87 protein-coding genes, 3 tRNA genes, 1 other RNA gene and 26 pseudogenes (2 of these 117 only partly in view) are annotated in these 115,343 nt (G+C 62.2%); 60 read left to right on the plus strand and 57 right to left on the minus strand.

What is annotated here, in order from left to right; all coding sequences use genetic code 11:
• Both ACQVLG_RS01135 and ACQVLG_RS01140 read right to left on the minus strand, forming a co-directional pair.
• A pseudogene (locus tag ACQVLG_RS01135) lies at window positions 1-2,511 on the minus strand (ABC transporter permease); it reaches 25 nt to the left of the window's first position.
• Between the two features lie 23 nt (window positions 2,512-2,534).
• Window positions 2,535-3,566 carry an adenosine deaminase gene (locus ACQVLG_RS01140; protein ID WP_474292497.1) on the minus strand — a complete coding sequence of 344 codons (1,032 nt, stop codon included), beginning with the start codon at window positions 3,564-3,566 and terminating at the stop codon, window positions 2,535-2,537.
• 95 nt (window positions 3,567-3,661) lie between these two features.
• Between ACQVLG_RS01140 and ACQVLG_RS01145 the strand changes: the two genes are divergently transcribed.
• The 15 genes and pseudogenes from ACQVLG_RS01145 to ACQVLG_RS01215 all read left to right on the plus strand — a co-directional run bounded on the left by ACQVLG_RS01145 (window position 3,662) and on the right by ACQVLG_RS01215 (window position 21,121).
• Window positions 3,662-3,793, plus strand: coding sequence for a hypothetical protein (locus tag ACQVLG_RS01145; RefSeq protein ID WP_474292498.1), 132 nt, complete (start codon window positions 3,662-3,664; stop codon window positions 3,791-3,793).
• A 327-nt stretch (window positions 3,794-4,120) separates the two neighbouring features.
• A pseudogene (locus ACQVLG_RS01150) lies at window positions 4,121-6,044 on the plus strand (PrkA family serine protein kinase).
• A 69-nt stretch (window positions 6,045-6,113) separates the two neighbouring features.
• A pseudogene (locus tag ACQVLG_RS01155) lies at window positions 6,114-7,383 on the plus strand (YeaH/YhbH family protein).
• Window positions 7,383-8,984, plus strand: a complete 1,602-nt coding sequence (locus tag ACQVLG_RS01160) for a SpoVR family protein (RefSeq protein WP_230539980.1) — start codon at window positions 7,383-7,385, stop codon at window positions 8,982-8,984. Before ACQVLG_RS01155 ends, ACQVLG_RS01160 begins: the two are co-directional and overlap by 1 nt.
• 539 nt (window positions 8,985-9,523) lie before the next feature.
• Window positions 9,524-10,180, plus strand: a complete 657-nt coding sequence (locus ACQVLG_RS01165; RefSeq protein WP_077407913.1) for an energy transducer TonB — start codon at window positions 9,524-9,526, stop codon at window positions 10,178-10,180.
• A gap of 89 nt (window positions 10,181-10,269) precedes the next feature.
• On the plus strand, window positions 10,270-11,199 hold the full coding sequence (locus ACQVLG_RS01170) for a MotA/TolQ/ExbB proton channel family protein (RefSeq protein ID WP_230539716.1): 930 nt from the start codon (window positions 10,270-10,272) through the stop codon (window positions 11,197-11,199).
• 3 nt (window positions 11,200-11,202) lie between these two features.
• Window positions 11,203-11,631: an ExbD/TolR family protein gene (locus tag ACQVLG_RS01175; protein WP_230539717.1), complete on the plus strand. Its 429-nt coding sequence runs from the start codon at window positions 11,203-11,205 to the stop codon at window positions 11,629-11,631.
• Window positions 11,632-11,736: 105 nt separating this feature from the next.
• The gene (locus tag ACQVLG_RS01180) at window positions 11,737-12,168 is read left to right on the plus strand and encodes an ExbD/TolR family protein (protein ID WP_170840419.1); all 432 of its coding nucleotides are present in this window, start codon (window positions 11,737-11,739) and stop codon (window positions 12,166-12,168) included.
• A gap of 78 nt (window positions 12,169-12,246) precedes the next feature.
• Window positions 12,247-13,458: a tetratricopeptide repeat protein gene (locus ACQVLG_RS01185; protein WP_230539718.1), complete on the plus strand. Its 1,212-nt coding sequence runs from the start codon at window positions 12,247-12,249 to the stop codon at window positions 13,456-13,458.
• 284 nt (window positions 13,459-13,742) lie between these two features.
• Window positions 13,743-14,714 carry a bifunctional riboflavin kinase/FAD synthetase gene (locus ACQVLG_RS01190; protein ID WP_230539719.1) on the plus strand — a complete coding sequence of 324 codons (972 nt, stop codon included), beginning with the start codon at window positions 13,743-13,745 and terminating at the stop codon, window positions 14,712-14,714.
• Window positions 14,715-14,781: 67 nt separating this feature from the next.
• Window positions 14,782-17,685 (plus strand): annotated as a pseudogene (gene ileS / locus ACQVLG_RS01195) (isoleucine--tRNA ligase).
• Between the two features lie 83 nt (window positions 17,686-17,768).
• Window positions 17,769-18,278: a signal peptidase II gene (lspA, locus tag ACQVLG_RS01200; RefSeq protein ID WP_474292499.1), complete on the plus strand. Its 510-nt coding sequence runs from the start codon at window positions 17,769-17,771 to the stop codon at window positions 18,276-18,278.
• Window positions 18,279-18,295: 17 nt separating this feature from the next.
• Window positions 18,296-19,520: pseudogene (gene coaBC / locus ACQVLG_RS01205) on the plus strand (bifunctional phosphopantothenoylcysteine decarboxylase/phosphopantothenate--cysteine ligase CoaBC).
• Window positions 19,521-19,555: 35 nt separating this feature from the next.
• Window positions 19,556-20,005, plus strand: a complete 450-nt coding sequence (gene dut, locus ACQVLG_RS01210; RefSeq protein WP_099762451.1) for a dUTP diphosphatase — start codon at window positions 19,556-19,558, stop codon at window positions 20,003-20,005.
• Window positions 20,006-20,065: 60 nt separating this feature from the next.
• Entirely contained in the window at window positions 20,066-21,121 is a 1,056-nt protein-coding gene (locus ACQVLG_RS01215; RefSeq protein WP_329958051.1) for a M48 family metalloprotease, read from the plus strand.
• Window positions 21,122-21,238: 117 nt separating this feature from the next.
• Here the strand turns inward: ACQVLG_RS01215 and ACQVLG_RS01220 are convergent, their stop codons facing one another.
• Entirely contained in the window at window positions 21,239-21,379 is a 141-nt protein-coding gene (locus ACQVLG_RS01220; protein WP_162835767.1) for a hypothetical protein, read from the minus strand.
• A 100-nt stretch (window positions 21,380-21,479) separates the two neighbouring features.
• On the opposite strand from ACQVLG_RS01220, the gene ACQVLG_RS01225 reads away from it, so the two are divergent.
• Complete coding sequence (locus ACQVLG_RS01225; protein WP_474292500.1) at window positions 21,480-22,487, plus strand: XdhC family protein; 1,008 nt, start codon at window positions 21,480-21,482, stop codon at window positions 22,485-22,487.
• A 69-nt stretch (window positions 22,488-22,556) separates the two neighbouring features.
• On the plus strand, window positions 22,557-22,883 hold the full coding sequence (locus tag ACQVLG_RS01230; protein ID WP_474292501.1) for a hypothetical protein: 327 nt from the start codon (window positions 22,557-22,559) through the stop codon (window positions 22,881-22,883).
• Window positions 22,884-23,043: 160 nt separating this feature from the next.
• Here ACQVLG_RS01230 and ACQVLG_RS01235 read toward each other — a convergent pair whose 3' ends face one another.
• Window positions 23,044-23,250 carry a hypothetical protein gene (locus tag ACQVLG_RS01235; RefSeq protein ID WP_474292502.1) on the minus strand — a complete coding sequence of 69 codons (207 nt, stop codon included), beginning with the start codon at window positions 23,248-23,250 and terminating at the stop codon, window positions 23,044-23,046.
• Window positions 23,251-23,303: 53 nt separating this feature from the next.
• Between ACQVLG_RS01235 and ACQVLG_RS01240 the strand changes: the two genes are divergently transcribed.
• From ACQVLG_RS01240 to ACQVLG_RS01255, 4 genes are read left to right on the plus strand one after another with little or no spacing between them, the layout of a single operon-like run.
• Complete coding sequence (locus ACQVLG_RS01240) at window positions 23,304-23,474, plus strand: hypothetical protein (protein WP_474292503.1); 171 nt, start codon at window positions 23,304-23,306, stop codon at window positions 23,472-23,474.
• A gap of 57 nt (window positions 23,475-23,531) precedes the next feature.
• The gene (locus ACQVLG_RS01245) at window positions 23,532-23,897 is read left to right on the plus strand and encodes a COG4315 family predicted lipoprotein (protein ID WP_474292504.1); all 366 of its coding nucleotides are present in this window, start codon (window positions 23,532-23,534) and stop codon (window positions 23,895-23,897) included.
• Between the two features lie 27 nt (window positions 23,898-23,924).
• Window positions 23,925-24,446, plus strand: a complete 522-nt coding sequence (locus ACQVLG_RS01250; RefSeq protein WP_474295869.1) for an RNA polymerase sigma factor — start codon at window positions 23,925-23,927, stop codon at window positions 24,444-24,446.
• Entirely contained in the window at window positions 24,443-25,228 is a 786-nt protein-coding gene (locus tag ACQVLG_RS01255; RefSeq protein ID WP_474292505.1) for an anti-sigma factor family protein, read from the plus strand. Before ACQVLG_RS01250 ends, ACQVLG_RS01255 begins: the two co-directional genes overlap by 4 nt.
• A gap of 41 nt (window positions 25,229-25,269) precedes the next feature.
• Here the strand turns inward: ACQVLG_RS01255 and mug are convergent, their stop codons facing one another.
• Window positions 25,270-25,791, minus strand: a complete 522-nt coding sequence (mug, locus tag ACQVLG_RS01260; protein ID WP_474292506.1) for a G/U mismatch-specific DNA glycosylase — start codon at window positions 25,789-25,791, stop codon at window positions 25,270-25,272.
• Between the two features lie 151 nt (window positions 25,792-25,942).
• Here mug and ACQVLG_RS01265 point away from each other — a divergent pair, with 151 nt between their 5' ends.
• Window positions 25,943-26,419 carry a (2Fe-2S)-binding protein gene (locus tag ACQVLG_RS01265; protein WP_230539730.1) on the plus strand — a complete coding sequence of 159 codons (477 nt, stop codon included), beginning with the start codon at window positions 25,943-25,945 and terminating at the stop codon, window positions 26,417-26,419.
• Window positions 26,416-28,725 (plus strand): annotated as a pseudogene (locus ACQVLG_RS01270) (xanthine dehydrogenase family protein molybdopterin-binding subunit). The gene ACQVLG_RS01265 and the pseudogene ACQVLG_RS01270 overlap by 4 nt, the downstream one beginning before the upstream one ends.
• Here ACQVLG_RS01270 and ACQVLG_RS01275 read toward each other — a convergent pair.
• Window positions 28,722-29,087, minus strand: a complete 366-nt coding sequence (locus tag ACQVLG_RS01275; RefSeq protein ID WP_474292507.1) for a hypothetical protein — start codon at window positions 29,085-29,087, stop codon at window positions 28,722-28,724. The pseudogene ACQVLG_RS01270 and the gene ACQVLG_RS01275 overlap by 4 nt on opposite strands.
• The gene (locus ACQVLG_RS01280; RefSeq protein WP_474292508.1) at window positions 29,069-29,917 is read right to left on the minus strand and encodes an MFS transporter; all 849 of its coding nucleotides are present in this window, start codon (window positions 29,915-29,917) and stop codon (window positions 29,069-29,071) included. The genes ACQVLG_RS01275 and ACQVLG_RS01280 overlap by 19 nt, the downstream gene beginning before the upstream one ends.
• A gap of 110 nt (window positions 29,918-30,027) precedes the next feature.
• Between ACQVLG_RS01280 and ACQVLG_RS01285 the strand changes: the two genes are divergently transcribed.
• A complete protein-coding gene (locus tag ACQVLG_RS01285) occupies window positions 30,028-30,828 on the plus strand; it encodes a helix-turn-helix transcriptional regulator (RefSeq protein WP_474292509.1) in 801 nt (266 codons plus the stop codon).
• A 46-nt stretch (window positions 30,829-30,874) separates the two neighbouring features.
• Here the strand turns inward: ACQVLG_RS01285 and ACQVLG_RS01290 are convergent.
• Together ACQVLG_RS01290 and ACQVLG_RS01295 are read right to left on the minus strand one after the other, a co-directional pair.
• Window positions 30,875-30,951: transfer RNA gene (locus ACQVLG_RS01290), tRNA-Met, on the minus strand.
• A gap of 142 nt (window positions 30,952-31,093) precedes the next feature.
• A tRNA-Met gene (locus tag ACQVLG_RS01295) sits at window positions 31,094-31,170 on the minus strand.
• 186 nt (window positions 31,171-31,356) lie between these two features.
• Here ACQVLG_RS01295 and ACQVLG_RS01300 point away from each other — a divergent pair.
• The 3 genes from ACQVLG_RS01300 to ACQVLG_RS01310 are packed head-to-tail and all read left to right on the plus strand — an operon-like array spanning window position 31,357 to window position 33,463.
• Window positions 31,357-31,935: an NUDIX hydrolase gene (locus ACQVLG_RS01300; RefSeq protein WP_230539741.1), complete on the plus strand. Its 579-nt coding sequence runs from the start codon at window positions 31,357-31,359 to the stop codon at window positions 31,933-31,935.
• 28 nt (window positions 31,936-31,963) lie between these two features.
• The gene (gene aat / locus ACQVLG_RS01305) at window positions 31,964-32,680 is read left to right on the plus strand and encodes a leucyl/phenylalanyl-tRNA--protein transferase (RefSeq protein ID WP_474292510.1); all 717 of its coding nucleotides are present in this window, start codon (window positions 31,964-31,966) and stop codon (window positions 32,678-32,680) included.
• 60 nt (window positions 32,681-32,740) lie between these two features.
• Window positions 32,741-33,463: an arginyltransferase gene (locus ACQVLG_RS01310; protein WP_474292511.1), complete on the plus strand. Its 723-nt coding sequence runs from the start codon at window positions 32,741-32,743 to the stop codon at window positions 33,461-33,463.
• A gap of 30 nt (window positions 33,464-33,493) precedes the next feature.
• On the opposite strand, the gene ACQVLG_RS01315 is transcribed toward ACQVLG_RS01310, so the two are convergent.
• Window positions 33,494-36,805 carry a S41 family peptidase gene (locus ACQVLG_RS01315; RefSeq protein WP_474292512.1) on the minus strand — a complete coding sequence of 1,104 codons (3,312 nt, stop codon included), beginning with the start codon at window positions 36,803-36,805 and terminating at the stop codon, window positions 33,494-33,496.
• A 203-nt stretch (window positions 36,806-37,008) separates the two neighbouring features.
• On the opposite strand from ACQVLG_RS01315, the gene ACQVLG_RS01320 reads away from it, so the two are divergent.
• From ACQVLG_RS01320 to ACQVLG_RS01350, 7 genes are all read left to right on the plus strand, one after another.
• Window positions 37,009-38,058, plus strand: a complete 1,050-nt coding sequence (locus tag ACQVLG_RS01320) for a quinone-dependent dihydroorotate dehydrogenase (protein ID WP_230539745.1) — start codon at window positions 37,009-37,011, stop codon at window positions 38,056-38,058.
• Window positions 38,058-39,104, plus strand: a complete 1,047-nt coding sequence (locus ACQVLG_RS01325) for an aldo/keto reductase (protein WP_230539981.1) — start codon at window positions 38,058-38,060, stop codon at window positions 39,102-39,104. Before ACQVLG_RS01320 ends, ACQVLG_RS01325 begins: the two co-directional genes overlap by 1 nt.
• 295 nt (window positions 39,105-39,399) lie before the next feature.
• The gene (locus ACQVLG_RS01330) at window positions 39,400-40,845 is read left to right on the plus strand and encodes a TonB-dependent receptor plug domain-containing protein (RefSeq protein ID WP_474292513.1); all 1,446 of its coding nucleotides are present in this window, start codon (window positions 39,400-39,402) and stop codon (window positions 40,843-40,845) included.
• The gene (locus tag ACQVLG_RS01335) at window positions 40,787-41,845 is read left to right on the plus strand and encodes a TonB-dependent receptor domain-containing protein (RefSeq protein WP_474292514.1); all 1,059 of its coding nucleotides are present in this window, start codon (window positions 40,787-40,789) and stop codon (window positions 41,843-41,845) included. The genes ACQVLG_RS01330 and ACQVLG_RS01335 overlap by 59 nt, the downstream gene beginning before the upstream one ends.
• Before the next feature lie 207 nt (window positions 41,846-42,052).
• Window positions 42,053-42,742, plus strand: coding sequence for a hypothetical protein (locus tag ACQVLG_RS01340; RefSeq protein ID WP_230539747.1), 690 nt, complete (start codon window positions 42,053-42,055; stop codon window positions 42,740-42,742).
• A gap of 130 nt (window positions 42,743-42,872) precedes the next feature.
• Entirely contained in the window at window positions 42,873-43,484 is a 612-nt protein-coding gene (locus ACQVLG_RS01345) for an immunity protein Imm33 domain-containing protein (RefSeq protein WP_474292515.1), read from the plus strand.
• Window positions 43,481-43,762 (plus strand): MmcQ/YjbR family DNA-binding protein, encoded by a 282-nt coding sequence (locus tag ACQVLG_RS01350; RefSeq protein ID WP_474292516.1) that lies wholly within the window; start codon window positions 43,481-43,483, stop codon window positions 43,760-43,762. Before ACQVLG_RS01345 ends, ACQVLG_RS01350 begins: the two co-directional genes overlap by 4 nt.
• Window positions 43,763-43,832: 70 nt before the next feature.
• Here the strand turns inward: ACQVLG_RS01350 and ACQVLG_RS01355 are convergent.
• From ACQVLG_RS01355 to ACQVLG_RS01390, 8 genes and pseudogenes are all read right to left on the minus strand, one after another.
• A pseudogene (locus tag ACQVLG_RS01355) lies at window positions 43,833-44,766 on the minus strand (CysB family HTH-type transcriptional regulator).
• A gap of 12 nt (window positions 44,767-44,778) precedes the next feature.
• Complete coding sequence (locus ACQVLG_RS01360; RefSeq protein WP_035821525.1) at window positions 44,779-45,849, minus strand: sulfate/molybdate ABC transporter ATP-binding protein; 1,071 nt, start codon at window positions 45,847-45,849, stop codon at window positions 44,779-44,781.
• A gap of 1 nt (window position 45,850) precedes the next feature.
• A complete protein-coding gene (cysW, locus tag ACQVLG_RS01365; RefSeq protein WP_474292517.1) occupies window positions 45,851-46,777 on the minus strand; it encodes a sulfate ABC transporter permease subunit CysW in 927 nt (308 codons plus the stop codon).
• On the minus strand, window positions 46,774-47,583 hold the full coding sequence (gene cysT / locus ACQVLG_RS01370) for a sulfate ABC transporter permease subunit CysT (protein ID WP_099408869.1): 810 nt from the start codon (window positions 47,581-47,583) through the stop codon (window positions 46,774-46,776). The genes cysW and cysT overlap by 4 nt, the downstream gene beginning before the upstream one ends.
• A gap of 326 nt (window positions 47,584-47,909) precedes the next feature.
• Window positions 47,910-48,548, minus strand: a complete 639-nt coding sequence (locus ACQVLG_RS01375; RefSeq protein WP_076568190.1) for a peroxiredoxin — start codon at window positions 48,546-48,548, stop codon at window positions 47,910-47,912.
• A gap of 43 nt (window positions 48,549-48,591) precedes the next feature.
• On the minus strand, window positions 48,592-49,158 hold the full coding sequence (locus ACQVLG_RS01380) for an RBBP9/YdeN family alpha/beta hydrolase (RefSeq protein WP_230539753.1): 567 nt from the start codon (window positions 49,156-49,158) through the stop codon (window positions 48,592-48,594).
• A 53-nt stretch (window positions 49,159-49,211) separates the two neighbouring features.
• Window positions 49,212-50,217, minus strand: a pseudogene (locus ACQVLG_RS01385) (sulfate ABC transporter substrate-binding protein).
• 130 nt (window positions 50,218-50,347) lie between these two features.
• Window positions 50,348-50,731, minus strand: coding sequence for a diacylglycerol kinase (locus ACQVLG_RS01390; RefSeq protein ID WP_230539755.1), 384 nt, complete (start codon window positions 50,729-50,731; stop codon window positions 50,348-50,350).
• Between the two features lie 153 nt (window positions 50,732-50,884).
• On the opposite strand from ACQVLG_RS01390, the gene ACQVLG_RS01395 reads away from it, so the two are divergent.
• Window positions 50,885-51,664 carry an IclR family transcriptional regulator gene (locus ACQVLG_RS01395; RefSeq protein ID WP_034785179.1) on the plus strand — a complete coding sequence of 260 codons (780 nt, stop codon included), beginning with the start codon at window positions 50,885-50,887 and terminating at the stop codon, window positions 51,662-51,664.
• 93 nt (window positions 51,665-51,757) lie between these two features.
• Here the strand turns inward: ACQVLG_RS01395 and pbpG are convergent, their stop codons facing one another.
• From pbpG to ACQVLG_RS01410, 3 genes are all read right to left on the minus strand, one after another.
• Complete coding sequence (gene pbpG, locus ACQVLG_RS01400) at window positions 51,758-52,831, minus strand: D-alanyl-D-alanine endopeptidase (protein ID WP_474292518.1); 1,074 nt, start codon at window positions 52,829-52,831, stop codon at window positions 51,758-51,760.
• Between the two features lie 177 nt (window positions 52,832-53,008).
• Window positions 53,009-53,731, minus strand: coding sequence for a nitroreductase (locus ACQVLG_RS01405; protein ID WP_474292519.1), 723 nt, complete (start codon window positions 53,729-53,731; stop codon window positions 53,009-53,011).
• A gap of 15 nt (window positions 53,732-53,746) precedes the next feature.
• A complete protein-coding gene (locus tag ACQVLG_RS01410) occupies window positions 53,747-54,664 on the minus strand; it encodes a DMT family transporter (RefSeq protein WP_474292520.1) in 918 nt (305 codons plus the stop codon).
• A 350-nt stretch (window positions 54,665-55,014) separates the two neighbouring features.
• Here ACQVLG_RS01410 and ACQVLG_RS01415 point away from each other — a divergent pair, with 350 nt between their 5' ends.
• A complete protein-coding gene (locus ACQVLG_RS01415; protein WP_230539759.1) occupies window positions 55,015-55,581 on the plus strand; it encodes a phasin family protein in 567 nt (188 codons plus the stop codon).
• Between the two features lie 140 nt (window positions 55,582-55,721).
• Here the strand turns inward: ACQVLG_RS01415 and ACQVLG_RS01420 are convergent.
• From ACQVLG_RS01420 to ACQVLG_RS01450, 7 genes and pseudogenes are all read right to left on the minus strand, one after another.
• Window positions 55,722-56,442, minus strand: a pseudogene (locus tag ACQVLG_RS01420) (ABC transporter ATP-binding protein).
• Window positions 56,439-57,212 carry an ABC transporter ATP-binding protein gene (locus ACQVLG_RS01425; RefSeq protein ID WP_474292521.1) on the minus strand — a complete coding sequence of 258 codons (774 nt, stop codon included), beginning with the start codon at window positions 57,210-57,212 and terminating at the stop codon, window positions 56,439-56,441. Before ACQVLG_RS01425 ends, ACQVLG_RS01420 begins: the two are co-directional and overlap by 4 nt.
• A gap of 13 nt (window positions 57,213-57,225) precedes the next feature.
• Entirely contained in the window at window positions 57,226-58,446 is a 1,221-nt protein-coding gene (locus tag ACQVLG_RS01430) for an ABC transporter permease subunit (protein ID WP_474292522.1), read from the minus strand.
• A gap of 21 nt (window positions 58,447-58,467) precedes the next feature.
• Window positions 58,468-59,399: pseudogene (locus ACQVLG_RS01435) on the minus strand (branched-chain amino acid ABC transporter permease).
• Window positions 59,400-59,694: 295 nt separating this feature from the next.
• A complete protein-coding gene (gene ispH, locus ACQVLG_RS01440) occupies window positions 59,695-60,645 on the minus strand; it encodes a 4-hydroxy-3-methylbut-2-enyl diphosphate reductase (RefSeq protein ID WP_474292523.1) in 951 nt (316 codons plus the stop codon).
• 9 nt (window positions 60,646-60,654) lie between these two features.
• Window positions 60,655-61,110 carry an FKBP-type peptidyl-prolyl cis-trans isomerase gene (locus tag ACQVLG_RS01445; protein ID WP_070224501.1) on the minus strand — a complete coding sequence of 152 codons (456 nt, stop codon included), beginning with the start codon at window positions 61,108-61,110 and terminating at the stop codon, window positions 60,655-60,657.
• A gap of 134 nt (window positions 61,111-61,244) precedes the next feature.
• Window positions 61,245-63,101 (minus strand): LamG-like jellyroll fold domain-containing protein, encoded by a 1,857-nt coding sequence (locus ACQVLG_RS01450; protein WP_474292524.1) that lies wholly within the window; start codon window positions 63,099-63,101, stop codon window positions 61,245-61,247.
• Window positions 63,102-63,350: 249 nt separating this feature from the next.
• Here ACQVLG_RS01450 and radC point away from each other — a divergent pair, with 249 nt between their 5' ends.
• The 3 genes from radC to rpmG all read left to right on the plus strand — a co-directional run bounded on the left by radC (window position 63,351) and on the right by rpmG (window position 64,699).
• Window positions 63,351-64,025 carry a RadC family protein gene (radC, locus tag ACQVLG_RS01455; protein WP_230539763.1) on the plus strand — a complete coding sequence of 225 codons (675 nt, stop codon included), beginning with the start codon at window positions 63,351-63,353 and terminating at the stop codon, window positions 64,023-64,025.
• Between the two features lie 247 nt (window positions 64,026-64,272).
• The gene (rpmB, locus tag ACQVLG_RS01460; protein ID WP_010400928.1) at window positions 64,273-64,509 is read left to right on the plus strand and encodes a 50S ribosomal protein L28; all 237 of its coding nucleotides are present in this window, start codon (window positions 64,273-64,275) and stop codon (window positions 64,507-64,509) included.
• Window positions 64,510-64,531: 22 nt separating this feature from the next.
• Window positions 64,532-64,699 carry a 50S ribosomal protein L33 gene (gene rpmG / locus ACQVLG_RS01465; RefSeq protein WP_010400929.1) on the plus strand — a complete coding sequence of 56 codons (168 nt, stop codon included), beginning with the start codon at window positions 64,532-64,534 and terminating at the stop codon, window positions 64,697-64,699.
• A gap of 139 nt (window positions 64,700-64,838) precedes the next feature.
• On the opposite strand, the pseudogene ACQVLG_RS01470 reads toward rpmG, so the two are convergent.
• From ACQVLG_RS01470 to ACQVLG_RS01490, 5 genes and pseudogenes are all read right to left on the minus strand, one after another.
• Window positions 64,839-66,046 (minus strand): annotated as a pseudogene (locus tag ACQVLG_RS01470) (DesA family fatty acid desaturase).
• A gap of 72 nt (window positions 66,047-66,118) precedes the next feature.
• Window positions 66,119-67,537 carry a mechanosensitive ion channel family protein gene (locus ACQVLG_RS01475; RefSeq protein WP_474292525.1) on the minus strand — a complete coding sequence of 473 codons (1,419 nt, stop codon included), beginning with the start codon at window positions 67,535-67,537 and terminating at the stop codon, window positions 66,119-66,121.
• A gap of 122 nt (window positions 67,538-67,659) precedes the next feature.
• Window positions 67,660-68,983 (minus strand): annotated as a pseudogene (locus tag ACQVLG_RS01480) (RsmB/NOP family class I SAM-dependent RNA methyltransferase).
• 21 nt (window positions 68,984-69,004) lie between these two features.
• Window positions 69,005-69,614 (minus strand): annotated as a pseudogene (gene purN, locus ACQVLG_RS01485) (phosphoribosylglycinamide formyltransferase).
• 156 nt (window positions 69,615-69,770) lie between these two features.
• A complete protein-coding gene (locus ACQVLG_RS01490; protein WP_086146799.1) occupies window positions 69,771-70,169 on the minus strand; it encodes a barstar family protein in 399 nt (132 codons plus the stop codon).
• Window positions 70,170-70,570: 401 nt separating this feature from the next.
• Here ACQVLG_RS01490 and ACQVLG_RS01495 point away from each other — a divergent pair, with 401 nt between their 5' ends.
• From ACQVLG_RS01495 to ACQVLG_RS01515, 5 genes and pseudogenes are all read left to right on the plus strand, one after another.
• Complete coding sequence (locus tag ACQVLG_RS01495) at window positions 70,571-71,083, plus strand: glycine zipper 2TM domain-containing protein (RefSeq protein WP_034747447.1); 513 nt, start codon at window positions 70,571-70,573, stop codon at window positions 71,081-71,083.
• A gap of 141 nt (window positions 71,084-71,224) precedes the next feature.
• Window positions 71,225-72,013 (plus strand): spermine/spermidine synthase domain-containing protein, encoded by a 789-nt coding sequence (locus ACQVLG_RS01500; RefSeq protein ID WP_474292526.1) that lies wholly within the window; start codon window positions 71,225-71,227, stop codon window positions 72,011-72,013.
• Window positions 72,014-72,059: 46 nt separating this feature from the next.
• Window positions 72,060-73,827: pseudogene (locus tag ACQVLG_RS01505) on the plus strand (GspE/PulE family protein).
• Between the two features lie 68 nt (window positions 73,828-73,895).
• A tRNA-Lys gene (locus ACQVLG_RS01510) sits at window positions 73,896-73,971 on the plus strand.
• A 270-nt stretch (window positions 73,972-74,241) separates the two neighbouring features.
• Window positions 74,242-74,487 carry a hypothetical protein gene (locus tag ACQVLG_RS01515; protein WP_474292527.1) on the plus strand — a complete coding sequence of 82 codons (246 nt, stop codon included), beginning with the start codon at window positions 74,242-74,244 and terminating at the stop codon, window positions 74,485-74,487.
• A 19-nt stretch (window positions 74,488-74,506) separates the two neighbouring features.
• Here ACQVLG_RS01515 and ACQVLG_RS01520 read toward each other — a convergent pair whose 3' ends face one another.
• Both ACQVLG_RS01520 and ACQVLG_RS01525 read right to left on the minus strand, forming a co-directional pair.
• The gene (locus tag ACQVLG_RS01520; protein WP_474292528.1) at window positions 74,507-75,010 is read right to left on the minus strand and encodes a hypothetical protein; all 504 of its coding nucleotides are present in this window, start codon (window positions 75,008-75,010) and stop codon (window positions 74,507-74,509) included.
• Between the two features lie 3 nt (window positions 75,011-75,013).
• A complete protein-coding gene (locus tag ACQVLG_RS01525) occupies window positions 75,014-76,063 on the minus strand; it encodes a lysozyme inhibitor LprI family protein (protein ID WP_474292529.1) in 1,050 nt (349 codons plus the stop codon).
• Window positions 76,064-76,386: 323 nt separating this feature from the next.
• On the opposite strand from ACQVLG_RS01525, the gene ACQVLG_RS01530 reads away from it, so the two are divergent.
• The gene (locus tag ACQVLG_RS01530; RefSeq protein WP_474295871.1) at window positions 76,387-78,393 is read left to right on the plus strand and encodes a prolyl oligopeptidase family serine peptidase; all 2,007 of its coding nucleotides are present in this window, start codon (window positions 76,387-76,389) and stop codon (window positions 78,391-78,393) included.
• A 55-nt stretch (window positions 78,394-78,448) separates the two neighbouring features.
• On the opposite strand, the pseudogene ACQVLG_RS01535 reads toward ACQVLG_RS01530, so the two are convergent.
• The 5 genes and pseudogenes from ACQVLG_RS01535 to ACQVLG_RS01555 all read right to left on the minus strand — a co-directional run bounded on the left by ACQVLG_RS01535 (window position 78,449) and on the right by ACQVLG_RS01555 (window position 84,001).
• Window positions 78,449-79,748: pseudogene (locus ACQVLG_RS01535) on the minus strand (MFS transporter).
• 154 nt (window positions 79,749-79,902) lie between these two features.
• A complete protein-coding gene (locus ACQVLG_RS01540; RefSeq protein ID WP_230539774.1) occupies window positions 79,903-80,634 on the minus strand; it encodes a BON domain-containing protein in 732 nt (243 codons plus the stop codon).
• A 98-nt stretch (window positions 80,635-80,732) separates the two neighbouring features.
• Complete coding sequence (locus ACQVLG_RS01545; protein WP_474292530.1) at window positions 80,733-81,257, minus strand: hypothetical protein; 525 nt, start codon at window positions 81,255-81,257, stop codon at window positions 80,733-80,735.
• 329 nt (window positions 81,258-81,586) lie between these two features.
• Complete coding sequence (locus ACQVLG_RS01550; RefSeq protein WP_474292531.1) at window positions 81,587-83,320, minus strand: dipeptidyl-peptidase 3 family protein; 1,734 nt, start codon at window positions 83,318-83,320, stop codon at window positions 81,587-81,589.
• An 81-nt stretch (window positions 83,321-83,401) separates the two neighbouring features.
• Window positions 83,402-84,001 (minus strand): short chain dehydrogenase, encoded by a 600-nt coding sequence (locus ACQVLG_RS01555; protein ID WP_474292532.1) that lies wholly within the window; start codon window positions 83,999-84,001, stop codon window positions 83,402-83,404.
• 112 nt (window positions 84,002-84,113) lie between these two features.
• Between ACQVLG_RS01555 and ACQVLG_RS01560 the strand changes: the two genes are divergently transcribed.
• Window positions 84,114-85,034: a LysR family transcriptional regulator gene (locus ACQVLG_RS01560; protein WP_474292533.1), complete on the plus strand. Its 921-nt coding sequence runs from the start codon at window positions 84,114-84,116 to the stop codon at window positions 85,032-85,034.
• Window positions 85,035-85,043: 9 nt separating this feature from the next.
• On the opposite strand, the gene ACQVLG_RS01565 is transcribed toward ACQVLG_RS01560, so the two are convergent.
• The 5 genes and pseudogenes from ACQVLG_RS01565 to ACQVLG_RS01585 form a co-directional block, all read right to left on the minus strand.
• Window positions 85,044-85,256 (minus strand): TolC family protein, encoded by a 213-nt coding sequence (locus tag ACQVLG_RS01565; RefSeq protein WP_474295873.1) that lies wholly within the window; start codon window positions 85,254-85,256, stop codon window positions 85,044-85,046.
• An 80-nt stretch (window positions 85,257-85,336) separates the two neighbouring features.
• Window positions 85,337-86,533: pseudogene (locus tag ACQVLG_RS01570) on the minus strand (efflux transporter outer membrane subunit); the annotation flags it as partial.
• A 41-nt stretch (window positions 86,534-86,574) separates the two neighbouring features.
• A complete protein-coding gene (locus tag ACQVLG_RS01575; protein ID WP_474292534.1) occupies window positions 86,575-88,173 on the minus strand; it encodes a DHA2 family efflux MFS transporter permease subunit in 1,599 nt (532 codons plus the stop codon).
• 6 nt (window positions 88,174-88,179) lie between these two features.
• Window positions 88,180-88,695 (minus strand): hypothetical protein, encoded by a 516-nt coding sequence (locus ACQVLG_RS01580; RefSeq protein WP_474292535.1) that lies wholly within the window; start codon window positions 88,693-88,695, stop codon window positions 88,180-88,182.
• A gap of 151 nt (window positions 88,696-88,846) precedes the next feature.
• A pseudogene (locus ACQVLG_RS01585) lies at window positions 88,847-89,458 on the minus strand (HlyD family secretion protein); the annotation flags it as partial.
• 66 nt (window positions 89,459-89,524) lie between these two features.
• Here ACQVLG_RS01585 and ACQVLG_RS01590 point away from each other — a divergent pair.
• A complete protein-coding gene (locus tag ACQVLG_RS01590; protein ID WP_230539782.1) occupies window positions 89,525-90,244 on the plus strand; it encodes a TetR/AcrR family transcriptional regulator in 720 nt (239 codons plus the stop codon).
• Window positions 90,245-90,252: 8 nt separating this feature from the next.
• Here ACQVLG_RS01590 and ACQVLG_RS01595 read toward each other — a convergent pair whose 3' ends face one another.
• Window positions 90,253-90,762 carry an STAND family AAA ATPase gene (locus ACQVLG_RS01595; protein ID WP_474292536.1) on the minus strand — a complete coding sequence of 170 codons (510 nt, stop codon included), beginning with the start codon at window positions 90,760-90,762 and terminating at the stop codon, window positions 90,253-90,255.
• 41 nt (window positions 90,763-90,803) lie between these two features.
• Between ACQVLG_RS01595 and ACQVLG_RS01600 the strand changes: the two genes are divergently transcribed.
• Window positions 90,804-91,058 carry a hypothetical protein gene (locus ACQVLG_RS01600; protein WP_474292537.1) on the plus strand — a complete coding sequence of 85 codons (255 nt, stop codon included), beginning with the start codon at window positions 90,804-90,806 and terminating at the stop codon, window positions 91,056-91,058.
• A complete protein-coding gene (locus tag ACQVLG_RS01605) occupies window positions 91,043-91,405 on the plus strand; it encodes a hypothetical protein (RefSeq protein ID WP_474292538.1) in 363 nt (120 codons plus the stop codon). The genes ACQVLG_RS01600 and ACQVLG_RS01605 overlap by 16 nt, the downstream gene beginning before the upstream one ends.
• Window positions 91,406-91,680: 275 nt before the next feature.
• On the opposite strand, the pseudogene lpdA reads toward ACQVLG_RS01605, so the two are convergent.
• From lpdA to aceE, 3 pseudogenes are all read right to left on the minus strand, one after another.
• Window positions 91,681-93,465 (minus strand): annotated as a pseudogene (lpdA, locus tag ACQVLG_RS01610) (dihydrolipoyl dehydrogenase).
• A gap of 10 nt (window positions 93,466-93,475) precedes the next feature.
• Window positions 93,476-95,143, minus strand: a pseudogene (gene aceF / locus ACQVLG_RS01615) (dihydrolipoyllysine-residue acetyltransferase).
• A 94-nt stretch (window positions 95,144-95,237) separates the two neighbouring features.
• Window positions 95,238-97,934 (minus strand): annotated as a pseudogene (aceE, locus tag ACQVLG_RS01620) (pyruvate dehydrogenase (acetyl-transferring), homodimeric type).
• Window positions 97,935-98,465: 531 nt separating this feature from the next.
• On the opposite strand from aceE, the gene folD reads away from it, so the two are divergent.
• The 5 genes and pseudogenes from folD (at window position 98,466) to ACQVLG_RS01645 (ending at window position 103,713) form a co-directional block, all read left to right on the plus strand.
• Window positions 98,466-99,311 (plus strand): bifunctional methylenetetrahydrofolate dehydrogenase/methenyltetrahydrofolate cyclohydrolase FolD, encoded by an 846-nt coding sequence (gene folD / locus ACQVLG_RS01625; RefSeq protein ID WP_070221908.1) that lies wholly within the window; start codon window positions 98,466-98,468, stop codon window positions 99,309-99,311.
• 120 nt (window positions 99,312-99,431) lie between these two features.
• Window positions 99,432-101,519, plus strand: a pseudogene (locus tag ACQVLG_RS01630) (M3 family metallopeptidase).
• Between the two features lie 8 nt (window positions 101,520-101,527).
• Window positions 101,528-101,953 carry a DNA polymerase III subunit chi gene (locus ACQVLG_RS01635; RefSeq protein ID WP_474292539.1) on the plus strand — a complete coding sequence of 142 codons (426 nt, stop codon included), beginning with the start codon at window positions 101,528-101,530 and terminating at the stop codon, window positions 101,951-101,953.
• Window positions 101,950-102,288 (plus strand): hypothetical protein, encoded by a 339-nt coding sequence (locus tag ACQVLG_RS01640; protein WP_474292540.1) that lies wholly within the window; start codon window positions 101,950-101,952, stop codon window positions 102,286-102,288. The genes ACQVLG_RS01635 and ACQVLG_RS01640 overlap by 4 nt, the downstream gene beginning before the upstream one ends.
• Before the next feature lie 280 nt (window positions 102,289-102,568).
• Window positions 102,569-103,713: pseudogene (locus tag ACQVLG_RS01645) on the plus strand (branched-chain amino acid ABC transporter substrate-binding protein).
• Here ACQVLG_RS01645 and ACQVLG_RS01650 read toward each other — a convergent pair.
• Window positions 103,706-104,608, minus strand: a complete 903-nt coding sequence (locus ACQVLG_RS01650) for a LysR family transcriptional regulator (protein ID WP_474292541.1) — start codon at window positions 104,606-104,608, stop codon at window positions 103,706-103,708. The pseudogene ACQVLG_RS01645 and the gene ACQVLG_RS01650 overlap by 8 nt on opposite strands.
• 91 nt (window positions 104,609-104,699) lie before the next feature.
• Here ACQVLG_RS01650 and ACQVLG_RS01655 point away from each other — a divergent pair.
• Window positions 104,700-105,674, plus strand: a pseudogene (locus ACQVLG_RS01655) (NAD(P)H-binding protein); the annotation flags it as partial.
• Between the two features lie 68 nt (window positions 105,675-105,742).
• Here the strand turns inward: ACQVLG_RS01655 and ACQVLG_RS01660 are convergent.
• Both ACQVLG_RS01660 and ilvD read right to left on the minus strand, forming a co-directional pair.
• The gene (locus tag ACQVLG_RS01660; protein ID WP_076567973.1) at window positions 105,743-106,054 is read right to left on the minus strand and encodes a c-type cytochrome; all 312 of its coding nucleotides are present in this window, start codon (window positions 106,052-106,054) and stop codon (window positions 105,743-105,745) included.
• Window positions 106,055-106,274: 220 nt separating this feature from the next.
• On the minus strand, window positions 106,275-108,146 hold the full coding sequence (gene ilvD, locus ACQVLG_RS01665) for a dihydroxy-acid dehydratase (RefSeq protein WP_230539790.1): 1,872 nt from the start codon (window positions 108,144-108,146) through the stop codon (window positions 106,275-106,277).
• Between the two features lie 173 nt (window positions 108,147-108,319).
• Here ilvD and ACQVLG_RS01670 point away from each other — a divergent pair.
• Both ACQVLG_RS01670 and lgt read left to right on the plus strand, forming a co-directional pair.
• Window positions 108,320-109,233 (plus strand): annotated as a pseudogene (locus ACQVLG_RS01670) (LysR family transcriptional regulator).
• A 78-nt stretch (window positions 109,234-109,311) separates the two neighbouring features.
• Window positions 109,312-110,138, plus strand: a pseudogene (gene lgt, locus ACQVLG_RS01675) (prolipoprotein diacylglyceryl transferase).
• A gap of 7 nt (window positions 110,139-110,145) precedes the next feature.
• On the opposite strand, the gene ACQVLG_RS01680 reads toward lgt, so the two are convergent.
• The 5 genes from ACQVLG_RS01680 to ACQVLG_RS01700 all read right to left on the minus strand — a co-directional run bounded on the left by ACQVLG_RS01680 (window position 110,146) and on the right by ACQVLG_RS01700 (window position 112,410).
• Window positions 110,146-110,613, minus strand: a complete 468-nt coding sequence (locus ACQVLG_RS01680; protein ID WP_474292542.1) for an EVE domain-containing protein — start codon at window positions 110,611-110,613, stop codon at window positions 110,146-110,148.
• Between the two features lie 87 nt (window positions 110,614-110,700).
• Window positions 110,701-110,878: non-coding RNA, 6S RNA (gene ssrS, locus ACQVLG_RS01685), on the minus strand.
• 54 nt (window positions 110,879-110,932) lie between these two features.
• On the minus strand, window positions 110,933-111,244 hold the full coding sequence (locus tag ACQVLG_RS01690; protein WP_034747344.1) for a cell division protein ZapA: 312 nt from the start codon (window positions 111,242-111,244) through the stop codon (window positions 110,933-110,935).
• Window positions 111,244-111,507 (minus strand): hypothetical protein, encoded by a 264-nt coding sequence (locus ACQVLG_RS01695; RefSeq protein ID WP_035821615.1) that lies wholly within the window; start codon window positions 111,505-111,507, stop codon window positions 111,244-111,246. The genes ACQVLG_RS01690 and ACQVLG_RS01695 overlap by 1 nt, the downstream gene beginning before the upstream one ends.
• Before the next feature lie 156 nt (window positions 111,508-111,663).
• Entirely contained in the window at window positions 111,664-112,410 is a 747-nt protein-coding gene (locus tag ACQVLG_RS01700; RefSeq protein ID WP_474292543.1) for a hypothetical protein, read from the minus strand.
• 524 nt (window positions 112,411-112,934) lie between these two features.
• On the opposite strand from ACQVLG_RS01700, the gene groES reads away from it, so the two are divergent.
• From groES to ACQVLG_RS01715, 3 genes and pseudogenes are all read left to right on the plus strand, one after another.
• A complete protein-coding gene (groES, locus tag ACQVLG_RS01705; RefSeq protein WP_010400979.1) occupies window positions 112,935-113,225 on the plus strand; it encodes a co-chaperone GroES in 291 nt (96 codons plus the stop codon).
• Between the two features lie 50 nt (window positions 113,226-113,275).
• Window positions 113,276-114,927 (plus strand): annotated as a pseudogene (groL, locus tag ACQVLG_RS01710) (chaperonin GroEL).
• Window positions 114,928-115,148: 221 nt separating this feature from the next.
• A protein-coding gene (locus tag ACQVLG_RS01715; protein ID WP_474292544.1) for a hypothetical protein crosses the window boundary here: on the plus strand, window positions 115,149-115,343 show its beginning. 276 nt of this gene lie beyond the right edge of the window; 195 of the gene's 471 nt are visible here — the first part of the coding sequence; its start codon is at window positions 115,149-115,151; its stop codon lies beyond the right edge, outside the window.

Genomic DNA, 115,343 nt, shown 5'->3' on the forward strand with positions numbered 1-115,343 from the left:
GGCGGATGCTTCAAGACATTGCGCAAGCCCAGCCAGCCGCCGGCGATCGCGCACAGGGCGCCGGCCAGCAAGCCGAAGGCCCACACGCCCGGCGCGAAGCTCCAGGCGAACTTGAACTGGTACGTGGCCAGCGCCCAGCCCATGGCGGCCGCGCCCGATGCGGCCAGCAAGCCGGCCAGGGCGCCGACGAGCGAAAACTCGATCAGCTGCGCCTGCGCCAGCTGGCGCCGCGTGGCACCCAGCGCGCGCAGCAGGCCCGCTTCGCGCGTGCGCTCGTCCTGCGAGCCCATCAGCGCCGCATACAGCACCAGCAAGCCCGAGGCCAAAGTGAAGGCAAACAGGAATTCGACGGCCGTCACCACCTGGTCCAGCACGCCCTGGATCTGTTTCAATACGCCGCCCACGTCAACCACCGTCAAATTCGGATAGTCGCGCAGCAAGGCATTGCCCAGGTCCGCCTGCGCGGGCGGCAGGTGGAACGCCGTGATCCACGTCTGCGGCGTGTCCGCCATGGCGGCCGGATTGATGATGACAAAGAAATTGACGCGCATCGAGCCCCATTCCAGCTTGCGCAAGCTGGTAATGGCCGCTTCGACGGGCTGGCCGGCGATGTCGAAGCGCAGCTTGTCGCCGAGCTTGAGTTTGAGCGTCCTGGCGATGCCCTCTTCCACCGACGCTTCAAACGGCGCGCCAGGCTTGTCGCTGAACCACTTGCCCGCCACCAGCTTGTTTTCTTCCTGCATGCATGGTCGCCATCGTCGACAGATTGAATTCGCGGTCGGCCAGGCCCTTGGCGCGGTCATCCTCGTAGGTGGCGTCCGTGATGGCGTTGCCGTTCACGGCCACCAGCCGGCCCCGTATCATCGGATACAAGGGCGCATTGGCCACGCCCGCCTGGGCCAGGCGCGCGGCGATCGGGTCTTTCTGCTCGGGCAGGATATTGATCATGAAGCGGTTCGGCGCATCGGGCGGCGTGGCATTGCGCCAGGCCACCATCAAGTCGCCGCGCACCACCGTCAGCAGCAGCAAGGCCATCAGGCCCAGGGCCAGCGACACCACCTGGATGACGGTGGCGCCCGGACGGCGCTGCAAGGACGTGACGGCAAAGCGCCAGCCCTGGTGATTGAAGGCGCCGCGCAAGGTTTTCAGCGAGCGGATGCCCAGCCAGCCGGCCAGGGCGAACAGGCCGAAGCCGCCGAGGAAGCCGGCCGCCGTCAGCAAGGCCAGTTTCACGTCGCCCGCCTGCCACAGCAGCAGCACGACGAAGGCGGCGATGCCGAGGCCATACGTGGCCAGGGCCAGCGCCTGCGGCGGCTCCTGCTCGCGGCGGATCACCCGGTTATGGGGAACATTGCGCAACTGCAAAATCGGCGGCAGGGCAAAGCCCAGCAACAGCAGCATGCCGGTGGCCACGCCCTGCAGCGCGGGCAGCAGGGACACGGGCGGCAAGTCGCTCTGCACCAGCTTGCCCAACAGCTCCAGCAGCACCAGGTGGCCGCCGAAGCCCACCATCACGCCGATCACGCTGCCCGCCAGGCCCACCAGCAGGAATTCGATCACGTACATGGCAGTGACCTGGTTTTGCGTCAGGCCCAGGCAGCGCAGCATGGCGCAGGCATCGAGGTGCCGCAGCATGAAGCGGCGCGCCGCCATGGCCACGGCGACGGCCGCCAGCATGGCCGACAGCAGGCCGACGAGCGACAGGAAACGGTCGGCGCGATCCAGCGTCGACTGCATCTGCGGGCTGCCCGATTCCAGCGATTCGATGCGCACGCCTTTTATCGACTGCGCCTTGATCTGGCTTTCCAGCCAGGCTTGATATTGCGCAAGCTCGGCCGCCTTGGCGGGCGGCGCCGACAGCAGCAGCCGGTATGACACGCGCGAGCCATTCTGCACCAGCGCCGTGGCGGCCAGGTCACTCAAGGGCAGCATCACGCGGGGGGCGAAATTGAGGAAGGACGCGCCCCGGTCCGGTTCGCTGGCGATCAGTTGCGTGACCGTAAATGCCTTGTCGCCCAGGATCAGCGTGTCGCCCAGCTTCGCGTTCAGGCTGGACAGGATCGCCGCATCGACCCACACGGTGCCCGGTGCGGGCACCTGGTCCGTCGGCTGGCCCACGGCATCCTGCGCTTCGCTCGCTTTGGTGGTGATTTTCAGCTTGCCCCGCTGCGGGTAGCCGGGCGAGACGGCCTTGATGGACGCCAGCTGCGAGGTCGATTGCTCGCCCTCGCCCGCCTGCGCCATGCTGGGGAACGTCACCGTGTCGGCCAGGATAAAGCCGCGCTTCTGCGCTTCGGCGCGCCAGGCCGCGTTGACGGGCTGGTCGGCGTTGATGACGAGGTCGGCCCCCAGCAGCTGGTGCGCGTCGCGGTTCAGGCCCGCGCGCAGGCGGTCGACGAAGAAGCCGACGGCCGACAGGGCCGCCACGGCGACGATCAGCGCGACGAGCAGGAAACGCAGTTGCCCGGCGCGCCAGTCGCGCCCGGTCATTTTGAGGGAGAGGCGGAGCATGGGCGGCGGGTCTTTATAGTCAGTTATTGTGCGGCGCCGTGGGCGGCGGCGTGCTGGGCGAAATACGCATCGACGGTGGCAAGAAACGCGTCTTTTTGCGCCTGCGGCAGGAAGGCGGCGATAAAACCGTTGCGCGCCAGGCGTTGCGCGTGGGACAGGCCCAGCGGCAAGGCGTCGAAGATGGCGTCGAAGTTATCGTTCATGTAGCCGCCGAAGTAGGCGGGATCGTCCGAGTTCACCGTCACCAGCAGGCCCGCGTCGAGCAGTTGCACCAGGTTATGGTCATGCATCTGGTCGAACACGCGCAGCTTGGTGTTCGACAGGGGGCAGACGGTCAGCGCGACCTGTTCGCGCGCCAGGCGGGCCGTCAGCTCCGCGTCTTCCAGGCAGCGCACGCCATGGTCGATGCGTTCGACTTTCAAGTCGTCGAGCGCCGTGCGGATGTAGGCTGGCGGGCCTTCCTCGCCCGCGTGGGCCACCAGGTGCAGGCCCAGCTCGCGGCAACGGGCAAACACGCGCGAGAATTTCTCGGGCGGGTTGCCCACTTCCGACGAATCGAGGCCGATGCCGATGAACTTGTCGCGGTGCGGCAGCGCGTCTTCCAGGGTCTCGAACGCCTCTTCCTCGCTCAGGTGGCGCAGGAAGCACAGGATCAGGGCCGCGCTGACGGGGCTGTCCTGGCAGGCGCGGTGGATGCCGTTGATCACGTCGGCCATGGCCACGCCGCGCGCCGTGTGCGTTTGCGGGTCGAAGAAGATTTCCGTGTGCAAGACGTTATCGGCTTCGGCGCGGCGCAGGTAGGCTTGCGTCATGTCATAGAAATCCTGCTCTTTCAAGAGCACGCTTGCGCCAGCGTAATAAATGTCGAGAAAAGACTGCAAATCTGTAAAAGCATAGGCGCTGCGCAAGTGTTCCACCGATTCATAGCCCAAAGGCACGCCATTGCGCTCTGCCAGTGCGAAAATCAGTTCTGGCTCCAGCGAGCCCTCGATATGGATATGCAGTTCGGCTTTGGGCATGCCGCGGATGATCGCGCGCAATTGGGGGTGCATCATGGGTGTTCCTTATAGGGTGAAGATAACAATGCTGGCTCGCGCACGCGCACGCGCGGCGCGCGGGGCCATCGGACATGCAGGCATCTTAGCGCAAGATGGCCAGCCGCACCGGCGCCCGGCCGCCATGGCCCGCACCGGCACGCACTGGCGAATTGTCGTATGATGGTTTAAAAGGTACAAAAAAGTTCATTGAAATGGATGAAAAATTTGATGTTTTATCCAATTAAATCAACAATTTACAAACAAGTATTAAGGATATGCTGACATATCTTTTGACTTCCTGATCCTTTAGAGCAATAATAAATTTCATGGGGTAATGGTAGGTGCAACAAGCGCTATCAACAGTGAAAAAAAGCCGGCTGGCCACGTCAGCACACGGCATCAAGCGCCAGTTTTTTGGTCCGGGCAATCCGGACTCGCAAAGACAGCCGGGCTTGAAACAACAATAAAAATCGGTACGGGGTACAGGAAAAGTTCAGACGGCAAGCCCAGGCGAGTGCCAGGCGGGCGGCCATGGTGACTGGCAGTTCAGGTTTACATTAAAGGACATTGACATGACCATTTTTGATAACTATGCAGCACGCTACGAGCGCACCCGCGAAGAGGAAATGTCGCTCACCGAGTACCTGGCCCTGTGCAAGAAGGACAAGCTGACGTATGCCAGCGCGCCCGAACGCATGCTGGCCGCCATCGGCGAGCCGCAGCTGGTCGACACGCGCAACGACACGCGCCTGTCGCGCATCTTCGCCAACAAGATCATCAAGATCTACCCCGCCTTCCGCGAGTTCTACGGCACCGAGGAAGTCATCGAGCAAGTCGTCTCGTATTTCCGCCACGCGGCGCAAGGCCTGGAAGAACGCAAGCAGATCCTGTACTTGCTGGGGCCTGTGGGCGGCGGCAAGTCGTCCATCGCGGAAAAACTCAAGTCGCTGATGGAACACGTGCCCTTCTATTGCCTGAAAGGCTCGCCCGTCAACGAATCTCCGCTGGGCCTGTTCAACGAGGAAGAGGACGGCACCATCCTGGAAGAGGATTACGGCATCCCGCGCCGCTACCTGCGCAACATCCCCAGCCCGTGGGCCGTCAAGCGCCTGCATGAATACAATGGCGATATCAACCAGTTCCGCGTCGTCAAGCGCTATCCGTCCGTGCTGAAACAGATCGCCATCTCGAAAAACGGAGCCGGGCGACGAAAACAACCAGGATATTTCCTCGCTGGTGGGCAAGGTCGACATCCGCAAGCTGGAAGACTATGCGCAGGACGACCCGGACGCCTACAGCTATTCGGGCGGCCTGTGCCTGGCCAACCAGGGCCTGATGGAATTCGTGGAAATGTTCAAGGCGCCCATCAAGGTGCTGCATCCGCTGCTGACGGCCACGCAGGAAGGCAATTACAAGGGCACGGAAGGGTTTGGCGCGATACCGTTCGACGGCATCATCCTGGCCCACTCGAACGAATCGGAATGGAAGACCTTCAAGAATAACCGCAACAACGAGGCGTTTCTTGACCGTATCTATATAGTCAAGGTGCCATACTGCCTGCGCGTCTCCGATGAAATCAAGATCTACGACAAGCTGGTCGCCAATTCCTCGCTCGTGAAAGCCCCGTGCGCGCCCGGCACCCTGCGCATGATGGCGCAGTTCGCCATCCTGTCGCGCCTGAAAGACCCGGAAAACTCCAGCATTTTCTCGAAGATGCTCGTCTACGATGGCGAAAACCTCAAGGATACGGACCCGAAAGCCAAGTCCATGCACGAATACGTCGATTACGCGGGCGTGGACGAGGGCATGAACGGGCTGTCGACGCGCTTTGCCTTCAAGATCCTGTCTAAAGTGTTCAACTTTGACAATTCCGAAGTGGCCGCCAATCCCGTGCACTTATTATATGTACTGGAACAGCAGGTCGAGCGCGAGCAGTTCGCGCCGGAACTCGAGCAGCGCTACTTCTCCTATATCAAAGAGCACCTGGCGCAGCGCTATGTGGAATTCATCGGCAAGGAGATCCAGACGGCTTACCTGGAAAGCTATTCGGAATACGGCCAGAACATTTTTGATCGCTACGTGACGTTTGCCGACTTCTGGATACAGGACCAGGAATACCGCGATCCGGACACGGGCGAAAGTTTTGACCGCGAATCGCTGAACAATGAGCTGGAAAAGATCGAGAAGCCGGCGGGTATTTCCAATCCGAAAGACTTCCGCAATGAAATCGTGAACTTCGGGCTGCGCGCGCGGGCGTCGAACGGCGGCAAGAATCCCGCCTGGACCAGCTACGAAAAGTTCCGTACCGTGATTGAAAAGAAAATGTTCTCGAATACGGAGGAATTGCTGCCCGTGATTTCCTTCAATGCCAAGGCCAGCGCCGACGATGCCAACAAGCACGCCGACTTCGTGGCACGCATGGTGGAAAAAGGCTATACGGCCAAGCAGGTACGCCTGTTATGCGAATGGTACTTGCGCGTACGCAAGTCATCGTAGCGCGGACAGCGGGCGCGCCCCGCCCGGAGACTGGCGGGGCGCGCAAGACGAGAAGCAAGGAGGCACCCTTTGACATACCTCATCGACAGGCGCTTGCAAAGCAAGAATAAATCCGCCGTCAACCGCGAGCGTTTCCTGCGGCGTTACAAGGGCCAGATCAAGGATGCCGTGGGGCGCGCCATCAAGGGGCGCTCGATCACGGACGTCGAGAATGGCGAAAAGGTCAGTATCCCCGTCAAGGACGTGGGCGAGCCGTCGTTCGGCCACGCGCATGGCGGCGTATGGGAAGTGGTCAATCCCGGCAACAAGGAATACCTGAAAGGCGACCAGATCGCCCGGCCCAAGGGCGGCGGCGGCAGCGGGCGGGGCAAGGCGGGCAACAGCGACGAGACGACGGAAGACGATTTCATCTTCGAATTGTCGCGCGAAGAATTCATGAATTATTTCTTCGAAGACTTGGAATTGCCGCACATGGTGAAAACCCAGCTGACGGCCACCACGGAATTCAAGAACCAGCGCGCCGGCTACAATATGTCGGGCACGCCGTCGAACATCCACGTGCTGCGCTCCCTGCGCGGCGCACTGGGGCGGCGCATCGCCGTGGGCGGCGGTGCCCGCAAGCAGCTGGCGCAGGCCGAGGAAGACCTGGCCGAACTGCTGCACGAAGGCGCGCCCGACAGCGACCCGCTGGTCACGACTGCTGCGCCGCCTGATCCACCACCTGCACACGCGCTTGCTGGCGATACCGTTCATCGACCCGTTCGACTTGCGCTACAGCAACCGCATCAAGGTGCCCAAGCCCATGACGCAAGCCGTGATGTTCTGCATCATGGACGTCTCCGGCTCCATGGACGAGTCGCGCAAGGACACGGCCAAGCGCTTCTTCATCCTGTTATATCTGTTCCTCAAGCGCGTCTACGACAAGATCGAGGTGGTCTTCATCCGCCACCATACGGCGGCGGCGGAAGTCAACGAGCACGATTTCTTCAATTCGCGCGAGTCGGGCGGCACCGTGGTGTCGTCGGCCTTGCACTTGCTCAACACGATTATTGACGAACGCTATGGCGCCGGGCAGTGGAACAGCTATGTGGCGCAGGCATCCGACGGCGACAACTGGGACAACGATTCCGTGCTGTGCCGCCAGCTCCTAATTAATACCATCATGCCCAAGGTGCAGTACTACACCTATGTCGAGATCACGGACGGCCCGCAGCAAAACCTGTGGGAGCAATATGCGGGCGTGCTCGACCATCACGCCCATTTCGCCATGCAAAAGATCGTCACGCCGGCCGATATCTACCCGGTCTTCCGCGAACTGTTCAAGAAACAGGTGAAATGATGAGTGCAGCCTTTGACCGCGCCAGCAATACCCCGGGCGAACCGTTCGTGCGCCTGCGCCACCCGAACGCCTTGCCCGAGCAGTCGGAATGGACGTTCGAACTGATCGAGCAAATCCACGAGGAAATCCGCCGCGTGGCGAAACAGTTCGGCCTCGACACCTATCCGAATCAGCTGGAAATCATCACGGCCGAACAGATGATGGATGCCTACACTTCCGTCGGCATGCCCGTCTCGTATAACCATTGGTCGTTCGGCAAGCATTTTCTGTCCACCGAGAAAAGCTACAAGCGGGGCCAGATGGGCCTGGCCTACGAGATCGTCATCAACTCGAATCCGTGCATCGCCTATTTAATGGAGGAAAACAGCCTGACCATGCAGTCGCTGGTGATCGCGCATGCGGCCTACGGGCATAACTCCTTTTTTAAAGGCAATTACCTGTTCCGCGCCTGGACGGATGCGGACGCCATCATCGACTACATGGTGTTTGCCAAGAATTACATCGCCGAATGCGAGCAGCGCCATGGCGTCGATGCCGTGGAATTGCTGCTCGACTCGTGCCACGCCATCCAGAACTATGGCGTGGACCGCTACAAGCGGCCGGCGAAACTGTCGATGGCGAAGGAATATGCGCGCCAGAAAGAGCGCGAAGCCTATGTGCAGTCGCAGATCAACCAGCTGTGGCGCACCCTGCCCCGGCGCGACGAGGATGAAGACGAGGACGACCAGCGCAAGGCCGCGCCCCGCTTTCCGCCCGAACCCGAGGAAAACCTGCTGTACTTTATCGAGAAGTACGCGCCGCTGCTGGAACCGTGGCAGCGCGAGATGGTGCGCATCGTGCGCAAGATTTCCCAGTATTTCTATCCGCAGCGGCAAACCCAGGTCATGAACGAGGGTTGGGCCACTTTCTGGCACTACACGATATTGAACCAGTTATATGATGAAGGCGTGGTGGGCGACGGCTTCATGATGGAATTTCTCAAAAGCCATACCAACGTCGTCTACCAGCCGCCCATCGACAGTCCGTACTACAGCGGCATCAATCCGTATGCGCTGGGTTTCGCCATGATGAGCGACATCCGCCGCATCTGCGAGCATCCGACGGACGAAGACCGCGCCTGGTTCCCCGACATGGCCGGCAGCGACTGGCGCAAGAGCCTGGACTTCGCCATGCGCAATTTCAAGGATGAAAGCTTTATCGCCCAGTATTTGTCGCCGCGGCTGATCCGCGAATTCCATTTCTTTGCCGTGCTCGACGACGACAAGAATGAAAAGCTGGCCATTTCCGCCATCCACGACGATGCCGGCTACCGCTACGTGCGCCAGCAGCTGGCCGAGCAGTACAACCTGGGCAACCGCGAGCCGAACATCCAGGTGTGGTCCGTGAATACGCGCGACGACCGCGCCCTGACCCTGCGCCACACGCAATTCCAGCGCCGCCCGCTGAACCAGCAGGCGGCCGAGGTGCTCAAGCACGTGGCGCGGCTGTGGGGCTTCGATGTGCACCTCGATACGGTCGACCCGCAGGGCGCCGTTCTGGGCACCCTGAATTGCCGGCGCGAGAAGCGCAACCGGCGCGACGACCCCGTTGTCCGGCCATGAAATGATTTGTTGATAATAATCAATGGCAAGAATATAAGCGTTTCCTATGCCTACATAGGAATTCAGTATGGCCTGGCGGCGTCAAATGGGCCGCCGGGAGCGCCTTTTTTGACCTGGGTGAAGTTCATTGCGCACCTGTTTGGTGCGCGCGGATGGCTAAGTGGTCTGGTTCCGAGCCAAAACATTTCCAAAAAGAAAGATTTTTCTCCAAATTTAGCAGTTTCCATATTGGATATCACGAAATATAATTCCGCCAGATCGGCACATCGGAGAACTTAGCAGCGGTCGCCCAAAACGGCTGTAAAAAACCGATAAGACCGCCTTTTTTTCTGTCCGAAAGCGTGCAAAGATGACATAAGCAAGTACGTTTTCAGGGCGCAAAAGCGCCAAAAATTTAACCGGTTTTAGGCGTTAAAAATCTGTGTAAAATAAAGAATTCGTATGTATAATTCGGCGACGTCCCGGATACGGCTGGAGCTTTGTGTCGTCATTTTGGGGTTCAGTTGCAAGACAAGAGATGGTATTTGGAGAAAGCAGGCATGAATTTTTCGAACGAGAAAAGTCCCAAGAACTACACAGGCATCACTATCGTTGTCCTGCTGCACGTTCTCGCGGCTTACGGGATCGTGACGGGCTTGGGCAAGCGGTTGGTCACCAAAATGATGGAACCGGTTGAAACCAAGATTATCGAGGAAGTCAAACCGCCTCCACCGAAGGATCTTCCACCGCCACCACCGCCGCCAGAAATGAAGGCGCCACCGCCGCCATTCATTCCGCCAGTCGAGGTGAACGTGCAGCAGCCGCCACCACAGCAGAACGTGATTGCAAATGCGACTGCCGTGAAGCCAGCATCGAATGTATTGGCACCGCCAACGCCGCCTGCACAGCCTGCGCCAACTCCTGGACCAGCCAAATCGGTGCGTACGCCGGCCGTGGTTGACTTCAGCGTCTGCGAAAAACCGGCTTATCCAAAGTCGTCGCAGCGTAACGAGGAAACCGGTGTGGTGACACTGTCGTTCCTGATCGGTGTAGACGGCAAGGTCGCTGATTCGAAGATCGTGAAGTCCAGCGGCTTCAGGGACCTGGACAAAGCCGCGGTGCAAGGTATCAGCCGCTGTACATTTAAGCCGGCAACAGTTGACGGCAAGCCGGAACAAGGCTGGCAGCAAATGCAATACGTTTGGTCGCTGGATTAAAACCCGAGACAGTTATCCCCTGTCTCACACTATGATTTCGTTGTCATTACGTTCAGCGATCTATTTTTATTTTTAATTTTGGAGGAAGCATGTTTAAGAATACCCGTTTGTCCGCATTTTTTGCCGCGGTTCTGTTGTCCGTTACCGCTACTACCGCTCTGGTAGCAGCTCCGGCATTCGCTGACGCGCCAGCATCGGCTGCCGCTTCGGCTCCTGCGGCAGACGCTGCACCAGCACCAGTTGCTGCAGATGCAGCCGCTCCAGCAGCAGACGCAGCCGCTCCAGCCGCTGATGCAGCCGCTCCAGCCAAAACCGAAGAAGTCCACAACCCGTTCGGCCTGCAAGCAGTGTGGGACGGCGGCTTCGTGCCACGCGCCACCCTGATCATCATGGTCATCATGTCGATCGGTACCTGGTACATCATCATCACCAAGCTGATCGATCAAATGAAGATCTTCAAGCAAGCTAAAGAAGCCGCTGCCAAATTCTGGAAAGCACCTTCGATCGCTGCTGGTTCGGCAACCCTGGAAGAAGGTTCGCCATTCCGCTTCATCGCTGAATCGGGCACCAAGGCAACGGCTCACCATGACGGCGCCCTGCTGGAACAAATCGATCTGTCGACCTGGGTAACGATGTCGATCCAGCGCGCTTCGGACAAAGTCCAATCGCGTCTGCAAGATGGCCTGTCGTTCCTGGCAACCGTTGGTTCGACCGCACCGTTTATCGGTCTGTTCGGTACCGTTTGGGGTATCTACAACGCACTGACCGCTATCGGCATGACCGGTAACGCATCGATCGACAAAGTGGCAGGTCCAGTTGGTGAAGCACTGATCATGACCGCTTTCGGTCTGCTGGTCGCTGTTCCTGCCGTTCTGGGTTACAACTGGCTGGTTCGTCGTAACAAAACCGCAATGGAAGACATCCGCTCGTTCAGCGCCGACGTTCACTCGGTTCTGGTTTCCGGCGTAATGTCCACCAGCGAAGCTGGCCGTGCTGCCGGCGCTAAAAAGATCGGATAAGTCATGTCGATGTCCGTCGGCTCCGACAGCGGAGAACAAGATCAGGTAATGTCAGAAATCAACACGACGCCGCTTGTCGACATCATGTTGGTTTTGCTGATCATTTTCTTGATCACCAGTCCGGTTGTCCTCAAGCTGCAGAAAATCGATCTGCCGATCGAGGCCAACCAAGCCCTTCAAACCAAGCCGCAAAACGTTAACATCGTTGTTAACAAGGATGGCGAGATTTACCTGGGCCAGACCAGACTGAGAGACACGAACGAATTGTTCGATTATCTTAAAGTTGAAGCAGTGAAAGTACCGCAGCCGGAAGTACACGTTCGTGGCGACCAAGAAACACGCTACGAATCGATCGGCCGGGTTATTTACACGACCCAACGTGCCGGGATCCAGAAGGTCGGCTTCATCACCGAACCACCTGACAAGGGCTGATAGCGACTGACAGCGGCGTCCCGGCAACATGGGGGCGCCACTGAAGGAAGCTTGCCGGGCGGCAGTTTCGCCCGGTGCTTCGTTGGACTTCTTAAAGGAAACACTATGAGTATGAATGTCGGTTCGGGAAGCGCAGCAGGCGCGGATCCGGAACCAATGATGGAACTGAACATGACGCCCCTCATCGACGTGATGCTGGTGCTGATTATCATGTTGATCATCACGATTCCTAAGCAAAACCACTCGGTGAACCTGAACATGCCGGTCGGCACCCCGCCGCCACCGACAACCGAACCAGTGGTCGTCACGATCGATGTCGATTTTGATGGCACTATCTTGTGGGACAATCAGGTCGTACCTGATCGTAATACGCTGGAAGCCAAGCTGAGCAACGTTGCTGCGCAAGCAGATCAGCCGGAAGTGCATCTGCGTCCTAACAAGCTGGTGGAATACAAAGTCGTCGCCGGTGTGATGGCGTCGGCGCAGCGTCTGGGCGTGACTAAAATCGGTCTGGTCGGCAACGAGCAATTCCAGTAAGCTGCAGCAATCAGGTTCTCTTTACATCCGAATAGGCAGGACTTCCTGCCTATTCGCTTTTTACTGAAAGACTTTCTCATGTCCAAGTTTCGTCTCGCTCATCTCGGCCTCGTCATGGCCGCTATCGGTTTTACCGCAGCAACTCCCGTAATCGGCCTGGGCTCGCTGGCATACGCCGCGGACACCGTGCGCGCCGAAGTGGGCAAGCCATTGCAAGAAGCGCAAAAACTCGCTGGCAGCGGCAAGAACAAGGAAGCGCTGGCCAAACTGCGCGAAGCAGACAGCGTCGGTGGCAAGACTGCCTTTGAAAGCTACCAGATCGAACGCGTGCGCGCTTCGGCCGCCGCCGCCGCCGGCGACAACGGCACCGCCATCAAGGCTTTCGAAGCCGTCATCAATTCCGGCCGCCTGAGCGCCGCCGAAGCCCCAAAATTCACGCAAGCGCTGGCCGGCATGTACTACCGCGCCAAGGACTGGCCAAATACCATCACCTGGATCAAACGCTCGCTGAAAGACCGCGACGACGCGCAAATGCGCGAACTGCTGATCCAGACCTACTACGTCAGCGGCAACTACGCCGAAGCGGCCAAGGAACTGCAAGCGCGCGGCGGCAACTCGGAAGCGAGCCTGCAAATGCTGGCCAACATCCAGTTGAAGCAAAACGACAAGGCTGGCTACGTCGCCACCCTGGAAAAACTGGCCGGCAGCTATCCAAAGACCAGCTACTGGGCTGACCTGCTGAACCGCGTCTCGGGCAAACCTGGCTTCTCGCAACGCCTGGGCCTGGACGTCCAGCGCCTGCGCCTGGCCAACGGCCTGTTCACCAAGCCTTCCGAATACATGGAAATCAGCCAGCTGGCCCTGCAAGCAGGCAATCCTGGCGAAGCTTTGAGCATCATCGAGCAAGGCTACAAGAAAGGCGTGCTGGGCACCGGCACCGATGCGCCACGTCACCAGCGCCTGAAAGACCTGGCCCTGAAAACCCAGGCCGACCTGAAAGCCAACGCTGCCAAGTCGGAAGCGGAATACGTCAAGAACAAGGACGCCGACAGCTTGAGCAAGCTGGGCTTCGCCCTGGTGTACGACGGCCAGGCCGAAAAAGGCCTGGGCTTGATGAATGACGCGGTGAAACTGGGCACGGCCAAGTATGCGGAAGAAGCCAAGCTGCATCTGGGCATCGCCTACATTCACGCCGGCAAGAAATCCAATGCAACGACGGCACTCAAAGCCGTCAAGGGCACGGATGGCGCGGCTGACCTGGCACGTTACTGGACGTTAATGAACAAGTAATTGACATCGAACCCAAGCTACTGCGCGTCGCGCTTTGCAGCCTGTGATGCTCACCGTACTACAGTACGGTTGCGCTTCTCGGCCACAAATCACTGCCGCTCGCTACGCTTGGGTTCGACGTTGAGAGTGCATAGAATCAATACTAAAGCGTTGCCAGCATACCCGCCGGCAACGCTTTTTATCATTTCAGCAGTGAAATTCGCCCTGCGCCCACCCTGCCGGGTGTGCATCCCTGAAACAGTCCGTATAATCCCCCTTTTGGCACAGTTTTTCATCAGATTCCCATGAAGGTATTCCGCGGACTTCCCAATGCCCAGGCTCGAGCGCCCTGCGCTCTGACCATCGGCAATTTTGACGGTGTCCACATCGGCCATCAAGCCTTGCTGGCGCGCGTGCGCGAAGCTGCCACAGAACTCGGCATTGAAGCGGCCGTGATGACGTTCGAACCGCATCCGCGCGAATTCTTCGCGCAGCGCGCGGGCGACCTGTCGAAAGCGCCACAGCGCATCGCCAACTTGCGCGACAAGCTGCAATCGCTGGACGACGCCGGCATCGACCGTGTCGTCGTCGAGCATTTCAGCGCCCAGTTCGCCGCCTTGACGCCGCAGGAATTCACGGAAAAAGTCCTCGTCGACGGCTTGCACGTGAAATGGCTGATGGTCGGCGACGACTTCTGCTATGGCGCCCGGCGCGCCGGCGACGTGGCCATGCTGCAGGAAGCCGGCCGTCAATATGGTTTCCATGTAGAAACATTGCCGACGGTAATGAACGGCAGCACGCGCATCTCCTCGTCGGCCGTGCGTCTGGCGCTGGCCGCCGGCGATTTCCCGCTGGCCACGCAGTTGCTGGGCCATCCGTACGCCATTTCCGGCCACGTGATCCACGGCCAGAAACTGGGCCGCACACTGGGTTTCCCCACCCTGAACCTGCGCGTGGCGCACCGCCCTGCCCTGTCCGGCATCTTCATCGTGCAAGTGCACGGCCTGGGGCCGCAACCGCTGCCTGCCGTGGCCAGCCTGGGCGTGCGCCCTACCGTCGACGACAGTGGCCGCGTCTTGCTGGAAGTGCATCTGTTTGATTTTAATCAATCCTGCTACGGCAAGCTGGTACGCGTGGAATTCCTGCAAAAGCTGCGCGACGAAGAAAAGTACGACGATTTGCCCACCCTGACGGCCGCCATCGAGCGCGACTCGAACCAGGCGCGTGCGTATTTCGCACTGCGCCGCAGCGCCATTACCGCCACCGACCGAATTTGATCCCGGCCAACTCCGCCGCCTGGCGGCACCTGCCGCCGCAAACTATTCAACACCATTAAAGAAGATTATGTCCGATCAAAACAAGCCAGCCACGCCCAAGCAGAACAAGAAGCCTGAAAGCAAATACCCGGTCAACATGACGGAAACCCCATTCCCGATGCGCGGCGACATGGCCAAGCGCGAGCCGCAATGGGTGCAACAATGGCAAGACAAGAAGATTTACGAGCGCGTGCGCAAGGCTGCCGCCGGCCGTCCGAAATTCATCCTGCATGACGGCCCGCCGTACGCGAATGGCGATATCCACCTGGGCCACGCCGTCAACAAGATCCTGAAGGACATGGTCGTCAAGTCGCGCTCGCTGGCCGGCTTCGACGCGCCCTACGTGCCGGGCTGGGATTGCCACGGCATGCCGATCGAGATCCAGATCGAAAAACTGCACGGCAAGAACCTGCCGACGGCCGACGTGCTGGAAAAGGCCCGCGCCTACGCCAACGTGCAGGTCGAGCGCCAGAAGAAGGATTTTATTCGCCTGGCGTGCTGGGCGAGTGGGACAACCCATATCTGACCATGGCGCACGGCAATGAAGCGGACGAATTGCGCGCGCTGGGCAAGCTGCTGGAAAAAGGCTATGTCTACCGCGGCCTGAAGCCCGTCAACTGGTGCTTCGATTGCCAGTCGGCGCTGGCCGAGGCGGAAGTGGAATACGCGGAAAAGCGCGATCCCGCCATCGACGTCGGGTTCAAATTCAAAGAATTTGAACGAATCGCGCAAGCCTTCGGCCTGCCCTCCCTGCCGACCGATAACGGTTTCATCGTCATCTGGACCACCACGCCGTGGACCATCCCGTCGAACCAGGCGCTGAACGTGCACCCGGAAGTCAAATACGCGCTGGTGAAAGCCGAGCGCGATGGCCAGCCATTGCTGCTGATCCTGGCGCAAGACCTGGTCGTGGCCAGCCTGGCGCGCTTCAAGCTCGAAGGCACGACGATCGCCACCTGCGACGGCGCGGCCCTGGCCGGCATCAGCTTCCGCCACCCGCTGCACGCGGCCGACGCCTTCTATGACCGCCTGTCGCCGTTGTACCTGGCCGAATACGTGACCACGGAAAGCGGCACGGGCGTGGTGCACTCGGCGCCAGCCTACGGCCTGGACGACTTCATCTCGTGCAAGGCGCACGGCATGAAGGACGATGACATCATCAAACCCGTCATGGGCGACGGCAAGTTCGCCTCGACCCTGCCCCTGTTCGGCGGCATGACCATCTGGGAAGCGTCGAAACCGATCTGCAATGCCCTGAAAGAAGCGGGAGCCTTGTTCGAAGTCAAGATGTTCGACCACAGTTACATGCATTGTTGGCGTCATAAGACGCCGATCATCTACCGCGCCACGTCGCAATGGTTTGCCGGCATGGACGTGACGCCGAAGGACGGCGGCGCGACCCTGCGCGAAACGGCCTTGCAAGGCATCGCCGATACCGAGTTCTTCCCGGACTGGGGCCAGGCGCGCCTGCACGGCATGATCGCCAACCGTCCCGACTGGACCCTATCGCGCCAGCGCCAGTGGGGCGTGCCGATGGCCTTCATCGTGCACAAGGAAACGGGCGACCTGCATCCGCGCACGCCGGAACTGCTGGAGCAGGTGGCCAAGCTGATCGAAAAGGACGGCATCGAGGCATGGCAGGCACTGGATCTGAAAGACCTGATCGGCGACGAAGCGGCCATCTATGCCAAGAACAAGGACACGCTGGACGTGTGGTTCGATTCCGGCGCCACGCACCAGACGGTGCTGGGCGGCCCGCAGGCGCACGGCTCGCACTCGACGCAGCTGCAGTTCCCGGCCGACCTGTACCTGGAAGGCTCGGACCAGCATCGCGGCTGGTTCCACTCGTCGCTGCTCGTGTCGTCGATGCTGAACGGCCGTCCGCCATACAAGGCCCTGCTGACGCACGGCTTCACGGTCGATGGCGAAGGCAAGAAGATGTCGAAGTCACTGGGTAATACCCTGGCGCCGCAAAAGATCTCGGACACCCACCCTGGGCGCGGACATCCTGCGCCTGTGGATCGCTTCGACCGACTACACGGGCGAGCTGTCGATCTCCGACGAAATCCTGAAACGCGTGACGGAATCGTACCGCCGCATCCGCAACACCCTGCGCTTCCTGCTGGCCAATACCTCGGACTTCAATCCGGCCACGGACGCCGTGCCGGTGGCGGAAATGTTCGAGATCGACCGCTATGCGCTGGCCAACATGGCATCGTTGCAAACGCAGATCGAGAACAACTATGCGCGCTACGAGTTCCACCCCGTCGTGTCGAAGCTGCAGACCTACTGCTCGGAAGACCTGGGCGGCTTCTACCTGGACATCCTGAAGGACCGTTTGTACACCTCGGGCTTGACGTCGCACGCGCGCCGTTCGGCGCAGACGGCCCTGTGGCACATCACGCAAAGCCTGCTGCGCCTGATGGCCCCGGCCCTGTCGTTCACGGCCGAAGAAGCGTGGGCAGTCTTTGCCGGCGCGGAGGCGTACGCCGCCAGCGATGAAACCATCTTCACGCAAACCTGGTGGCAGCTGCCGGCAGTGGCGGATGCGGCCGAGCTGCTGGAGAAATACACGGCCCTGCGCGCCGTGCGCACGGACGTCACCAAGCAGCTGGAAGACTTGCGCACCTCGGGCGCCATCGGCTCCTCGCTGCAAGCGGAACTGACGATCAAGGCCGCGCCGATGAAATACAAGCTGTTGACCACCCTGGGCGAGGACTTGAAGTTCGTCTTCATCACCTCGCAGGCAACGGTGGCGGAAGTGGCCGACGAAGCAGCCGAGGAAGTGGTCGTGGCCGCGTCGACGGCGCCGAAGTGCGAGCGCTGCTGGCACTACCGCGCCGACGTGGGCACGGACGCCGCGCATGCCACCCTGTGCGGCCGCTGCGTCAGCAATCTGTTTGGAAAAGGCGAAGTTCGCCGTTTCGCTTAGACTGTCACCCCGGGGCGCTGCCTGCGTCCCGCGTCCAACCGCCGCCTGCTGCCAGGCGGCGGCTTTATCTTCCCTGGAAAAATATGGCCACTAAAAACCGTTTTTCATCGAAATCGTCCTCCTCAGCGTCGCTCGTGCCCTGGCTGGGCATTGCCGCCATCGTCATCCTGTTCGACCAGATCACCAAGATCACGATCCTGAAGACCTTCCGCTATGCGCAGGAGATGGTCATCACCTCGTATTTCAACCTGGTGCTCGCGTATAACAAGGGCGCCGCGTTCAGCTTCCTGTCCGACCAGGGCGGCTGGCAGCGCTATTTCTTCACCGCCATCGCCCTGGCGGCCGCCGTCTACATCATTTATTTGCTGAAAAAGCACGCCGGCCAGCGCATGTTCTGCTGGGCCCTGGCGCTGATCCTCGGCGGCGCGCTGGGCAACGCCATCGACCGCCTGGTGTACGGCCACGTGGTCGACTTCCTCGACTTCCACTGGAAAAGCTGGGGCCATTTCCCCGCTTTCAATATCGCCGACAGCGCCATCTGCATCGGCGCGGCCCTGTTCATCATCGATGAACTGCGCCGTGTAAACAAATAGACAAGCAGGAGAACGGCATGGAATTGTCCGGCAAAAAAATCGTCCTGGGACTTTCGGGCGGCGTCGCCTGCTACAAAGCGGCGGAACTGTGCCGCGCGCTGACAAAGGCCGGCGCCTCGGTGCAGGTGGTGATGACGGATGCGGCCAGCCACTTCATCACGGCCGTCACGATGCAGGCGCTGTCCGGCCACCCCGTCCACACCAGCCAGTGGGATGCCCGCATCGATAACAACATGGCGCATATCGACTTGACGCGCCATGCGGACGCCATCCTGATCGCGCCGTGCTCGGCCGATTTTCTGCGCAAACTCGCGCATGGCGTCTGCGACGACCTGCTCTCGACCCTGTGCCTGGCCCGCCCGGCCCACCTGCCTTTGCTGGTGGCGCCGGCCATGAACGTGGAAATGTGGCAGAACCCCGCCCGCCACGCAGCGCAACGTGCAGCAGCTGCACGACGACGGCATCACCCTGTTTGGCCCGGCCGCCGGCGAACAGGCTTGCGGCGAAGTTGGCCTGGGCCGCATGCTGGAACCGGAACAGCTCTTGACAGAGCTGATCGCCGCCTTCCAGCCGAAAGTCCTGGCGGGCAAGCGCGTGCTGGTCACGGCCGGCCCCACGTTTGAAGCCATCGACCCCGTGCGCGGCATCACCAATCTGTCCTCGGGCAAGATGGGCTATGCGGTGGCGCGCGCGGCGCGTGAAGCGGGCGCCGAAGTGCTGCTCATTTCCGGCCCCACGGCCCTGGACGCGCCGTTTGGCGTGCGCCGCATCGATGTGCAAAGCGCGCAGCAGATGCACGATGCGGTGCTGGCCCACGTCGACGGCCAGCATGTCTTCGTCGCCGTGGCCGCCGTGGCCGACTGGAGAGTCGCCAACGCCAGCGACCAAAAGATGAAAAAGCAGGCCGACGGCTCCGTGCCCGAACTGCAGTTCGCGCAAAACCCCGACATCCTCGCCACCGTGGCGGCGCGCACCAACCTGGCCGGCTATCCGTATTGCGTGGGCTTTGCCGCCGAATCAGAAAACCTGGTGGAATTCGGCTCGGTCAAGCGCGAGAAAAAAGGCATTCCTCTGCTGGTTGGCAATATCGGCCAGAACACGTTTGGCCAGGACGACAACACCATCATCCTGTTCGACGAGGAAGGCCATACCGTGCTGCCGCGCGCCTCGAAACTGAACCTGGCGCGCCAGCTGATTTCGGAAATCTCGAAACGCCTGGCAAAAAATTCGCTGCTCAAATAATCCTTTTAAACGACTTAGCTTAGTTAGTTAGATTCATGAAAAATATCGACATCAAGATCCTCGACGCCCGCATGCAAGAACTGCTGCCGGCCTACGCCACCCCGGGCAGCGCGGGGCTGGACCTGCGCGCCTGCATCGACGAGGCGATCACCATCGAAGCCGGCCAGACCGTGCTCATTCCCACGGGCCTGGCCATCCACATCGGCGACCCGTCGTATGCGGCCATGATCTTGCCGCGCAGCGGCATGGGCCACAAAAACGGCATCGTTTTGGGGAATCTGGTAGGCTTGATCGACTCCGATTACCAGGGCCAGCTGATGGTATCGACCTGGAACCGGGGCCAGAGCGCCTTCACGCTCAATCCCATGGAGCGCCTGGCGCAACTGATTATCGTGCCGGTGCTGCAAGTGGGCTTTAACGTCGTCGAGGAATTCGGCGACAGCGAACGCGGTGTTGGCGGTTTCGGCAGCACCGGCAAACATTAAGGATTGACACTTATGCCAGGTTTCCGCCATCTGATCCCAGCCCAGACTTCGCTGCACCGATTGGCCACTCCCCTCCTGTTGGCCGGCGCGGCCATTCTGGCCGGCTGCACCACGCCGGTGACGACTGTCAGCGGCCCGTTCAACGTCGTGCCGGCGCCCGAGGCCCCGGCCCTGACGGCGCAACAAAAGGCGGCGCAGGAAGAGCTGGTGAAGATGGTAACCCTGCAGGACCGCCTGTCGAAAGTCTCGGCGCCCCTGCTGATCAACAATGCGGACCTGTGCAAGACGTATGCGCGCAACCTGCTGGGCTTCACGGCGCAGAACAAGTATTCCTACCCTGGCATCTATGCCGACGCGGCGCAGGCGGCACTCGGCTACGGCGAACAGATGCAGGTGTCCGGCGTCTTGCCGGGCAGCGGCGCCGCGCGCGCCGGCTTGCGCAAGGGCGACGGCTTGCTGGCCGCCGAAGGCAAGCCGCTGCCGGCAGGCCCGAAAGCGGAAGGCCCGTTCGGCGCCATCGTCGGCCCGCTGGCCTCGAAGAACGCAAGCCTGAACATGACCATCGCCCGCGACGGCCAGCAGCAGGACCTCAAAATTCCCGTCACGCGCGCCTGCGCCTTCCGCGTCGCCCTGGGCAATGCGGACAATATCAACGCGTATTCGGACGGCGCGCGCATCATGCTCACGCGCGGCATGATCAATGCGGCGCAAAATGACGAAGGCATCGCTTTCGTCATCGCCCGCGAAATGGCGCACAACATCCTCGACCACGCGCGCAGCCAGCGCTCGGCCGGTACGGCCGGCACCATCATCGACAGCCTGGGCGCCGTGCAGCCCGACGTCTCGATGCTGACGGGCGCCGCCGGCATCAAGGCCATGCCGCAGGAACTCGACGTGCAAGCCGACACCCTGGCCATCTACCTGCTGGCGCGCGCCGGCTACAACGTCGACAACGCCGCCCGCTTCTGGCAGCGCATGGCCACGCAAGTGCCGGCCACGGTCGCCAACGGCTACACGGCCCTGCACCCGGGCACCAACTCGCGCATGGCTGCCGTCAACCGCGCCGTCATCGACGTGCGCGCCAAGCAGGCAGCCAAGAAACCACTCAAGCCTTAGCACGGAGGCGCCTGACAAAACCGTCGCGAGCGGCAGTGATTTGTGGCTAAGAAGCGCAACCGTACTCTAGTACGGTGAGCATCGCAGGCCGCAAAGCGCGACGCGCAGCAGGTTTGGTCAGGCGCCGGGGAAGTTCGGGAAGTAGGTGCCCATGATCCAGGTCAGGGCGCCGCAGAACACCACGGCCAGAAACAGGACGATGAGCAGCTTGCCGAACTTGGGAATACCCTCTTCTTGCGTCTTGACTTCATTTGACATGAAAATTCTCCGCAGGGTGGTGGAACAGGTAGTATATCCACAATCTTGAATACTTTTCCATACTTTGCCGCAAACATACGGCATGTAACTCGCGCGCGCCATGGACAGCATCGACCTTGAAGTTCTGAAGACCAGCGCCGCCTGGCTCGCCGCCGGGCACCGCTGCGAACTCGTCACCGTCATCAAGACCTGGGGCTCCAGCCCCCGCCCCGTGGGCGCCACGCTGGCCATCTGCGACGATGGCACGGTGGTCGGCTCCGTCTCCGGCGGCTGCATCGAAGATGATTTGATCGACAGGGTGCGCGTGCACGGCATCGAGCGCACCTTGCCGGACATCGTCAGCTACGGCATCAGCGCCGACGAGGCGCACCGCTTCGGCCTGCCCTGCGGCGGCACCATCGAACTGGCGATCGAACCGCTGCACGCGGGCAGCCGCGTGGCCGAACTGCTGGCGCGCCTCGAAGCGCACGAACTGGTCGAACGCCGCCTCGACCTGGGCACGGGCGCCGTCGCCCTGCAAACCGCCGCGCCGGGCGCCGTGCTGGCCCTGGAAAATGGCGTGCTCACCACGCAGCACGGCCCGCGCTGGCGATTGCTGATCATCGGCGCCAGCCAGCTGTCGCGCTTCGTGGCGCAAATCGCCATGGCCATGGATTACCACGTCATCGTCTGCGACCCGCGCGAGGAATACCGGGGCGGCTGGAACGTGCCCGGCGTGCCCCTGCTGCACGCCATGCCGGACGACCTGGTGCTGGAATTAAAGCTCGACAGCCGCAGCGCCGTCGTCGCCCTCACGCACGACCCCAAGCTCGACGACCTGGCCCTGATGGAAGCACTCAAATCCCCCGCTTTTTACGTCGGCGCCATCGGCTCGCGCGCCAACAACGCCAAGCGCCGCGAACGGCTGCTGCAGTTCGACGTCAGCGCGGACCAGTTGGCGCGCCTGCATGGCCCCATCGGCCTGTACATCGGCAGCAAGACGCCGGCCGAAATCGCCATCTCCATCCTGGCCGAACTGACGGCCGTGAAAAATGGCGTGCCCGACGCCCTGCAGATCCAGCACGCGGCCGCCTTGACGCCGCCCAACCCTGACCTCTGCGTGCGCTGACGCCTGAAAAGCAAGAAATAAGATGCGCCAGCGGCGCGCCCGTGCTACCTTCCCTGATTTTTGGCCACCATGACCCTGCTGCACTGGACCCTCCCCCTGTCCGCCGGCTACCGCCGCGACGACGTCATCGCCTTTCACAGCCGCGACGGGGAAGCCGTCGCCGAACAGGTCACCGCAGCAGGCCTGCGCAAGGGCATCCTGCTTGCCGGCGTGCCCGTGGTGCTGGACGTGGCCTTCACGGACGCTGCGGCCATTTGCCGCGCGAGATCGACGGCGGCGCCAGTGACGCTGTGCAAACGGCGCTGCACGGCGCCCTGCTCAACATCCTCGGCCTGCGCATCGACCCGCAGCCGTTCGCCCTGCTGGCCGCCGCCGACCCGCTGCTGGCGCCTTTGATAAGCGTCAATCCGGGCTTGCGCATCGTGCAATCGGCCAGCCCCTTCGAGGCGCTGACCTGGGCCGTCATCGGCCAGCAGATCAATCTGCCGTTCGCCATTTCCCTGCGCCGCACGTTTATTCTGCAGGCGGGGCGCCGGCATGCCAGCGGCTTGTGGTGCTACCCCGAGGCGCGCGATGTGGCGCGGCTGGAAATCGAGGATTTGACCAGCCGCAAATTCTCGCGCGCCAAGGCGGAAACCGTGCTGCGCCTGGCGCGCCTCGTCGACGACGGGGAATTGTCGCTGGAACTGCCCCCTTCCGGCGACGTGGCGGCCATTTCGCAGGCGCTGCTGGCCGTCAAGGGCATCGGCCCGTGGACCGTCAAATTACGCGCTGCTGCGCGGCTACGGCTATGCCGACTGCTCGCTGCACGGCGACGTGGCCATCCGCGCCGCCCTGCAAAAGCTGCTCGGAGAGGAAACGAAACCGGACATGGCGCGCACGGAGCAGTGGCTGCGCCAGTACGCGCCGCACCGCACCATGGCGGCCGCCCACCTGTGGGCCAGCCTGCACGCGCCGGCAAAAAATATTTTGCCGACCGGGGAATAAACGGCGGGCGGCATGCGTCTATCCCTTGCAAGCCCACCAAACCTCAAGGAGACCATCATGCGCTTTACTGCTATCGCCACCCTCGCCGCCCTGTTGTCCGCCCCGCTGGCCTTCGCCGCCGACGTCATGCCCGCCAACGGCATGCTGGTCAACGCCAGCGGCATGACCGTGTACGTGTTCGACAAGGATGTCGCCGACAGCGGCAAGAGCGCCTGCAGCGGCGGCTGCCTGGTCGCCTGGCCCGCCGTCATCGCCACCGAGGCGGCGCCCGCCGCCCCGTATGGCAGCATCAAGCGCGAAGACAACGGCGCCATGCAGCTGACCTACAAGGGCAAGCCCCTGTACCTGTACAAGGAAGACAAGAAGCCAGGCGACGTGGCCGGCGACAATTTCAAGAACGTGTGGCACGTCGTCAAGCCCTAAGCTCACCATCCCGCCGCCACGATGACCATGCAAGAGGACAGCCGCCAGCTGCAAGCGTGCCTGCCCGGCCTGCGCCGCTATGCGCGCGCGCTGGCCGGCGCCGCGCACGCGGACGACCTGGTGCAGGACACCGTGGAGCGGGCCTGGCGAAAATTCGACCAGTGGCAGCGCGGCGGCGAGATGCGGCCCTGGCTGTTTTCCATCATGCATAACCTGCACGTGGACCAGCTGCGCCGCCCCGGCCTGTCCCTGCAGGAACTCGATGACGACAGCGTGCTGCCCGCCCCTGAGCACGCGCCGGGGCAAGCCATCGCCATCGGCGAAATGGATGCGGCGCTGGCCCGTTTGCCGCTGGGGCAGCGCGAAGTGATCCTTCTGGTCGCGCTGGAACAGATGCCGTACGAGCAGGTGGCGGCCACCCTGAACATCCCCGTCGGCACCGTCATGTCGCGGCTGTCGCGCGGACGCGACAAACTGCGTGCGCTGCTCGATGGCCGCCCTGCCGGCAGCCAGGATAGCGGCCCACCCACCCTGAAAGTCGTGAAATGACAACGCAAGCCATCAGCGAAGCGCAATTGCACGCCCTGGCCGACGGCGTCCTGCCCGAAGACCAGCGCGCGGCCGTCGACGCCCACCTGCGCGCGCATCCCGGGGACGCCGCCAGGGTGGACGCCTGGCGCGAACAGAACCGGCAATTGCGCGCCCTGTTCGATCCCGTGCTGGACGACGCTGTGCCCCCGGCGCTGCTGCAGGCGGCGGCCCCGCCGGCGGCGAACGGCGCCTGGCGCCGCCCCGCCATGCAGGCGGCAGCGGCCGTCGTGCTGGTGCTCGCGGGCGGCGCGGGCGGCTGGCTGCTGCGCGGCGGCGATGGCGTGCCCCCCGGCGCCAGCCCGGTTTCCCTGGCGCGCAGCGCCGCCATCGCCCATGCCGTCTACACGCCCGAAGTGCGCCACCCCGTGGAAGTAGGCGCGGAACAGGAGGCGCACCTGGTGCAATGGCTGTCGAAACGCCTGGGCAGCAAATTGCAGCCGCCCGCGCTGTCGCCGCTCGGCTATCACCTGATCGGCGGGCGCCTGCTGCCCGGCGATGGCGACGGCCCCGTGGCGCAATTCATGTATGAAGATGGCAAAGGCCAGCGCCTGACCCTGTACGTGGCGAAAGAACGGGCCGGCAAGCAGGAAACGGCCTTCCGCTACACGCAGGAAAAGGATCTGAGCGTGTTTTACTGGATCGACGGCCAGCTCGGTTACGCCCTCTCGGCGAGCCTGCCCAAGCAGGAACTGGGCAAGCTCGCCGGCGCCGTGTACGCGCAGCTGGAGCAGCCGCGCTGAGCCAGGCCGCCCATGTGTTGCGCCGCGCGCGCGCGGGTACGTCAGCCCAGCGCGCGCCTGAGTTCCGCGTAGGCCTCGACCAGCCGTTCCTTCGAATAGCCGCGATTGAGGCCACTGGGATTGGGCAGTATCCACACGCGCGCGCCGCCGAAGCGCTCCGGCTGTTCGCCCCATTCCAGCTGGCGTTTTCCCGTCATCGCCGCGTAGGCGGCCTTGCCCAGGAAGGCGATCCACTGCGGCTGCATCAATGCCAGTTTGTGCTGCAGGCCGGCCGCCGCTTGCGCGAATTCGTCCGTTCCCACCTGGTCCGCGCGGCTGGTCGGACGCCCGACTGCCGCCGTCAACCCCAGCCCGAAACCGAGCACGCTGGCATCGTCCTGCGGCGCCACCAGGTGCGGCGTGAAGCCGGCCAGGTGCAGCACGGGCCAGAAACGGTTGCCGCGGCCGAGAAAATGGTGGCCGGCCGCCGCCGCGTCCACGCCGGGATTGAGGCCGCAAAAAACCACCTGCAAGCCGGGAGCGAGAATGTCGGGCAAGCCTTGCGCCACTGTGATGTATGTCATGGAAAACTCCAATATCGGAAGCCGCAGTATGCCACCGGCCTCCGCCATGCAGCGCAGGGCGGCTGGTGCTACCATCCGATACTGATGCGCTCATCCATATGCCGGATGGCCGTCGCGCTTCCCCGCACCATCCCCACTCCGAGGACTACACATGACGACCCTGACCATCAATGGCAAGCAGCACGACCTTGCACTGCCTGAAGACACGCCCCTGCTGTGGGCCTTGCGCGACGAACTGGGCATGACCGGCACCAAATTCGGCTGCGGCATGGCCCTGTGCGGCGCCTGCACCGTGCACCTCGACGGCGAAGCGATCCGCTCCTGCGTGACGCCCGTGTCGGCCGCCGCCGGCAAAAAGATCACCACCATCGAAGCGGTGGGCGAAGACAAGGTCGGCTTTGCGCTACAGCAAGCCTGGCAGGAACATGGCGTGCCACAATGCGGCTATTGCCAGGCTGGCCAGATCATGTCGGCCACGGCCCTGCTGCACAAGACGCCAAGACCGAACGACCAGCAAATCCGCGAAGCGATGAGCGGCAATATCTGCCGCTGCGGCACCTATACGCGCATCCACGCGGCCATCAGGCAGGCCTCGGCCAGTATCCACGCGAAAGGAGCGGCCAAATGAGCATCCATGACACTGCCGCCGCACATTCGCCTGCGCGGCGCCACTGGCTCAAGGCCGCCGGCGCGCTGGCTGGCTTGACCCTCGTGGCCCGGCCCTTCCGGCCTCGTGATGGCGGCCGACGCCGTCAAATACGGCGGCGACAAGATGGCGGGCGGCGTGGTCGACGACACCCTGGTCTTCCTGTCGATCGCCGCCGACGGCATCGTTACCATCGTTGTACACCGCTCCGAAATGGGACAGGGCATCCGCACCAGCCTGCCCATGGTGGCGGCCGACGAACTGGGCGCCGACTGGGCGCAGGTGCGCGTGCAGCAGGCGCCCGCCGACGAGGCGCGCTACGGCAGCCAGGATACGGACGGCTCGCGCAGCATGCGCCACTCGTTCCGCGCCATGCGCCACGTGGGCGCCACGGCGCGCCTGATGCTGGAAACGGCAGCCGCCGTGCGCTGGGACGTGCCCGTGACGCAAGTCAAGGCCGTCAACCATGCGGTCGTGCATGCGGCCAGCGGACGCTTGCTGTCGTTCGGCGCGCTGGCCCAGGAAGCGGCCAAGCTGCCGGTGCCGCCACGCGCGCGCATCAGCCTGAAAACGGCGGGCGAGCTGCGTTATATAGGCCAAAGCAGCACGCGCGGCATCGACCTGCACGACATCGTCACGGGCAATACTCACTTCGGCATCGACACGCGCCTCGACGGCATGGCGTACGCCGTCATCGCCCGTCCGCCCGTCTTCGGCGGCAAGCTGAAAAGCGTGGACAAGACGGCGGCCCTGAAGGTGCCGGGCGTGCTGCGCATCGTCGAACTGGCAGGCAGTCCGCCGCCGGCCATGTTCAATCCGCTGGGCGGCGTGGCCGTCATCGCGAAAAATACCTGGGCCGCCATCAAGGGCCGCGAAGCGCTGGTGCTGGAGTGGGACGATGGCCCGAACGGCGATTACGACTCGAAAGCCTTCCGCAAGACCCTGGAAGCGGCCGTGCGCCAGCCGGCCAGCCCCGCGCGCGACCAGGGCAAGACGGTGGCCACCCTGGCCGCCGCTCCCGCCGCGCGCAAACTCAGTGCCGAATATTATCTGCCCCACCTGGCTCACGCCACCATGGAGCCGCCCGCCGCCACCGTGCGCATCGCCGGCGGCAAGGCCGAAGTGTGGGCCTGCGTGCAGGCGCCGCAGGCGACGCGCAGCAACGTGGCCAAGGCCCTGGGCCTGGCGTATGACGACGTGACCGTCCATGTGACCCTGCTGGGCGGCGGCTTCGGGCGCAAATCGAAACCCGATTTCGCCGTCGAGGCGGCGCTGCTGTCGAAAGCCATGGATGGCGCGCCCGTCAAGCTGACGTGGACGCGCGACGACGACCTGCAGCACGACTATCTGCACACGGTGTCCGTCGAACGGCTGGAAGCGTCGCTGGATGCGAAGGGCATGCCGACGGCCTGGCTGCACCGCACGGCCGCCCCCACCATCACCTCGACCTTTGCCGCCGGCGCGAACAAGCAGGCGCCGTTCGAGCTGGGCATGTCGGCCATCAACGTGCCGTTCGCCATTGCGAACATCCGCGTCGAGGTACCCGAAGTGCCGGCCCATACGCGCATCGGCTGGTTCCGTTCCGTGTCGAATATCCCGCACGCGTTTGCCATCCAGTCGTTCACGGCCGAACTGGCGCATGCGGCAAAGAAGGATCACCGCGACTACCTGCTGGCATTGCTGGGTCCCGCGCGCAAGATCAACCCGGCCGACCTGTCCGACGGCTGGAACTATGGCGAGGATCCGGCGAAGTATCCGGTCGACATAGGCCGCATGCGCCACGTGATCGAACTGGCGACGGCCAAGGCGGGCTGGGGGGCCGCAAGCTGCCCAAGGGGCGGGGCCTGGGCCTGGCCGTGTCCTACAGTTTCGTCACCTATGTGGCGGCCGTGATCGAAGTGGAAATCAATGCGGCCGGCGAAGTCATCGTGCCCAGGGTCGATATCGCCATGGATTGCGGCCCGCAGATCAATCCGGACCGCGTGCGCTCGCAGATCGAAGGCGCCTGCATCATGGGCCTGTCGCTGGCCATGAGCGGCGAGATCAGCTTTAAGAATGGCCGGGTCGAGCAAAGCAATTTCCACGACTACAGCGTGCTGCGCGCCGCCGACGCGCCCCACGTGATCCACACGCACCTGGTGCCCGGTACCCTGGACATGGAGCTGGGCGGCGTGGGCGAGCCGGCCACGCCGCCCATCGCGCCGGCCCTGTGCAACGCCATCTTCGCCGCCACGGGCAAGCGCATCCGCGCCCTGCCCGTGGGCATGCAGCTGGCGAAAAAGGCCTAGGAACGCCGCGCGGCGGGCAACTGCAGCAGCAACGCGGCGGCGGCGACCAGGGCAGCACCGGCCGCCAGCAGCCACATGGGCCAGTCCAGCAGGAGCAGTACCCCGCCCGCGGCGGCGCCGACGGCGCTGCCCAGGTACAGCGCCGATTCATTGAGGGCGATGGCCAGGTTGCCGTCGCCCTGCCGCGCGCGCACGGCCAGCAGCCGCTGGTTCTGCGGCACTTGCAGGGCCCAGCCAGCCGCGCCCCACAGCACGATCGGCGCCAGCATCAACCACGCCGACCAGCCGGCCGCCAGCGGCAGCGCGCACAGGGCCAGCGCCAGCAGCAGCAAGATGAAGCAGGTTAGTTTCGGCGCCGCCACCTTGTCCGCCCAAGGTCCGACCAATACGCTGCCCGCGATGCCGCCCACGCCCCAGGCCCACAGGAAGGGCGTGGCAGACACCGGCGCCCCCTGCGCCGACCACGCCAGCAGCGGCGCAATGAACGTGTACATGCCCAGGCTGGCGATGGCCGCCAGCAGCGACACGAGCAAATGGCCAGCACCTGCCCATCGGCCAGCAAGGCCAGCTTGCGGCGCAGCGAGGTCGCCGGTACTTCCGGCAGCGCGGGCAGCTTCCACAGCAAGCCCGCCAGCGCCAGCGCACCGAGGCCGGCGACCAGCCACAGGGCCGCCGTCCAGCCCAGCTGCTGCGCCAGCAACAGGCTCAAAGGCACGCCCAGTACCGTGCCGCCCGCCATGCCGCCCATGATCGCGCCGATGGCCTTGCCCCGCTGCTGCGGCGCCGACACGCCCGCTGCCGCCGCGATGCCCAGCGCCAGGTAAACGCCCGCGCCGATGCCGGCCATGGCCCGCCAGGCCAGCAGACTGGTAAAACCGGGCGCCAGCGCGCTGGCCCCATTCGCCAGCACGAACACGGCCAGCGCGCCCAGCAGGCCGGAGCGCTGCGCGCGCGCCGGCAGCAAGGCCACGGCCAGGGGCGAGCCGAGGCCATAGGCCAGGGTGAACGCCGTCACCAGCTGCGCGGCCATCGCTACGGACACGGAAAAGGCGCCGGCGATCATCGGCATCAGGCCCGCCGTCACATACGACGCCATGCCCAGCGCGAACGCGCCCACGGCGATCAGGTAGACAGTGGTAGGCAGCGCCGTAGAGGCAGGCGCAAGGGTCGTGGAGGAGGAATAATCAGACATAAACGCGCTTTCGGGAAGAAAGCAGGCATTCTGAAATACAATATAAACAATTACAATTTAACTGTTTATGCTATTACTGATAGCAACAGGCTCACCGGAAAGACCACACCATGCGCACTTTGGCCCGCACCCGCCACGAACTGGCCGCCTACCTGCAGGCGCGCCGCGCGCGGCTGTCGCCCGAAGACGTGGGTTTGCCCGGCGGCGGGCGGCGCAGGACGCCGGGCTTGCGCCGCGAAGAAGTGGCGGCGCTGGCCGGCGTGGGGCTGACCTGGTACACCTGGCTGGAGCAGGGGCGCGACATCGGCGTCTCGAGCGCCTTTCTCGACAAGCTGGCGCAGGTGCTCAAGCTGGATGCGGGCGAGCGGCGCCACCTGTTCCTGCTGGCGCATGCGCGCCCGCCCGCCGAAGAAGGCAAGACGTTTTGCGTGGTGCCGCCGCCGGTGCGCCGCCTGATGCACGAGCTGGCGCATCCGGCCTATGTGCTCAACCTGCGCTGGGACGTGCTGGCGTTCAATGCGGACGCGGACGCCCTGTTCGGCTTTGGCGCGCATGTGCCGGCGCGCCGCAATCTGCTGTGGCTCTTGTTTACCGACCCGCTGCTGCGCTCGCGCTTCACGGCCTGGGAAGAGCAGGCGCCGCTGATGCTGTCGAGCTTTCGCCGCGACTATGCGCGCGCCACGCAGGAAGCCGATATCCACGCGCTGGTGGACGAACTGGAAAAAGTCTCGCCCGAATTCAAGCTATGGTGGCGCCGCCATGACGTGCATGCGCCATGCGCCGGCGTGCGCCGCCTGACCATCGGCGGCGAGGACATCGCGTACGAGCACACTTCGCTGACCATCGATGCGGACCGCCACCTGCGGCTGGTCGTGTACGCGCGCCAGCTGGCAGAAGACACCGCGCCGTAAACGAAAAAACCGCTGGCCCTCTTGCGAGGAACCAGCGGCTTCGAATTGGTTGCGGGGACAGGATTTGAACCTGTGACCTTCGGGTTATGAGCCCGACGAGCTGCCAGACTGCTCCACCCCGCACTCGAATTATATACCAGATTGTTGCGCGGCGTAAAGGGCATGATTTGACAATGTCATGCCTGCCCCGCCTGGCGAATATTGTTCCTGGGTGGAAATGGAAAAAGCCGCTGATCTTTTGCAAGAATCAGCGGCTTTCCGGTATTGGTTGCGGGGACAGGATTTGAACCTGTGACCTTCGGGTTATGAGCCCGACGAGCTGCCAGACTGCTCCACCCCGCACTTGAATTATAAGGGCAAACGGGTGGCTTAGGCAATAGCTATCTCAACTTAGACTGCAATAGAGCTATTTAATTATAAAACCAGGCCAATTGCCGGTTGGCATTGTGTCCGCCCGTCACGCCACACAGCGCGCAATCGGTGTACAGTAAGCGTTACACCAGACACCCATTTTTCCGAAGCCTGCCCATGAAATTCTGCTCCGAATGCGCCCATCCTGTCAGCCTGTCCATTCCGGAAGGCGACAACCGTCCCCGCTATGTGTGCGCCAACTGCGACGCCATCCATTACCAGAACCCGAAAATGGTGGTCGGCTCGATTCCCGTGTGGGAAGAGGATGGCCAGCTGCAGGTCTTGCTGTGCAAGCGGGCCATCGAGCCGCGCCTCGGTTACTGGACCCTGCCGGCCGGCTTCATGGAAAACGATGAAACGACGTCCGATGCGGCCGAGCGCGAAACGGTGGAGGAAGCGGGCGCGAATATCGAACTGGGGCCCCTGTTTTCGCTGCTCAACGTGCAGCGCGTGCACCAGGTGCACCTGTTCTACCTGGCGCGCCTGCGCGACCTCGATTTCGCGCCGGGCATCGAAAGCCTGGACGTGCGGCTGTTTACGGAAGCGCAGATTCCCTGGGATGACCTGGCCTTCCCCACCATCCGCGCCACCCTGGAACTGTTCTTTGCCGACCGCGTGAAAATCCGCGAAGGCGGCAGCTACGGCTTCCATACGGGCGACATCACGCGCCCGATGGCGCGCGCGGATGCCGAGTAAGCCCCCCTCACCTGCCAATTGACCCCGCATGATTCCCTGGCTCGACATCCACACCCCGTTTCCCGACGTCTCGCGCGCCCTGAAAGACGAGGCGCCCGGACTGCTGGCGGCCGGCGCCGACCTGTCGCCCGCGCGCCTGCTCGACGCCTACAAGCACGGCATCTTCCCCTGGTTTTCCGAGGGCCAGCCCATACTCTGGTGGAGCACCGATCCGCGCATGGTGCTGATGACGGACGACTTCAAGGTGTCCGACAGCCTGGCCAAGGCGATCCGCAAGGTCGAGCGCAGCGCCGCCACGGACGGGCGCTGGCAGCTGCGCTTCGACAGCGATTTCGACGCCGTCATGCGCGCCTGCGCGGCGCCGCGCAAGGATGGCCCGGGCACCTGGATTTCCGACGAAATCATCGCCGGCTACACGGGCTTGCACAAGCTGGGCTACGCCCACTCGTCGGAGCTGTGGCTGGACGGCGAACTGGTGGGCGGCGCGTACGGCGTGTCGATCGGGCGCATGTTCTATGGCGAATCGATGTTCGCCCGCGTTTCGGACGGTTCGAAGATCGCGCTGACGCACCTCGTGCGCTTCTTGCGGGCGCGCGGCGTGACCATGATTGACTGCCAGCAAGAAACGAAACACCTGGCCTCGCTGGGCGCGGCGCCCATTTCGCGCGCCCGCTTCCTGGCCCACGTGCGCGTCGCTATTGAAGCAGCGCAAATCACCGATTGGCATGCTGCACCACCCGCATAAAAAAGCTATGATATCTTCAGGCACATTTCCATTGCCGCGGACAGACCAGACAGGATCAGCATGACGCACCTGAACGAACTACCGTTTGCCACCCTGCAGTTCTACACGACGGCGCCCTACCCGTGCAGCTACCTGGACGACCGCCAGGCCCGCTCGCAGGTGGCCACGCCATCGCACCTGATCAACAGCGACGTGTATTCGGAACTGGTGCGCAACGGCTTTCGCCGCAGCGGCATTTTCACCTACCGCCCGTATTGCGACGGCTGCCAGGCCTGCATTCCCGTGCGCGTCGTAACGCAATCGTTCACCCCCAACCGCAACCAGCGCCGCGCCTGGAACCGCCATGCCGACCTGCAGGCGGGCGTAGCCACCCTGTCCTTCCTCGACGAGCACTACGAGCTGTATCTGCGCTACCAGAGCACGCGCCACGCGGGCGGCGGCATGGACCAGGACAGCCGCGACCAGTACGCGCAATTCCTGCTGCAAAGCCGCGTCAATACGCGCCTGGTGGAGTTCCGCGAACCGGACGGCACCCTGCGCATGGTCAGCATCATCGACGTGCTGGCCGATGGCCTGTCGTCCGTCTACACGTTTTTCGATCCCGACGTGCCGGGCGCCTCGTACGGCACCTACAACGTGCTGTGGCAGATCGCCCAGGCGCAGGAACTGAACCTGCCCTACATCTACCTGGGCTACTGGATAGAACAAAGTCCGAAGATGGCCTATAAAATCAACTTCAAACCGCTGGAAGCGCGCATCAAGGGGCAGTGGGTCGTGATGTAAAAAAAGGGGCTTGCGCCCCTTTTCCATTGCCTACTTGCTCTTGTCCGGAAACGCCGGACGTGCAGGCCGCGCGGGCGGGTTCTTCGCCAGTTCGGCCTGGATCACCTCGATCGCCTTTTCCAGCTGCGGATCACGGCCGGCGATGACGTCGGCCGGCGTTTGCTCGACTTCGATATCGGGCGGCACGCCTTCGTTTTCCACGCCCCAGCCGTTTTCGCGCGTCCAGAACGCCAGGTTCGGCGCCGTGATGGAGCCGCCATCCATCAGCACGGGGAAGCCGAGAATGCCCACCAGGCCGCCCCACGTGGCCTTGCCGATCAGCGGACCCATGTTGTTCTTACGGAACATCCACGGCAGCAGGTCGCCGCCCGAGCCGGCCGTCTCGTCGATCAGCATGGCGCGCGGCCCCTGGATCGAGGCGGACGGCGTCTTCATGTCGGCGCCATAGCGCATGGTCCACCAGGCGATTTCCTTCTTCTGCAGGATCTCGATGTAGTAATCGGCCACGCTGCCGCCGCCATTGAAACGCTCGTCGACGATGATGGCCTGCCTGTCCGCCTGCGGGAAGAAATAGCGCTTGAAGTAGGTGTGGCCCAGGCCCGCCGTATTCGGCACGTACACGTAGGCCACCTTGCCATTGGTGGCCGCATTGACCTTGCGCATATTGCCTTCGATCCAGTCGCGGTTGCGCAAGGCATCCTCCGTCGGCACGGGCACCACAGTGATCGTGCGCGCGCCCTTGCCGTCGGCCGATGGCCCCACGGTCAGGTCGATGGCCTTGCCGGCCGTGTTCTCGAAGGCGCTGTACAGGTTGGTCGGCGGCAACAAAGGGCGGCTGTCGACGGCCAGCAGGTATTCGCCCGCCTTGACGTTCAGGCCCGGCTCCGTCAGCGGCGCGCGCAGGGCCGGATTCCAGTTCAAGCCGCCATACACCTTCTTGAAGCGGTAATGGCCGTCGCGCACTTCATAATCGGCGCCCAGCAAGCCCCCGGGCACCTTCTTGGCCTCGATAAAGTCGTCGCCGCCGCCGCCGCGGTGGTGGCCCACGGCCAGTTCGCTGCACATCCACTGTATCAACCGGTTCAGGTCCGCGCGGCTGGACAGCTCGGGCAGGAACACGGCGTACTTGTCGCGCATGGCCTTCCAGTCCACGCCATGCATGCCCGGGTCATAGAAGTAATCGCGGTTGATGCGCCACACTTCATTGAAAATCTGCGTCCACTCGGCGCGCGGATCGGCCTTCACCTCGATGGCGTCAACCTTGATCTTGCCTTCGCCGGGCGCCAGCAGCTTGCCCGTGGCGGAGCCCATGGCCCAGTTGTCCTTCTGGCGGTACAGCAGCTTCTTGCCGTCGGCCGAGACCTCGAAATCATCGGCTTCGGCCACCACGGTTTCCGCCTTGCGCTCCTTCAGATCGAAGCGCTGCACGGCCTTCTTGCCGTCGCTTTCGCGCAACAGCAATATCTGCCCCGCGGCGCCGGCCGTCAGGCTGGAAAACTGCGCGGCAGGCAGCGGCAGGTCGACGATGCGCGTGGCGATACCGTCGAAATCGATGCTGATCGGCGCCACGGGCGCCACCGTCACTTTCGGGTCGTCGCGGCCCGTCTTCGGATCGGTCTTCGGCTCGTTCTTAGGCTCCGCTTCCGCCTTCGCCGTGTCTTTTTTACTCTCCGCGCCGGCGGCCTTTTCCTCATCGCTTTCCTTGATCAGCGGCGACGGCAGGTCGCGCCGCAGCACAGCCATCCACACGGTGCGCGTCACCAGGTTGTCTTCATTCTGCTGCGAGAACCAGTTGTTGCTGGGGCCAGCATTCGTCGACGCGAAGAAGTACAGGTATTTGCCGCTCTTGTCGAACACGGGCTGGGCCACGTCGGACAGGCCATCGGTGACGGGCATCGACTTGTTCTGCTCGACGGAATAGATGTAGGCGCTGCGCGTGTAGGTGGGCGAATTGAGCGTGTAGGCCAGCCAGCGCGAATCGGGCGCCCACGAAGCGCGCATGCTCTTGTCGACGCCATACATCGGCTCTGTGGCGATTCTTTGCACCTTGCCGTTGCCGACGTCGATCACGTACATGCTCCAGCCATTGTCGGCAAACGCGATCTTTTTGCTGTCGGGCGACCAGACGGCGTTGTCATAGAAACCGCTGCCATTGAGCTTGAACTTGCGCACGGCGCCCTTGCCGTCCTGCGCGCGCACATGCAGCTCGTATTCGCCCGATTCGTCGGAAAAATACGCGACCGAGCGGCCATCGGGCGACCAGATCGGCGTGCGCTCGTGGGCGCCGGCCGTCTGCGTCAGGTTGCGCACGTCGCCCTTGTCGGCGGGGATGGTGACGATCTCGCCCCGGTATTCGAAGGCGACCCTGGCGCCCGACGGCGAAATCGACGCGTCACGGATGTATTTCGCGTTCTTGACCCAGCGGGGGCGCGCCTGCCCCAGGTCGCTGGCCACGCCGATGGTCAGCTTGCGCGCCTGGCCGCTGGCAATGTCGAACGCATGCAGATAGCCGGCCTGCTCGTAGACGATGGTGCCGTTCGCGGCCGACGCGTTCAGCACGGGGAAATCCTTGTGCTGCGTCAACTGGCGCACGGCTTTCGTCTTGACGTCGTAGGCAAACAGGTTGAATTCGCCGTTGCGGTCCGAGCGGAAGTACACGGTATCCTTGATCCACATCGGGTCGACGTCGTTCGAGCGCGTGGTCGGCTGGGGGATTTTTTCAATCGATTTGTCGCTGGACGAAAACAGCCACAGCCAGGAATTGGTGCCGCCCCGGTAGCGCTTCCACTGCTTGAAGGCGGGCGCCAGCGGGTTGTAGGCGATGCGCTTGCCATCGGGCGAATACGCGGCGCGCGACGCGTTGGGGATTTCCAGCTGGGTTTCCACGCCGCCCGCCACGGGCACCGTGAACAGCTTCTGGAAGCGGTTATTGAAGGCGGCGCGGGGCGAGGTGAACATCACGGCCTGGCCATCGGGGGTGAACGATTGCGCCAGATCAACACCAGGATGGAAAGTCAGGCGGCGCGGCACGCCGCCGGCCGCCGCGATTACGTACACGTCGACATTGCCGTCGATGTTGGCGCTGTACGCGATCAGGCTGCCGTCGGGCGAAAAGACGGGATTGGACTTGTCGCCCAGGTCGGACGTCAGGCGCCGCGCGCCGCCGCCGTCGAGGTTCGACAGCCACAGGTCGCCCGCATAGATGAAGGCGATGTGGCGGCTGGAGACGGCCGGTTCGCTCAGCATGCGGGTATCTTGCGTATTGGGCAGGGCCAGGGCCGGGTAGCTCAGCAGCAATGCGCTGGCGGCCGCGATAGCGGTGAGGATGCGTGTCTTTTTCAATCGATGTCTCGCTTATGAAGTCAAGGGAACAGGGAAGAAACAGGAAAGTCCAGGGCTCGATGCAGATTATCAAGGGATTAATATTGCATCAGACCAACAAGAACTATACACCCGGCCGCCGCGCGGAACACGGTAAAATACGGCACTTATTTCGCGCGCCGCCAGCCCTTCCCGGCGGCCCGCACACCTACTCAAAGCGCCCCATGTCTGAAAAATTCCTGTACTCCCTCGCCCGCCCGCTGCTGTTTTCGATGGATGCCGAAGCGGCCCACCATTTCACCCTGCCCGCCCTGAAACGCGCCAGCGCGCTGGGCCTGACGAAGCTGGCCGGCAAACCGGCTGCTGACCCGCGCACGGTGATGGGCATCACTTTCCCCAATCCCGTCGGCCTGGCCGCCGGCCTGGACAAGGATGGCGCCTATATCGATGCGCTGGCCGACCTGGGTTTCGGCTCCATCGAAGTGGGCACCGTCACGCCGCGCGCGCAGGCGGGCAATCCGAAACCGCGCATGTTCCGCCTGCCGCAGGCGCAGGGCATCATCAACCGCATGGGTTTCAATAATGGCGGCGTGGACGCGTTTGTCGCCAACGTGCAGGCGTCGAAGTTCTACCAGGAGCGCGCCGGCGTGCTGGGCCTGAACATCGGCAAGAACGCCGATACGCCCATCGAGCGGGCCGCCGACGATTACCTGCTGTGCCTGGAAAAAGTCTATCCGTACGCCAGCTATGTGACGGTGAACATCTCGTCGCCGAACACGAAGAATTTGCGCCAGCTGCAGGGTGCGTCCGAACTCGACGCCCTGCTGTCGCAATTGAAGGATGCCCAGGCGCGCCTGGCCGACAAGCACAAGCGCTACGTGCCGCTGGCCCTGAAAATCGCCCCGGACATGGATGGCGAGCAGGTGAAAAGCATCGCCGAGTCGCTCACGCGCCACCGCATCGACGGCGTCATCGCCACCAACACGACCCTGTCGCGCAGTGCCGTCGAAGGCATGCCGCACGGTGCCGAAGCGGGCGGCCTGTCGGGCGCGCCCGTATTCGAGCTGTCGAACAATGTCATCCGCTTGCTGAAGGCGGAACTGGGCGACGCCCTGCCCATCATCGGCGTGGGCGGCATCATGCAGGGCAAGGATGCTTTGGCCAAGTTCGAGGCGGGCGCGCAGCTGGTGCAGCTGTATAGCGGCCTGATCTATGCGGGTCCCGCCCTGATCAAGGATTGCGCGCGCGCGCTGCGCGGCAGGCAGCCGGCATGATAGCCAAGGTCAGACTCGGTTCCAGCGGCCTGGAAGTGAGCCGGATCTGCCTGGGCACGATGACCTTCGGCGAGCAGAACAGCGAAGCCGAAGCGCACAGCCAGCTCGATTACGCGCTGGAACGGGGCATCAACTTCATCGACACGGCCGAAATGTATCCGGTGATGGCCAGCGCGCAGACGCAGGGCAGCACCGAGCGCTACATCGGCAGCTGGCTGAAGAAAAGCGGCAAGCGCGGCGAGATCGTGCTGGCCAGCAAGGTGGCCGGGCCGAACTCGCGCATGCACTGGATACGCAAGGGCAAGACGGATCACGACGCGGTCAACATCCGCGCCGCCATCGAAGACAGTTTGCGCCGGCTGCAGACGGAGCACATTGACCTGTATCAATTGCACTGGCCCAGCCGCAACCTGCCCATCTTCGGCGCCAGCGTGTACAACCCGCGCAAGGAGCACGCGTCGGTCGCCATCGAAGACACGCTGGCCGTGCTGGGCAAGCTGGTCGACGAAGGCAAGATCGGCCACATCGGCGTGTCGAACGAATCGTCGTGGGGCGTGTGCGAATTCATCAAGCAGGCCGAGCTGAAAGGCTTGCCGCGCATCGCATCGATCCAGAACCTGTACAACCTGACGGCGCGCCATTTCGAGACGAGCTTGCTCGACGAAACATGCCACCGGGAAAACGTCAGCTTGCTGGCCTACAGCCCGCTGGCGTTCGGCCAGCTGACGGCGAAATACCTCGACGATCCGCAAGCCCAGGGCCGCCTGACGCGCTTCCCGGCCGGCTGGAGTCCCCGCTACGTGCGCCCCGCCACCATCGAGGCGGCCAGCCAGTACGCGGCGCTGGCCCGCGCGCACGGCTTGACGCCGGCGCAGCTGGCGCTGGCCTGGTGCTACTCGCGCTGGTTCGTCGCCTCGACCATCATCGGCGCCACCAGCGTGGCGCAGTTGCAGCAAAATATCGACGCCCATCAAGTCGCCTTGTCGCCGGAACTGGTGGCGGCCGTCGACGCCATCCACGCCAGAGCGCCCAATCCGGGGCAGTAAGCCCCGCCGTCTGGCGGCGCGTGCCGCCGCCAGACTTCCCACGCCCATCGCAGATAGTCGTATTTATACAACAGCCGGTAATTTACTGCTGTGCAGCATTGCGGCCTTGCCGTACCCGGTCGTATGCTGGAAACGAGGCCATATGCGCTACGCGCACCATGTCGACGTCTTTCAGATATTTATTGCATATCGATAGACAGAACGATTCGTAAGCACGCCGCGTGCCCACTGTTAATCTGATTGCATCACCGGACCGCCATGGTCCGCGCAACCACCAACCGAAGAGATATCGTCGATGAGTTCAAGCACCGCCCGCCAACACGTTCCCGCCCTGCCCGTGAAAACCGTTATCGCCGCCAGCCTGATCGCCTGCTTCAGCCTGCCCATGCAGGCGCAAGCGCAGCAAGAGCTGCCGGCCGAAGGCGAATTGCAATCGGTGGTGGTCACCGGCACCTTCGCCAAGAACCGCCGCACCATCGATTCCGAATCGCCGATCGACATCCTCACCTCGCGCGACCTGCAAAGCACGGGTTCGGGCGAGCTGGCCACCGTGCTGGCGCGCCTGCTGCCCTCGCTGAACTTCGCCCGCGCCACGGGCGCCGACGCCAGCGACGCCGTGCGTCCGGCGCAATTGCGCGGCCTGTCGCCCGACCAGACCCTGGTGCTGGTGAACGGCAAGCGCCGCTATACCTCGGCAGTGGTCAACGTCAACGGCTCGCTGGGCCGCGGCTCGGCGCCCGTCGACCTGAACGCCATTCCCCTGGCCGCCATCGACCACGTGGAAGTGCTGCGCGATGGCGCGGCGGCCCAGTACGGCTCCGATGCGATCGCCGGCGTGATCAACATCATCCTGAAAAAAGGCGCGGCCGGCGGCGATATCGAAGTGGGCTATGGCCAGACGCAGGAACGCGACGGCAAGCAAAAATCCATCAAGGGTTCGGCCGGCTTCGCCCTGGGCGACGACGGCTGGGTGCGCGTCTCGGCCGAAGTGGCGGAACGCGATCCGACCAACCGCGCCGGCGCCGACTTCCGCAATCCGCTGGAGCCGCGCTACGGCAAGGTCAACCAGCGTTATGGCGACCCGGAAAGCAAGCCGGCAACGATATTCCTCAACAGCGAATACCATATCAGCGACAACCTCGACTGGTATGCCTTCGGCAACTACGGCAAGCGCGACACGTCGGCCGCCGCTACCTGGCGCACGGCGCTGATCACGGACCCGAACAATTCGAAGCTGTTCGTCCAGCGCACGCCGATCTACCCGGAAGGCTTCTTGCCGCTGCAAAACAGCACCCTGACGGACCAGTCCCTGGTGACGGGCTTGCGCGGCGAGGCGGCCGGCTGGCGCTGGGATGCCAGCATCAATTACGGCAGCAACAAGTTCGAGCTGGATCTGGACAACACGGTCAACCAGTCGCTGGGCGCGAACAGCCCCACGCACTTCTATGCCGGTTCGCTGAAAAACGAACAGACCGTATTCAACCTCGATGCGGCGCGCGAATTCCCCGTGGCCGCCTTCTCCGGCCCGCTGACGGTGGCCGTGGGCGCCGAAGCACGCCATGAAAAATACACGATCGGCGCCGGCGACGCAGCCTCGTACACGGGTAGCGGCTCGCAAGGCTTTGCCGGCTTCCGTCCCGCCAACGCGGGGCAGCCACTCGCGCCACAACGAGTCGATCTATGTGAACCTGGAAGCGGAAGCAACGAAGAAGCTGTCCGGCGGCGTGGCCCTGCGCCATGAGCGCTACAGCGACTTCGGCAGCACCACCTCGGCCAAGGGTTCGGCCCGCTATGCGTTCACGGACGCGCTGTCCCTGCGCGGCACGGTGTCGAGCGGCTTCCGCGCGCCATCGCTGGCGCAGCAGTACTACACCATCACCACCACCAACTTCCAGGTCGTCAACGGCGTCAACACGCCGATCGAGACGGGCACCTTCGCCGTCAACACGCCGCAGGCGCGCGCCCTCGGCGCACAAGACCTGAAACCGGAAAAGGCCCGCAACTACAGCCTGGGCCTGCAGTTCCAGCCCAACCGCAACTTCACCACGACGGTGGATGCCTACCGCATCGACATCGACAACCGCATCCTGTTCTCGGCCAATTTGATCCTCAACAATGATTTGAAGAGCATCTTGGCCGCGCAGGGCACGCCCGTGGGTTCGGGACGCTACTTCACCAACGCCGTCGACACGCGCACGGAAGGCGTGGACATCGTCAGCACCTACCGCATCGACCTGCAGGACAAGGACCGCCTGGACCTCACCGTGGCGTACAACCACAACAAGAGCACGGTACGGAAAATCGCCGACAATCCGGCCATCCTGACGGCCAACAACCTGAAACTGATCGACCGCCAGAGCATCGACCGCATCACGGTGGCCTCGCCGAAGGACAAGTTCAGCCTGGCCGCCGACTACGGCTTCGGCATCTGGAATGCGCACGGCGTCGTGACGCGCTACGGCAGCTTCACCGTGCCGCAGAACGACGTCAAGCTGGACCAGACGTATGACCCGCAATGGGTGCTGGACGTGTCCGGTTCCGTGAAACTGGGCAAGAACTGGCGCCTGGTGGCCGGCATCGACAACGTCACCAACCGCTACCCGGCGCAAGTGACGAGCAACGGCAACCTGAACGTCAACGGCACCCAGCCTACAGCATCTTCGCGCCAAACGGCTTCAACGGCCGCTATTACTACGCAAAGGCTGGCTATAGCTGGTAAGAGAACTCAGTCAAGAGTGTAACGACACAAGCCCGGCCAATGTGCCGGGCTTTTTTGCGAGCATGATCGCTGTGTATGAAAGCTTGATACAGCGGTTTGATACAGCGCAGCCACAAACAAACCAACCGCGCGGCACCATCCGGAAACTGCTAGTCTTTCATGAGCATCCCTCAGCATCAACACAGCTTACCCAACGATTTTTTTCATAACATCAACATGGGACAATATCATGCTCAAGATTATGCTCGTCGGATGTATCGCGCTTTCGCTCAGCGGCTGCGCGTCGCAACTAGGAACGCTGTTCAATCGTCCGGTGGTGGAAGATAGCGTCGAAAAAATGCCTGGCGTCTTTTCACTGTCAGCTGATCGACGAACCGTCATTTTTGTCGTGGACGATGGCGCTACCTCAGATACAAATACTCCCGGCATCAAGAGTCGGGCACGTTTCTGTGCAGAGCCTCCGCCCGACACGGCGAACGGCATCAAGGCAGCGTTAAACGGCAATATCAATGTGAATGGCAAAACCGCGCTCACCGGCAATGCTGATTTCGATGACGAGTTCACAACGACGGTGACCGTCCTCGCTGACAGGACGGCGGCGCTGGACGCCTACCGCACCGGTGTCTACGCCCTGTGTCAGTACCATTTGAACGGCGCCGTGAGTCAAGACGAAGTCGCCAGGCTATTTACCCATCTTACCGACACCTTTCTGAAGGTGCAGCAAGCCCAGCAAGTGCAAACGACAGCGGCCAATATCGAGGCCAAAAAAGCACAACTGGCGCGTGCAGAACTGGAAGTCAAAAACAGCGAAGCACAAGCACAGGCGCTGATGCAAACCCGCCAGCAGGAACAAACACATCAAGTTGCCATTGAACAAGCCAAGGCACAGCATGCAGTCACAGCAACACCGGCCAAATAAGCGGTTCTTGCCACAGGCTCGCCAAGGTGGGCAAGATGGCGGCTGCGCGCGCAGTCTGTTGCCATGCGGGTAGCCATCCTGGCCCGCAATCGGCTACCATGGGTGCTACTCTTCTTGAGAACGGATCACCATGCCCAGCTGGCACCTGGCCAATGCCGCCGAACTGGCGGCGCGCCATCCCTACACTTTCTATAAATCGCCGCCCGAGGCCATCGCCCAGGTGCGCCCCGGCGAGGTGGTCAAGCTGATCTTCGCCTTCCACAGCGACGATCCGCAGGCGCCGGGCGCCGAGCGCATGTGGGTGCTGGTCGACACGGTCGAGGCAAATGGCCACTTTACGGGCAAGCTCGACAACATGCCCGGCTACATCGCCGATCTGCGCGCCAAGGACCCCGTCGCCTTCGAGGCGCGCCACATCATCAATACGCAGCACGACGATGACGACAACCTCGTCAACCGCTACGCGGGCCTGTGCTTCGTGACGAAAAAAGTGCTGGAAGACGGCGCGCCCGTCGGCTATCTATACCGCGAGGAGCCGGACAACGCCGACGACAGCGGCTGGCGCTTCACGGCCAACGACGAAAGCGACGACTACATCAACGACAGCGCCAACGTGGCCCTCGTCTCGCTGGGCGCCGTGCTCGGCGTGGACGACCGTTTTATTAAGCTGCTGGACGCTCCGGCCGGCGCGGCCTATGCCTTCGACCATAGCACGCAACAATTCATGGCGGTTGACGAATGACAAGTGATGAACTGAAAGACTTTTGCGCAGCCCTGCCCAGCGCGCAAGCCGTGCTGTACGGTGCGCCGTCGAACATCCTCGTGTATGAAGTGGGCGGCAAGAAATTTGCGTATTTCAAGACCAGCATGCCCGAGCAGTGGCGCTTCAGCCTGCGCGCCAGTGCGGAACGCTTTGTCGAACTGACGGACATGCCGGGCGTGAAACCGGCCCGCTACATGGGCCGCTTTCACTGGGTCACCATCGTCGATGTGGCGCGCTTCCCGGCCACGATTACCTGATGGAACTGGTGCAGGATAGCCATGCGCGCGCCGTGGCCAGCCTGACCCGCGCGCAGCGGGCCGCACTGGCTTAAAGAGCGTCCTCGCCCGCCATGGCGCGGTCGATGTCTTCGCGCGTCAGGTCCGGCGCCAGTTGCAGGATGAACTCGTAGGCATACGAACGCAGGTAGGCGCCGCGGCGCACGGCCAGGCGCGTCGTGTTGGTGGCGAACAGATGCGACGCTTCCACGGCCCGCAGCCCCTTGTCGCGGCCATGGTCGAAGGCCATCGAGGCGACGATGCCCACGCCCAGGCCCAGCGCCACGTATTGCTTGATGACGTCGGAATCCATGGCCGTCAGGATGATGTCGGTGGCCACGCCCGCCTTGGCGAATGCGTCGTCGATATGGCCCCTGCCCGTGAAACCCTTGTCGTAGGTAATCAAGGGATACTTGGCCAGGTCTTCCAGGCGGATCGGCGAATGTTCGAGCAGCGGATGGCCGTCCGGCACGACGATCAGATGGCTCCAGCGGTAGCACGGGAACGACACGAGGTCGGGGAACTGGCTCAGGCCTTCCGTAGCGATGCCGATGTCGGTCTTGCCCGAGAGCACCCATTCCGCAATGTGCTCGGGTGCGCTTTGTTGTAGCGCAATACGCACATCGGGGAATGCGGCGCGGAAACTTTGCACCACTTTCGGCAGCGCATAGCGCGCCTGCGTATGCGTGGCCGCCACGGACAAGGTGCCGCTGGTCTGGCCGCTGTATTCGAGGCTGGCCTGCTGCAGGTTTTTTCCGCTTCGATCAGCAGGCGGTCGACGATCTTCAAAATGCCCTTGCCCGGCTCCGTCAAGCCCGTCAATCGCTTGCCGTTGCGCTCGAAGATGACCACGCCCAGCTCGTCCTCGAGTTCGCGGATCTGCCGGCTCACGCCCGGCTGCGACGTGAACAGCGCATTCGCCACTTCCGTCAGGTTATAGCCGCGGCGGGCCGCTTCGCGGATCGATCGCAATTTTGAAAGTTCATGGCTATCCTGTATTAAGTTCGGGTGGGTTCAACAAATACGTGCAGGCGTTTCGGACGGACTACCAAGGTTTCGCCTTCCTTCAGCTGCAGATGGGTAAAACGCTCGTTCGACATCACCGCTTCGATCAGTTCGCTGTTATCGACGCGCTGCAAGTCCAGCTGGGCCAGCGGGCCGATCGCATGGGCGCGGCTCAGCTTCACGACGATGCCTTCCGCGCCCTGCGTGTAGCGGTCGATTTCCAGGTCGTGCGGGCGCACATAGGCCGTGCCCTTGCTGTCGCTCACGCCCGCATAATCGGGCACTTCGAAGCTGGCGTCGCCCGTCGCCATCACGCCGTCATGCACGCGGCCATGGAACAGGTTGACGTTGCCCAGGAAACCGTACACGAACGGCGAGGCTGGGTGGTTGTAGACTTGCTCTGGGGAACCGAGTTGCTCGACGGTGCCCTTGTTCATCAGCACCACCTGGTCCGCCACTTCCAGCGCCTCTTCCTGGTCATGCGTGACGAAAATGCTGGTCACGTGCAAGTCGTCGTGCAGGCGGCGCAGCCAGCGGCGCAATTCCTTGCGCACCTTGGCGTCGAGCGCGCCGAACGGTTCGTCGAGCAGCAGCACGCGCGGTTCGACGGCCAAGGCGCGCGCCAGGGCGATGCGCTGGCGTTGTCCGCCCGACAGTTGCGGCGGATAGCGGTCGGCCAGCCAGTCCAGCTGCACCAGCTCCAGCAAATCTTTCACTTTACGGCGGATCTGGTCTTCCGACGGACGCTCGCTGCGCGACTTCACGCGCAAGCCAAACGCCACGTTTTCGAACACCGTCATGTGCTTGAACAGCGCATAGTGTTGAAACACGAAACCGACCTGGCGTTCGCGCACGTGGCGGTTCGACGCGTCTTCCGCATCGAGCAGCACCTGGCCGCTGTCCGGATGTTCCAGGCCGGCAATAATGCGCAGCAAGGTTGTTTTACCGCAACCCGACGGGCCCAGCAGGGCCGTCAATTCGCCAGCGGGAAAGTCCAGCGAGATATTGTCGAGGGCGACGAAATCGCCGAAGCGTTTATTGATGTTTTTAACTGCGATGGTCATATCAGTGCTCCGTAGAACGTAAGGCGGAATCGTCGGCGTCGCTCTCGTTCAAACGCCACTCAATGAAAGCTTTCAAGGCCAGGGTCACCAGCGCCAGCAAGGCCAGCAGCGAGGCGACGGCAAACGCGGCGGCGAAGTTGTACTCGTTGTACAGAATCTCCACCTGCAAGGGCATGGTGTTCGTTTCGCCGCGGATATGGCCGGAGACGACGGACACGGCGCCGAACTCGCCCATGGCGCGGGCATTACACAGGATCACGCCATACAGCAAGCCCCATTTGATATTTGGCAAGGTGACTCTACGGAAAGTGTTCCAGCCCGAGGCTCCCAGCACGATGGCGGCCTCTTCCTCTTCGCTGCCTTGCGACTGCATCAGGGGGATCAGTTCGCGCGCCACGAAGGGGAAGGTAATGAAGATGGTGGCCAGCACGATGCCGGGCACGGCGAACAAAATCTTGATGTCGTGCGCCTGCAGCCACGGGCCGAACCAGCCCTGGGCGCCAAACATCAGCACGTAGATCAGGCCGGAAATCACGGGCGAGACGGAAAACGGCAAGTCGATCAGGGTCAATAAAATGCTCTTGCCGCGGAACTCGAACTTGGCGATGCACCACGAAGCGGCCACGCCGAACACCAGGTTCAGCGGCACGGCGATGGCGGCCGTGATCAGGGTCAGCTTGATGGCGGAAATCGCGTCCGGGTCGATGATGGCGGCGATATACGCTTCCCAGCCCTTCTTGAACGCTTCCGCAAACACGGCCACCAGGGGCACGATGAGGAATGTCGTCAGGAACAGCAAGGCGATGGTGATCAATACCGTGCGCACCCACAGCGGCTCCAGCACGACGGGGCCGACATTCGGCTCGAAGCGGCGCGCTGTCGGCCGCGCAGTGTCCACGCCGGCGACGGCAGTCGTATTCGTACTCATGATTTCTTCGCCTTTCCGCGCGTCCATGCTTGCAGCAGGTTAATCGTCAACAACAGCAGGAAAGACACCACCAGCATCACCACGGCGATGGCCGTGGCACCCGCGTAATCGTATTGTTCCAATTTGGTAATAATGAACAGCGGCGTGATTTCCGACACCATCGGCATATTGCCGGCGATAAAGATCACGGAACCGTACTCACCCGTGGCGCGGGCGAAGGCCAGCGCAAAGCCCGTCAGCAACGATGGCAAAATCGTGGGGAAGATGACGCGGATAAACGTTTGCAGGGAATTGGCGCCCAGGCTGGCGGCCGCTTCTTCCAGTTCCTTTTCCGCGTCTTCCAGCACCGGCTGCACCGTGCGCACGACGAAGGGCAAGCCGATGAAGGTCAGCGCCACCACCACGCCCAGCGGCGTGAACGCCACCTTGATGCCCAGCACGCCTTCGATGAACTGGCCGAACCAGCCGTTCGACGAGTACAAGGCCGTCAGGGTGATGCCGGCCACGGCCGTCGGCAAGGCGAACGGCAAGTCGACCAGGGCGTCGATGATGCGCTTGCCGGGGAATTTATAGCGCACCAGCACCCAGGCCAGGATGCCGCCAAACACCACGTTCAGCAGGGCGGCGATCAGCGAGGCGCCAAACGTCAGGCGGTATGACGCCATCACGCGGTCGGACGTGACGGCGCTGAAGAAGGCGTCCCATGTCATGGTGAAAGTTTTCAGGAACACCGACGACAAGGGAATGAGGACGATCAAGGCCAGGTAAAAGAGCGTGAAGCCCAGTGACAGCTTAAACCCCGGCATGACCCGAAACGGCGCTCCGCGCGCCTTGGGCGGCGCTAGTGTTGCTTCAGACATGGAAACCCCTTCTTATTACATTTTTGAGTTATAGGGCGCAATAATCACATGCAATCGTTATAAAAAGAACTAACCATTTCTCATTTGCTTAGATGGATTTTGCATACTTGCCGGCAGAATCCATGGGCGAAAAAAAAAAACGCACCGGACAGGTGCGTTTTTGTGGAAACAAGAGTGCCGAATAAAACGTTCAGGGCTAGGCGCGTTGCCGAAGACAGTACGAATGTACGGCGAGGCAATGCAACAACGCCATGGACGTTTTTTCGGTGCTCTTACTTGTTTGGCTGCGGCGTCAACCGGAGATATGGCTTGGCGGCCGTAAAACCCTTCGGATACTTCTGCTTGATCACCTCCGGGTCTTGCACGGTCAAGGGGATGATGACGTCGTCGCCGTCTTGCCAGTTGCCGGGCGTGGCCACCGTGTAGCCGTCCGTCAGCTGCAGGGCGTCGATGACGCGCAGGATTTCATTGAAGTTGCGGCCCGTACTGAGCGGATACGTGAGGATCAGCCGCACTTTCTTGTTCGGGTCGATGATGAAAACGGAGCGCACGGTGGCCGTGACGGACTGTTCAGGGTGAATCATGTCGTACAGCACCGACACTTTCTTGTCGACGTCGGCGATGATGGGGAAGCCGACCACCGTGTTTTGCGTCTCTTCGATATCCTTGATCCAGCTCTTGTGCGACTCGGCCGCGTCCACGGACAGGGCGATGGCCTTCACGTTGCGCTTGTCGAATTCCGGCTTGAGCTTGGCCGTCAGGCCCAGTTCCGTCGTGCACACGGGCGTAAAGTCGGCCGGGTGGGAAAACAGCACCACCCAGGAATTGCCCGCCCACTCGTGGAACTTGAGCGGGCCGATCGAGCTGTCTTGTTCAAAATCAGGGGCGACATCGCCCAGGCGTAAAGTCATCGTGATCTCCTTGAGAGGTTGTGTAGCGAAGATGTTCGTCGTATCAGGCTGCCTGACGGTGGCGTTTGTCGCTTTGCGCCAGATCAAACAGCGTTTGCAGTTGCGCCTGGCCATAAACCCAATCGCCAAGGCGCGACTCGGCGTTGATATGGCCCAGCGCACCGCCATCAATATACTTGCAATTCCAGCGCCGCGCCCACTGCGTGGCGTGCTCGGCCGTCATCCACGGATCCGTCTGGCTGGCGATCAGGATGCCGGGGCAAGGCAGGCGCTTTTGCGGCAAAGCCTTGGCCACGCCAAACTTGTCCGGGTCGGCCGGCCCCACCAGCAGCACGCCGGCCACACCGTGCGGGTCGCGCGCCAGGCTGTGCGCCGTCGTCAGGCAGCCGAAGCTGTGGGCGACGATCAGGGTCGGGCGCGCATCCTGCCGCCGCACCTGGTCCAGGCGCGCCGACCAGGTGGCCAGGTCGGGTGCGTTCCAGTCATCCTGCTCGACCCGCTCGAATTGCGGATACAGGCGCTGCCAGCGGCTCTGCCAGTGCTCGGGACCGCTGTTATGCAAGCCCGGCACGATCAGTACCCGGTAATCGGAAAAGCTGCGCAGCGCCATGATGTGTCCTTTAGTGATCGATTCCGGCAAGCGTTGCCGCCTGCCGGTGAAGATTACTTCGGCTGATAGATCTGGTCGAAGATGCCGCCGTCGGCAAAATGCGCCTTCTGCGCCGCCGTCCAGCCGCCGGCCACTTGCTCGATGGTGAACAGGTTGACCTTGGCGAATTGCGACGCGTATTTCTTCGCCGCCTTGTCCGTTGCCGGACGGTAGTAGTTCTTGGCGATGATGTCTTGCGCTTCGTCCGTGTACAGGTAGTTCAGGTAAGCCTCGGCCACCTTGCGCGTACCGTGCTTGTCGGCAAACTTGTCGACGACGGCGACGGGCGGCTCGGCCAGGATGCTGACGGACGGCGTGATGATGTCGAACTTGGTCGGACCCAGTTCCTTGACGGCCAGATACGCTTCGTTTTCCCAGGCGATCAGCACGTCGCCGATGCCCCGTTCGACGAAGGTGGTGGTGGCGCCGCGCGCGCCGGAATCGAGCACGGGCACGTTTTTATACAGTTTGCCGAGGAAATCCCTGGCCTTCGCTTCGCTGCCGCCCGGCTGGCGCAGTGCATAGCCCCAGGCTGCCAGATGGTTCCAGCGGGCGCCGCCCCGAGGTTTTCGGGTTCGGCGTGATGACGGATACGCCCGGCTTGATCAGGTCGTTCCAATCCTTGATGCCTTTCGGGTTACCCTTGCGCACCAGAAACACGATGGTCGAGGTGTAAGGCGAGCTGTTATGCGCCAGGCGCTTTTGCCAGTCGGCGGCCAGCAGCTTGTGCTCGGCCAGCGCATCGATGTCGTAGGCCAGGGCCAACGTGACGACGTCCGCTTCCAGGCCGTCGATGACGGCACGCGCCTGCTTGCCGGAACCGCCGTGCGATTGCTTGATCTTGACGTTGTCGCCCGTCTTGCCTTTCCATTCCTTGGCAAATGCCGTATTCACATCCTGGTACAGCTCGCGCGTCGGGTCGTATGACACGTTGAGCAGGGTGATATCGGCAGCCTGCGCCGTTTGCAGAATGGCAAACGCGCTGAGGGCGGCGGCAATGATGATTTTTTTCGACAGCATCTAAGATCCCCGTATGGTTGAACTTTCAGAACCACCAGATTACGGCGCAACGGCCGCAAAGAGAACGAAGCGTTTCGCCGTTTGATATGCGATTTTCGCATATGGACGGCGCGTAACGGGGATTTAGCGGTTAATAGAAGCGGTTGAACAGCACCACGGACCACGTGGCAAAGGCCAGGATGCAGGTCAGCAGCACGGCGGCGCTGCCGAAGTCCTTGGCGTTCTTCGACAGCGGGTGGCGTTCCAGCGAAATGCGGTCGACCACGGCTTCCAGCGCGGAATTGATCAGTTCAACGATGAGGACCAGCAGCAATACGCCGATCAGCACCAGCTTTTCAAACGCGGAGATGCGCAGCAGCAAGGCGATCACGGTGCCGACGACGAACAGGCCCAGTTCCTGGCGGAACGCGTGTTCGTGGCGCCAGGCCGCCTTCAAGCCGTCGAGCGAATAAAAAAAGGCGGAAAAAATCCGTTTCAAGCCGCTTTTGCTCTTGAATTCATTTACAGGTTGCATAGTTATCCATGATTCAAAGTCCATCCAGCCGTCAATTATGACGGCCAACATGAGAATTGTGACAATTTATTCGCTGAATATCTCGGAACATTTCACTATTTTTTCACATCATGGTATAAAGAAGCATGAATACTGCATTGCACCAAATCCATCATGAAAATTGAACCGGTCGCTGCCCCCAAGACAACGATCCAGGTCATCGAACGCATGGTCGCCCTGCTCGATGCCCTGGCCAAATATTCCGACCCGGTCAGCCTGAAGGAATTGTCCAAAGTATCGGGCCTGCATCCCTCGACGGCGCACCGCATCCTCAACGACATGGTGCTGACGCGCTTTGTCGACCGCATCGAACCGGGTACCTACCGGCTGGGCATGCGCCTGCTGGAACTGGGCAATGTGGTGAAAAGCCGCCTCAGCGTGCGCGAAGCGGCGCTGGACTTCATGCGCCAGCTGCACAAGAAAACCCAGCAAACGATCAACCTGTCCGTGCGCCAGGGCGACGAGATCGTCTACATCGACCGCGCCTTTTCCGAGCGCTCGGGCATGCAGGTGGTGCGCGCCATCGGCGGCCGCGGTCCGCTGCACCTGACTTCGACAGGTAAATTATTCCTCTCCGTCGACGAGCCGAAAGCCATCCGCGCCTACGCCACGCGCACGGGCCTGGCCGGGCACAACAAGAATTCCATCACGGATCTGCAGAAACTCGAGCGCGAGCTGAGCCTGGTGCGCGAGCGCGGCTATGCGCGCGACAATGAAGAGCTGGAACTGGGTGTGCGCTGCATGGCCGCCGGCATCCGCGACGACTCGGGCAAGCTGATCGCCGGCCTGTCGATTTCCGCCCCCGCCGACCGCCTGCAGGATGAGTGGCTGGTGGACCTGGTGGAGACGGCGAACCAGATTTCCGTCACCCTGGGTTATATCCCCCAAGACTAAAGCACTGCCGCATAAAAATGTTCAGGGCAAGGCGCACTAACGAAGACAGTACGACTAGTACGGCGAGTTAGTGCAACGCAGCCATGGACATTTTTAACCGCCGGGCAAGCTCATGTTGGCAGGCTTGAGTGCTTCCAGCCACTTGCGCATGCGTCCCGCGTCGGCCGTACGCGACTGTTTCCCCTTGGAATCAAGGAAGACCATGATCACGGCCCGTCCTTCGATGACGGCCTGCATCATCAGACAACGTCCCGCCTCATTGATAAAACCCGTCTTTTGCAAGCCGATTTCCCAGCCCGGATTGGCCACCAGGTGATTCGTATTGCCAAACTGCATGGGCTGGCCGCTGGCTTCGACGATGGCTTTCGGGTCCGTCGAGTACTCGCGCAGCAGCGGATGGCGGAAGGCGGCCATGGCCAGCTTGCCCAGGTCGCGCGCGCTGGCCACATTCATTTTCGACAGGCCGCTGGAATCGACGTAATGCGTATCCATCATGCCCAGCTGGCGCGCCTTGCTGTTCATGGCGTCGACAAACGCGGGCAAGCCGCCCGGATAATTGCGGCCCAGCGCCGAAGCGGCGCGGTTTTCCGAGCTCATCAGGGCAATGTGCAGCATATTGGCGCGCGTCAATTGCGAACCCACTTTCAGGCGCGAGCTGCTGAACTTGGCGCGGTCAACGTCCTCGTCCGTGATCGTCAGCACTTCATCCATGTCCTGGCGCGCTTCGACCACCACCAGGCCCGTCATCATCTTGGTGATGGAGGCGATGGGCAGGGCGACATTCGAATTCTTTTCAAACAATACTTCCGAGTTGGCCTGGTCCAGCACCAGCGCCACGCTCGATTTCAGGTCGAGCGGATCGCGCGTCAGGTTCAGGCCCGCCAGGTCGCCCATGGTGGGCATCGGGGCGGCCATGGGCACGGCCACGCTGGTGACTTTCTGATAGATGACCTTGCGCTTGCCGCGCACCATGACGACCCGGCGCACGCTCTTTTCGCGCGGCGCGGCCGTCGCACCCTTGCGCAGCACGACTTTGACTTTCTTGGTGTTGTGTTTCTTCGCGGCTGAGGATTTGCCGTTCGCATCCCTGGCGTGCACGGCCGCAGCCGGCGCCAGTGCAAACAGCAGGGAAGCCAGGACACCCAGCGCCAGTTTAAACTTAGCCATTCGATAATTCCCCGTGAAGCTGTTGCCTTATTGCAGTGTAGCGAAATGCAGAGTAATCGCAAGCCCATTTAACAGTTGGGACAGTATTTATTGCAGCAATGAAATACAAACCGTTAGCGATCCGCAAACAAGCTCATCCTTAAGCGGCTGTTTGCCGGTGCCCATCGCTGGTAATGTCTATTTGTCCATGAATTTAACAAAGCCGGCCAGCGGTTCGCGTTCCGTGCTCAAGCGGTTCTCGATCCTGTCCGGATCCGCATGGCCGAGGGCCATGCCGCACACCACCATTTCGCTGGCCGGTACGCCCAGCTCGTCGCGGATGATGTCATGGTAATGGATGAAGGCCGCTTGCGGGCAGGTGTCGAGCCCGCGCGCGCGCGCCGCCAGCATGATATTTTGCAAGAACATGCCGTAATCGAGCCAGGAACCCTGCTCCAGCACCCGCTCGATGGTGAAGATCAGGCCCACGGGCGCGTCGAAGAACTGGAAATTGCGTCCATGCTGGGCCGCCATGCCGGCCGTGTCGCCCCGTTCCAGGCCCAGCAGCTGGTACAGGTCCAGGCCGATCTTGCGGCGGCGCTCGATGAACGGCGCCGTCCACTGGCGCGGGTAATACGTGTACGAGGCCGTGCGCGCGGGCGCATCGGGCGCCTTCGGTGCATCGTAGGCGGCGAGGATGCGGCGCGACAGGCGCAGGCGCGCTTCGCCCGACAGCACATACACTTTCCACGGCTGCATGTTGGCGCCCGAGGGCGCGCGCGCCGCCACTTCCAGGATGCGCGCGATATCGTCCTGCGCCACCGGCGTGGGCAGAAAAGCGCGGATCGAGCGGCGCGACAGGATGACGCCATCGACGGCTTGCTGCGCCGACTGTATTTCTTCAGATGCTAGCTTGCTCACTGCCCTGCTCTCCTGCTATTTCTTGACGACAAACACTACACCGACCACGGCCACCAGCATGCCGGCAATACCCAGCATATTAAAGGCTTCGCCAAACATCAGCCAGGCCATCACGGCCGTCGTGGGCGGCGTCAGGTACAGCAAGCCCGTCACTTTCGTCGCGTCGCTGCGCCGAATCAGGGCGAACAGCAGGAAGATGGCGCCGATGGACAGCACGAGTACCGACCACAGCAAGGCGCCGATAAAATTCGCCGTCCATTGCACATTGCTGAAATGCAGGTCCAAGCCTTCGTAATACAAGGCGAATGGCAACACGACCACGATGGAAGCGGCAAACTGCACCACCGTGCCGGTGCGCAAGTCGAACTGGGGACAGTGGCGTTTTTGGTACATGGTGCCGGCCGTCATCGACAGCAGGGCAAACACGCACAGCAGCACGCTTTCCACGGTCAGCCCCACGAGGTTGATCTTCGCATACACGACGAGGGCCACGCCCAGCAAGCCGAAGAACAGGCCCAGCCACTGGCGCGGGCGCACGGATTCGCCGATCAATGGCGCGGCGCAAGCCGTCAGCACGGGCTGCATGCCGACGATCAGGGCGGACAGGCCGGCCGGCATGCCCAGCTTGATGGCGCACCAGACGCCTGCCAGGTAGCCGGCCTGCATCAAAATGCCGGCCACGGCGATCTGGCGGAACTGCCCCACGGGCCACGGCGCGCGCAACAGCAGCACCAGCGGCAGCAGGATCACCAGCACGCCCAGGAAGCGCAGCAGCAAAAAGGTCAGCGGCGGCGCATACGGCAAGCCGAACTTGGCCACGATAAAACCTGTGCTCCATAACAACACAAAGAAGGCGGGCAAGGCCATCGGCGCCGCAGTGGTCAGGAAAGTGGCTTTGCCGCTGGCGCCAGCCGCGGCGGGAAGATTGGACATGGTATCAACTCGGGAAACGGGATCGGCACCGGGGCGCTGCGCCAGTGCGGGAGGCAAAGTCTAGCATGCTGCGCTGCACCCGTCCTGAAAGGCGGGGAAATAAAAGTTTAGGGTTAAACCATTAACACCCAGAAATCAAATATTTCTCTTTAGAAACAATGGTTTTTGATGCAAATCTATTCAATTGTTGCATCGCACAAGAATCGCTTGACTTACGTTTTTTTCGCCGTAGAATAGGGTTTGTTGCGTTGCACAATTCTTGTTCAGCTTGAAAAATTTAGATTCACCTGCTTTCCCAAACGGTACACGCAGCATCAAATTAACCAGATTTCGATTTTTTGGAGATTTATATGTTTTCAATTCCTGAGCAATTTTCGTCCGCTACCAAAGCCAACCTGGAAGCCCAATTCGCCCTGTTCTCGTCGCTGACGGGCAAAGCCTTCGAAGGCATCGAAAAGATCGTCGAACTGAACCTGACCGCTGCCAAGGCAACGCTGGAAGAATCGACCGCCGCCGCCAAGCAATTGCTGTCGGCAAAAGATCCACAAGAATTCTTCTCGCTGAGCGCTGCTCAAGCCCAGCCTGGCGCCGAAAAAGCCATCGCTTACGGCCGTCATCTGGCTGCCATCACGTCCGGCACGCAAGCTGAATTCAGCAAAGCAGCTGAATCGCAAATCGCTGAAACCAACCGCAAAGTCCTGTCCCTGGTAGAAGAAGTCACCAAGAACGCGCCAGCCGGTTCGGAAAACGCCGTCGCCATCCTGAAAAGCGCCATCGGCAACGCCAATGCAGGCTACGAGCAATTCTCGAAAACCAGCAAGCAAGCCGTCGAAGCCATCGAAGCAAACCTGACCTCGGCCGTGAACCAGTTCACGCAAGCAGCTGAAAAAATCGTGCCGCGCACGGCTGCCAAGTAATTATCAAGCGGCCGCTGCGGCGGTCTGCTGTTTTACTTTAGTACCAGCTCCTCCAGGCGTCCATCCCGCACTTCCCCGACGGATGCCATTATGCCCCAGCCCAGCTGGGGCATTTTTTATGCGCCTTTACTTTCCCGCCATTACTCCCCCAGATACGCCGCCTTCACGCGCGGGGTCGTCCAGCATGGCGGCCGCGTTGCCGCCCATGGTGACCAGGCCGGAATCCATCACATAGCCGCGGTGCGCCGCCTGCAGGGCCAGGCGGGCATTCTGTTCGACCAGCAGAATCGTGATGCCTTCGGACGACACCTTGCGGATCACCTCGAAGATTTTCTCGACCATGATGGGCGACAGGCCCATCGACGGCTCGTCGAGCAGCAGCAGCTTCGGATGGCTCATCAGGGCGCGCGCCATGGCCAGCATCTGCTGCTCGCCGCCCGACAGGGTGCCGGCCATCTGCGCCGCCCGCTCTTTCAGGCGGGGAAACACGTCGAACCACTTGGCGATGTCATCCTCGACGCCGGCCTTGTCCGTGCGCGTGTAAGCGCCCATCATGAGGTTTTCACGGATCGACATGCGCGTAAACACGCCCCGCCCTTCCGGCACCATGGCCAGTTTCTTTTCCACCAGGTGAAACGACTTGCTCCCCTTGAGCGACTCGCCCAGGTAGCTGATCGTGCCCTCGACCTTGCAGGCCGGCAAAGTGCCCGTGATGGCTTTCAAGGTCGTCGTCTTGCCGGCACCGTTCGCGCCGATCAGGGCGATCAGCTCGCCTTCATTCACTTCCAGGTCGATACCCTTGACGGCCTTGATGCCGCCATAAGCCACGTGCAGGCCCGCCACCTTCAATATATTGCTCATGCGTGCGATCCCCCCAGGTAAGCCTCGATGACGGCCTGGTTTTGTTGTATTTCGGCCGGCAAGCCTTCCGCGATGCGCTTGCCATATTCGAGCACCGTGATGCGGTCGCACAGTCCCATCATCAGTTTCACGTCGTGCTCGATCAACAGCACGGTCTTGCCTTCCGCCTTGATTTTTACCAGCAACTCGCGCAAAGCCAGCTTTTCCGTCGCGTTCATGCCGGCCGCCGGCTCGTCGAGCGCCAGCAGTTGCGGGTCGGTGGCCAGCGCGCGGGCGATTTCCAGGCGCCGCTGGTCGCCGTACGACAAAAAGCGCGCCGTGCGGTTGGCGAACTGGGCGATGCCGACGAAATCGAGCAACTCCATGGCCCGCTTGCGGATCGACGCCTCTTCCTCGCGCGCCGCCTTGTGGCGGAAGATGGCGCCGAACACGCCCTGGTGCGAGCGCACGTGGCGCCCCACCATGACGTTTTCCAGCGCCGTCATGTCGCCGAACAGGCGGATGTTCTGGAAGGTGCGCGCGATGCCCGCCTTCGCCACCTTGTGCGGCGCGGACGGCGAATACGGCTTGCCAGCCAGCTCGAAGGTGCCCGTGTCGGGCTGGTACAGGCCGGTGATGACGTTAAAAAACGTCGTCTTGCCCGCGCCGTTCGGGCCGATCAAGCCATAGATTTGACCTTGCCGGATGGTAATACCCACGTCGGTGAGCGCCTGCAGGCCGCCAAAACGTTTATTTACGCCGGCAATATTGAGAATGATCTGTTCGCTCATGGTACTTGCCTCCTTAAGCGGACACGACGCCGGTTGATTTGTTCGGTTGTTGATCCACATCGTGGTCGGGCCGGTCTTCGTGCTTCGGCGATGGCCACAGTCCCGCAGGACGGTTGAGCATGATCAACACCATGGCCAGGCCGTACAGCAGCTGGCGCAGCACTTCCGCCTCGATCACCACGTGGCCGAACAGCGCCTGCTGGGCCGGTTCCACCACGTGGCGCAGCACTTCGGGAATGGATGCCAGGATCACGCCGCCGAGGATCACGCCGGGGATGTGGCCGATGCCGCCCAGCACCACCATGGCCAGCACGGCGATCGATTCCGTCAGCGAGAACGATTCCGGCGAAACAAAGCCCTGGAAGGATGCAAACATGGCGCCGGCCACGCCGCCGAACGAGGCGCCCATGGAAAAGGCCAGCAATTTCACGTTGCGCGTGTTGATGCCCATGGCCTTGGCGGCGATCTCGTCTTCGCGGATGGCCACCCAGGCGCGGCCCAGGCGCGAATGCTGCAGGCGCTTGGTGACGAACACGACGGCGATGCACAGGAAGAGGAACAAAAAGTAATACGCATTCACGGACGGCATGGAAAAACCGGCCACCGTGACGGTGCTGTTGGTACCCGCCTCGCCCGCCAGGTTGACGCCAAAGATGCGGATGGGGTCGATCAAATTGATGCCTTGCGGGCCATTCGTGAAATTGATCGGGTCGTTCAAATTGTTCATGAAAATGCGGATGATCTCGCCAAAGCCCAGGGTCACGATGGCCAGATAGTCGCCGCGCAATTTTAATGTGGGCGCACCCAGCAGGGCGCCGAACAGGCCCGCCACCGCGGCGGCCAGCGGCACGATGATCCAGATCGACAAATGGATGCCGTTCTCGCGGATTTCCGGCCCCATCAGCTGCACCAGGGTTTCGCCCAGCACGGGATACTGGTTCACCACGGATTCGAGCAGGATGGCGAACTGGGGCGAGGCCAGCAAGGCCGTCAGGTAGGCGCCCACGGCGTAGAAGGCGATGTAGCCGAGGTCGAGCAGGCCGGCGAAGCCGACGACGATGTTCAGGCCCAGAGCCAGCATGATGTACAGCAAGGCCATGTCGATGATGCGCACCCATGAATTGCCGAACTGGGCGGCAAAAAACGGGAACACCATCAGCAGCGCGGCCAGGCCCAGCATGCCGGCGTAGGCTTTGGCCGGATTCTTTTTTGCGTCGAAATCGAGTAGTGCCATGATTAATCTCCCAGTGTCACATCAGGCACGGTCGGCCACGCGTTCGCCCATGATGCCGGACGGGCGCAGGGTCAGCACGATGATCAGTACGACGAAGGCAAAGATATCCTGGTAGTGGCTGCCCAGGAAACCGCCCGTGATGTCGCCGATATAGCCGGCGCCCAGGCTCTCTATAATGCCCAGCAAGATACCGCCCAGCATGGCGCCATAGATATTGCCGATGCCGCCCAGCACGGCAGCGCAAAAGGCTTTCAGGCCGGGGATGGCGCCCATGGAGAATTGAATCGAGGCATAGTTGGCGCCCCACATCACGCCCGCCACGGCCGCCAGCGCGGCGCCGATGGCAAAGGTGGCGACGATGACCTTGTCGGAATCGACGCCCATGAGTCCGGCCACGCGGGGGTTTTCCGCCGTGGCACGCATGGCGCGGCCCATGCGTGTTTTTTCCACCAGCAACACCAATCCGCCCATCGACAAGGCGGCCAGGGCCAGCAGCAGCACTTGCGTTTGCGAAATCACGGCGCCGCCTATGTTGATGGGGTCGGTCGACAGCAATTGCGGGAAGGGCAAGGGATTGCGCGTCCAGATCATCATGGCGAAGGTTTGCAAGAGGATGGAAACGCCGATGGCGGTAATCAGGGGGGCGAGGCGGGGGGCGTTGCGCAGGCGGCGGTAGGCGATCCGCTCGATGATGATGTTGACCAGAATACAGATGGGAATGGCGCCGAGGATGGCGGTGGCCAGTTTCAGATAGCCGGGCCAGTCGGGCACATAAATGCCCAGCAGCTTGAGGATGGTCAAGCCCACCATGGCGCGCCGATCATGAGCACGTCGCCGTGGGCGAAGTTGATCAGGTTCAACACGCCGTACACCATCGTGTAACCGAGGGCGACTAAGGCATACATGCTGCCCAACACCAGGCCGTTGATGATCTGCTGGATGAATGTATCCATGATTGCCCTATCAAATATGCATTTTTCGGGAACAACTTCCGCCAGAATATGCCGTTGATACAAAAACGGCACCGGAGGAAGAATTCCTGCAGTGCCATCCCTGGACCGTTCTCACCAGCATGGTGCACGCACTCAAAACGGGCGTGACCTCGCTTAGTCATAACGACAACATATTCAAGCTTGAGGCAATCATAACGATCTTTTGCAAAAACTAAGCTTGGAATAAATCGATCATTTCCGAATTAAATTCGGTTTTGAGGTGACTATTTCATCGATACTCAATCGCCCTATGGCCTCAGGCGACGTCGCGCTTGATGCCGTCGAGGCCTTTCGGCATCGGGAACGTGACGGCTTCCTGCACATCGCCATCGAGCGGGCGCACGCTCTTCACGCCGCACTCTTTCAGGCGGTCGATGACGGCTTGCACCAGCACCTCGGGCGCCGAGGCGCCAGCCGTCACACCCACGCGCAGCTTGCCTTCCAGCCAGGCGGGATCGATCTGCGAGGCATTGTCGACCATGTAGGCCGGCGTGCCCATCTTCTCGGCCACTTCGCGCAAGCGGTTCGAATTCGAGCTGTTCGGGCTGCCCACGACGATCACCACTTCCACTTGCGGGGCCATGAATTTCACGGCTTCCTGGCGGTTGGTGGTGGCGTAGCAAATGTCGCCTTTTTTCGGCTCGGCGATATTCGGATATTTCGCTTTCAAGGCCGCAATAATGTCGCTAGTGTCGTCAACTGACAACGTTGTTTGCGAAACATAGGCCAGGCTGTCCGGATTGGCGACCTGCAAGTTCGCCACATCGTCGAGCGTTTCCACCAGATGCATGCCCATATCGGCCTGGCCCATGGTGCCTTCCACCTCGGGATGACCATCGTGGCCGATCATGATGATCTCGCGGCCTTCGCGGCGCATCTTGCCCACTTCCATGTGCACCTTGGTGACCAGCGGGCAAGTCGCGTCAAAAATGCTCAGGCCGCGCGATTCCGCCTCGGCGCGCACGGCTTTCGATACGCCATGGGCGGAAAACACGAGTGTATTGCCAGCAGGCACGTCATCGAGGTCGTCGATGAAGATGGCGCCCTTGTTGCGCAAGTCGGCCACCACGTAGGCGTTGTGGACGATTTCATGGCGCACGTAGATCGGTGCGCCAAATTGCTGCAAGGCGCGTTCGACGATTTCGATCGCCCGGTCGACGCCAGCGCAGAAACCGCGGGGCTGGGCCAGTAACAGTTCTTTATCCATCGCTATTCCTTACAGGACCGAAATGAGCTTGACTTCGAAACGCAGCGGCTGGCCCGCCAGCGGATGGTTGAAGTCGAACAGGGCCGAGTCCTCGCGCATTTCGCGCAGCACGCCGGCAAAACGGCCGCCGCCCGGCGCGGCGAAGTCGACCAGGTCGCCGATCTTGTAGTCGGCGCCCGGCACGGAGTTTTCGTCCAGGGTCGCGCGCGAGACGGACTGCACCAGCTCGGGATTGCGCTCGCCAAAGCCTTCGCCGGCAGCCAGCTCGAACGTCTGGTGCGTGCCTTCAGGCAAGCCCAGCAAGCGCTGCTCGAGGAACGGCGCCAGCTGGCCCTGTCCCAGCATCAAGGTCGCGGGATTGCCGCTGAAGGTCGTGACAATGTCAGTACCGTCAACAGTGGCAAGACGATAATGCAGGGTGAGGTAAGCCGCTTCGGTGACGACTGCTGGTTGCTCGTTGGACATAGTAGTTTTCAGGTAACTGGTGCAAAACGATATTGTAAGCCACCCTGAGCCAGCGCGCCCCATGCCATCTCGGCGCGGCCATGCTTTTGTCAAAAAACATGGCCGCGCAACACATCCGACGTCGGATCGGCGAATCAGACGTTGACGTACGTCAACCCACCAGGCGTGCTGGCGTGATTGCCGAAGCCGGAGCTGTCTTCCAGGTTGCCGTCGAGCTTCCAGCGCCCCACGGGCCGGTGCACGATGCCATACTGGCCATAGTCATACACTTCCTTCGGTGTCAGCACGCGGTCGTACAGGATGACGTCCGACAACTGCCAGGCGGGCGCGCCCTGCTCCTGCGCATGCGCGGCGCGGCCGATCACCAGCGGGGTGCCAGTGGCATTCAAGAATGGCGGCGCCATGTTTTGCAAACTCTGATACATGAGGAAATCATCCACATACAGGCTGATGCGTCCATCATGCTTCACAGTATAAGTACAGCGGAACCAGCGGTTGGGAATGTCCACCGTCAAGCCGTGCCCATTGCTGTTGGCGCCCAGGCCATTGTCGCCAACGCCATTGAATAAATACAGGAACGTCTTGATATCCTGCGTCAGCAGCGCCCATCCTTTCTTGTTCGCCTGATGCGCTACCAAAGCCTGCGCCAGAGCAACGGTCGAGGAGAAAGCCTGCTGCCGGATACAATACGACAGCGAAAAATCCGCGCTCTCGTAGCGCGCGGACGACGGTACGGTCAACATCAGGCCAGGCTGGAATTGCAAGGTTTTCGTTACGCCGAAGCAAGGCGTAGGCGGCGCCGGACGCATGGCATCTTCGCCGCGCAAGGCGTTCCATACAGCTTTGCGTTTGTTGCTGAACGCCGGCGTCTCCACCAGGTTCAGACCTTTGTCTTCCATCGACTTGCCCCCATTCCAGTCCCAATAGCACGCCAGTTGCACGCCCGTACGGCGTATGGCGCTCAGCAAGGCGTGCAAGTTGTCTTGCCGCTCGGTATCTTGCAAAGCCAGTTCCTGCTCTTTCGACAAGCAAAAGCTGCCAAGGTAATACGGCTTGCCCAAGGTATGGGCGGCACGCTGCATCACTTGCAGATAGGCGAGCGAGGACGAGACGAAGTCCGCTGGCAGATCCGCGCCGCTGTCCAGGGCGCTGACATATTCATTATTCAGGAACAGGTTTTCACAAAGACAGTCGATGGGATCCGGATTCAGGAATGGCAGGGTTTCCGCAATGTATTGTTTGAGGGTACCCTTGCGCGGTGTATAGGAGGGGATTCCTGCATTGCCGGAGGAAATCATTCTGGCCAGGGCATCGTTGTCGCGCAGCAATTGCGCCGTTTCCTGGATGATTTCCCGGGTGGCATTCAAGTCAATCTCGGTCACGGCCATCAGTTCCTGCGCAGCCATCCAGGCGGCGATGCCGGGGTGGTTGCTGTAGTGCTGTGCGAAAGCCTGGGCAAAGGCACGCATGTAGCGGCGTGTCTTCGATTGCGGATTGACCAGTGCGACCTTCGCGACTGCGGCCTGTTCGTCTTTTGTGGCGCCCTCCGGGCCCGCTTCGCCCACCAATTGCGGCACGGCGTAGGGATTCCAGAATGGGCAGGCGATGATGCCGATGCCGTTGGCCAGCGCGCAATCGAGCAACGCAGTGACAGCGCTCCAGTACGATGCATTGATATTCATATCGATTAGCGTATTGTCGGGGGCGAACTTTGGCTCGCCCACAACATAGCCCCAGTTCCAACTGCCAGCCTTGCCGTTAAAAGGCGCCACCATCACCTGGATGTACTTGAAGCCGTTGGCGGCAAGATACGGCAAATCGGTGGTGTAATCGGGATTCTTCGGGGCCGGAACGAGCGGTGCGGTCACACTCCAGCTACGGTGTTCCAGATACGCGTGCGAATTGAGGCCGATGCCGCTGACCTTGCCCGTGTTGACGCCAGCGGCGTTGAACTCTTGCATGACTCCATTGATAACTTTGATGTACGGCATGACGACTCCTGTCAAACAAGTGGAAGACATTGAGTTCAGGGCCCTGACTCCCCGCCGCTGCAACTTGCATGGAATGCAACGACAGGCAAATGATAGCGCCTGAAAATGGCCGGGCCGGGCATCTTGGTTTTTTTTTTTTTACTATGAATTGACAGGAAGACGAGCTAGCTAGCGCAGCATGGCCGCCCGGGGAAGGCGCGACAATCGTCGGCAGGCGCCACGACGAGCTGGGCGCGAACGGGAGGCAGCATGGGCATCAAGGATTGGCCGGCCGGCGAACGGCCGCGCGAACGCCTGATCGAGGATGGCGCGCAGTCGCTGTCGGACGCGGAATTGCTGGCCGTCTTCCTGCGCACGGGCGTGCGCGGCAAGAGCGCCGTGGAACTGGCGCGCGACACGGTCGAGCACTTCGGCTCCCTGCGGGGCCTGTTTGGCGCCAGCCTCGTGAGTTTTTCCGCCGTGCATGGCATGGGCAGCGCCAAGTTTGCCCAGCTGCAAGCGGTGCTGGAACTGGCGCGGCGCGCCATCATCGAGGACTTGCAGGCGGGGCAAGCCCTCAATTCGCCGCATGCGGTGAAAGACTATCTGCGCCTGACCCTGGGCCACCTGGCGCATGAAGCATTCCACGTGTTGTTTTTGGACGTCAAGAACCGCCTGATCACGACCCAGGAAATGTTTCGCGGCACCCTCACCCACACCAGCGTGTATCCGCGCGAAGTGGTGAAACAGGCGCTGCTGCACAACGCGGCCAGCGTCATGCTGGCGCACAACCACCCGTCCGGCTCGCCGGAACCGAGCGAATCGGATTTATTGCTGACGCGCGCGCTGGTACAAGCGTTGTCGCTGGTGGACGTGCGCATCCTCGACCATTTCGTCGTGGCCGGGCGGCAAGTGCATTCGTTCGCGGAACACGGCCAGATCTAGGCCGGCGCCAGGCGATTCACAGTTAACCATGTGTAAACAAGGACATACGTGACAGCAGCGGGACGCTTATCTAACAGTAAACAGCGCTGTTTACCAGTGCTTTCCCCTATGACGAAGGGGAAACGTCAAATTGTTAAATTATTTCAATACAACATGACACAATTGTTTTTCGCAAGTCATTGATAAATCGGCTTATTTTGGATATACTCTCGTTTTTCCAATTTGGAATATCTTTAAGGAGTGCGCCATGGCACGTGTTTGCCAAGTCACTGGGAAGAAGCCGATGGTCGGCAACAATGTTTCCCATGCAAACAACAAAACCAAACGTCGTTTTTTGCCTAACTTGCAGAATCGTCGTATTTTTGTTGAATCTGAAAACCGCTGGGTCTCCCTGCGTTTGTCCAACGCCGGTCTGCGCGTCATCGATAAAGTCGGCATCGACGCCGTATTGGTCGATATGCGCGCTCGTGGCGAAAAAGTCTAATTAGCAGAATAAGGGAGCTATCATGGCAAAATCAGGCCGCGACAAAATCAAGTTAGAATCGACCGCCGGTACGGGTCACTTCTACACGACTACCAAAAACAAGCGTACGACGCCTGCGAAAATGGAGATCATGAAATTCGATCCTAAAGCACGCAAGCACGTAACGTACAAAGAAACCAAAATCAAGTAATTGATATTGTGTTCTGTAAAAAGAGCCGCTCCGATGAGCGGTTTTTTTTCGCCCTGATTTTCACTCGCCGCTCTCCCCTTGTGCCGGAACGAAAAAAAGGCCCTGGAATCCAGGGCCTTGATATGGCGCAACAGCTTACTCAGGCATAGCTGCGCAGGCGCAAGGAGAAATCCTGCAGCGACTGGATGCCCGACGCTTCGGCGCGCGTGCACCAGTCTTGCAGCTTTTGCAGCAATTGCTCGCGCGTAAAGTGCGAACGCTCCCAGATGGCGCCCAGCTCCACGCGCATGTGGTGCATGGTTTCCAGCGCCTTGCTGTGCTGGAACAATTCCGACAGCTGCTCGTGGTGCGCATCGGCCAGCTTGCCCGGTTCGCGCTGCATCAGCTTGCGCGACGATTTCAGGAAGCGCTTTTCCAGCTCGGCCTTGTGCTTCAGGTGCTCCAGCTCTTCTTTCCAGGCATGCTTGATCGATTTCGCATACTTGGCCATCACGTCGTAGCGGTTGGCGATGACCGACTGCAAGGTCTCGAAGTCCGCTTCCAGCTTGCCGTGCGAGAACTCGGTTCCGGCGCCAGCTTTTTCACCTTGGCCAGGCCCAGCATTTCCAGCGCGCGGATATACGCCCAGCCGATATCGATTTCATACCATTTCGACGACAGCTTGGCCGACGTCGCATACGTATGGTGATTGTTGTGCAACTCTTCGCCGCCGATCAGGATGCCGAACGGAATGATGTTGGTGGCCGCGTCGGCGCAGTCGTAGTTGCGGTAGCCCCAGTAGTGGCCGATGCCGTTGATGATGCCGGCCGCCGTGATGGGGATCCACATCATTTGCACGGCCCACACGGAAATGCCGATCACGCCGAACAAAATGAAATTGATGACGAACAGCGAGACCACGCCCAGCCAGCTGTACTTGGTGTACAGGTTGCGCTCGATCCAGTCCGTCGGCGTGCCGTGGCCATATTTCGCCATGGTTTCCATGTTCTTCGATTCAGCGCGGTACAGCTCGGCGCCTTCCCAGAACACTTTCTTGATGCCGCGCGTCACGGGGCTGTGCGGATCTTCTTCCGTATCGCACTTGGCGTGATGCTTGCGGTGGATGGCCGCCCATTCCTTGGTCACCTGGCCCGTCGTCAGCCACAGCCAGAAACGGAAGAAATGGCTGGGGATGGCGTGCAATTCCAGCGCCCGGTGGGCCTGGTGGCGGTGCAGGTAAATCGTGACGCTGGCGATCGTGATGTGCGTGACCACCATGGTGTACAGGAAAACTTGCCATGCGGACAGATCGGTAATGCCAGTGGCCATGAACTGCAAAACGTCGTGTAAAACGGAACTCAATGTCATTACTGCTACTCCAAGTGGACAGGGCGTGCGCACGGTCGCTCCAGTGACTCTGGAGGTCCGGCAGAGTTAATTTTAGGCGTGATTGTACGCCCTAATGGGTACTATCAGGCAAAAACGGAGGCAGGCAGCGAGGTTAAGGCTGGGTGCCGGATGGCGGGGACTCACCGTCTGCCGCGCTGGCGAGCGGGGCAGGAGGCGTACCAACAATACGCATTCGCGTTGCGGAAACGGTACAGTAACCTTATGTTCCTGCAAGGTGCGCCAGATGGCGCGGTTCACATTCGACTTCACGCCGCCCGTGCCGTTTTCCGGATCCGCGATCCAGAAGCCGATCTGCACGTCAAGGCCATCGGCGCCGAAACGCACGAGGGTGGCCGATGGCGGATTGCTTTGCGACACACGCGGCACCTTGGCCGTCGCCGCTTCCAGCAAGGGGAAGATGACATCGAGATCCGTTTCATAGCCCACCGACACGGCCGTCGACAGCCACACCATGCGGTTGCTCAGCGACATGTTTTGCACGCCGCCGGAAATCAGCATTTCATTCGGCACGATGGATTCAACCCCATCGCCGCCCAATAACACAGTATAGCGCGTATTGATCTGCGTGACTTTGCCCGTAAATTGACCCACCGTAATCATGTCGCCGATGGTGAGACTGCGGTCGAGCAGGATGATGAAACCGGACACAAAGTTCGCGGCGATCTTTTGCAAGCCGAAACCCAGCGCCACGCCGAAGGCGCCGCCGAACACGGACAGCACCGTCAGGTCGATGCCCACCAGCGACAGGCTGACCAGCACGGACACGAGGATCAGCACGGCGCGGCCCATGCGCGACAGCACCACGCGCAGGGAAGTGTGCAAGCCCTGCATTTTCATCAGGCGCTCGTCGAGCGAAGTGCCGGCCCACATGGCCAGCACCAGCAGCACGGCGACGGAAATAGCGGCTTGCAAGATGGCAGCCACTGACACCTTGTTGCGTCCCAGCGGCACGACGATGCTTTCCAGGAAGGTATGCAATTCCGGCCACAGGCCCGTGATATACAGGGCCATGCCGGCCCACACCACGACCGTGAATATCTTTTCCAGAAGCAACATCGTGGGACTGATGTCGCCATGACGGGCAAAAATGCGCCGCAGCACATAAAAGCCGAAGCGCACCAGCGCCATCGACGTGCACAGGGGGATGGCGATGCTGAGCAGGTTCACCGACTGGAACTTGGCCAGGAAGTGTTGCGCAATGCCCAGCAGCATGGCCGCCAGCACGGGCGTCAAAATGCGGATGAAACTGTCCGTGCGCTGCAGGGTTTCCGGCGTGGCGGGCGTGGCCGCCGCTTCCGCCCGCTTGTGCAGGAATACGCGCAACTGCCGCACCAGCAGCCAGCTCAACGCCAGGCAGGCAACGATGACCAGCGCCTGCCACAGGATGGCCGGTTGGCGGAAATCGTCGACAAAATCAGTGATCAGGTTCAGCAGCGGGGTTTCATTCATGGCGGATGCGGTCCGGAAGGTGGGACGAAGGTGGTACGGATGGGCAGTGATCCCATGCCGCCAGGCGGGCTGGCGGCATTGAAGGCCGCCGCTGCAAGGCGCAGCGGCGGCCCGTGACAGGCTTACTCGGCTGGTTCAGCGTCAACGTCGTCGGCCGGTTTTTCATCGGCGTAGACTTTTTTCGGCATGACCTTGCGTTCGAACACGGCGGCGAAGAAGCCGTCGGTCGGTCTGGTGCAGGTGCGGCAGCAGTTTCAGGTAGTCGCCCATTTCCAGCTCGATCTTCTGTTCGGCCAGTACCTTGCTCATCGGCACCAGGGTGAAGTCCGGATGGGCCGCCAGGAATTGCTCGGCGATAAAATCGTTTTCTTCGTTCAGGAAGCTGCAGGTGGCGTACACCAGGCGGCCGCCGCCCTTGACCAGGCGCGCCGCGCCGGCCAGGATGGCTGCCTGCTTGGCTTGCAGCTCGACGATGGAGTTCGGCTGCTGGCGCCATTTGACGTCCGGATTCCGGCGCAGGGTGCCCAGGCCGCTGCACGGGGCATCGACCAGCACGCGGTCGATCTTGCCGGCCAGGCGCTTGATCTTGGCATCGCGCTCATGCGCGATCTGCACCGGATGCACGTTCGACAGGCCGCTGCGGGCCATGCGCGGCTTGAGCTTGGCCAGACGCTTTTCCGACACGTCGAACGCGTACAGACGGCCCGTGTTGCGCATCAGCGCGCCCAGAGCCAGGGTCTTGCCGCCCGCGCCGGCGCAGAAATCGACCACCATCTCGCCGCGCTTGGCGCCGACGATCTGCGACAGGATCTGGCTGCCCTCATCCTGCACTTCGATGGCGCCGCTCTGGAACAATGGCAGGTTTTGCAGCGATGGTTTCTTGATCACGCGCAAGCCCAGCGGCGCAAACGGCGTCGGCGTGCTGAGGATAGGCGCTTCGGCCAGGGCCAGCATCACGTCGTCGCGCGTGGCCTTGAGCGAATTGACGCGCAAGTCCAGCGGCGCCGGCGCGTTCAGCGCGTCAGCCAGCTTCATGGTTTCCGCTTCGCCGAACTGGGCGATCAGCTTGTCGAACAGCCAGGTCGGCATGTTGGCGCGCATGTTCGCCGGCATCAGGCTGCGGTCGATCTGCGTGATGCGTTCCAGCCATTCCACTTCTTCTTCCGTCAGGCCGCCCAGCGAGTCGGCGCCCACGGCTTCGGCCAGGCCGAGGATGGTCAAACGGCGCATGGTCGGGCCGCTGCCCGCTTCGGCGAAGTCCGTGAAGAACGATTTGTTGCGCAGCACGGCATAAATGCCTTCGGCAATGGCGCCGCGTTCGCGCGAACCGAGGCGCGGATGGTCGCGGAAATAGCGCGACAGGGTGGTGTCGGCCGGGGCCGTGAAACGTAAAATTTCGCGCAATACTTCTTCAGCATTGGCAAGTATCGCTGGTGGCAATCTCATTGTTATTCTTCCTGTAATATTTTATTGAGGGTCCACGCGGACCTGGCCATGCTCGACCGACAGTTTATCGTCAATGAACAGGCGGATGGCGCGCGGGTAAAGCAGATGTTCCTGTACCAGCACGCGCGCCGATAAGCTGTCTTCTGTGTCGCCGGGCAAGACGGGGACGGTCGCGCTCGCCACGGCAGGGCCATGATCGAGCTCGGCCGTCACGAAATGCACGGTCGCGCCGTGTTCCGTCACCCCCGCCTCAAGCGCCTGGCGGTGCGTCGCCATGCCCGGGAAGCAGCGGCAGCAGCGACGGGTGGATATTGAGCATGCGCCCCGCGTAATGCTCGACGAAGGGCGGCGTCAGGATGCGCATGAAACCGGCCAGCACGACCAGGTCGGGGGTGTAGCCGTCGATCACGGCTTGCAGCGCCGCATCGAACTGTTCGCGGCTGGCATAATCCTTGTTGGCAACGACTGCCGTCGCTATCCCATGTTCCGCGGCAAAAACCAGTCCCTGGGCATCGGCCCGGTTACTGATGACGGCGGCAATACGGGCTGGCCATTGCTCGGCTTGCGCCGCGCGCACGACCGCTTCCATGTTGCTGCCGCGTCCGGAAATGAGGATAACGATATTTTTCATAGCGCGCATTGTACCCGCTATGGCGATGCGAACCAAGAAAGGCCGCTATTATTGTTGCGGCGCAACATGCCTGCCGGGCCGCCGCCGCTGCCCGATTACGCCACCCGGCCAGGGCATGAAAGGCTGGTTTGACGCCGCCGCGGCGTGAGCAGGTGCTTACTCGAACGAATAGAAGACGCGGAACGGGACTTTCTTCTCGGCCCAGTAGTCGGCCGCGTCGCGGAACACGTCGAGCAGGATCTCGCGCGCTTCCTTGTCGAATTTTTGCGTATTTGGCAATTGCTCGAGCACCACCAGGAAACCTGTCTGCGGTCCCGCCTTGAACATGGTGTCCGTCAGGCACAGGCGCAGGGCATCGAAATTCTTCGCCAGGTTTTTCGGAAACAGGAATGCTTCTGCAATAATGCCGATGACTTGTTGTTTGGTCTGTCCAGCGTTGCAATGCGCATATAAAAAGTGCTGCCCGAGACGGATCGCCTCGTCTTGTAATTCGGTCACGCGAAAGGCACGGATGGACTGGACAAGGTTGGGCGGCACGGTTAGTAACAAACTCATTTTTCCCTCAAATCGACCTGTTATGTATGGATTTTTTCTAGCTGCTCTTCTTATTGCATCCCCGCACGCGGGTCAATGCGCACGCGGTGATTCGATCTGTATCAACTTTTATGCGATTCAGTGCGATTTTATATAAGCCATACGCGTATTAGGGTAACGTGTTGTCCTGCATGAATCAACCCGAATATGATGTCAAACGCAAGATTTGTTACAAACCGCTGGTTTCAAGTCACTTCAACATCTTGTATCGATTGAAAGTGCATGTTACAGACTGTGGGGCAAGGGGCTTGGGCTGTTACATTTTGTTGCCATGCGAAACACTTGCCCGGGCCTGGCGGGATTACTATAGTCCCAAGTTGTAAAAAATACCCTGAAAGATTCTCTAGATAACGAGGTTACAAATGAACTTGCAAGCCAAATTGATGATGTCAGCCCTTTGTATCGGTGCATTGCCACTCGCCCAGGCCGCCGACTTTGAAGATTTCGGCAAGGTCGTGCGCGTCGTGCCGCAAGTGGAACAGATCAATCGTCCACGCCAGGAATGCCGTACGGAATACGTGCAAGTCCAGGCTCCGCCGCAACAGCGCAGCGCCGGCGGTTCCATCGTCGGCGGTATCGCCGGCGCCCTGCTCGGCAGCCAGGTCGGTGGCGGCAATGGCCGCACGGCCGCCGCGGCCGCCGGCGCGATTGCCGGCGCCGTCGTGGGCGACCGTGTCGACAACCAGAACAACTACCAGGGCGGCGTGCAGGAACAAGCCGTCAAGCAGTGCCGCCAGGTCGACCACTGGGAAAGCCGCAACAATGGCTATCAGGTCACCTACGACTACCGCGGCCGCAACTACACGAGCATCATGTCCTATGATCCGGGCGAACGCATCCGCCTGCGCGTCTCCATCGAACCAGCGCAGCAGTAACGCTTGACATAAGCTGCTGCGCGTCGGCATAGGCGTTGTTACTCAGTATTAAAATGCCGGCTCCATATCATTCTCATGGGGCCGGCATTTTTTATGGCGTCCCGGCACGGGCTATAATGCGGCACACTTTCAGGCCGCCTTATGCTTATCAAACGAAAATCCATCGAACAAGTCGAATCCTCGCGCCCCGCGCGCAAGCCCCGCTACGCCCCTGTCACCCTGTCGGAAATGGATGGCGTGCGCTATCTGCATTTCGGCACGGAATGGGTGCAGGGCGCCATGCGCATCCGCAAGCCGGACTGGCCGGAGCTCGAATACGCGCAGCAGATGATGGCGTGGATGTTGTGGATCGAGCAACCGCAGCGCCTCGCCCAGCTGGGCCTGGGCACGGCCGCGCTGACCAAGTTCTGCTACCGCCAGTTCCCGCAGGCACAGGTCGAGGCCATCGAACTGAATCCGTCCGTCATCACCATCTGCGCCTCGATGTTCAAGCTGCCGCCCAACGACGAGCGCCTGCACGTGCGCGAGATGGATGCGCTCGACTACGTCAACGATGAAGCCAACCACGGCACCCTGGACGCCCTGCAGGTGGACTTGTACGACGCCACGGCGCGCGGTCCCGTGCTCGACAGCGCCGATTTCTATGCCGCCTGCTGCGCCTGCCTGGCGCAGCACGGCATCATGACGGTCAACCTGTTCGGCGACCATCCCAGCTACGCGAAGAACATCAAGGCGATGAAGTTTGCGTTTGCGCAGGTGATCTGCCTGCCGGAAGTCCATGATGGGAACGTGGTGGCGATCGCGTTCAAGACGAAAGTGACGCTCGATACCGAAGCGCAAGCCGCCTTGCTGGAACGCGCCAAGCAGATCGTCGCCGAGACCAAGCTGCCCGCCAAGACCTGGGTCAAAGGCATCGCCAGCACCCTGTAAGCGCCGGCACGCCCACGCAGGCCGGCAGCCCTGAAAGGCGCCGGCCATGCCCGCTTCCCCTCCTCCCTCTCCCATCTCGCCCGACACGCCGCTGCAACTGCCGCAACTGCTGGCCTGGCTGCAGGAAGACGGCATGCTTGACGCAGCGCAAGCGGCCGCCATCGCCACGCAGGCCGCCCTGCTGCCGGCGCCGGCCTTGCATCCGCTGTGCAGCATCGCCCACGGCGCACTCACGCTCGACACCCTGTGTGCGCCTGGCTGGCCCGACGCGCAAGCCTGCCGTATCTGCGCATCGATCCCTTGCACATCGATTTCAGCCAGGTAGCCGACGTCATGACGGCCGGCTATGCCGCCCGTTTTAATATCCTGCCCGTGGAAAGCACGCTTGACCGCATCGTCATCGCCACGGCCCAGCCATATGCGCTCGCTTGGCAGGCGCAGCTGGGCAAGCTGGCGCCACGCAAGCTGAGCCTGGTCATCGCCAACCCGCTGCACATCGCCGATGCCATTGCGCAATTTTTCAGCCTGGCAACTTCCGTCAAGGTGGCCCGGCAAGCATCCACGCAAGACCTGGCGCTGCGCCACAATTTCGAGCAACTGGTGGAACTGGGACGCAACAAAACCAGCCTCGACGCAAACGACCAGCACGTGGTGCGCATCGTCGACTGGCTGTGGCAATACGCGTTTGCCCAGCGCGCGTCCGACATCCACCTGGAACCGAAGCGCGACGCGGGCCTCGTGCGCCTGCGCATGACGGCCGCCTGCACCAGGCCTACCAGTTGCCGCCCGTGGTGCTGCTGGCCATGACGGCGCGCATCAAGTTGCTCGGGCGCATGGACGTGGTGGAAAAGCGCCGCCCGCAGGATGGCCGCATCAAGACGCGCAATGCGCAGGGGCAGGAAGTCGAGCTGCGCCTGTCGACCTTGCCCACGGCCTTCGGCGAAAAGCTCGTCATGCGCATCTTCGACCCGGAAGTGGCCGTCAAGAGCCTGTTTGACCTGGGTTTTCCGCCCGCGGACGCCGAACGCTGGCGCCAGCTGACGGCGCGCACGCACGGCATCGTGCTGGTCACGGGCCCCACCGGTTCGGGCAAGACCAGCACCCTGTACAGCACCCTGAAGGCGCTGGCCGGCAGCGAAGTCAATGTGTGCACGGTGGAAGACCCCATCGAAATGGTGGAACCGGCCTTCAACCAGATGCAGGTGCAAACCCAGGCCGGCATCGAACTGTCGTTTGCCGATGGCGTGCGGGCGCTGATGCGGCAAGATCCCGACATCATCATGGTCGGAGAAATCCGCGACCTGGCCACGGCCGAGATGGCCATCCAGGCGGCGCTGACGGGACACCTGGTGCTGTCGACCCTGCACACCAACGACGCGCCGTCGGCCGTCATGCGCCTGCTGGAACTGGGCTTGCCCGCCTATCTGCTGGAAGCCTGCCTGATCGGCGTGCTGGCGCAACGCCTGCTGCGCTGCCTGTGTCCGGGCTGCAAGCAGCTGGATGCCGCCCCGGGCGACGCGCCATGGCAGCGCCTGACGGGCGGCCAGCTGGAACGGCCGCAGGCTACATATCGCCCCGTCGGCTGCGCCCTGTGCCGCCACAGCGGCTACCTGGGACGTGCCGGCATTTATGAACTGCTGAGCGTGACGGAAACGTTCGGCCAGCTCATCAAGGCGGGCGCCGACCTGCACGCCTTGCGCCGCCAGAGCATCCTCGACGGCATGACGCCGCTGCGCATCGCCGGCGCGCGCAAGATCATCGACGGCACGACCAGCATCGACGAAGTACTGAAGCTCACGGCCGCCCTGCATTGAGCCATCTTCATTTTCGTGCAGGAATGCTTTGCATTCTTTTTCAACTGATATATAATGCGGCCTCTTTCGGGTCGTTAGCTCAGCTGGTAGAGCAGCGGACTTTTAATCCGTTGGTCGCAGGTTCGAATCCCGCACGGCCTACCACGAATGCGCAGTACTAAAAAGCCTATCCTCACGGATGGGCTTTTTGCATTTTCGGCCCCGCGGTTATACTGGCGCTTCGTCTTGCCAGCCCTGAAAGAAACGCATGAAACTTGCCGCCGCCCTCCTCCTGGCCACCGCTTGCCTGTCCGCCCAAGTCCAAGCGCAAGCCCAAGCGCCCATCGTGCTCGACGGCGAGTACAGCCTGCGCACGGACGAGATGAGCCTGGAAATCATCGGCAACCGCGTCTGTTTCGCGCCCGACAAGGCGCAGTGGGGCCGGTTGCCCCCCGCCCTGCCGCCACGCACGATGCGTGGTTTTGTTTCAGCAACGACGCCCAGGCGCGCCGGCTGCTGCGCGTGCCCGCGCGCCAGGCCGACAATTGCGGCTGGCAGGCGCGGGCGCGCATCGTCATTGACACGTATCAACCGTACGTCGAGCAAGGCGACGGCAACGACATGGCGCGCCTGGCGTCCGTGGTGAAGGTGGCGCAGCCGAACGCCATCGCCTGCGAGTAATCAGTTCAGTTCAGTTCGATCAGTCCAGTTCATACTCCTGCAGATAACGGGTGAACAAGTCGCCATCGGCCAGCGGACACGCAAACCCCGCGCCCCAGTCGGCCAGCAGCAACTGCTCTTTCAAGGGCAGCAGCAACAGCTCAGGCATGGCGTCGCTGCACCACAGGTTGCACACGATGCCCTTGTCGTCCAGGCCCGCGAATACTGTTTCCGTCTTGTCGCCGCCAAAGGCCAGCACGTTCTTGCATTCCACGCGGTAACTACTGTAGCCCGTGTAGACGGCGTCGTACGGCGGCAAGGCATGGTCCAGCGCGAGGCGCAACTGATCCGCCGTCAGACCCAGCGCGCGCAGTGGCGACGGTGGCGCCTTGATCACATACATGTCCGTCCAGCCGGCGCCGCTGCGGTGCGCATCGGCGAACGCCTGCTGCTCGCCCATCTGCGTCACACAGTGCTGCAAATTATCCAGCGGCAACAGTTCGATCATGCAGAAATCGTCTTCGTGGTAATACGCTTCCCGCATGCGTCAATTCTCCAGCAAGTCTTGCAGTTGCGCATTGCGCCGCGCCGTCAGCCGGCCGGCCCAGGTCTCGCTGGTGACGGCGGGATAACGCACGGCGCCAAAGTTCATCCAGGCATCGCGGTAGGCGAGCCACAGGCGCTGGGTGGCGCGGATGCCGTCCTTGTCCACGGCGCCCGCATGGCTTTCCGCTGGCTTTTTCATCAGCTTGCCGTAGATGGCGTTGAGTTCCTTGTCGAGCGCCGCCGCCTGCTCCTTGGACATGCTGCTGGCCGGCAACTTGCCCCCTTCGTATTCGCGCAGATCGTGCGCCAGCAAGTCGAGTTCGGCCGTGCGGGCCGCGATGCTCAGGGCGGCGCGTGCCGTGCCGCTCAAGTCCGTTTCATTGGCCGCGCGCGCATCGGCAAACTTGCTTGCCGCCGTCTGCAGCTTTTGCAGCGATGCTTGCGCCACGGCAGGCATGCTTGCGCTGGCCTTGCCCGTTGCCTGCGCGCGCACGCGCTGCTTTTGCCGCGCATCGATGGCGCTGCACACGCCCATCATGTAGCCGCTGGTGATGTCGTCGCACAAGTCGATCATGCCGCGCCCGCTGGCATTGATCTTCTGCAAGTGTTCGATGCGGCCCTGCATCTCGGCCGGCGCCGCGTCGATGCTGCACGCATACTTGAGCGCCAGCAGCGGGTCTTTCTGCACGCCCTGTCCGTTCTGGTACAGCATCATCAGCACGGCGCTGTTCTGCGTGGCCATGGCGCAATGGCGCGCGGGACGCCAGTCGGCCGGCTTGGGCGAGGACATACTCTTGGTATCGTAATACAGGTCTGTCGCCTGGCATTGCTGCAAGGATGCCACGACGGACGGCGCCGGCATGTCGGCCGGCGGCGGTGCCGCATCCTTGACCTTCAGGCAGCCCGCATACCAGGCCGTGCTTTCCGCATGGCCCACGCCCATGGCGCTGGTATTCGGGTATGGCGCCGCGGCAGCGGCAAAAACCGGGGCAGCCAGCAGGCAGCTCGCGCCCAGCAATGCCGTTTTCAATAAGGGTAGACAAATTTTCATGTTCTATCGGCGCCAGCGTGAATAAAGCGGCAAGTTTAACTGATCAGCCAGGCGGCGCCCGCCCGATACGCGGCCATCCGGCCGGGTAAGTAACGGTTCATGGCCTTGGCAGTGGCCGAATCGATGGGCAATAATGTTGCCCGCTGTACTTTTTTCACTACCCGGACCACGCCCATGACCTTACCCCGTCTTCGCCGTTCCCTCGGCTCTCCCTGCTGATCGCAGCGGCCTGCGCCTCGCTTTCCCATACCACCGCCGCCGCGCCTGCCGCCACCCCGCAAGCCGCCGCCAAACACGCCATCACGCATGAAGACGTGTGGCTGATGAAACGGGTGGGCGCACCCGTCGCCAGCCCCGATGGACGCTGGGCCGTGTTTTCCGTGGTCGACAGCGCCTACGATAGCAAGGAGCAATGGTCGGACCTGTGGATCAAGTCCCTGCTTGATGACAGCCCCGCGCGTCGCCTGACGTATTCCAAGGGCGGCGAAGGCGCCGTGGCCTGGTCGCCGGACAGCCGCCAGCTGGTGTTTGTCGCCAAGCGCGACGGCGATGAAGCGGGACAGATCTACCGCCTCGACGTGGCCGCCGGCGGCGAAGCGCAGCGCCTGACCTCGCTCACCCTGGGAGCGCGCATGCCGAAATGGAGTCCGGACGGCAAGCAATTGCTGTTCATCAGCGACATCTATCCTGGCAACAAGACGGAAGCCGACGTCAAGCAGAGCGCAAAAGAGCGCAAGGAGCGCAAAGTCAGCGCCCGCTCGTATGAAACGACGGCACCGCGCTACTTCGACAAATGGCTGACCGACAAGCAGGTGCGCCTGTTCATCGTCGACGCCGACGCCGCATCACGAGGTGACAACACCGCGCGCGACATCCTGTCGGGCACGCAACTGGTGGCGCTGCCGGGCTTTGGCGGCGGTCAGGGTGACGAGGGGCAATCCTTGGACGCCGTCTGGACGCCGGACGGCAAGGCCGTCGTCTTCAACGCGGCCAGCAACCGCGACGCGGCGCAGCGCGAAGCCGTCTACTCGCAACTGTATCTGCTGCCCGTGGCCGGCGGTGAAGCGCAGCGCTTGACGCAGGACAAACATAGCTACGGTTCCCTGAAATTTGCCGCCGACGGCAAGACCCTGTTTGCATTGAGCGACGCGCAAACGCCCGGTAAAGTGTATGACGTGAAACGCCTGGCCAGCTTCGCCTGGCCGATGAGCAACCCTGCGCCGGTCATCCTGACGGCCAAGCTGGACCGGTCGATTGCGCGCTTCGTGCTGCCCGAAGGCGGCAAGCGCGTCATTTTCAGCTATGAACATGCGGGACTGGAAAAGCTGTATTCGATCGACGCCAGGGGCGGCGAGGTGCGCGAGGAGCCATCCTTGCCGACGGGCAGCATCAACTCGCTGAGCAGCGGCGGCAAGGCTTTGGTCGGCGTGTGGGAGTCAAGCATCAATCCGCCGGAAATCTATGCGTTCAACGGCAAGCAGCCGAAACGGCTGACGGCCTTCAACACGGACAAGGCCGATAAAATCGACTGGCAGGCACCCGAGCACTTCTGGTTCACCACGGCCGACGGCCGCCGCATCCACAATATGCTCGTCAAGCCCGCCAATTTCGATCCGAACAAGAAATACCCGCTGTTTACCGTCATCCACGGCGGCGCGGCCAGCATGTGGCGCGACCAGTTCGTGCTGCGCTGGAACTATCATCACTTGCTGGCCAAGCCAGGCTACGTTGTCTTGCTGACCGATTACAAGGGTTCCACCGGCTATGGCGAGGAATTCTCGCGCTCGATCCAGTTCGACCCCTTGAAAGGTCCGGGCGATGAAGTCAACCAGGGCGTCGATGAAGCCATCAAGAAATATCCGTTCATCGACAGCACGAAACTGGCTGCCGGCGGCGCCAGCTATGGCGGCCACCTGGCCAACTGGCTGCAGGCGACCACCACGCGCTACAAGGCCATCGTCTCGCACGCGGGCGAAATGGATTTGATCATGCAGTGGGGCACCAGCGATGGCGGCTTCGGCCGTGAAACGAATGCAGGCGGCCCCGTCTGGTCGAACCTGCCCGTGTGGCGCGAGCAAAGCCCGGTCATGCAAGCAGGCAACCACGAAAAAGGCACGGGCTTTACCACCCCGATCCTGATCACCGTGGGCGAGCTCGATTACCGCGTGCCGGCCAACAATGCGCTGATGAACTTTGCTGTCCAGCAACGCCTGAACGTGCCGGCGAAATTGCTGGTCTTCCCGGACGAAAACCACTGGATTTTGAAGGGCGAGAACAGCCGCTTTTTCTATAGCGAAGTCGAAGGATGGCTGGCTAAGTATCTGAAATAATCGTGTTGCGCACTTCTTGAAAGGCCAGGCTCCGCTCACGCGGGCCTGGCTTTTTTCATGCGCTCTGGACGGCGGCCACGGCCGCCTTCTGCCGCTGGATTGCCAGCACCAGCAGCGCCGCCAGCAGGCAGGCGGCGCCGGCCGCGAACAGGGCCGGGTTGTAGGTCAGCATCAGGGTGCGGATGCGGCCCGCGCCATACGCGGCCACGGCGGCGCCCAGCTGGTGGCCCGCGAAGATCCAGCCGAACACCATGCCCGCCCGCTCCCGGCCGAATGTGGCCCCCACCAATTTGACGGTCGGCGGCACGGTGGCAATCCAGTCGAGGCCGTAGAACATGGCGAACAACGACAGGCCGTACAAGGTGAATTCCGAATACGGCAGCCAGAACAGAACAGCGACAGGCCCCGCAAGCCGTAGTACCAGAACAGCAATTTCCGGTTGTCATAACGGTCAGACAGCCAGCCGGACAGGATCGTGCCGAACAGGTCGAAAGCGCCCATCATGGCCAGCACGGAGGCGGCCGGCACGGCGGACAGGCCCGAGTCGCCGCACAGGGAAATGAAATGCGTCTGGATCAGGCCGTTGGTGCTGAGGCCGCAGATGAAGAAGGTGCCGAAGAGTATCCAGAAGGTACGATTGGAAGCCACGCTGCGCAGGATCAAAAAAGGCGTGGCGAACGTCATGCTTGCCGACGGCGACGCCACCAGCGGCGTGGCCGGGTCGGCGCCGTACGGACGCAAGGCCACATCCTGCGGCCGGTTGCGCATGCACAGGAAGGCCAGCACGGCGACGATGGCGCAGGCGGCAAACACGGGCAGGACGGCCGTGCGCCAGCCGTAGTGCTCGATCAGCCAGGCGCCCACGGGCAGGAACAGCAGCTGGCCCCGTGGCCGAGCTGGCCGTCAGCACGCCCACCACCAGGCCCCGGTGCGTCTCGAACCAGCGGTTCGCCACCACGGCGCTCAAGACCAGCGCCGTCATGCCCGAGCCCAGCCCCAGCAGGATGCCCCACAGGGCGACCAGGTGCCAGAACTGCGTCATGCGCGTGGCCAGCAGCATGCCGGCAGCGATCAGGCCCAGGGCCACGCAGATGATATTGCGCAAGCCGAAGCGCTCCATCAGGATGGCGGCAAAACGGCCCCATCAAGCCAAACAGCACGAAACGCACGGCCAGGGCCGAGGAAATCTGCTCGGCATCCCAGCCGAACTCCCGGCTCAAAGGCTGCATCAGCGCGCCCGGCAAGCCCAGCGCGGCCGACGAAGTTAATGCCGTGAGGAAAGTGATGGCGACGATGACCCAGGCAAAGTGGATGCCGCGCCGCTCCAGCCATTGCGAAAAGGGAAGAGAAAGCATGCTGTCCTCATGAGAAAAAATGGATGCCGCTCACTACCAGCCGGCGGGATTTTTCTCATGTTATATTATGATCGTAATTTATACAATCAAAAAACTGGGGCGACACTGCTGCGGGCCGCCCCAGTCCTGGCTGCAAGACTTGTGAAGACGCCGCTTACTTGACCTTCAAGCCATTCTTCACGTCCTTCACGCCTTCCACGCCACGGGCCAGGTCGGCGGCTTTCTTTACTTGCTCCTGGGAAGGTACGAAGCCGCTGAGCATGACGACGCCGTTGACCGTTTCCACGTGCACGTCAAGCGCTTTCAAGTCGTTGTCCTTGACGAGGTCCGCCTTGATCTTGGTGGTGATGACGGAGTCGGACATGGCCGTCTTGGTGCTGCCGGCCGCATTGCGCGTCATGCAGGCGGCCTTGGCCGTCGCATCCATGGCGTCGCAGTTTTCCTTCGTCGTGGCGGGCGGATTCTGCGCCACGTTGGTGCCGGCCTTGGCGCCCGTGTTGGCGTCCGCCAGCGCGGCCGACTTCGCTGCCTTGGCATCGTTCATGCATGTGGTTTTGTCGGCCCCCGTGCGGTCGCCGCACTTGGCCTTGGCCAGGTCATACTCGGCATTGGCGACATCCTTGCGGGCCTTGCCCAGTTCGCGCGGCGTGTTGCGGTATTGGGCCACGGCGTCCGACTCGGCCTTGGCGCGCGCCACCTTGGCTTCTTCCACGCAGACTTTTTTCGCGTTGCCGCTGTGGCTGTCGCAGGCGGCCTTGGCCTGCTTGTAGTCGGCCGTTGCCTTGTCCGTCAAACTCTTGTACGAGGCGTCCTGCGCATACGCGGGCGCGGCGGCAAGCAGGGCGCTGGCACTGGCGGCCAGCATGAGTGCGATCATTTTGTTCATGATGGTTCCTCTCTGGTTAGTTGATGCCCAGATTAGACCCCTGCCGCGCGCAAAGCTCCGTGCGACAGCACACGCTGACACGCCATTCACGCAAAAACTCACTGTCCTTTGTCGCCGCTCAAGCCCTTCCGCCACAATACTTGCGCCTGTTCAAATGGTGAAGCGGAGTCATCAAATGCGCCTGCGCCATCGGCCAGCGCCAGCCATGCCTGCGTGGCGTGGGAACTGCCTACACCGCCGCCCGCGGCCTCGCCAGCCGCGCGCACGCCGCGCATCCAGGCCAGCACCTGCTGGTACTGCCCGGGGTGGCGTGCATGCACCCAGGCCAGGGCGACCAGGTCCGCATAGGCCTCTTCGCGGCGCGTCTCGCGCAACTCCTGCGCCAGCGCTGTCAACTTGCCTTTCTGCATGCTGCGCGGCTCGACGAAGCCGCGCGGCAAGGCGTGCCAGTCGCCCTGCGCATAGCGCTGGCAATGGCCGATTTCATGCGCCGTCATCGCTTCCATCATCAGGCCGTGGCGCGTGGGTGGCACGCCCTGCAAGACACTGTCCGCCTGCGCATTGCCACGCAGGGACAGCACCAGCTTGCAGCGCCCCCCTTCGTAGCCCAGCGCCAGCGGCACGGCGCCGGGCGCATCCTGGGCTGCACGATGATATCGACGGGCAAACCTTGCGCGCGCGCAAACGCGATGACGGGCTGGCCCGCCTGCAGCCAGCGGGTTTCCAGATCGGTCAGCCCGGGACCAGCCACGGCGGGCAAAACGATGAGCAAGCTCATCAGCAAGAGCGGTTTCAACATGGGATAGACGGGAAGAAAGGAGGATTTACCACTGCAGAGTAAGCGGTGGACGTATTTCCACAAGGAAAAACTGGCAACTTTTCGCAAATAAAGACGAAAAAAAACCGGTGCGCAAGGCACCGGCTTTTCAGACTGATAATAATCAAGGTCAGCTTATTGCTTCGTCATCTTATCCAGCGCGCGGGCCGTGACGAATTCCGGACGGATATCGTTGGGCACGGCCTTCATCTTGTCGAGCGCCACCTGCACCTCTGGGCGGATGACCACGTATTTCGTCATCATCGCTTGCGCGCGCGCATAGTCGCCCGTCGCCTCGATGGTCAGAAATTCACGGTCCAGGTCGATCACGGCCTGCTTGATCTTCGCAAAATCGACACCGAACCTGCCATCGCCCAGCGAGACGAAACCGCCCTTGTCGAGGATGTAATTCATCTGGATGGCCATGCCGCGCGCGTGCGAATCCGTCAGGCCGAAATGCAGGGTGCGGAAACCGGAGGCAAGGAAAGTGTTGTACAGCTTGCGCTCGGCCGCCTCGCCCTGGCCCAGGGTGTCGTTCAGCTGGCCCTTGTCCATCATGTAGCGCAGCGCGAACAAGCCCGTGATGTCGGCCTTGGCTTCTTCGATGGTCGAATACGCTTCCTTCAAGTCCTGGCGCGGCGTGGAAGCCTTGCCGTCGACGACGGTCGCGTGCGGGCCCAGGCCGTGCATGATTTCATGCGCGAGGATGTGCGTGAAGAAAGAATTGAAATCGACGTCCTGCTGCGCTTCGGGCGTCAGCACCAGTTTCGAAATCGGCGTCAGGGTGGCCTTGAACTTGGCTTCCTGCACGTTTTTCAACATGACGCGCTTGGAACCGCGCGCGCTGATGATGCGCTCGTCATTGGGCAGGTTGTAGGCGGCCGTCTGCACGGCCATGTTGCCGTCGCCGGCGCCGTACACCTGGTTGACCACCACCATCGGCGCCAGCGCGCCCACTTTCGGGTTGCGGTAGCGGGCGTCGAGCGGCAGGTTGTCTTCCAGCTCCTGCATGTGCCTGGCGAAGAAGTTCAGCTTTTGCGTTTCCGCCTGGTCGCGGATGTTCACGTAGGCCTCGAAGGCGGCCTTGTAGCCGAACAGCTCGTCGTTGTACGTTTCATACGGGCCGATGGTGATGTCGACGGGCGAATCGAGGTCCATCCAGGCGAAGTCGGACGGCAAATAATCGTTGTCGAGGAAAGCCTTGGCGCGCAGGGTCAAGAATTTCTTCAGCGATGCATTATCCGTGGCGGCCGCCGCCTCGTCGAGCAGCCTGGCCAGCTGTTTCAGCTCCACCTTGTACTCATCCGAATACTTGACGGTCTGGTACTTGCCATCCTTGCCGGCGCGGATGGTGGTAAAAAACCATTGCGCCTGCTGCTTGTCGTCCGCCGGCAAGCCATTCATCCACGTTTCCAGGCTGGCCTTGGTGGCGCCCTGCGGATAGAAATTGCCCGCTTCCGGCTTGTGCGCGGGAATGGCGATGCCCGCATAGCTGGCCGGCATGAACGAGGCATGCGCGTCGAGCACCGACCATGGACCCTTGTTGATCCAGAAATAGTTCAGACGGGCCTGGCCCAGGGCCGACTTGTCTTTCTTAAGTGCCGCCCACAGCGCTTCATTGCCGGACCAGCGCTGGCGCAGCTGCAGCACGTCGACCAGCTTGGCCGCTTCGACCAGCTTGGCGATGGCCTGGCGGTCGCCAGCGGACAGGTGGGTGACGTCGGCCGTCAGCGCGACGGGCGCGTAGCGGGCGCTCATGGCCGTCAGTTGCGCGGCGGTGGCCGGGGCGGCTGGCGCGGCCGCTGGCGTTGCGGCGCAGGCGTTGCCGACGGCGGCGGCCATCAGCAGGGGAATCAGGAGTTTTTTCATGGGGCCTCGGTTAAATTCTGGGGTCAGACCCCAAGTGAGGCAAATTGTAATCCACCAGCGCCCCCGCCTGTAGGGCAGGTTTTACCAAACCTTGTACACCTGCCCCGTCTGCGCCCCTTCCACGCTGCGGCTGTACGCCAGGGCCACGCGGCTGGCGGCGGCCGGCTCGAAGCCGTAGAAGAAGGGGCCGTACGACTCCAACGACTCGGCCAGCACCGTCGGGCTGACAACATTGATGCGCACGCCCCGCTGCAACTCGATGGCGGCGCCCCTTACAAAACCTTCCACGGCCGCGTTGGTCATGCTGGCGGCCGTGCCGAAGCGGATAGGCTGCTCGGCCACGATGCCGCTGGTGAGGGTAATCGAACCGCCGTCGTTCAGGTATTCCTGCGCCACCAGCGCCACGTTGACCTGGCCCATCAGCTTGCTTTCCAGGCCCACCTGGAATTGCTCTGGAGTAAATTCAGCCAGGGGACCGAAATGCATTTTACCGGCCGTCACGACGACGGCGTCGACCTTGCCGATGCGCTTGAACAGGGCGCGCACTTGCGCGATGTCGCCCATGTCGGCCTGGTGCGTGCCGCTGCGGCTGCCCACTTCGATGATTTCATGGCGTGGCGCCAGTTGGGCGGCGACGGCCGTGCCGATGGTGCCGCTGGCGCCGATGATGACGATTTTCATGCTGCTTCCTTGTGTGGGTTGAACGATGGAGCCAGTATGCGCCGCTTACGAAAAGGAATAAATACGCTAGAATTTACAAGATTACCAACCCACAGTTTGCAATCGGGATACCATGGATAAATTGCGCAGCATGGAAATTTTTGTCGCCGTCGTCGATGCGGGCAGTTTCACGGCCGCCGCCGAGGCATTCCATATTTCGCCCGTGATGGTGGGCAAGCACATCAAATACCTGGAAGAGCGGCTGGGCGCGCGGCTGCTGGCGCGCACCACGCGGCGGCAAAGCCTGACGGAAATCGGCCAGCAGTATGTGGAACAGTGCCGCCAGATCCTGGCCAGCATCCATGCGGCGGAACGGGGCGCGGAAGCCATGCGCGCGGCGCCGCGCGGCAAGCTGAAGATCACGGCGCCCGTGTCCTTCGGCAGCGAATGCATCGCGCCACTGATGGCCGATTACCTCGATGCGTATCCGGAAGTGAGCCTGGAGCTGAACCTGAACGACAGGACGGTGGACCTGGTGGAAGAAGGGTTCGACGCGGCCATCCGCATCGGCAAGCTGGAAGATTCCGCCATGGTGGCGCGCGCGCTGCGGCCGTATGCGATGGTGATCTGCGCCGCGCCCGCCTATCTGGCCAGGCACGGCACGCCGCGCACGCCGGCCGACCTGGCGCGCCACGAATGCCTGGACTTCATGCAGTGGACGCGCCACGTGCGCTGGCGCCTGGCCAGGAGCGGCGACGATGATGGCAGCCCCGTGCGCGAAAGCCGCTTCCGCTCGACAAACAACGGGCAGGCGCTGCGCGTGGCGGCCCTGCACGGCTTCGGCATCGTCATGCAGGCGGAAATCCTGATGGCTGGCGATATCGCCGCCGGCAGGCTGGTGCCGCTGCTGGCCGGCTACGTGCCGGCGCCGCGCCCCATGCACCTCGTGTATGCGCGCGACCGCCAGCCCACGCCGAAGCTGACGACCTTCATCGATTTTCTGCTGGAACGCTACGGGCCGGCGGCGACACCGCCACCGGCCACGCTCACGTAACCGTCGTACTTAATTGGCCTTTGCGGCGGGCGCGGACGCCAGTCTGGCCAGCTCGCCGTCCGGCTGCCAGCCGGCGCCCAAGGACCTCGCCACGGCGACCGTCGCCAGCAGGCGCTGGGTCTTGATCTGCGCGGCGGCGCGGTCCGCCGCCAGCGAACTGCGTTGCGCGTCGGTGACGTCGAGGTAGGTCGAGATGCCGCGCTCGTAGCGCGTGCGCGCCACCAGGTAGGCGCGCGCCGCCGCTGCTGCGACAGGGCCTGGGCATCGCCCTGCAACTGGCGCTGTTCCACGTCGGACAGCGCATCTTCCACTTCGCGCAAGGCCGTCAACAGCTTCGTTTCGTGGTTCGCCACGGCTTCCGCATAGCGCGCCTTGGACAGGTCCAGATTGGCCTGGTTGCGGCCGCCGTCGAAGATGGGCAGGGACAGGGCCAGCGGGCCAAAGCTGAACTGGCGCGAACCGCCCTGCGCCAGGTCGCGCAGCTTTTCCGAGGCATAGCCGAAATTGCCCGTCAATTGCAGCGACGGGTAAAACGCGCCTTCGGCCACGCCCACTTGGGCGTTCGCCGCGCGCAGGCCCGCTACGCTGGAAACAAGGTCAGGACGGTGCGCCAGCAGGCTGGCCGGCAAGCCGACGGGGATGGCTGGCGGCAGCGGCAAGATCGACGGATCGGCGGCCACCGGCAATTGCAGCGCCGACGGCGGCTTGCCCGTCAGGGTGGCCAGGCTGTTTTCCAGCTGGTTGCGCTGGCGCTTGACTTCATGCAGGTCGGCCTGGGCGTTCGACAGTTCGACTTTCGCGCGCGCCAGGTCCAGCTCATTCGTCAGGCCCGCATTGAAGCGCGCCTCGACCAGCTGCGCCGACTCGCGGCGCGTGTCCAGGGCGCCATTCAGGATCGCCATTTCCGCGTCCAGCCCGCGCAGCTGCCAGTAATTGCTGGCCACTTGCGACGACAGCATCAGCAGCACGCCGTCGCGATCCGCCTGCGCCGCCAGCGCCTGCGAATCGGCCGCTTCGACCAGGCGTTTCACGCGGCCCAGCAGATCGACTTCATACGACAGCGAGCCGCCGACGGAAAAATTGTTGCCGCTGATGGAGCGGTTGCCCAGGGCCAGGCCCTGCGAGGTGTTGGCCGAGGTACGCGAGTTCGAGATGCCCGTGCTGACGTTCACGCTCGGCCCCTGGTTGGCGCGCGCCGTGCCGCTTTGCGCCAGCGCCTGCAGCAATCGCTCGCCGGCCGCTTTTACACCGGGATTGTCCTGCAGCGCGCTCTGTTCCAGGCGGTTCAGGGTGGCGTCGCCATAGATGCTCCACCACTCTTTGGGCAGTTGCGCGGCGTCCGCCGCGGCCGCGCCGTGGCGGAAGGTGCCGTTATCGATACCGGCCACGTTTGCCGGGGCCGTGAAATCCTGGCCCACGGTGCCGCAGGCGGACAGCGCCACGGCAAGGGAAGCGGCCAGCGCGATTTTCGTCATTACTGTTTGCATGATGGTTTGCATGATGATTACCTTCTTGTTCTTGAGGTGGCTGCGTGCGGCGCTCAATGACCGCCGCCACCGCCACCGGGGGCTTTGAGTTTGTCGGCCAGCCACAGGGGCACGATGCAGGCCAGCAGGATGGCGCCGACGAGGAAGAAGCCGTCGTTGTAGGCCATCACATAGGCTTCGCGGCGCACGATGCCGTCGATCGCCTGCAAGGCCTGGTTGCCGGCCGTGACGGCGTCATAGCCCTTGGCCATGAACGAGGACGTCAGCTGGTCGATGCGCAGCTGCGTGGCGCTGGAATACGCGTTGATCGCTTCGCCCAGGCGCTGCGAGTGGAAATGCTCGCGGGTGCTCAGGGCGGTGGCCAGCAGGGCGATGCCGATCGAGCCGCCCAGGTTGCGCGTCATGTTGAACAGGCTCGAAGCGGACGCCATGTCCTTCGGCGCGATGCCCTTCATGGCGAAGTTCGACAGGGTCAGCATGACGAAGGGCTGGCCCAGCGCACGCACCACCTGCGACCACAGCAGCTGGTCGTAGCCGGTGGAGGCGTCCATGTAGGCATTCATCATGCACGAACCGCCGAACAGCAAGAGGCCGAACGAGCACAGGATGCGGTTATCCACCTTCGATGACAGCTTGGCAACAAATGGCATGATGAACAGCTGCGGCAAACCCACCCACATGATGACTTCGCCGATCTGCATCGGTGAATAGCCGGCGATCTGGCCCAGGAACAGGGGCAGCAGGAAGGCCGAGCCATACAGGCCCATGCCCGTCACGGCCGACAGCACGGTGGCCACTAAAAAGTTGCGCTGGCCGTACAGCGCCAGGTTGACGAACGGCTCGGCGCGCGTGGCGCTGGTGACGACCCAGCCCAGGATGCCCGTCAGAGCCAGCGCGGCGAAGGCGATGATGAAGCCGGAGTCGAACCAGTCCTTCGAATTACCCTCTTCCAGGAAGATGGTCAGGCAGCCCAGGCCCAGGGCCATGAAGAAGATGCCCAGCCAGTCGGCCTTCCAGAACAATTTGAGCTGCATCGGCTCCTTGTCCAGGCCATAGATCATGCCGGCGATCAGCAGCACGCCGGGCACCCAGTTGATGTAGAAGATCGAGGGCCAGCCATACAGCTCGGAGAGATAGCCGCCCAGGGTCGGGCCCATGGCCGGCGCCAGGGTCGCCGTCAGGCCGAAGATGGCCATGCCGACGGCGCGCTTCGAGGCGGGCAGCTTGAGCATCACCAGCGTGAACGCCATGGGGATCAGCGCGCCGCCCGTAAACCCTTGCAGCATGCGGAAGACGATCATGCTTTCCAGGTTCCAGGCCGCCCCGCACAGGGTGGAGAACAGCAGGAAGAAAGCGGTGGTGCCTATCATGTAGGCGCGCAGTCCGAACACGCGCGCCAGCAGCGCAGTGAGGGGAATGACGATGATTTCCGCCACCAGGTAGGCCGTGGAAATCCACGAGCCTTCTTCCTGGGTGGCCGACAGCGAGCCAAGGATGTCCCTGAGCGAGGAATTGGTGATCTGGATGTCGAGCACCGCCATGAAGGCGCCCAGCATGCCGGCGCCGACCGCCAGCCAGGTGCGTCCGGAGACTTTCTCACTGATCACGGGAAACGCTGGCGGCTTCGCCAGCGTGGTGGAGGAGCTGCTCATGGAAGCTTAGCGGGCGGTGGTCTGGGCGGCAGGAGCGGCGGCGTGGCGCGCGGCCTTGTCCTGAGCCTGCTCGGGCTGGTTCACTTCCACTTCGGCGATCACCGACATGCCCGGCACCAGGCGGCCATTCATGGCCTTGATGTCTTCCGGCTGGAAGACGATTTTCACCGGCACGCGCTGGACGATCTTGGTGAAGTTGCCGGTGGCATTATCAGCCGGCAGCAGGGCGAATTGCGCGCCCGAGGCTGGGGCGAAGCTGTCGACCGTGCCCACCAGCTTCTTGCCCGGCATGGCGTCGATGGTCACATGCACGCTCTGGCCGCGGTGCAGGTCGGCCAGCTGCGTTTCCTTGAAGTTGGCGGTGACCCAGACGTTGTCCTGCACGATGGCCGTCAACTGCTGGCCAGGCTGCACGCGCATGCCCGTTTCCACGTTGCGCTTGCCGATGCGGCCGGCGACGGGGGCCAGGATGCGGTTGTATTGCAGCTGCTGTTCCGCGTCCTTCAGTTGCACGCGCAGCACGGCCACTTGCGCCTTGGCGACATCGCGCGCAGCTTGCGCCGCGCCGATCTGCGCCTTGGCGGCGGACGCGCTGTCGCGGCGGGGCGGACAGGTCGGCCACGGCGCTCGAGCGGGCCGCGTTGGCGGCGTCGAGTTCCGCTTTCGAGACGGCTTTCATCTGGCTCGTGTACAGCTGGCCATAGCGCTCCGCATCCTGTTTGGCGCGCAGCAGCTGCGCATCGGCTTGCGCCACTTGCGCCTGGGCGGCGCTCGCTTGCGCCTGCACTTGCGCGATCTGCGCATCGGCCTGCAGCACTTGCTGCTCGGCGCTGGCGATCTGCGCGGCAATCTGCTCGGTTTTCACGCGCTGGTCGAATGGATCGAGTTCGGCGATCACGTCGCCCTCTTTCACGATTTGATTGTCGTCAATAAAAACCTTGGTGACGACGCCGGAAATGCGCGCCGACACGGGATGCACGTGGCCGGCCACATAGGCGTTTTCCGTTTCCACGAAATAGTGGCTGCGGTACCACATGCGCGCGCCGGCACCCAGCGCCACGAGGACGATCAGGCCGGCGATGATTTTGACGCGGTTGTTCGGTGGTGCGGAGCTGGCCGAAGCGGCGGGCGTGGAAGGTGCGGCGGGGGCCGCGGGTGGGACGGCGCTCAGCACCTTGTGCTCTGCCTGGCCTGGCTGGTTGGACATACTCGCTCCGGAAATGAAATGATATAGGTTCATTATTGGGCAAAGAAAAGCCAAAGTCAAGAAATGAAACGATTGCATTTCATTTTAATTTGCACTACAGTGTGAGCCATCACTTACCCTCCAACTTATAAAGAGACCCAGACCATGTCCGATCCCGGCCTCAGCGATACCTTGCCTACCGATACAGAATCCGACGCCGCCGCCCAGGAGCTTTCCTGCTGCGGCAAGCCAGCCGGCCGCCCCCGCGCAGCCGACATGGAGGCGCGCATGGAAAACCTGCTGCACACGGCCGGCTGCCTGTTTCTGGAAAAAGGGTATGGGAAAGTGAGCCTGGAAATGATCGCGCGCGAAGCCCACGTGGCCGTGCGCACGATTTATGTGAAATTTGGCGGCAAGTCGGGCTTGTTCAATGCCGTGGTGGAATTACGCCGCGCCGCCTACTTTTCGACCATGCCGGCGCTGGAAACGGACATGCGGCCCCTGCACTCCATTTTGAGCGAGTTCGGCCTGCTGTTCGTGCAACTGGTCACCATGCCGGCGGCGATCCGCCTGAATCGCATGGTGGTGGCCGAAGCGGCCACGCATCCGGAACTGGCGGAAACGTTTTACAAGGTGGGGCCGGGACAGACGCGCGAAATGCTGACCAAGTTTTTCAGCCGCCCCGACATCGCGCCGTTGTTTCGCGCGGAATTGACACCCTCCATCCTGGCGCTGCACCTGCTCAATTGCCTGCTGGGCGATCAGATGTCGCGCCTGCTGTTTCCGCCACAGGCGCAACCGGACGTGGCGCAACTGCGCGCCAAGGTGGCGGTCAGTCTCGACCTGTTTCTGCACGGCACCCTGCGCCAGCCGCAGGCGGACTGACGCGGAAGTCAGCCAGGGCGGCCGCAGTCTTCCGGCAGCGCCGCTTCGGCCTGTTCATCGCTCAAGCCCAAGGCACGCAGGAAAGGCTGGGCTGCCGACGCGCCATCAACACTGAGTGAAGACTCACTTCCATCGTGGCGCACCGGCCCATAGCGCATCAGATCGAACGAAGTTTCAAAGCGCTGCGCCAGGAAATAGGTGCGGAAGTAATCGAAGGAAAATGCCACCTGGCCATCGTCCCGCAGCAGCAAGCCCCGCGCATACAGCGGCGCCAGCCAATCCCCGGCGGCCATGCTCCAGCCTTTCACGCCGCAATAGTCGCTGGCAAAGCGCTCCAGTTCCGCCTCGTTGAGGAACACGCTCTTGGCTTCGAACATCACGAATGCCAGCTCGATCAGGAATTCGCGCGCATCGGCAGCCGCGCCGGCAGCCACGCGCTGCTGCACGCCCGCCTTGCCAAGCAAGCCATCGAGATAGGCGCGCTCGCCGGCCAGCTGCGGCAGCAAGGTGGCAAACACGTACTCGGCATTCCACCTGCCCCGCTTCCTGGCCATTCGGCGTGTACAGCACCGACAAGGCGAAGTTCTTGCTCACGTCGTCGAACTCGCGCAGCGACACCGTCCACTGCGTGCCTGGCGCGCCGTTATCGGCGGCATCCGTACCGAATTCGAGCACGGCAAACGCCGCCATCTGGCCCTGCGCACCATACAGGCTGCCGGGATTGCTCTTGAACAAGATGCCCAGCGACTTCATCAGCGAACTGGCGTCGCCCGTATGCTGGTGGCCGTGGAACACGGCGTGGATATTCTTGTAATGTGCGCGCTGCTCGGCGCTGGCGTGCTCATCGGCGGAGAAAAAGCTGAAGCCGGCATTGCCCAGCGCCGCAGCCGCAACGCCCTGCTGGCGGCTACCCGGCACCAGGTAGAAGCGCGCGCCGGGCAAGCTGGCCGCCTGCAGCAAGGGCCGCAGGAAGGATTCGTAGACGTACACGGGCGTGGTGCCGGCACAGGCGTCCAGCGCACCAGCAGCTGGCCCGTGAAGAAAATCGCATCGATCTTCTTGCCCGCCGCCAAAATAGCGGCCACATCCTGGTACAAGGCGTGCAGCATCACGGCTTGCTCTTGCTCATCGGCCCTGCGCAAACGGACATCGGCAATATGAAGGGCGGTAAATTTTTTCATTGTTGCAAAACTCTCTCAGTACAGCGGAATTTGACCGACTCCCACGCTGGCAACATTCCTGGAAAAATCACACGCTTCCGTTGAAGCAAAAGCAAAACATGGTTACAGACCTCCATTCTGCCACTTTTTCCATACGGCAATACTCACCAATTTTCACAAGATGCCACTGCGCCACGTTTTACTATGCTGCAGGTCAAGGAAAATAAAAAAACCGGGAACATGTCCCGGTTTTTTATACTGAAAGTTAACTCTTTATCAGCGCTTGCGCGGCGGCGGCAAGTCCGTGCACACGCCTTCGTACACTTCCGCTGCCATGCCAATCGACTCGCCCAGGGTCGGGTGCGGATGGATGGTCTCTTGCCGATATCGGTGCCGTCGCAGCCCATTTCGATGGCCAGGGCGATTTCTCCGATCATGTCGCCCGCATGCGTGCCGACGATGGTGCCGCCGATGATGCGGTGCGTTTCAGCGTCGAACAGCAGCTTGGTGAAGCCCTCGGCGCGGCCGTTGGCCACGGCGCGGCCGGAAGCGGCCCACGGGAAGTGGCCCTTCTCGACCTTGATGCCCTTGGCTTTCGCTTCGTCTTCCGTGATGCCGGCCCATGCCACTTCCGGATCCGTGTAGGCGACCGACGGGATCACCTTGACGTCGAAGTGCGACTTCTGGCCGGCAGCCGCTTCGGCGGCCACGTGCGCTTCATGCACGGCCTTGTGCGCCAGCATCGGCTGGCCGACCAGATCGCCGATGGCGAAGATGTTCGGCACGTTGGTGCGCATCTGGCTGTCGACGTTGATGAAGCCGCGGTCCGTCACCTGCACGCCGGCCTTGTCGGCAGCCAGTTTCTTGCCGTTCGGGCTGCGGCCCACGGCGACGAGCACCAGGTCGTAGACTTGCGGCGCTGGCGCCGTGGCACCCGCTTCGGCCGCTTCGAACGTGACCTTGATGCCTTCCGGCAGCGCTTCCACCGCGACCGTCTTGGTCTTGGTCATGATGTTGTCGAAGCGCTTCTCGTTGAACTTCTGCCACACCTTGACGGCGTCGCGGTCCGCGCCCTGCATCAGGCCATCCATCATTTCGACCACGTCGATGCGCGCGCCGAAGGTCGAATAAACCGTCGCCATTTCCAGGCCGATGATGCCGCCGCCGATGACCAGCATGCGTTTCGGGATCTGGCGCAACTCCAGCGCGCCCGTCGAATCGACGATGCGCGGGTCTTCCGGCACAAAGGGCAGCTTCACCACGGACGAACCGGCGGCGATGATCGCTTGCTTGAACTGCACGACTTTTTTCGAGCCGTCGCCAGCCGTCACTTCGATGTGGTTCGCGGAGAGGAACTGGCCCACCCCGTGACGTGACGACTTGCGTCTTGCGCGCCTTGGCCATGCCGGCCAGGCCGCCCGTCATGTTCGAAATTACACCTTCCTTGTACTTGCGTACCTGATCGATATCAATGGTCGGCTTGGCAAATGTCACGCCCGTATTCGACATGTGCGCCGTTTCATCGATGACGGAAGCCACGTGCAGCAGCGCCTTCGACGGGATGCAGCCCACGTTCAGGCACACGCCGCCCAGGGTGGCGTAGCGCTCGACGATGACCGTCGACATGCCCAGGTCGGCCGCGCGGAACGCCGCCGAGTAGCCGCCAGGACCGCCGCCCAATACCATCATGTCGACGTCGATGTCGACCTGGCCGCTGTAATTGCCGGCAGGGATGGCGGCGGCAACTGGTGCTGCCGCAGGGGCGGCAGCCGGAGCCGCCGCTGGTGCAGGAGCTGCCGCAGGCACTGCAGCAGCCGCGCCTTCAGCCGCTTCCACCACCAGCAGCGCGCTGCCTTCGGCGATCTTGTCGCCGACCTTGACCTTGACTTCCTTGACCACGCCCGCGTGGGTCGACGGGATCTCCATGCTGGCCTTGTCCGATTCGACCGTGATCAGGGACTGGTCCACCTTGATGGTGTCGCCCACCTTGACCATCAGTTCGATGACTTCGACTTCCTTGAAATCGCCGATATTCGGTACTTTTACCTCTACTGTGCTCATCAATCGCTCCTTACAGCAGAATTTTGCGCATGTCGGCCAGGACTTCGCCGAGGTACACGGAGAATCGCGCGCCCATCGCGCCATCGACCACACGGTGGTCGTAGGACAGCGAAGTGCCCATCATCAGGCGCGGCTGGAAGGCCTTGCCATCCCATACCGGCTTGATCGAGGCTTTCGACAGACCCAGAATGGCCACTTCCGGCGCATTGACGATAGGCGTGAAGTGCGTGCCGCCGATGCCGCCCAGGGACGAGATCGTGAAGCTGGCGCCCTGCATGTCGGCCGGTTTCAGCTTGCCTTCGCGCGCCTGCAGCGACAGTTCCGTCATTTCGCGGGCGATTTGCGAGACCGACTTCTGGTCCGCGCCCTTGATGACGGGTACCACCAGGCCATTCGGCGTGTCGGCCGCAAAGCCGATGTTGTAGTACTGCTTGAGGATCAGGTTTTCGCCCTTGGCGTCGAGCGAGGCGTTAAACGCGGGGAATTTCTTCAGCGCGGCGACGGAGGCCTTGATGACGAAGGCCAGCATGGTCAGCTTGGCCGCATCCTTGTTCTTCGCATTGGCCGCGTTGGTGTCGACGCGGAACGCTTCCAGGTCGGTCACGTCCGCTTCGTCGAACTGCGTGACGTGCGGGATCATGACCCAGTTGCGGTGCAGGTTCGGACCCGAGATTTTCTTGATGCGCGACAGCGGCAGCAATTCGGTCGTGCCGAATTTGCTGAAGTCCAGCGACGGCCATGGCAGCAGATCCAGGCCCACGCCCGAACCGCCTTTGGCAGCGACTGGAGCATTTGGCGCAGCAACCGCGCCCGACATCACGCCCTTGACGAAGTTCTGCACGTCTTCCTGGGTGATGCGGCCCTTCGGACCGGAACCGCCGACCAGCGCCAGTTCCACGCCCAGTTTCGCGCGCGAACTTGCGGATCGATGGCGACGCGTGCGCCAGCTTGCCATTCGCTGCAGGTGCGGCGGCAGGCGCTGGTGCAGCAGCAGCGGCGACCGGCGCCGAAGCGACGGCGGCGGCTGGCGCGGCGGCAGCTTGCGCTGGCGCGGCAGCTGGTGCAGCGGCAGGAGCGGCAGCGCCACCGGTCGTTTCCACCACCAGCACCAGGCTACCCTTGGCGACCTTGTCGCCGACCTTGACTTTCAATTCCTTGACGATACCGGCATGGCTCGATGGGATTTCCATGCTGGCCTTGTCCGATTCGACCGTCAGCAGCGACTGGTCGACCTTGATCGTGTCGCCGACCTTGACCATCAGTTCGATGACTTCGACTTCCTTGAAGTCGCCGATATCGGGCACGGTCACGTCGACCAGGGCCGGCGCGCGCCGGCTGGGGCGGCAGGCGCTGGTGCGGCCGCAGGGGCGGCGGCCGGGGCGGCTTCAGCGGCAGGTGCCGGGGCGGCAACGGCGGCTGGCGCCGGGGCCGAGGCGTCGTCCGCCACTTCCAGCAGCAGCACCAGCGAACCTTCGGCGATCTTGTCGCCCACGTTGACTTTCAATTCCTTGACGACACCGGCGTGGCTCGATGGGATTTCCATGCTGGCCTTGTCCGATTCGACGGTAATGAGGGACTGGTCGACCTTGACCGTGTCGCCTGGCTTGACCATCAGTTCAATGATCTCGACTTCCTTGAAATCGCCGATATCCGGGACTTTGACTTCCACAATGCTCATAGCTTGCTCCGTTATTTTATTTGTCAGATGGACCCGCACACACGCCAGGGCGGCACTTTCGCACCGCCCTGGCATCATCGGGTCCGCACAACGATTACTGGGTCACCGGATTCGGTTTGTTCGCGTCGATGCCGTACTTGGCGATCGCGCCTGCTCCACCACCGACACGTCGATCTTGCCTTCGTCAGCCAGCGATTTGAGCGCGGCCACGGTGACATAATAACGGTTCACTTCGAAGAACTCGCGCAGCTTGGCGCGGCTGTCCGAGCGGCCAAAGCCATCGGTACCGAGCACTTTGTAGGTGCGGCCCTTCGGCATGAAGGCGCGGATCTGTTCTGCAAATGCGCGCATGTAGTCGGTCGTGGCGACGATCGGGCCGTCCGTGTCCTGCATCAGCGACGTCACGTAAGGCACGCGCTGCTGCTTCGACGGGTTGACCATGTTCCAGCGTTCCGCATCCTGGCCATCGCGGGCCACCAGGGTCAGCGACGGCGCCGACCACACGTCCGCGGCCACGCCCCAGTCGTTTTCCAGCAATTCGGCGGCGAAGATCGATTCGCGCAGGATGGTGCCGCAACCGATCAGCTGTACGCGCAGCTTGGCGTCCGCCTTGCCTTCTTGCAACTTATACATGCCTTTCAGGATGCCTTCTTCCTGGCCTGGCTTGATGCCTGGCTGGGCGTAGTTCTCGTTCATGATCGTGATGTAGTAGAACACATCTTCCTGGTTGGCGATCATGCGGCGCAGGCCGTCCTGGATGATGACGGCGACTTCATGGCTGAAGGTCGGGTCGTACGGCATGCAGGTCGGGATGGTCGCGGCGAAGATATGGCTGTGGCCATCTTCGTGCTGCAAGCCTTCTCCGTTCAGGGTCGTACGGCCGGCCGTGCCACCCATCAGGAAGCCGCGGGCGCGCATGTCGGCCGAAGCCCACACCTGGTCGCCGATGCGCTGGAAGCCGAACATCGAGTAGAAGGTGTAGAACGGGATCATGATGCGGTCGTTGGTCGAGTACGACGTCGCCGCGGCGATCCACGAGCTCATGCCGCCCGCTTCGTTGATGCCCTCTTGCAGGATCTGGCCGGCCTTGTCTTCGCGGTAGTACATGACCTGGTCCTTGTCGACCGGCTCGTACAACTGGCCTTCGGGTTGTAGATGCCGATCTGGCGGAACAGGCCTTCCATGCCGAAGGTACGCGATTCATCGACCAGGATAGGCACGACGCGCTGGCCCAGGTTCGGGTCTTTCAGCAGGGTCGAAATGACGCGCACGAAGGCTTGCGTGGTGGAGATTTCGCGGCCTTCCGGCGTCGCTTCCAGCACGTTCTTGAACGCGTCCAGACCAGGCACCGGCAGGGTTTCTTCCGACTTCTGGCGGCGCTGCGGCAGGTAGCCACCCAGGGCCTTGCGGCGCTCGTGCAGGTAGACCATTTCCGGCGCGTCGTCGGCTGGCTTGAAGAACGGGATGTCGGCCAGCTTGTCGTCAGGGATAGGCAGCGAGAAGCGGTCGCGCATTTCGCGAATCGCTTCGTCGTCCAGTTTTTTCGTCTGGTGCGCCGTGTTGCGCGCTTCGCCGGACTTGCCCATGCCGTAGCCCTTGATGGTTTTCACCAGCAGGACGGTCGGCTGGCCCTTGTGTTCCTGGCGATCTTGAAGGCCGCGTAGATCTTGTGCGGATCGTGGCCGCCACGGGTCAGGCGCCAGATGTCGTCGTCCGTCATGTTGGCAACCATTTCCAGCAGCTTCGGATGCTTGCCGAAGAAGTGCTTGCGCACGTAGGCGCCATCTTTCGCCTTGTAGTTCTGGTATTCGCCGTCGACGGTTTCCATCATCACGCGCTGCAGGATGCCTTCTTTATCTTGCGCCAGCAGGGCATCCCAGCCCGGACCCCAGATGACCTTGACGACGTTCCAGCCGGCGCCACGGAATTCGCCTTCCAGTTCCTGGATGATCTTGGTGTTGCCGCGCACAGGGCCGTCCAGGCGCTGCAGGTTGCAGTTGACCACGATGACCAGGTTGTCGAGCATGTCGCGCGCGGCCAGACCGATCGCGCCCAAGGACTCCGGCTCGTCCATCTCGCCATCGCCGCAGAAGGCCCAAATTTTACGGTTGTCGGTCTTGGCGATGCCGCGTGCGTGCAGGTATTTCAGGAAGCGCGCCTGGTAGATCGCCATGTGCGGGCCCAGGCCCATCGACACGGTCGGGAACTGCCAGAAGTCAGGCATCAATTTAGGATGCGGGTACGAGGACAGGCCCTTGCCGTCGACTTCCTTGCGGAAGTTCAGCATTTGCTCTTCCGTCAAACGGCCTTCGAGGAAGGCGCGCGCGTAGACGCCGGGCGAGGAGTGGCCCTGGATGTACAGCAGGTCGCCGCCGTGGTCGGCCGTCGGCGCGTGCCAGAAGTGGTTGAAACCGATGCCCAGCATGTTCGCCAGCGAAGCGAACGAGGACAGGTGGCCGCCCAGGTCGCCGTCGGCGCGGTTGGCCTTGACGACCATGGCCATGGCGTTCCAGCGCATCCACGAGCGCAGGCGCTCTTCGTATTCCAGGTTGCCGGGACAGTGTGCTTCTTGCTTGGTGGGGATGGTATTGACGTAGGCGGTGGTGCTGGAGAACGGGATCTGGGCGCCGCGGCGGCGGGCCAGGTCAACCATGCGCTCCATCAGGTAATGCGCGCGTTCCGGACCTTCATTTTCCAGCACGGCTTCGAGCGCGTCCAGCCACTCCTTGGTTTCCTGCATATCCGGGTCGGTGCCGATCTGTGTCGTTACCTGGTTCAGTTGAGCTGACATCTGTTGAGTCTCCTTTGTGAACGCCCCACCCCGATTTTCCGGATCGCTGTCGGACGGTATTTCGCTGATTATTTACTATTAAGTCGGTTTAGTGTGGGGATTCTAACAGCGTATTTAGTATTTTTCAAATTACGATATAGCATTTCATATCGTGAAATTACCCTATGAAATTTATGCTGCACTGCCGCAAATTCTGTGCGGAAATTAGGGTGATCAAAGTGCCAAAAACGGCGCCAAAAGAACCGCAGGCCCTTGCGCTCCCTAGGCCACCAGCACACCAGCAAAACGCATTAGCGCCCCAGTCGTCCGCACAGGCATACCGGGCCAAGCGGGCCTGAAAAATGTCGAGGGCCAGGCGCGGCGACGCAGACAGTACGCCAGTACGGCAAGGAGCTGCAACGCCGCCATCGGCATTTTCTCAGGCCCGCGTCTCTGGCCCGCTTTTTAACATAACGGCTTGGCGCCAAAACCGCCCCTTTGCGCCGCCCGGCTTTATAATCTGTCTTTTCCCTCCCACACAGCCTCCCTACCATGCCAGCACAACTGATCGACGGAATCGCCCTCTCCCAAAAACTGCGCAGCGAAATCGCCACGCGCGCCGCCGCCCTCACGGCCAAGGGCACCCAGCCCGGCCTGGCCGTGATCCTCGTCGGCGAAGACCCGGCCAGCCAGGTATACGTCCGCAACAAGGTCAAGGCGTGCGGCGACGTGGGTTTCCACTCGGTGCTGGAAAAATATGAAGCGGACCTGTCCGAAGCGGACTTGCTGGCACGCATTGCCAGCCTGAACGCCGATCCCGCCATCCACGGCATCCTCGTGCAAATGCCCTTGCCCAAGCACATCAACCCGCACAAGGTCATCGAAGCGATCGCCACGACGAAAGACGTGGACGGCTATTCCGTCCTGAGCGCCGGCGAACTGATGACGGGCTTGCCCGGCTTCCGCCCGTGCACGCCGTACGGCTGCATGAAACTGATCGAAAGCACGGGCGTGGACTTGCGCGGCAAGCACGCCGTCGTCATCGGCCGCAGCAACACGGTCGGCAAGCCGATGGCCCTGCTGCTCTTGCAAGCGAACGCTACCGTCACCATCTGCCATAGTGCGACCCCGGATCTGGGCCTGTACACGCGCCAGGCGGACGTGGTCGTGGCCGCCGTCGGCCGCCGCAACACCCTGACGGCCGACATGGTCAAGCCGGGCGCCATCGTCATCGACGTGGGCATGAACCGCGACGATGACGGCAAGCTGTGCGGCGACGTGGATTTTGCCGGAGTGAAAGAAATCGCGTCCCACATCACGCCCGTGCCCGGCGGCGTGGGCCCGATGACGATCACCATGTTATTAATGAATACCGTCGAGGCCGCAGAGCGCATTTAAGAGGAACACCTGAGAAAACGTCCATGGCTGCGTTGCAGTGCCTCGCCGTACTATTCGTACTGCCTTCGGCACCGCGCCTTGCCCTGAACGTTTTTCAGGCGCTCCATATATGAAGACAGAATGGACGAACCGACGATGAATACCAATCCCCTGCTTGATTTTTCCGGCCTGCCACGCTTCGACGCGATCACGCACGAGCATGTCACGCCCGCCATCGATACCCTCCTGGAACAGGCGCGCGCCACCGTGGCGCAGCTGGAAGCGCCCATGGAAGAAGTGAGCTGGGACAACTTCGTCGCGCCCCAGGACCAGATCGCCGAAACCCTGGGCCGCGCCTGGAGCATCGTCAACCATTTAAATAGCGTGATCGATACGCCGGAACTGCGCGCCGCCTACAATGCCAACCTGCCCAAGGTGACAGAGTTCTTGACCGAGCTGGGCCAGAACGAAATCCTCTTCGGCAAATACAAGCAAGCAATTGCAGGCCCGCGCCGATTTCGCCAGCCTGTCGCCGGCGCGCCAGCGCATCGTCGAGAATGCCGTGCGCGACTTCCGCCTGGGCGGCGCCGAGTTGCCCGAGGACAAGAAAGAGCGCTTCGGCGCCATCCAGGAAGAACATGCGGCCGTCGGTACGCGTTTTTCCGAAAACGTGCTCGACGCCACGAATGACTATAAGTTGCTGGTCGACAATGAAGCTGAGCTCGCCGGCCTGCCCGACGATGTGAAGGCCGCCGCGCGCGCCGCCGCCGAAAAAGCCGGCAAGCAAGGGTACGAATTCTCGCTGCACTTCCCGTCGTATTACCCGATCCTGCAGTTTGCCGACAAGCGCGCGCTGCGCGAAACCATCTACCGCGCCAACGCCACCAAGGCGTCGGACCAGGGCGAGGTCTTCAGCAAGAAAGAAGACTGGGACAATACCCGGAACATCGTTACCTTGTTGCGTCTGCGCAACGAAGAGGCACAATTGCTCGGCTACGCCAATTTCGCCGAAGTGTCGCTCGTCTCCAAGATGGCCACCTCGCCGGCGCAAGTCATCGCCTTCCTGGAAGACCTGGCCAAGCGCGCGCGTCCGTTCGCCGAGAAGGACTTATCAGAACTGAAACAATTCGCCAAGGAAGAGCTGGGCCTGGACGAGCTGCAGGCGTGGGACGTGCCGTACGCCTCCGAAAAGCTGCAGGAACGCCGCTACGCGTTCTCGGCCCAGGAAGTCAAACAGTATTTCCCTGAACACAAGGTGATCGACGGCCTGTTCCGCCAGATCCAGAACCTGTTCGCGGTCGAGATCAAGCCCGATACGGCGCCCGTCTGGCACCCGGACGTGCGTTTTTACCGCATCGAGCGCGACGGCCAGCTGGTCGGCCAGTTCTACCTGGACCTGTATGCGCGCGCCGGCAAGAGCGGCGGCGCCTGGATGGACGATGCGCGCGGCCGCCGCGCCGACGCCCAGCACGTGCAAACGCCGATCGCCTACCTGACCGCAATTTCACGCAGCCAGCCGTGGTCGATGGCCAGGCCCAGCCGGCGCTGTTCACGCACGATGAAGTGATCACCCTGTTCCACGAGTTCGGCCACGGCCTGCACCATATGCTGACCGTCGTCGACGAGCTGGGCGTGTCGGGCATTGCCGGCGTCGAATGGGATGCCGTGGAACTGCCGTCGCAATTCATGGAAAATTTCTGCTGGGAATGGGAAGTGCTCGAACACATGACGGCGCATGCCGTCACGGGCGAGCCGCTGCCGCGCGCGCTGTACGACAAGATGCTGGCGGCCAAGAATTTCCAGTCCGGCTTGCAGACCCTGCGCCAGGTGGAGTTCTCCTTGCTCGACATGCATCTGCACTATGACTACGATGCCGGCACGGGCCAGACCGTGCAGCAGCTGATCGACGGCGTGCGCGCCAAGTTCGCGCTGATCATCCCGCCCGATTTCAACCGCTTCCAGAATTCCTTCGGGCATATCTTCTCCGGCGGCTACGCGGCTGGCTACTACAGCTACAAATGGGCCGAGGTGCTGTCCGCCGACGCCTATGCGGCGTTTGAAGAAGCCCGTGCGCTGGGGCCGGCCGCCACGACGGCGGCAGGCAAGCGTTACCTGCAGGAAATTCTGTCCGTCGGCGGCTCGCGCCCCGCGCTGGAATCGTTCACGGCCTTCCGCGGCCGCGAGCCGTCGATCGACGCCCTGCTGCGCCACAGCGGCATGGCAGCCTGAGGGATGACATGACGCGTGTCGATTTTCATACGAATGTGCCCGACAAGCTGGCGTATGCCTGCCGCCTGGTGCGCAAGGCTTACATGGCCGGCAACAAGGTCGTCGTGCTGGTGGCCGACAGCGCCCAGCTCGACGCCCTGAACGGCGCCATGTGGACCATTTCCGCCACGGATTTCCTGCCGCACGTGCTGGCCGGCGACCCGCTGGCGGCGCAAACCCCGATCATCCTGACCGATGACGCGGCCGCCGAGCTGCCGCACCACGACATCCTCGTCAACCTGTCGCAGTTGCCGCCCGCCAATTACGCCGATTTCCAGCGCGTGTTCGAAATCGTTTCCATGGATGAACAGGATGCGCAGGCGGGCCGCCAGCGCTTCCTGCACTACCGGCAGCAAGAAGTGCAGCCCACGCACTTCGTCGCGGGTAAAGCATGAGCCAGCCGCCATTCGATCAGGGCATCCCCCTGCTGACGGAAGTGCTGCTGGGGCCGGAGGTGGCGCCCGTTGCACCTGCTGCGCCTGCTTTCGAAGAAGCGCCGGCATTGCCGCCAAGCGTCGTGCAGCCCGACTGGGACGCCATCGAACAGCGGCTCACGCAGCGCATCCTGCATCAAGTACAGGGCAAGATCGACCATCTGCTGGAAGAGCGCATCGCCCACGTCCTGCAGACAGCCCTGCAAAACGCCCTGATCGGCATGCGCGGTGCCTTGCGCGAAGATTTGCAGCAATCGCTGGAACAGATCGTCGCGCACGCGGTCAGCCATGAATAGGTCACCTGCACCCTCCCGCATAGCCCTGAGCAGTCGGGTTACGCGCTGCGCGCTAACCCGACCTACCTTATTCCCTCTCCCAATGCCATTCTTTGGTGCGCTCGCGCCTGCGAAATCGGTGCATCGCGCCTCACTTTGGTGATTGTTGCGACAAAATGTAAAAAGGCCGAAATGCGGCTTTGCGCCGCCTGGTTTTTGTTGTACCTTTCTTCACACGCACCGCCTGTCGAAGCGGTTTTTCACGAGACGCCGCCGTATCTTTATCCAATGGAGAATGTTTATGCTGCTCAAGACCAAAGTCCTTCCTCTCGCCCTCGCCCTCGCCTTTGCCGGCCACGCGGGCGCGCAGGAAATCATCAAGATCGGCCACGTCGCCCCGGTCTCTGGCGCCAGCTCCCACCTGGGCAAGGATAACGAGAACGCGGCCAAGATGGCCATCGAGGATTTGAACGCCAAAGGCTTCAAGATCGACGGCAAAGCCGTGAAATTCGTGCTGGTGTGCCCGAAGATGACGCCGCCGATCCCAAGCAGGGCACGGCCGTGGCGCAAAAGCTCGTCGACGCCAAGGTCAACGGCGTCGTCGGCCACCTGAACTCGGGAACGACGATTCCCGCCTCGCGCATTTACTTCAATGCCGGCATTCCGCAGATTTCGCCGGCCGCCACCAACCCGACCTATACCCAGCAAAAATTCAACACGGCCTTCCGCGTGGTGGCCAATGACAACAAGCTGGGGGGAACGTTGGGCGCGTATGCCGTCGGCAAGCTGCAAGCGAAGAAAATCGCCGTCATCGACGACCGCACGGCCTACGGCCAGGGCGTGGCGGAGCAGTTCGTCAAGGGCGCCAAGAAGGCGGCACCTGGCGTGCAAATCGTCGGCAAGGAATTTACCAATGCCAACGCGACGGACTTCAATGCCATTTTGACCAGCATCAAGTCGAAAAATCCCGACCTGATCTTCTTTGGCGGCATGGATTCCGTGGGCGGCCCCATGCTGCGCCAGATGAAGGCGCTGGGCATCAAGGCCAAGTTCATGGGCGGCGACGGCCTGTGCACGGAACCGCTGGGCAAGCTGGCGGGCGACGCCGTGGGCGAAGACATGGTCACCTGCGCGGAAGCGGGCGGCGTGACGGGCGCGCAGCAAAAAGGCATGGACGATTTCCGCGCCCGCTACAAGCAGAAATACAATATGGAAGTGCAGCTGTACGCGCCGTACGTCTACGATGCCGTGATGACCATGGCCACCGCCATGCAGGATGCCAAATCGTCGAAACCGTCCGTCTACCTGCCATATCTGGCCAAGGTGCACTACCAGGGCGTGACGGGGCCGATCTCGTTCGACGCCAACGGCGACATCAAGGATGGCGCGCTGACCCTGTTCACGTATCGGGATGGCAAGAAAACCAAGATGGAAGTCGTCAAGTAAGCGGCTGCCCGGCCACGTAAGCCAGTAAACCTTCGGCCAGCGCGTCGAAGGTGGCGCGGCAGCGCAGGCTGCCGCGCAAGTCTTCATGCATGGTGACCCAGGTTTCCATCGGCAGTGAAAACGCTTGCGGCAACACGCGCCGCAGGGCCGGATTGCGCGCCGCCAGCCTCGCCTGGCACACGCCGATGCCCGCGCCCGCGCGGATCAGAGCCAGCTGCGCCAGGTCGCTGTCGCTGCGCCAGGCAAAGTTTTCCCGCGAAAAACCCTGGAAGGCCGCGCCCGCGTTGCGCACGAAGGGGCTCGCCTCGTCGTAGCCGATGACGGCGTGTTGCGCCAGATCAAGCAATCCCGCCGGCATGCCATGGCGCGCCAGGTAATCCGCGTGCGCATGCAGGCCCAGCTCGATCTCGCCCACCTTGCGCGCCACCAGTTGCTCCTGGCGCGGACGCAGCATGCGCACGGCGATATCCGCTTCCCGGCGCAGCAAATCCTGCACCTTGTTGCTCAATACCAATTCAATGACCAGGCCCGGATGGCGCGCGCGCAAGCGGGCCAATATCGGCGGCAGCACTTCCACGCCCACCACTTCGCTGGCCGCGATGCGCACGACGCCAGCCACGCCCTGCCCCTGGCTGCTGGCCGCGCGCTGCATCAGGGCCGCCGTGTGTTCCATGGTTTCCGCATGGGGCCGCAGCGCCAGGGCCACTTCCGTGGGCAGCAGGCCCTGCTGCGAGCGCGTAAACAGGGTCGCGCCCAGCGCCTGCTCGAGCGCGGCGATATGCCGGCCGGCGGTGGGCTGCGTGATGCCCAGCGCGCGGGCCGCGCCGGACAGGGAGCCGTGCTTCAGCACGGCCAGCAGCGAACGGTAGTATTCCCAGGGAATGGCGGTAGTCATACATAAATGTATAGCTTGTACTCGATGTTCGTCAATTCCCAATTAACCCTGCGCGGCAGATACTGGCACCATCAACCACACGGAGGTCAGGATGGAGAACACGAAAAACACGGCATTGGTACTGGGCGCCACGGGTGGCATCGGCGGCGAGATGGTGCGCCAGCTATTGGCGGCGGGCTGGCAGGTGCGCGCCCTGACGCGGGGAGAAACGCCATCGCCACGGCGAGATAACATCGAATGGCTGCGCGGCGATGCGCTGTCGCGCGCGGACGTGCTGGCCGCCGCGCAAGGCTGCGCCGTCATCGTGCACGCCGTCAACCCGCCCGGCTACCGCCACTGGGGCCGGCTGGTGCTGCCCATGCTCGACAACACGATTGCCGCGGCCATCGCCGAAGGCGCCACCATCGTGCTGCCCGGCACCGTCTACAACTTTGGCCCCGACGCCTTTCCCGCGCCGGACGACTTACTGGCGGAAGACGCGCCGCAACATCCGCTCACGCGCAAGGGCGCCATCCGCGTGGAACTGGAAGCACGGCTGGAACGGGCCAGCACGCAGGGCGCGCGCGTGCTGATCGTGCGCGCCGGCGACTTCTTCGGCCCCCGCGCCGGCAATAACTGGTTTTCGCAGGGTCTCGTGAAACCGGGCCAGAGCGTGCGCAGCGTGCTGTATCCAGGCGCGCCCGGCGTGGGCCACCAATGGTCCTACCTGCCCGACGTGGCGCGCACGATGGTGCAATTGCTGGGTGTCCGCGCCACCTTGCCCCCGTTTGCGCGCTTTCACATGGCCGGCCACTGGGACCGCGACGGCCGGCAAATGACGGGCGCGATCACCCGCGTGGTGGAACAGGCGACAGGAACTGCGCCCGCCATCCGGCGCTTCCCGTGGTGGCTGGTGACGCTGGCATCGCCGTTCGTGGCGACCCTGCGCGAAATGCGCGAGATGCGCTACCTGTGGCGAACACCCTTGCCCATGGACAATACGCAACTGCTGGCCGTGCTGGGACAGGAAGCCCATACGCCCCTCGATGAGGCGGTAAAAGCCACCCTGGAAAGGATGGGGAATCTGAACGTGACAGGCAAAAAAAAAACGCGCCGGGATTGCCGGCGCGCTGATTGCAAGTACTGCGGCACAGATTATTTCTGTGCCAGCACCCATTTGACCAGGGTGCGGGCTTCCGCCTCGCTCACTTGCGGGTTGGCTGGCATAGGGATCGCGCCCCAGGTGCCGGAACCGCCCTTCATGACTTTCGCCACGAGCTTGGCTTCCGCGTCTTTCTGACCGGCGTACTTGGCCGCCACGTCCTTATACGCGGGACCCACCAGTTTCGTGCTCACCGCGTGGCATGCCATGCAGTTTTTGGCTTTCGCCAGATCCGGATTGGCCAACGCTGCTTGCGATGCCAGAGCCGATACGGCCAATACACTCACCAACATAAAACGTTTCATTGTCTTTTCTCCAAAGTTACTTCCTGCGGCATTTTACTGTGTTTCCGCAGATGCACCACGAGCCCAGATCAAGCGTTTCAATGTAGTAACGCAATATAGACGGGAGGCATAGCTATTCTGCCCCATCTGCGCGCCCATGACCATGTTGTTTGTAAGGCGATGTAACGACGAACGGCCCCGCATCGTCAAACGGGGCCGGCCGTCGTACCGGCGCAACAGATCAGCGTTTCTGCTTCTTCAATTGCGACAAGTCGCGCACGGCGCCCCGGTCGGCCGACGTCGTCAGCGCCGCATACGCCTGCAGCGCCTGCGACACGTAGCGCTCGCGGTTGACGGGCAGCCAGGCCGCGTCGCCCTTCGCTTCCATGGCGGCGCGGCGCGCGGCCAGCTCAGCATCCGTGATGCGCAGGTTGATGGTGCGCTCGGGGATGTCGATGTCGATGAAGTCGCCCTCTTCCACCAGGCCGATGGCGCCGCCTTCGGCCGCTTCCGGCGAGGCGTGGCCGATCACCAGGCCCGAGGAACCGCCCGAGAAGCGCCCGTCCGTGAACAGCGCGCACGCCTTGCCCAGGCCCTTCGATTTGATGTACGAGGTCGGATACAGCATTTCCTGCATGCCGGGGCCGCCTTTCGGGCCTTCGTAGCGGATGATGACGACGTCGCCTTCGTGCACGGTATCGGCCAAAATCGCTTCAACAGCGGAATCCTGGCTTTCGAACACGCGCGCCTTGCCCGAGAATTTCAAAATGCTTTCATCGACGCCTGCCGTCTTGACGATGCAGCCCTTTTCCGCCAGGTTGCCGTACAAGACGGCCAGGCCGCCATCCTGCGAGTAGGCGTGGGCCTTGTCGCGGATGCAGCCCGTGCTGCGGTCCGTGTCGACGGCCGCAAAGCGCTCCGACTGCGAAAACGCCGTCTGCGTCGGCACGCCGCCCGGCGCGGCGCGGAACAGTTCATGCACGGCGGGGTTATCCGTGCACATGATGTCGTTTTGCGCGATGGCGTCGGCCAGGGTCGGCGCGTGGATGGTCGGCAGGGTCGTGTTGAGCAAGCCGGCGCGCGCCAGTTCGCCCAGGATGCCCACGATGCCGCCCGCGCGGTGCACGTCTTCGATATGGTATTTGTCCGTCATCGGCGCCACCTTGCACAGGCAAGGCACCTTGCGCGAGATGCGGTCGATGTCGGCCATCGTGAATTCCACCTCCGCCTCGTGCGCGGCGGCCAGCAGGTGCAGCACGGTATTCGTCGAGCCGCCCATGGAGACATCGAGCGCCATGGCGTTTTCAAACGCCGCCTTGGTGGCGATCGAGCGGGGCAGCACCGAGTAATCGTCCTGCTCGTAGTGGCGCTTGGCCAGTTCCACGATCAGACGGCCCGCGCGCAGGAACAGCTGCTGGCGGTCCGAGTGCGTGGCCAGAATCGTGCCGTTGCCGGGCAGGGCCAGGCCCAGCGCTTCCGTCAGGCAGTTCATCGAGTTGGCCGTGAACATGCCGGAGCACGAGCCGCAGGTGGGGCAGGCGGAACGTTCGATTTCCGCCACGTCGGCGTCGGAGACGGTGCTGTCGCCTGCCTTGATCATGGCGTCGACCAGGTCCAGCTTGATGATCTTTTGCGTGCCGTTGACCACCTTGACGACCTTGCCCGCTTCCATCGGCCCGCCGGAAATAAACACGACGGGGATATTGATGCGCATGGCGGCCATCAGCATGCCCGGCGTGATCTTGTCGCAGTTCGAGATGCACACCATGGCGTCGGCGCAGTGGGCGTTGACCATGTATTCGACGGAGTCGGCGATCAGGTCGCGCGAGGGCAGCGAATACAGCATGCCGCCGTGGCCCATGGCGATGCCGTCATCGACGGCGATGGTGTTGAATTCCTTGGCCACGCCGCCGGCCGCCTCGATCTCGCGCGCCACCATCTGTCCCAGGTCCTTCAGATGCACGTGACCGGGCACGAACTGGGTGAACGAGTTGACGACGGCGATGATCGGCTTGTCGAAGTCGCCATCCTTCATGCCGGTGGCGCGCCACAGGGCGCGGGCGCCAGCCATGTTGCGGCCGTGGGTGGTGGTGCGGGAGCGGTATTGCGGCATGATGGGGTCCTTCCAAGGATGATTGATGCCTGACTGCGCGGATTTTCAACAAAACCCTGCATGCAGTGGGGGTACGCCAGATTGCCTTGCGCGCGCGCCACTGTCAAATATATGATGCACGTGCCTGTGAGTCGTTTTACATATCACAGCAATCAATCCGCATGGAAACGCATATGAACCTCGAACTGCGCCAGCTGCGCTACTTTGTCACCGTCGCCGAAGAATTGCACTTCGGCCGCGCCGCCGCGCGCCTGCACATGACGCAGCCACCGCTGTCGCAAACCATCATGGCCCTGGAAGAACTGCTGGGCGCGCCCCTGTTCGTGCGCACGCGCCGCGAAGTGCAGCTGACGCCGGCAGGCACGGCCCTGCTGCCCGAGGCGCGCCGCCTGCTGGCGCAGGCGCTCGATTTGCCCGCGCTGGTGCGGCGGGCCGCGCAGGGCGAGGCGGGCCGTTTGAGCCTGGCGTTTGTCTCCTCGGCCGACTACAGCGTGCTGCCGCCGCTGCTGCGCGCCTACCAGACGGCCTATCCGCAGGTGCAGATCCAGTTGCAGGAAGCCACCTCGGATCTGCAGCTGGAGGAACTGCTGGCCGGACGCACGGATGCGGGCCTGCTGATCCCGCCCCTGCCCGAGAAGGCGAAAAAGAGGCGCTCGATTACCTGCCCGTGCTGGCCGAGCCGCTGGTGCTGGCCGCGCCGTCCGGCCTCGCCATATTGAATACGCCGGGGCCCGTGCGCCTGCGCGACCTGCCGCCCCTGCCCCTGATCATTTTCCCGCGCGCGATCTCGCCCGCCCTGCACGACGCCATCCTCGGCGTGTTCCGCGCGGCCGGCGTGACGCCCATGATCGGCCAGGAAGCGATCCAGATGCAAACCATCGTCAGCCTCGTCTCGGCTGGCATGGGCATCGCGCTTGTGCCACAATCGGTATCGAATCTGATGCGCCCGGGCGTAGAATACAGGCCGCTGCAGGATGCTACGCCGCTGGTGGAAACGGGCCTGGCCTGGCGCCGCGACAATCCGTCCGCCGTGCTGCAAGGCTTTTTGGCGCTGCTGCGCAAGCAGATCGGCGCTGCCGCCGATTAAATTAAGTGGCCGCTAAGGCAAAAAACCGCAAGCGCCCCCATACTACGCAACCTTGGCTTTAAACAAAGAAAGAAACCCATGCTGATACACCCGATGCCCGACCCGATAGCAATCCAGATCGGCCCGCTCGCCGTGCACTGGTACGGCCTGATGTATGTGCTGGCCTTCGCCCTGTTCATTATCCTGGGCCGCGTGCGCATCAGGCAGCCGCATATCGCCGTGCTGGGCTGGAAGAAGGAAGACCTCGACGACATGCTGTTCTACGGCATGCTGGGCGTGGTGATCGGCGGGCGCCTGGGCGAAGTGCTGTTCTACCGTCCCGAATACTTCATGCAGAACCCGCTGGAGATCTTCATGGTCTGGCATGGCGGCATGTCCTTCCATGGCGGCTTCCTCGGCGTCATCCTGGCCATGTACCTGTGGAGCCGCAAGGCGGGCCGCAACCTGTTCGACGTGCTCGACTTCATCGCCCCGCTGGTGCCGCTCGGCTACGCGGCCGGCCGCCTGGGCAATTTCATCAATGCCGAACTGCCGGGCCGCATCGCCCCGGACACACCCTGCCGTGGGCCATGCAGTGGCCGGGCATCCCGTATCCCGTGCACCCGTCGCCGATCTACCAGATGCTGGTCGACGGCATTTTAGTGTTCATCATCCTGTGGCTGTATGCGCGCAAGCAGCGCCCGCGCATGGCCGTGGGTGCCATGTTCACCCTCTTGTACGGCTGCGCGCGCTTCTTCACGGAATACTTCCGCACGCCGGACTGGGAAGTCGTGTGGCTGGGCGTGCCGATCACCTCGGGCCAGATGCTGTCGCTGCCGATGATCGTCGGCGCCATCGCGCTGCTCGTGTGGGCATATAAAAGCCAGGTGATGGGCACGCCGCCCACCAAGGCCCGCCCGGTCTGAGGAGCAGTCAAGCCTGTAGCTTGCTTGTAATCACTTTCCATTGCGCCGGCGTCACGGGCGTGATGGACAGCCGGCTGCCCTTCTTGAGCAGCAGCATGTCTTCCAGCTCCGGCATCTGGCGCATCTCGGACAGGGGCAGCAGCGCCGTCTTCTCAGGCAGGCCGCGCACGTCGACACTGATCCAGCGCGGCTGTTCAGGCGTGGCTTTCGGGTCGAAATACTTTCCACCTTCTTCAAACTGGCTGTGATCGGGATAGGCGCCGCTGGCCACTTCGGCCACGCCCGCCACGCCCGGCTGCGGGCAACTCGAATGATAGAACAGCACGCCATCGCCCGGCCGCATGCCGTCGCGCATGAAGTTGCGCGCCTGGTAGTTGCGCACGCCAAACCAGGGCAAGGTATGCGCGGGCGCCGCCATCAGGTCATCGATGCTCACCTCATCGGGTTCGGATTTCATCAGCCAGTACTGTTTCATTACATTCCCCAGGTCAAAGAATAAAAGCGACAGGCGTAAAAAAACGGCTGCGCATGCTGATGCTGCAACCGTTTTTTGTACTGCAAATTGGGCCCCGCCTGTGCCGCTATGCCGGCATCCCGAACCAAACGGTTCAAGGTGGTCACGTTAGTTCAATTTCGGGTTCGTCGAACGAGCGACGCTCACTCCCATCAAACAAAATTCGCAACCGATGCGCATAAATGGTTCAAGGAATATATGGCAATCGCGAACACCGCAGGGTAGACCCAAGTTTACTCCTTTGATCGCGCATCGCAAAGACAAATCGTAGCGTGTCCGCTTAAAAAAGGTTTTCCTGGGGCGTCAGTGCGCTGTCCAGAACCGTGTGCATGGCCGAGATCTTTTGCTTCACTTCCAGTATCGTCAATTCCGACAGCGGACCTTGCGGCGATTTTACGGAGAGGAATTCCGCGGCCACGCCCAGGGCGGCCAGCACGGCGATGCGGTCGTTGCCCTTGACCTTGCCCGCGTCGCGGATGGCTTTCATTTTGCTATCGAGATAGATCGCCGCTTCGCGCAGCGCGCGCTCTTCGCCGTCGCGGCAGACCATGCTGTAGGACTGGCCCATGATATTGACATCGACACGCGGCATTACGCTTCCTTCTCGTTCTCGGCAATATAGGCACCCGCTTCCGAAGCGGCTTGCTCCAGGCCAGCTTGCACCAGTTCGGGAATTTTTTCCAGCAACGCTTCCACGCGCTCCTGCGCCTCGCGCATGCGTTGCACGTACAGGGCGTTGTCGGCGGCCAGCGCGGCATTGTCCTTGCGCAATTGCGCGTTTTCACGGCGCAGCGCATGGGTCATTTCGGCCAGCAGGCCTATTTTGTCGGATAATTCGTTGAATTCGGAAATCATCCCGCCACTATAGGGCGGACGCTCCATGGGCGTCAATCGAATCACGCCGCTGTCACACATATTTACATCAATGCAGGGCAGTTGGCGGACAATACACACTTTTTCCGGTGCTTTTCGCCATCTGCGCGCATCCGCCGGCGCCGCGATGGCAGCGTTTTACTCGTCGACGTAATCGGGTTCGATATCGAGACCACCATAGCGGTTTTCGCAAGAGCGGCGCACCAGCGTCTGTTGTCCGCCCTTGCCGTCAAGCACCATCGTCAGGTCGCGGCAAGTACGGTGGTAGCTGCCAGGTTTGGCGTCCGTCCCCGAGGGCGTCAGGCGCACTGCCAGCGGTGCCGCATTGCCCAAGCCTTTGTTGCTCCACTGGCGCGTCTTGCCATCCTCTTCATCTTTCAAGGTACGCACGGCGGCCGTCAGCAAGGATTTCTGTTCCTTCGCATTCAGCTTGGCGATGGTCACGTCGGACAGGAAAGGCGGATATACGACGGGCGCCGGGTCCTTGCCCTGCACATCCCAGCGTCCGCTGTTCTGCGAACAGGTGCGGCGGCTCAGGTCCTGCGACTTGCCTGCCGCCGTGACGACGAATTTCAGGTCGCGGCAGATGTGCGCCTTCAGGCTGTGTTCCGTCATGCCGGAGTTGCTGAAGTTATACGTGACTTTCACCAGCACGCCATTGTCGGCGCCGTTGTCCCATACATGGGCTTCCTGGTCGTCGTCATCCTTGTTGAGGTCATTGAACAGGTCGTTGAGCAGCATTTCCTTTTCCAGCGGCGTCAGGGTCGCCACGGTGATCTCGTCGAGAATGGTCGGCGTTTGCGCGGCGGCATTGCCCAGGCAGGCGAGGCCGACGAGGGCGGCGCCCAGCAGGCGCAGAACGGGACGGGAATGAGTCAATGGCATGGCGTGCTTTCTGGCGCGAAGAGGGATATTGATATGCAATTGCAATCATCTTATCAAATTCCATAGCAAAACTCTGTTTCCTGTGCGTAAAGGAACGCCCCTCCCCTGGCGGCCATGCTAGAGTCGCGCCTGTTGCTGACGCCCGGGAACAAGGCTTGCGTTTGCGCAAACCCTGCGTAAATGCAGGCTGCACAGAACGTCTATGCATATCTTCCCGGAGAATAAGCCCTTGAATAAGCCCCCTACCGTCCCTATAATTAGCACTCGTTAGTAGAGAGTGCTAACAAACTCTTTCGTAGCAATCCTCAGGACTGATGGTGCTTGCCAGACCACTGCAGGGAACGCTACGCGGCGGGCGACGCCGCGATGCACCACTGCCGGAGACAGGCAAGGACAGGATGACATGGGGTTTGCTTGACCGTTGCGGGCTGCTTTCAACGGCGGTCACTGAAAGCACGCCTGGCGCTGTGCCAGGCATGTATTCATTTAGCAACACCTATCCATTGAACTTTAAGGAGTTTTGTATGAATCTGCGCCCATTGAACGATCGCGTCATCGTCAAACGCCTCGACCAGGAAACCAAGACTGCGTCCGGCCTCATCATTCCTGATGCAGCTGCTGAAAAACCGGATCAAGGCGAAGTCCTTGCCGTAGGCAATGGCAAGATTCTCGACGACGGCAAAGTCCGTCCTCTGGATGTCAAAGTGGGCGACCGCGTCCTGTTCGGCAAGTACGCCGGCCAAACCGTCAAAGTTGACGGCGATGAGCTGCTGGTCATGCGCGAAGAAGACATCATGGCGATCGTCGTCAAGTAATTGTTTCCACGTTGTAGACAGATACATCCCGAAACTCAGGAGAATTGAACATGGCAGCTAAAGAAGTAGTATTCGGCGACGCAGCGCGCGCCAAGATGGTCGAAGGCGTCAACATCCTCGCCAACGCAGTCAAAGTAACGCTGGGCCCGAAAGGCCGCAACGTGGTCCTGGAGCGCTCGTTCGGCGCCCCTACCGTCACCAAGGATGGTGTTTCGGTAGCGAAAGAAGTTGAACTCAAAGACAAGCTCATGAACATGGGCGCGCAAATGGTCAAGGAAGTTGCTTCCCGCACCAGCGACAACGCCGGCGACGGCACCACCACCGCAACCGTGCTGGCACAAGCCATCGTGCGCGAAGGCATGAAGTTCGTTGCCGCCGGCATGAACCCGATGGACCTGAAGCGCGGTATCGACAAAGCTGTTGCAGCGACCGTCGAAGAACTGGCGAAAATCGCCCGTCCTTGCACCACGACCAAGGAAATCGCCCAGGTTGGCGCGATCTCGGCCAACTCGGACTACTCGATCGGCGAGCGTATCGCTGAAGCGATGGAAAAAGTCGGCAAAGAAGGCGTCATCACCGTAGAAGACGGCAAGTCGCTGAACGACGAGCTGGACATCGTTGAAGGCATGCAGTTCGACCGCGGCTACCTGTCGCCATACTTCATCAACAACCCAGAGAAGCAAGTTGCCGTCCTGGACAGCCCATTCGTCTTGCTGTGCGACAAGAAAATCTCGAACATCCGTGACCTGCTGCCGGTACTGGAACAAGTCGCCAAAGCTGGCCGTCCACTGCTGATCATCGCAGAAGACATCGAAGGCGAAGCGCTGGCTACCCTGGTTGTGAACAACATCCGCGGCATCCTGAAAACCTGCGCAGTGAAAGCACCTGGCTTCGGCGACCGCCGCAAAGCCATGCTGGAAGACATCGCTGTCCTGACCGGCGGCCAGGTCATCGCTGAAGAAGTCGGCCTGACCCTGGAAAAAGTGACCCTGGCCGAACTGGGCCAGGCAAAACGCATCGAAGTGGGCAAGGAAAACACCATCGTTATCGATGGCGCCGGCGAAGCTGCCTCTCGATCGAAGCACGCGTGAAACAAGTGCGCGTACAGATCGAAGAAGCGACCTCGGACTACGACCGTGAAAAACTGCAAGAGCGCGTGGCCAAACTGGCTGGCGGCGTTGCCGTGATCAAGGTTGGCGCAGCCACCGAAGTCGAAATGAAAGAGAAAAAAGCCCGCGTTGAAGATGCACTGCACGCAACGCGCGCTGCCGTGGAAGAAGGCATCGTGCCAGGCGGCGGCGTAGCCCTGCTGCGCGCACGCGCCAACATCACGGTCAAGGGCGACAATCCTGATCAAGACGCTGGTATCAAGATCGTCCTGCGCGCAATGGAAGAGCCACTGCGCATGATCGTGCAAAACGCCGGCGAAGAAGCTTCGGTCGTCGTGGCAGCCGTACTGGCTGGCTCGGGCAACTACGGCTACAACGCTGCCAACGGCACGTATGGCGACATGGTTGAAATGGGCGTCCTGGACCCAGCTAAAGTGACCCGTTCGGCGCTGCAAAACGCCGCTTCGATCGCTTCGCTGATGCTGACGACCGACTGCATGGTCTGCGAAATCGCTGACGACAAGGCAGGCGGCGGCATGGGCGGCGGCATGGGTGGTATGGGCGGCATGGGCGGCATGGACGGCATGATGTAATGTCCGGCGGCCGGTCGCGCAGGCGACGGCGCAACCGGCCGCATACGCCGGGACAGGGCTGGCAGACCAAAAGCTGCCAGCGCCTCCCCGGCGGCCCCGAGAGCCATCTTCTACGGAAGGTGGCTTTTTTTCGTCTTGCTTTTTAGAAATTTCAACGATTGCCCATGCGCACGTTTTGCTTTAGCATGGCCGCCATCGTCCCTCTTTTTCACGCCACCACCATGCAGCCACGCGCCTCTTCTTCCAAAACCACCATCATCGCCGGCATCCTGGCCGGCTTGCTGGCCGCCGGGCTCGGCGCTTTCTACCTGCACCAGCAGGCCGCCCCGCACGGCACCAATGCCCCGGCCGCCAGCAGCCCGGCGCAGGAGCAGAGCGCGCGCGCCGTCGATGCGCTGATGGCCTTGCCGGAAATC

It is taken from the genome of Janthinobacterium sp. TPC_1, from assembly GCF_056037845.1.

Excerpts from the sequence above, each read along its gene's own strand:
- ACQVLG_RS01140 (WP_474292497.1), bottom strand. The coding sequence starts at position 3,566 with ATGATGCACCCCCAATTGCGCGCGATCATCCGCGGCATGCCCAAAGCC.
- ACQVLG_RS01145 (WP_474292498.1), top strand. The coding sequence starts at position 3,662 with ATGGCCAGCCGCACCGGCGCCCGGCCGCCATGGCCCGCACCGGCACGC.
- ACQVLG_RS01160 (WP_230539980.1), top strand. The coding sequence starts at position 7,383 with ATGAGTGCAGCCTTTGACCGCGCCAGCAATACCCCGGGCGAACCGTTC.
- ACQVLG_RS01165 (WP_077407913.1), top strand. The coding sequence starts at position 9,524 with ATGAATTTTTCGAACGAGAAAAGTCCCAAGAACTACACAGGCATCACT.
- ACQVLG_RS01170 (WP_230539716.1), top strand. The coding sequence starts at position 10,270 with ATGTTTAAGAATACCCGTTTGTCCGCATTTTTTGCCGCGGTTCTGTTG.
- ACQVLG_RS01175 (WP_230539717.1), top strand. The coding sequence starts at position 11,203 with ATGTCGATGTCCGTCGGCTCCGACAGCGGAGAACAAGATCAGGTAATG.
- ACQVLG_RS01180 (WP_170840419.1), top strand. The coding sequence starts at position 11,737 with ATGAGTATGAATGTCGGTTCGGGAAGCGCAGCAGGCGCGGATCCGGAA.
- ACQVLG_RS01185 (WP_230539718.1), top strand. The coding sequence starts at position 12,247 with ATGTCCAAGTTTCGTCTCGCTCATCTCGGCCTCGTCATGGCCGCTATC.
- ACQVLG_RS01190 (WP_230539719.1), top strand. The coding sequence starts at position 13,743 with ATGAAGGTATTCCGCGGACTTCCCAATGCCCAGGCTCGAGCGCCCTGC.
- lspA (WP_474292499.1), top strand. The coding sequence starts at position 17,769 with ATGGCCACTAAAAACCGTTTTTCATCGAAATCGTCCTCCTCAGCGTCG.
- dut (WP_099762451.1), top strand. The coding sequence starts at position 19,556 with ATGAAAAATATCGACATCAAGATCCTCGACGCCCGCATGCAAGAACTG.
- ACQVLG_RS01220 (WP_162835767.1), bottom strand. The coding sequence starts at position 21,379 with ATGTCAAATGAAGTCAAGACGCAAGAAGAGGGTATTCCCAAGTTCGGC.
- ACQVLG_RS01225 (WP_474292500.1), top strand. The coding sequence starts at position 21,480 with ATGGACAGCATCGACCTTGAAGTTCTGAAGACCAGCGCCGCCTGGCTC.
- ACQVLG_RS01230 (WP_474292501.1), top strand. The coding sequence starts at position 22,557 with ATGACCCTGCTGCACTGGACCCTCCCCCTGTCCGCCGGCTACCGCCGC.
- ACQVLG_RS01245 (WP_474292504.1), top strand. The coding sequence starts at position 23,532 with ATGCGCTTTACTGCTATCGCCACCCTCGCCGCCCTGTTGTCCGCCCCG.
- ACQVLG_RS01250 (WP_474295869.1), top strand. The coding sequence starts at position 23,925 with ATGCAAGAGGACAGCCGCCAGCTGCAAGCGTGCCTGCCCGGCCTGCGC.
- ACQVLG_RS01255 (WP_474292505.1), top strand. The coding sequence starts at position 24,443 with ATGACAACGCAAGCCATCAGCGAAGCGCAATTGCACGCCCTGGCCGAC.
- mug (WP_474292506.1), bottom strand. The coding sequence starts at position 25,791 with ATGACATACATCACAGTGGCGCAAGGCTTGCCCGACATTCTCGCTCCC.
- ACQVLG_RS01265 (WP_230539730.1), top strand. The coding sequence starts at position 25,943 with ATGACGACCCTGACCATCAATGGCAAGCAGCACGACCTTGCACTGCCT.
- ACQVLG_RS01280 (WP_474292508.1), bottom strand. The coding sequence starts at position 29,917 with ATGTCTGATTATTCCTCCTCCACGACCCTTGCGCCTGCCTCTACGGCG.
- ACQVLG_RS01285 (WP_474292509.1), top strand. The coding sequence starts at position 30,028 with ATGCGCACTTTGGCCCGCACCCGCCACGAACTGGCCGCCTACCTGCAG.
- ACQVLG_RS01300 (WP_230539741.1), top strand. The coding sequence starts at position 31,357 with ATGAAATTCTGCTCCGAATGCGCCCATCCTGTCAGCCTGTCCATTCCG.
- aat (WP_474292510.1), top strand. The coding sequence starts at position 31,964 with ATGATTCCCTGGCTCGACATCCACACCCCGTTTCCCGACGTCTCGCGC.
- ACQVLG_RS01310 (WP_474292511.1), top strand. The coding sequence starts at position 32,741 with ATGACGCACCTGAACGAACTACCGTTTGCCACCCTGCAGTTCTACACG.
- ACQVLG_RS01320 (WP_230539745.1), top strand. The coding sequence starts at position 37,009 with ATGTCTGAAAAATTCCTGTACTCCCTCGCCCGCCCGCTGCTGTTTTCG.
- ACQVLG_RS01330 (WP_474292513.1), top strand. The coding sequence starts at position 39,400 with ATGAGTTCAAGCACCGCCCGCCAACACGTTCCCGCCCTGCCCGTGAAA.
- ACQVLG_RS01340 (WP_230539747.1), top strand. The coding sequence starts at position 42,053 with ATGCTCAAGATTATGCTCGTCGGATGTATCGCGCTTTCGCTCAGCGGC.
- ACQVLG_RS01345 (WP_474292515.1), top strand. The coding sequence starts at position 42,873 with ATGCCCAGCTGGCACCTGGCCAATGCCGCCGAACTGGCGGCGCGCCAT.
- ACQVLG_RS01350 (WP_474292516.1), top strand. The coding sequence starts at position 43,481 with ATGACAAGTGATGAACTGAAAGACTTTTGCGCAGCCCTGCCCAGCGCG.
- ACQVLG_RS01360 (WP_035821525.1), bottom strand. The coding sequence starts at position 45,849 with ATGACCATCGCAGTTAAAAACATCAATAAACGCTTCGGCGATTTCGTC.
- cysW (WP_474292517.1), bottom strand. The coding sequence starts at position 46,777 with ATGAGTACGAATACGACTGCCGTCGCCGGCGTGGACACTGCGCGGCCG.
- cysT (WP_099408869.1), bottom strand. The coding sequence starts at position 47,583 with ATGCCGGGGTTTAAGCTGTCACTGGGCTTCACGCTCTTTTACCTGGCC.
- ACQVLG_RS01375 (WP_076568190.1), bottom strand. The coding sequence starts at position 48,548 with ATGACTTTACGCCTGGGCGATGTCGCCCCTGATTTTGAACAAGACAGC.
- ACQVLG_RS01380 (WP_230539753.1), bottom strand. The coding sequence starts at position 49,158 with ATGGCGCTGCGCAGCTTTTCCGATTACCGGGTACTGATCGTGCCGGGC.
- ACQVLG_RS01390 (WP_230539755.1), bottom strand. The coding sequence starts at position 50,731 with ATGCAACCTGTAAATGAATTCAAGAGCAAAAGCGGCTTGAAACGGATT.
- ACQVLG_RS01395 (WP_034785179.1), top strand. The coding sequence starts at position 50,885 with ATGAAAATTGAACCGGTCGCTGCCCCCAAGACAACGATCCAGGTCATC.
- pbpG (WP_474292518.1), bottom strand. The coding sequence starts at position 52,831 with ATGGCTAAGTTTAAACTGGCGCTGGGTGTCCTGGCTTCCCTGCTGTTT.
- ACQVLG_RS01410 (WP_474292520.1), bottom strand. The coding sequence starts at position 54,664 with ATGTCCAATCTTCCCGCCGCGGCTGGCGCCAGCGGCAAAGCCACTTTC.
- ACQVLG_RS01415 (WP_230539759.1), top strand. The coding sequence starts at position 55,015 with ATGTTTTCAATTCCTGAGCAATTTTCGTCCGCTACCAAAGCCAACCTG.
- ACQVLG_RS01425 (WP_474292521.1), bottom strand. The coding sequence starts at position 57,212 with ATGAGCGAACAGATCATTCTCAATATTGCCGGCGTAAATAAACGTTTT.
- ACQVLG_RS01430 (WP_474292522.1), bottom strand. The coding sequence starts at position 58,446 with ATGGCACTACTCGATTTCGACGCAAAAAAGAATCCGGCCAAAGCCTAC.
- ispH (WP_474292523.1), bottom strand. The coding sequence starts at position 60,645 with ATGGATAAAGAACTGTTACTGGCCCAGCCCCGCGGTTTCTGCGCTGGC.
- ACQVLG_RS01445 (WP_070224501.1), bottom strand. The coding sequence starts at position 61,110 with ATGTCCAACGAGCAACCAGCAGTCGTCACCGAAGCGGCTTACCTCACC.
- ACQVLG_RS01450 (WP_474292524.1), bottom strand. The coding sequence starts at position 63,101 with ATGCCGTACATCAAAGTTATCAATGGAGTCATGCAAGAGTTCAACGCC.
- radC (WP_230539763.1), top strand. The coding sequence starts at position 63,351 with ATGGGCATCAAGGATTGGCCGGCCGGCGAACGGCCGCGCGAACGCCTG.
- rpmB (WP_010400928.1), top strand. The coding sequence starts at position 64,273 with ATGGCACGTGTTTGCCAAGTCACTGGGAAGAAGCCGATGGTCGGCAAC.
- rpmG (WP_010400929.1), top strand. The coding sequence starts at position 64,532 with ATGGCAAAATCAGGCCGCGACAAAATCAAGTTAGAATCGACCGCCGGT.
- ACQVLG_RS01475 (WP_474292525.1), bottom strand. The coding sequence starts at position 67,537 with ATGAATGAAACCCCGCTGCTGAACCTGATCACTGATTTTGTCGACGAT.
- ACQVLG_RS01490 (WP_086146799.1), bottom strand. The coding sequence starts at position 70,169 with ATGAGTTTGTTACTAACCGTGCCGCCCAACCTTGTCCAGTCCATCCGT.
- ACQVLG_RS01495 (WP_034747447.1), top strand. The coding sequence starts at position 70,571 with ATGAACTTGCAAGCCAAATTGATGATGTCAGCCCTTTGTATCGGTGCA.
- ACQVLG_RS01500 (WP_474292526.1), top strand. The coding sequence starts at position 71,225 with ATGCTTATCAAACGAAAATCCATCGAACAAGTCGAATCCTCGCGCCCC.
- ACQVLG_RS01520 (WP_474292528.1), bottom strand. The coding sequence starts at position 75,010 with ATGCGGGAAGCGTATTACCACGAAGACGATTTCTGCATGATCGAACTG.
- ACQVLG_RS01525 (WP_474292529.1), bottom strand. The coding sequence starts at position 76,063 with ATGAAAATTTGTCTACCCTTATTGAAAACGGCATTGCTGGGCGCGAGC.
- ACQVLG_RS01530 (WP_474295871.1), top strand. The coding sequence starts at position 76,387 with ATGAAACGGGTGGGCGCACCCGTCGCCAGCCCCGATGGACGCTGGGCC.
- ACQVLG_RS01540 (WP_230539774.1), bottom strand. The coding sequence starts at position 80,634 with ATGAACAAAATGATCGCACTCATGCTGGCCGCCAGTGCCAGCGCCCTG.
- ACQVLG_RS01550 (WP_474292531.1), bottom strand. The coding sequence starts at position 83,320 with ATGAAAAAACTCCTGATTCCCCTGCTGATGGCCGCCGCCGTCGGCAAC.
- ACQVLG_RS01555 (WP_474292532.1), bottom strand. The coding sequence starts at position 84,001 with ATGAAAATCGTCATCATCGGCGCCAGCGGCACCATCGGCACGGCCGTC.
- ACQVLG_RS01560 (WP_474292533.1), top strand. The coding sequence starts at position 84,114 with ATGGATAAATTGCGCAGCATGGAAATTTTTGTCGCCGTCGTCGATGCG.
- ACQVLG_RS01575 (WP_474292534.1), bottom strand. The coding sequence starts at position 88,173 with ATGAGCAGCTCCTCCACCACGCTGGCGAAGCCGCCAGCGTTTCCCGTG.
- ACQVLG_RS01590 (WP_230539782.1), top strand. The coding sequence starts at position 89,525 with ATGTCCGATCCCGGCCTCAGCGATACCTTGCCTACCGATACAGAATCC.
- folD (WP_070221908.1), top strand. The coding sequence starts at position 98,466 with ATGCCAGCACAACTGATCGACGGAATCGCCCTCTCCCAAAAACTGCGC.
- ACQVLG_RS01635 (WP_474292539.1), top strand. The coding sequence starts at position 101,528 with ATGACGCGTGTCGATTTTCATACGAATGTGCCCGACAAGCTGGCGTAT.
- ACQVLG_RS01640 (WP_474292540.1), top strand. The coding sequence starts at position 101,950 with ATGAGCCAGCCGCCATTCGATCAGGGCATCCCCCTGCTGACGGAAGTG.
- ACQVLG_RS01650 (WP_474292541.1), bottom strand. The coding sequence starts at position 104,608 with ATGACTACCGCCATTCCCTGGGAATACTACCGTTCGCTGCTGGCCGTG.
- ACQVLG_RS01660 (WP_076567973.1), bottom strand. The coding sequence starts at position 106,054 with ATGAAACGTTTTATGTTGGTGAGTGTATTGGCCGTATCGGCTCTGGCA.
- ilvD (WP_230539790.1), bottom strand. The coding sequence starts at position 108,146 with ATGCCGCAATACCGCTCCCGCACCACCACCCACGGCCGCAACATGGCT.
- ACQVLG_RS01680 (WP_474292542.1), bottom strand. The coding sequence starts at position 110,613 with ATGAAACAGTACTGGCTGATGAAATCCGAACCCGATGAGGTGAGCATC.
- ACQVLG_RS01690 (WP_034747344.1), bottom strand. The coding sequence starts at position 111,244 with ATGCCGCGTGTCGATGTCAATATCATGGGCCAGTCCTACAGCATGGTC.
- ACQVLG_RS01695 (WP_035821615.1), bottom strand. The coding sequence starts at position 111,507 with ATGATTTCCGAATTCAACGAATTATCCGACAAAATAGGCCTGCTGGCC.
- ACQVLG_RS01700 (WP_474292543.1), bottom strand. The coding sequence starts at position 112,410 with ATGCCATTGACTCATTCCCGTCCCGTTCTGCGCCTGCTGGGCGCCGCC.
- groES (WP_010400979.1), top strand. The coding sequence starts at position 112,935 with ATGAATCTGCGCCCATTGAACGATCGCGTCATCGTCAAACGCCTCGAC.